This is a genomic window from Actinoplanes subtropicus, assembly GCF_000721705.1.
Lineage (GTDB): Bacteria > Actinomycetota > Actinomycetes > Mycobacteriales > Micromonosporaceae > Actinoplanes > Actinoplanes subtropicus.
Genome location: NZ_JOJL01000039.1, coordinates 1 through 113,578 on the forward strand (window position 1 = coordinate 1; position 113,578 = coordinate 113,578).

Annotated in this window: 110 protein-coding genes (1 of these 110 cut by a window edge); 56 read left to right on the top strand and 54 right to left on the bottom strand. The window is 71.3% G+C overall.

The features are described 5' to 3' along the window. Positions 1–222 precede the first annotated feature (222 nt). From IH26_RS0141695 to IH26_RS0141705, 3 genes are read left to right on the top strand one after another with little or no spacing between them, the layout of a single operon-like run. Positions 223–1,008 carry an electron transfer flavoprotein subunit beta/FixA family protein gene (locus IH26_RS0141695; protein ID WP_030441821.1) on the top strand — a complete coding sequence of 262 codons (786 nt, stop codon included), beginning with the start codon at positions 223–225 and terminating at the stop codon, positions 1,006–1,008. A gap of 17 nt (positions 1,009–1,025) precedes the next feature. Further along, positions 1,026–1,979 (top strand): electron transfer flavoprotein subunit alpha/FixB family protein, encoded by a 954-nt coding sequence (locus IH26_RS0141700; RefSeq protein ID WP_030441822.1) that lies wholly within the window; start codon positions 1,026–1,028, stop codon positions 1,977–1,979. A gap of 2 nt (positions 1,980–1,981) precedes the next feature. Further along, positions 1,982–4,090: a (Fe-S)-binding protein gene (locus IH26_RS0141705; protein ID WP_030441823.1), complete on the top strand. Its 2,109-nt coding sequence runs from the start codon at positions 1,982–1,984 to the stop codon at positions 4,088–4,090. Here the strand turns inward: IH26_RS0141705 and IH26_RS0141710 are convergent, their stop codons facing one another. Next, on the bottom strand, positions 4,091–4,270 hold the full coding sequence (locus IH26_RS0141710) for a hypothetical protein (RefSeq protein ID WP_030441824.1): 180 nt from the start codon (positions 4,268–4,270) through the stop codon (positions 4,091–4,093). A 112-nt stretch (positions 4,271–4,382) separates the two neighbouring features. On the opposite strand from IH26_RS0141710, the gene IH26_RS0141715 reads away from it, so the two are divergent. Next, a complete protein-coding gene (locus IH26_RS0141715) occupies positions 4,383–5,783 on the top strand; it encodes an FAD-dependent oxidoreductase (RefSeq protein ID WP_034217112.1) in 1,401 nt (466 codons plus the stop codon). Between the two features lie 15 nt (positions 5,784–5,798). Here the strand turns inward: IH26_RS0141715 and IH26_RS60475 are convergent, their stop codons facing one another. Further along, the gene (locus IH26_RS60475; RefSeq protein ID WP_157437643.1) at positions 5,799–5,939 is read right to left on the bottom strand and encodes a hypothetical protein; all 141 of its coding nucleotides are present in this window, start codon (positions 5,937–5,939) and stop codon (positions 5,799–5,801) included. A gap of 54 nt (positions 5,940–5,993) precedes the next feature. On the opposite strand from IH26_RS60475, the gene IH26_RS56620 reads away from it, so the two are divergent. Then, positions 5,994–6,713: an eCIS core domain-containing protein gene (locus IH26_RS56620; RefSeq protein ID WP_157437644.1), complete on the top strand. Its 720-nt coding sequence runs from the start codon at positions 5,994–5,996 to the stop codon at positions 6,711–6,713. Here IH26_RS56620 and IH26_RS0141730 read toward each other — a convergent pair. Then, on the bottom strand, positions 6,694–7,524 hold the full coding sequence (locus IH26_RS0141730; protein ID WP_030441827.1) for a helix-turn-helix domain-containing protein: 831 nt from the start codon (positions 7,522–7,524) through the stop codon (positions 6,694–6,696). The genes IH26_RS56620 and IH26_RS0141730 overlap by 20 nt on opposite strands. A 178-nt stretch (positions 7,525–7,702) precedes the next feature. On the opposite strand from IH26_RS0141730, the gene IH26_RS0141735 reads away from it, so the two are divergent. Then, complete coding sequence (locus tag IH26_RS0141735; RefSeq protein WP_030441828.1) at positions 7,703–8,512, top strand: SAM-dependent methyltransferase; 810 nt, start codon at positions 7,703–7,705, stop codon at positions 8,510–8,512. Further along, on the top strand, positions 8,512–8,691 hold the full coding sequence (locus IH26_RS0141740) for a hypothetical protein (RefSeq protein ID WP_030441829.1): 180 nt from the start codon (positions 8,512–8,514) through the stop codon (positions 8,689–8,691). Before IH26_RS0141735 ends, IH26_RS0141740 begins: the two co-directional genes overlap by 1 nt. Here the strand turns inward: IH26_RS0141740 and IH26_RS0141745 are convergent. After that, entirely contained in the window at positions 8,688–10,217 is a 1,530-nt protein-coding gene (locus IH26_RS0141745; RefSeq protein WP_034217115.1) for a multicopper oxidase family protein, read from the bottom strand. The two genes, IH26_RS0141740 and IH26_RS0141745, sit on opposite strands and share 4 nt — an antisense overlap. Then, positions 10,214–10,591, bottom strand: coding sequence for a hypothetical protein (locus tag IH26_RS0141750; protein ID WP_051809469.1), 378 nt, complete (start codon positions 10,589–10,591; stop codon positions 10,214–10,216). Before IH26_RS0141750 ends, IH26_RS0141745 begins: the two co-directional genes overlap by 4 nt. Before the next feature lie 68 nt (positions 10,592–10,659). Here IH26_RS0141750 and IH26_RS0141755 point away from each other — a divergent pair, with 68 nt between their 5' ends. Together IH26_RS0141755 and IH26_RS0141765 are read left to right on the top strand one after the other, a co-directional pair. Then, complete coding sequence (locus IH26_RS0141755) at positions 10,660–11,094, top strand: MarR family winged helix-turn-helix transcriptional regulator (protein ID WP_051809471.1); 435 nt, start codon at positions 10,660–10,662, stop codon at positions 11,092–11,094. 228 nt (positions 11,095–11,322) lie between these two features. Next, positions 11,323–12,297, top strand: coding sequence for an Acg family FMN-binding oxidoreductase (locus tag IH26_RS0141765; RefSeq protein WP_084599560.1), 975 nt, complete (start codon positions 11,323–11,325; stop codon positions 12,295–12,297). On the opposite strand, the gene IH26_RS60480 is transcribed toward IH26_RS0141765, so the two are convergent. From IH26_RS60480 to IH26_RS0141780, 3 genes are all read right to left on the bottom strand, one after another. Then, entirely contained in the window at positions 12,240–12,671 is a 432-nt protein-coding gene (locus tag IH26_RS60480) for a hypothetical protein (RefSeq protein WP_157437645.1), read from the bottom strand. The two genes, IH26_RS0141765 and IH26_RS60480, sit on opposite strands and share 58 nt — an antisense overlap. Positions 12,672–12,974: 303 nt before the next feature. Beyond that, positions 12,975–13,136, bottom strand: a complete 162-nt coding sequence (locus tag IH26_RS61670) for a DUF1877 family protein (protein ID WP_169789896.1) — start codon at positions 13,134–13,136, stop codon at positions 12,975–12,977. Positions 13,137–13,316: 180 nt separating this feature from the next. Continuing rightward, positions 13,317–13,646, bottom strand: a complete 330-nt coding sequence (locus IH26_RS0141780) for a hypothetical protein (RefSeq protein ID WP_030441834.1) — start codon at positions 13,644–13,646, stop codon at positions 13,317–13,319. Positions 13,647–13,719: 73 nt separating this feature from the next. Between IH26_RS0141780 and IH26_RS0141785 the strand changes: the two genes are divergently transcribed. After that, positions 13,720–14,481 carry a hypothetical protein gene (locus tag IH26_RS0141785; RefSeq protein ID WP_030441835.1) on the top strand — a complete coding sequence of 254 codons (762 nt, stop codon included), beginning with the start codon at positions 13,720–13,722 and terminating at the stop codon, positions 14,479–14,481. Between the two features lie 209 nt (positions 14,482–14,690). Here IH26_RS0141785 and IH26_RS56625 read toward each other — a convergent pair whose 3' ends face one another. Next, positions 14,691–15,560, bottom strand: coding sequence for a hypothetical protein (locus tag IH26_RS56625; RefSeq protein WP_157437647.1), 870 nt, complete (start codon positions 15,558–15,560; stop codon positions 14,691–14,693). 263 nt (positions 15,561–15,823) lie between these two features. Between IH26_RS56625 and IH26_RS0141795 the strand changes: the two genes are divergently transcribed. From IH26_RS0141795 to IH26_RS0141805, 3 genes are all read left to right on the top strand, one after another. Beyond that, entirely contained in the window at positions 15,824–16,384 is a 561-nt protein-coding gene (locus IH26_RS0141795) for an NUDIX domain-containing protein (RefSeq protein ID WP_030441837.1), read from the top strand. A gap of 90 nt (positions 16,385–16,474) precedes the next feature. After that, the gene (locus IH26_RS0141800) at positions 16,475–17,197 is read left to right on the top strand and encodes a hypothetical protein (protein WP_030441838.1); all 723 of its coding nucleotides are present in this window, start codon (positions 16,475–16,477) and stop codon (positions 17,195–17,197) included. A 57-nt stretch (positions 17,198–17,254) separates the two neighbouring features. Further along, positions 17,255–18,199, top strand: a complete 945-nt coding sequence (locus tag IH26_RS0141805; RefSeq protein WP_030441839.1) for a phosphotransferase family protein — start codon at positions 17,255–17,257, stop codon at positions 18,197–18,199. Here the strand turns inward: IH26_RS0141805 and IH26_RS0141810 are convergent. Then, positions 18,182–19,192 carry a hypothetical protein gene (locus tag IH26_RS0141810; RefSeq protein ID WP_051809475.1) on the bottom strand — a complete coding sequence of 337 codons (1,011 nt, stop codon included), beginning with the start codon at positions 19,190–19,192 and terminating at the stop codon, positions 18,182–18,184. The two genes, IH26_RS0141805 and IH26_RS0141810, sit on opposite strands and share 18 nt — an antisense overlap. Positions 19,193–19,312: 120 nt before the next feature. On the opposite strand from IH26_RS0141810, the gene IH26_RS0141815 reads away from it, so the two are divergent. Continuing rightward, positions 19,313–22,108: a M36 family metallopeptidase gene (locus IH26_RS0141815; RefSeq protein WP_030441841.1), complete on the top strand. Its 2,796-nt coding sequence runs from the start codon at positions 19,313–19,315 to the stop codon at positions 22,106–22,108. Between the two features lie 39 nt (positions 22,109–22,147). Here the strand turns inward: IH26_RS0141815 and IH26_RS0141820 are convergent, their stop codons facing one another. After that, complete coding sequence (locus IH26_RS0141820) at positions 22,148–22,777, bottom strand: TMEM175 family protein (RefSeq protein WP_030441842.1); 630 nt, start codon at positions 22,775–22,777, stop codon at positions 22,148–22,150. A gap of 84 nt (positions 22,778–22,861) precedes the next feature. Between IH26_RS0141820 and IH26_RS0141825 the strand changes: the two genes are divergently transcribed. From IH26_RS0141825 to IH26_RS0141835, 3 genes are read left to right on the top strand one after another with little or no spacing between them, the layout of a single operon-like run. Beyond that, positions 22,862–23,491: a class I SAM-dependent DNA methyltransferase gene (locus IH26_RS0141825; RefSeq protein ID WP_245665920.1), complete on the top strand. Its 630-nt coding sequence runs from the start codon at positions 22,862–22,864 to the stop codon at positions 23,489–23,491. Beyond that, positions 23,488–23,907: a DUF6924 domain-containing protein gene (locus IH26_RS0141830; protein ID WP_157437648.1), complete on the top strand. Its 420-nt coding sequence runs from the start codon at positions 23,488–23,490 to the stop codon at positions 23,905–23,907. The genes IH26_RS0141825 and IH26_RS0141830 overlap by 4 nt, the downstream gene beginning before the upstream one ends. Next, entirely contained in the window at positions 23,904–24,506 is a 603-nt protein-coding gene (locus IH26_RS0141835; protein WP_211268858.1) for a hypothetical protein, read from the top strand. The genes IH26_RS0141830 and IH26_RS0141835 overlap by 4 nt, the downstream gene beginning before the upstream one ends. A gap of 152 nt (positions 24,507–24,658) precedes the next feature. Here IH26_RS0141835 and IH26_RS64325 read toward each other — a convergent pair whose 3' ends face one another. Together IH26_RS64325 and IH26_RS0141840 are read right to left on the bottom strand one after the other, a co-directional pair. After that, positions 24,659–24,838 (bottom strand): VOC family protein, encoded by a 180-nt coding sequence (locus IH26_RS64325; protein WP_169789902.1) that lies wholly within the window; start codon positions 24,836–24,838, stop codon positions 24,659–24,661. Continuing rightward, positions 24,835–25,653 carry a class I SAM-dependent methyltransferase gene (locus IH26_RS0141840; RefSeq protein WP_030441846.1) on the bottom strand — a complete coding sequence of 273 codons (819 nt, stop codon included), beginning with the start codon at positions 25,651–25,653 and terminating at the stop codon, positions 24,835–24,837. The genes IH26_RS64325 and IH26_RS0141840 overlap by 4 nt, the downstream gene beginning before the upstream one ends. 68 nt (positions 25,654–25,721) lie before the next feature. Here IH26_RS0141840 and IH26_RS0141845 point away from each other — a divergent pair, with 68 nt between their 5' ends. Then, entirely contained in the window at positions 25,722–26,309 is a 588-nt protein-coding gene (locus tag IH26_RS0141845; protein WP_030441847.1) for a TetR/AcrR family transcriptional regulator, read from the top strand. A gap of 34 nt (positions 26,310–26,343) precedes the next feature. Here the strand turns inward: IH26_RS0141845 and IH26_RS0141850 are convergent, their stop codons facing one another. Beyond that, on the bottom strand, positions 26,344–26,898 hold the full coding sequence (locus tag IH26_RS0141850; protein WP_084599563.1) for a SigE family RNA polymerase sigma factor: 555 nt from the start codon (positions 26,896–26,898) through the stop codon (positions 26,344–26,346). After that, positions 26,895–27,473, bottom strand: a complete 579-nt coding sequence (locus IH26_RS0141855; protein WP_030441849.1) for a permease-like cell division protein FtsX — start codon at positions 27,471–27,473, stop codon at positions 26,895–26,897. The genes IH26_RS0141850 and IH26_RS0141855 overlap by 4 nt, the downstream gene beginning before the upstream one ends. Before the next feature lie 125 nt (positions 27,474–27,598). Between IH26_RS0141855 and IH26_RS0141860 the strand changes: the two genes are divergently transcribed. Continuing rightward, positions 27,599–28,051, top strand: a complete 453-nt coding sequence (locus IH26_RS0141860; protein ID WP_169789898.1) for a DUF4265 domain-containing protein — start codon at positions 27,599–27,601, stop codon at positions 28,049–28,051. Here IH26_RS0141860 and IH26_RS0141865 read toward each other — a convergent pair. The 8 genes from IH26_RS0141865 to IH26_RS0141900 all read right to left on the bottom strand — a co-directional run bounded on the left by IH26_RS0141865 (position 28,046) and on the right by IH26_RS0141900 (position 36,014). Beyond that, on the bottom strand, positions 28,046–29,185 hold the full coding sequence (locus tag IH26_RS0141865; RefSeq protein WP_030441851.1) for a DUF3500 domain-containing protein: 1,140 nt from the start codon (positions 29,183–29,185) through the stop codon (positions 28,046–28,048). The two genes, IH26_RS0141860 and IH26_RS0141865, sit on opposite strands and share 6 nt — an antisense overlap. A gap of 9 nt (positions 29,186–29,194) precedes the next feature. Beyond that, a complete protein-coding gene (locus IH26_RS0141870; protein ID WP_030441852.1) occupies positions 29,195–30,931 on the bottom strand; it encodes a sensor histidine kinase in 1,737 nt (578 codons plus the stop codon). Next, the gene (locus IH26_RS0141875) at positions 30,928–31,605 is read right to left on the bottom strand and encodes a response regulator transcription factor (protein WP_030441853.1); all 678 of its coding nucleotides are present in this window, start codon (positions 31,603–31,605) and stop codon (positions 30,928–30,930) included. Before IH26_RS0141875 ends, IH26_RS0141870 begins: the two co-directional genes overlap by 4 nt. 11 nt (positions 31,606–31,616) lie before the next feature. Continuing rightward, on the bottom strand, positions 31,617–32,804 hold the full coding sequence (locus tag IH26_RS0141880; protein WP_030441854.1) for an ABC transporter permease: 1,188 nt from the start codon (positions 32,802–32,804) through the stop codon (positions 31,617–31,619). Between the two features lie 85 nt (positions 32,805–32,889). Next, on the bottom strand, positions 32,890–33,555 hold the full coding sequence (locus tag IH26_RS0141885; RefSeq protein ID WP_030441855.1) for an ABC transporter ATP-binding protein: 666 nt from the start codon (positions 33,553–33,555) through the stop codon (positions 32,890–32,892). Next, positions 33,552–34,643, bottom strand: a complete 1,092-nt coding sequence (locus tag IH26_RS0141890; protein WP_063763831.1) for an efflux RND transporter periplasmic adaptor subunit — start codon at positions 34,641–34,643, stop codon at positions 33,552–33,554. The genes IH26_RS0141885 and IH26_RS0141890 overlap by 4 nt, the downstream gene beginning before the upstream one ends. Continuing rightward, on the bottom strand, positions 34,640–35,206 hold the full coding sequence (locus IH26_RS0141895) for a hypothetical protein (RefSeq protein ID WP_245665921.1): 567 nt from the start codon (positions 35,204–35,206) through the stop codon (positions 34,640–34,642). Before IH26_RS0141895 ends, IH26_RS0141890 begins: the two co-directional genes overlap by 4 nt. A gap of 25 nt (positions 35,207–35,231) precedes the next feature. Beyond that, positions 35,232–36,014: a COG4705 family protein gene (locus IH26_RS0141900; protein ID WP_051809477.1), complete on the bottom strand. Its 783-nt coding sequence runs from the start codon at positions 36,012–36,014 to the stop codon at positions 35,232–35,234. Between the two features lie 90 nt (positions 36,015–36,104). On the opposite strand from IH26_RS0141900, the gene IH26_RS0141910 reads away from it, so the two are divergent. The 5 genes from IH26_RS0141910 to IH26_RS0141935 all read left to right on the top strand — a co-directional run bounded on the left by IH26_RS0141910 (position 36,105) and on the right by IH26_RS0141935 (position 40,823). Further along, positions 36,105–37,040, top strand: a complete 936-nt coding sequence (locus IH26_RS0141910; RefSeq protein WP_084599565.1) for an alkaline phosphatase family protein — start codon at positions 36,105–36,107, stop codon at positions 37,038–37,040. A 286-nt stretch (positions 37,041–37,326) separates the two neighbouring features. Then, positions 37,327–37,983 (top strand): flagellar brake protein, encoded by a 657-nt coding sequence (locus tag IH26_RS0141915; protein ID WP_030441861.1) that lies wholly within the window; start codon positions 37,327–37,329, stop codon positions 37,981–37,983. Between the two features lie 70 nt (positions 37,984–38,053). Next, positions 38,054–38,830: a S1 family peptidase gene (locus IH26_RS0141920; protein WP_030441862.1), complete on the top strand. Its 777-nt coding sequence runs from the start codon at positions 38,054–38,056 to the stop codon at positions 38,828–38,830. A gap of 31 nt (positions 38,831–38,861) precedes the next feature. Continuing rightward, positions 38,862–39,377, top strand: a complete 516-nt coding sequence (locus tag IH26_RS0141925; RefSeq protein WP_051809480.1) for a hypothetical protein — start codon at positions 38,862–38,864, stop codon at positions 39,375–39,377. Between the two features lie 354 nt (positions 39,378–39,731). Further along, positions 39,732–40,823, top strand: a complete 1,092-nt coding sequence (locus IH26_RS0141935; RefSeq protein ID WP_157437649.1) for a hypothetical protein — start codon at positions 39,732–39,734, stop codon at positions 40,821–40,823. Positions 40,824–40,864: 41 nt separating this feature from the next. On the opposite strand, the gene IH26_RS0141940 is transcribed toward IH26_RS0141935, so the two are convergent. Next, positions 40,865–41,632 carry an SDR family NAD(P)-dependent oxidoreductase gene (locus tag IH26_RS0141940; RefSeq protein ID WP_030441865.1) on the bottom strand — a complete coding sequence of 256 codons (768 nt, stop codon included), beginning with the start codon at positions 41,630–41,632 and terminating at the stop codon, positions 40,865–40,867. Between the two features lie 97 nt (positions 41,633–41,729). Here IH26_RS0141940 and IH26_RS0141945 point away from each other — a divergent pair, with 97 nt between their 5' ends. The 4 genes from IH26_RS0141945 to IH26_RS0141965 all read left to right on the top strand — a co-directional run bounded on the left by IH26_RS0141945 (position 41,730) and on the right by IH26_RS0141965 (position 45,410). Beyond that, positions 41,730–42,584 (top strand): helix-turn-helix transcriptional regulator, encoded by an 855-nt coding sequence (locus IH26_RS0141945; protein ID WP_030441866.1) that lies wholly within the window; start codon positions 41,730–41,732, stop codon positions 42,582–42,584. Positions 42,585–42,629: 45 nt separating this feature from the next. Next, complete coding sequence (locus IH26_RS62405; protein WP_030441867.1) at positions 42,630–43,409, top strand: hypothetical protein; 780 nt, start codon at positions 42,630–42,632, stop codon at positions 43,407–43,409. Positions 43,410–44,371: 962 nt separating this feature from the next. Next, positions 44,372–44,599, top strand: a complete 228-nt coding sequence (locus tag IH26_RS0141960) for a sigma factor-like helix-turn-helix DNA-binding protein (RefSeq protein WP_245665922.1) — start codon at positions 44,372–44,374, stop codon at positions 44,597–44,599. 22 nt (positions 44,600–44,621) lie between these two features. Then, positions 44,622–45,410 (top strand): class I SAM-dependent methyltransferase, encoded by a 789-nt coding sequence (locus IH26_RS0141965; RefSeq protein WP_030441870.1) that lies wholly within the window; start codon positions 44,622–44,624, stop codon positions 45,408–45,410. On the opposite strand, the gene IH26_RS0141970 is transcribed toward IH26_RS0141965, so the two are convergent. Both IH26_RS0141970 and IH26_RS0141975 read right to left on the bottom strand, forming a co-directional pair. Further along, complete coding sequence (locus IH26_RS0141970; RefSeq protein WP_034217119.1) at positions 45,402–46,073, bottom strand: TMEM175 family protein; 672 nt, start codon at positions 46,071–46,073, stop codon at positions 45,402–45,404. The two genes, IH26_RS0141965 and IH26_RS0141970, sit on opposite strands and share 9 nt — an antisense overlap. An 11-nt stretch (positions 46,074–46,084) precedes the next feature. Further along, positions 46,085–47,023, bottom strand: coding sequence for an SDR family NAD(P)-dependent oxidoreductase (locus IH26_RS0141975; protein WP_030441872.1), 939 nt, complete (start codon positions 47,021–47,023; stop codon positions 46,085–46,087). A gap of 102 nt (positions 47,024–47,125) precedes the next feature. Here IH26_RS0141975 and IH26_RS0141980 point away from each other — a divergent pair, with 102 nt between their 5' ends. Both IH26_RS0141980 and IH26_RS0141985 read left to right on the top strand, forming a co-directional pair. Next, positions 47,126–47,965, top strand: coding sequence for a helix-turn-helix transcriptional regulator (locus IH26_RS0141980; protein WP_030441873.1), 840 nt, complete (start codon positions 47,126–47,128; stop codon positions 47,963–47,965). A gap of 122 nt (positions 47,966–48,087) precedes the next feature. Further along, positions 48,088–48,675 carry a TetR/AcrR family transcriptional regulator gene (locus IH26_RS0141985; RefSeq protein ID WP_030441874.1) on the top strand — a complete coding sequence of 196 codons (588 nt, stop codon included), beginning with the start codon at positions 48,088–48,090 and terminating at the stop codon, positions 48,673–48,675. On the opposite strand, the gene IH26_RS0141990 is transcribed toward IH26_RS0141985, so the two are convergent. Continuing rightward, positions 48,641–50,956 (bottom strand): beta-glucosidase family protein, encoded by a 2,316-nt coding sequence (locus tag IH26_RS0141990; protein ID WP_051809482.1) that lies wholly within the window; start codon positions 50,954–50,956, stop codon positions 48,641–48,643. The two genes, IH26_RS0141985 and IH26_RS0141990, sit on opposite strands and share 35 nt — an antisense overlap. 140 nt (positions 50,957–51,096) lie before the next feature. Between IH26_RS0141990 and IH26_RS0141995 the strand changes: the two genes are divergently transcribed. From IH26_RS0141995 to IH26_RS0142020, 6 genes are all read left to right on the top strand, one after another. Next, positions 51,097–52,365: a prolyl oligopeptidase family serine peptidase gene (locus IH26_RS0141995; RefSeq protein WP_030441876.1), complete on the top strand. Its 1,269-nt coding sequence runs from the start codon at positions 51,097–51,099 to the stop codon at positions 52,363–52,365. A gap of 104 nt (positions 52,366–52,469) precedes the next feature. Then, on the top strand, positions 52,470–54,266 hold the full coding sequence (locus tag IH26_RS0142000) for an ABC transporter substrate-binding protein (protein ID WP_030441877.1): 1,797 nt from the start codon (positions 52,470–52,472) through the stop codon (positions 54,264–54,266). A gap of 16 nt (positions 54,267–54,282) precedes the next feature. Next, a complete protein-coding gene (locus IH26_RS0142005; RefSeq protein ID WP_030441878.1) occupies positions 54,283–55,293 on the top strand; it encodes an ABC transporter permease in 1,011 nt (336 codons plus the stop codon). Next, positions 55,293–56,213, top strand: coding sequence for an ABC transporter permease (locus IH26_RS0142010; RefSeq protein WP_051809484.1), 921 nt, complete (start codon positions 55,293–55,295; stop codon positions 56,211–56,213). The genes IH26_RS0142005 and IH26_RS0142010 overlap by 1 nt, the downstream gene beginning before the upstream one ends. Beyond that, on the top strand, positions 56,213–57,085 hold the full coding sequence (locus IH26_RS0142015) for an ABC transporter ATP-binding protein (protein ID WP_034217123.1): 873 nt from the start codon (positions 56,213–56,215) through the stop codon (positions 57,083–57,085). Before IH26_RS0142010 ends, IH26_RS0142015 begins: the two co-directional genes overlap by 1 nt. Next, complete coding sequence (locus IH26_RS0142020; protein ID WP_030441881.1) at positions 57,082–57,852, top strand: ABC transporter ATP-binding protein; 771 nt, start codon at positions 57,082–57,084, stop codon at positions 57,850–57,852. The genes IH26_RS0142015 and IH26_RS0142020 overlap by 4 nt, the downstream gene beginning before the upstream one ends. A gap of 1,304 nt (positions 57,853–59,156) precedes the next feature. Here IH26_RS0142020 and IH26_RS0142025 read toward each other — a convergent pair. Continuing rightward, the gene (locus IH26_RS0142025) at positions 59,157–59,498 is read right to left on the bottom strand and encodes a hypothetical protein (RefSeq protein ID WP_051809486.1); all 342 of its coding nucleotides are present in this window, start codon (positions 59,496–59,498) and stop codon (positions 59,157–59,159) included. 62 nt (positions 59,499–59,560) lie between these two features. Then, a complete protein-coding gene (locus IH26_RS0142030; protein ID WP_030441883.1) occupies positions 59,561–60,220 on the bottom strand; it encodes an MSMEG_1061 family FMN-dependent PPOX-type flavoprotein in 660 nt (219 codons plus the stop codon). A 167-nt stretch (positions 60,221–60,387) separates the two neighbouring features. On the opposite strand from IH26_RS0142030, the gene IH26_RS0142035 reads away from it, so the two are divergent. Then, positions 60,388–62,064 carry a VWA domain-containing protein gene (locus IH26_RS0142035; protein ID WP_245665923.1) on the top strand — a complete coding sequence of 559 codons (1,677 nt, stop codon included), beginning with the start codon at positions 60,388–60,390 and terminating at the stop codon, positions 62,062–62,064. Positions 62,065–62,722: 658 nt separating this feature from the next. Here the strand turns inward: IH26_RS0142035 and IH26_RS54670 are convergent. After that, entirely contained in the window at positions 62,723–63,250 is a 528-nt protein-coding gene (locus tag IH26_RS54670) for a gamma carbonic anhydrase family protein (RefSeq protein WP_245665924.1), read from the bottom strand. A gap of 50 nt (positions 63,251–63,300) precedes the next feature. Next, complete coding sequence (locus IH26_RS0142050) at positions 63,301–64,398, bottom strand: phytanoyl-CoA dioxygenase family protein (protein ID WP_030441885.1); 1,098 nt, start codon at positions 64,396–64,398, stop codon at positions 63,301–63,303. Between the two features lie 72 nt (positions 64,399–64,470). Between IH26_RS0142050 and IH26_RS0142055 the strand changes: the two genes are divergently transcribed. Beyond that, complete coding sequence (locus IH26_RS0142055) at positions 64,471–65,466, top strand: LacI family DNA-binding transcriptional regulator (RefSeq protein WP_030441886.1); 996 nt, start codon at positions 64,471–64,473, stop codon at positions 65,464–65,466. 660 nt (positions 65,467–66,126) lie between these two features. Here IH26_RS0142055 and IH26_RS0142060 read toward each other — a convergent pair. After that, positions 66,127–68,538, bottom strand: coding sequence for a beta-galactosidase (locus IH26_RS0142060; protein WP_030441887.1), 2,412 nt, complete (start codon positions 68,536–68,538; stop codon positions 66,127–66,129). Between the two features lie 212 nt (positions 68,539–68,750). Here IH26_RS0142060 and IH26_RS0142065 point away from each other — a divergent pair, with 212 nt between their 5' ends. The 7 genes from IH26_RS0142065 to IH26_RS0142095 all read left to right on the top strand — a co-directional run bounded on the left by IH26_RS0142065 (position 68,751) and on the right by IH26_RS0142095 (position 77,049). Further along, entirely contained in the window at positions 68,751–70,067 is a 1,317-nt protein-coding gene (locus IH26_RS0142065) for an ABC transporter substrate-binding protein (protein ID WP_030441888.1), read from the top strand. Positions 70,068–70,128: 61 nt separating this feature from the next. Beyond that, positions 70,129–71,076 (top strand): carbohydrate ABC transporter permease, encoded by a 948-nt coding sequence (locus IH26_RS0142070; RefSeq protein ID WP_051809488.1) that lies wholly within the window; start codon positions 70,129–70,131, stop codon positions 71,074–71,076. A gap of 12 nt (positions 71,077–71,088) precedes the next feature. Continuing rightward, entirely contained in the window at positions 71,089–71,997 is a 909-nt protein-coding gene (locus IH26_RS0142075) for a carbohydrate ABC transporter permease (protein ID WP_030441890.1), read from the top strand. An 8-nt stretch (positions 71,998–72,005) separates the two neighbouring features. Next, positions 72,006–73,055, top strand: a complete 1,050-nt coding sequence (locus tag IH26_RS0142080; RefSeq protein WP_030441891.1) for a LacI family DNA-binding transcriptional regulator — start codon at positions 72,006–72,008, stop codon at positions 73,053–73,055. Positions 73,056–73,149: 94 nt separating this feature from the next. Beyond that, a complete protein-coding gene (locus IH26_RS0142085) occupies positions 73,150–74,256 on the top strand; it encodes a glycoside hydrolase family 53 protein (RefSeq protein WP_030441892.1) in 1,107 nt (368 codons plus the stop codon). A gap of 176 nt (positions 74,257–74,432) precedes the next feature. Next, entirely contained in the window at positions 74,433–75,581 is a 1,149-nt protein-coding gene (locus IH26_RS0142090) for an aminotransferase class V-fold PLP-dependent enzyme (RefSeq protein WP_030441893.1), read from the top strand. Between the two features lie 94 nt (positions 75,582–75,675). Continuing rightward, positions 75,676–77,049, top strand: a complete 1,374-nt coding sequence (locus tag IH26_RS0142095; protein WP_030441894.1) for an NAD(P)/FAD-dependent oxidoreductase — start codon at positions 75,676–75,678, stop codon at positions 77,047–77,049. Here IH26_RS0142095 and IH26_RS0142100 read toward each other — a convergent pair. The 4 genes from IH26_RS0142100 to IH26_RS0142115 form a co-directional block, all read right to left on the bottom strand. Next, positions 77,014–78,180: an RNA polymerase sigma factor gene (locus IH26_RS0142100; RefSeq protein ID WP_084599594.1), complete on the bottom strand. Its 1,167-nt coding sequence runs from the start codon at positions 78,178–78,180 to the stop codon at positions 77,014–77,016. The genes IH26_RS0142095 and IH26_RS0142100 overlap by 36 nt on opposite strands. Before the next feature lie 23 nt (positions 78,181–78,203). Next, a complete protein-coding gene (locus IH26_RS0142105) occupies positions 78,204–78,623 on the bottom strand; it encodes a YciI family protein (protein ID WP_030441896.1) in 420 nt (139 codons plus the stop codon). A 92-nt stretch (positions 78,624–78,715) separates the two neighbouring features. Beyond that, on the bottom strand, positions 78,716–79,162 hold the full coding sequence (locus tag IH26_RS0142110; protein ID WP_030441897.1) for an Rv0361 family membrane protein: 447 nt from the start codon (positions 79,160–79,162) through the stop codon (positions 78,716–78,718). 45 nt (positions 79,163–79,207) lie between these two features. Continuing rightward, the gene (locus IH26_RS0142115; protein ID WP_157437650.1) at positions 79,208–79,837 is read right to left on the bottom strand and encodes a hypothetical protein; all 630 of its coding nucleotides are present in this window, start codon (positions 79,835–79,837) and stop codon (positions 79,208–79,210) included. 6 nt (positions 79,838–79,843) lie between these two features. On the opposite strand from IH26_RS0142115, the gene IH26_RS0142120 reads away from it, so the two are divergent. Genes IH26_RS0142120 through IH26_RS0142135 form a run of 4 tightly spaced genes read left to right on the top strand, consistent with a single transcriptional unit; the run spans position 79,844 to position 82,908 of the window. Further along, the gene (locus IH26_RS0142120) at positions 79,844–80,359 is read left to right on the top strand and encodes a leucine-rich repeat domain-containing protein (RefSeq protein ID WP_030441899.1); all 516 of its coding nucleotides are present in this window, start codon (positions 79,844–79,846) and stop codon (positions 80,357–80,359) included. A gap of 39 nt (positions 80,360–80,398) precedes the next feature. Continuing rightward, positions 80,399–80,938 (top strand): hypothetical protein, encoded by a 540-nt coding sequence (locus tag IH26_RS0142125; RefSeq protein ID WP_030441900.1) that lies wholly within the window; start codon positions 80,399–80,401, stop codon positions 80,936–80,938. Between the two features lie 30 nt (positions 80,939–80,968). Continuing rightward, entirely contained in the window at positions 80,969–82,090 is a 1,122-nt protein-coding gene (locus IH26_RS0142130; protein ID WP_030441901.1) for a flavin-containing monooxygenase, read from the top strand. A gap of 14 nt (positions 82,091–82,104) precedes the next feature. Then, the gene (locus tag IH26_RS0142135) at positions 82,105–82,908 is read left to right on the top strand and encodes an SAM-dependent methyltransferase (protein ID WP_030441902.1); all 804 of its coding nucleotides are present in this window, start codon (positions 82,105–82,107) and stop codon (positions 82,906–82,908) included. Here the strand turns inward: IH26_RS0142135 and IH26_RS0142140 are convergent. The 4 genes from IH26_RS0142140 to IH26_RS0142155 form a co-directional block, all read right to left on the bottom strand. Continuing rightward, a complete protein-coding gene (locus IH26_RS0142140; protein WP_030441903.1) occupies positions 82,905–83,456 on the bottom strand; it encodes a pyridoxamine 5'-phosphate oxidase family protein in 552 nt (183 codons plus the stop codon). The genes IH26_RS0142135 and IH26_RS0142140 overlap by 4 nt on opposite strands. A 107-nt stretch (positions 83,457–83,563) precedes the next feature. Then, positions 83,564–88,390: a DUF4011 domain-containing protein gene (locus tag IH26_RS0142145; RefSeq protein WP_063763835.1), complete on the bottom strand. Its 4,827-nt coding sequence runs from the start codon at positions 88,388–88,390 to the stop codon at positions 83,564–83,566. 692 nt (positions 88,391–89,082) lie between these two features. Next, positions 89,083–91,227, bottom strand: a complete 2,145-nt coding sequence (locus IH26_RS0142150; RefSeq protein WP_030441905.1) for an MMPL family transporter — start codon at positions 91,225–91,227, stop codon at positions 89,083–89,085. Positions 91,228–91,258: 31 nt separating this feature from the next. Beyond that, a complete protein-coding gene (locus tag IH26_RS0142155; protein WP_030441906.1) occupies positions 91,259–91,807 on the bottom strand; it encodes a TetR/AcrR family transcriptional regulator in 549 nt (182 codons plus the stop codon). A gap of 207 nt (positions 91,808–92,014) precedes the next feature. Here IH26_RS0142155 and IH26_RS0142160 point away from each other — a divergent pair, with 207 nt between their 5' ends. After that, on the top strand, positions 92,015–94,219 hold the full coding sequence (locus IH26_RS0142160) for an MMPL family transporter (protein WP_030441907.1): 2,205 nt from the start codon (positions 92,015–92,017) through the stop codon (positions 94,217–94,219). Between the two features lie 79 nt (positions 94,220–94,298). Here the strand turns inward: IH26_RS0142160 and IH26_RS54675 are convergent, their stop codons facing one another. The 4 genes from IH26_RS54675 to IH26_RS0142180 form a co-directional block, all read right to left on the bottom strand. After that, the gene (locus IH26_RS54675) at positions 94,299–94,913 is read right to left on the bottom strand and encodes a serine hydrolase domain-containing protein (RefSeq protein ID WP_030441908.1); all 615 of its coding nucleotides are present in this window, start codon (positions 94,911–94,913) and stop codon (positions 94,299–94,301) included. Positions 94,914–94,929: 16 nt separating this feature from the next. Continuing rightward, on the bottom strand, positions 94,930–95,574 hold the full coding sequence (locus IH26_RS0142170; RefSeq protein WP_030441909.1) for a dihydrofolate reductase family protein: 645 nt from the start codon (positions 95,572–95,574) through the stop codon (positions 94,930–94,932). A 28-nt stretch (positions 95,575–95,602) separates the two neighbouring features. Beyond that, positions 95,603–96,226: a hypothetical protein gene (locus IH26_RS0142175; RefSeq protein WP_030441910.1), complete on the bottom strand. Its 624-nt coding sequence runs from the start codon at positions 96,224–96,226 to the stop codon at positions 95,603–95,605. Between the two features lie 151 nt (positions 96,227–96,377). Next, positions 96,378–97,595, bottom strand: coding sequence for a YncE family protein (locus IH26_RS0142180; protein ID WP_030441911.1), 1,218 nt, complete (start codon positions 97,593–97,595; stop codon positions 96,378–96,380). A gap of 134 nt (positions 97,596–97,729) precedes the next feature. Here IH26_RS0142180 and IH26_RS0142185 point away from each other — a divergent pair, with 134 nt between their 5' ends. Beyond that, positions 97,730–98,878, top strand: a complete 1,149-nt coding sequence (locus tag IH26_RS0142185; protein WP_030441912.1) for an RsbRD N-terminal domain-containing protein — start codon at positions 97,730–97,732, stop codon at positions 98,876–98,878. Then, positions 98,851–99,594, top strand: a complete 744-nt coding sequence (locus IH26_RS0142190; RefSeq protein WP_245665927.1) for an MBL fold metallo-hydrolase — start codon at positions 98,851–98,853, stop codon at positions 99,592–99,594. Before IH26_RS0142185 ends, IH26_RS0142190 begins: the two co-directional genes overlap by 28 nt. Before the next feature lie 3 nt (positions 99,595–99,597). On the opposite strand, the gene IH26_RS0142195 is transcribed toward IH26_RS0142190, so the two are convergent. Beyond that, a complete protein-coding gene (locus IH26_RS0142195; RefSeq protein WP_030441914.1) occupies positions 99,598–100,329 on the bottom strand; it encodes a hypothetical protein in 732 nt (243 codons plus the stop codon). A 526-nt stretch (positions 100,330–100,855) separates the two neighbouring features. On the opposite strand from IH26_RS0142195, the gene IH26_RS0142205 reads away from it, so the two are divergent. The 3 genes from IH26_RS0142205 to IH26_RS0142220 all read left to right on the top strand — a co-directional run bounded on the left by IH26_RS0142205 (position 100,856) and on the right by IH26_RS0142220 (position 103,365). After that, complete coding sequence (locus IH26_RS0142205) at positions 100,856–101,854, top strand: hypothetical protein (RefSeq protein WP_030441915.1); 999 nt, start codon at positions 100,856–100,858, stop codon at positions 101,852–101,854. A gap of 689 nt (positions 101,855–102,543) precedes the next feature. Then, entirely contained in the window at positions 102,544–102,885 is a 342-nt protein-coding gene (locus IH26_RS0142215; RefSeq protein WP_034217127.1) for a hypothetical protein, read from the top strand. Positions 102,886–103,008: 123 nt separating this feature from the next. Continuing rightward, positions 103,009–103,365 carry a VOC family protein gene (locus IH26_RS0142220; RefSeq protein WP_030441918.1) on the top strand — a complete coding sequence of 119 codons (357 nt, stop codon included), beginning with the start codon at positions 103,009–103,011 and terminating at the stop codon, positions 103,363–103,365. Here the strand turns inward: IH26_RS0142220 and IH26_RS56630 are convergent. Continuing rightward, a complete protein-coding gene (locus tag IH26_RS56630) occupies positions 103,356–103,991 on the bottom strand; it encodes a glycoside hydrolase family 16 protein (protein WP_030441919.1) in 636 nt (211 codons plus the stop codon). The two genes, IH26_RS0142220 and IH26_RS56630, sit on opposite strands and share 10 nt — an antisense overlap. 28 nt (positions 103,992–104,019) lie before the next feature. Between IH26_RS56630 and IH26_RS0142230 the strand changes: the two genes are divergently transcribed. Beyond that, positions 104,020–104,253 (top strand): hypothetical protein, encoded by a 234-nt coding sequence (locus IH26_RS0142230; RefSeq protein ID WP_030441920.1) that lies wholly within the window; start codon positions 104,020–104,022, stop codon positions 104,251–104,253. Positions 104,254–104,391: 138 nt separating this feature from the next. On the opposite strand, the gene ftsH is transcribed toward IH26_RS0142230, so the two are convergent. The 8 genes from ftsH to IH26_RS0142270 all read right to left on the bottom strand — a co-directional run. Beyond that, entirely contained in the window at positions 104,392–106,449 is a 2,058-nt protein-coding gene (gene ftsH / locus IH26_RS0142235; RefSeq protein WP_034217129.1) for an ATP-dependent zinc metalloprotease FtsH, read from the bottom strand. Between the two features lie 114 nt (positions 106,450–106,563). Next, the gene (locus IH26_RS0142240) at positions 106,564–107,640 is read right to left on the bottom strand and encodes a hypothetical protein (RefSeq protein WP_245665928.1); all 1,077 of its coding nucleotides are present in this window, start codon (positions 107,638–107,640) and stop codon (positions 106,564–106,566) included. A 198-nt stretch (positions 107,641–107,838) separates the two neighbouring features. Continuing rightward, a complete protein-coding gene (locus IH26_RS0142245; RefSeq protein WP_030441923.1) occupies positions 107,839–109,077 on the bottom strand; it encodes a D-arabinono-1,4-lactone oxidase in 1,239 nt (412 codons plus the stop codon). A 19-nt stretch (positions 109,078–109,096) separates the two neighbouring features. Further along, positions 109,097–109,957, bottom strand: a complete 861-nt coding sequence (locus IH26_RS0142250; RefSeq protein ID WP_030441924.1) for a sugar phosphate isomerase/epimerase family protein — start codon at positions 109,955–109,957, stop codon at positions 109,097–109,099. Further along, positions 109,954–110,967, bottom strand: coding sequence for a Gfo/Idh/MocA family oxidoreductase (locus tag IH26_RS0142255; protein ID WP_030441925.1), 1,014 nt, complete (start codon positions 110,965–110,967; stop codon positions 109,954–109,956). Before IH26_RS0142255 ends, IH26_RS0142250 begins: the two co-directional genes overlap by 4 nt. Then, entirely contained in the window at positions 110,967–111,785 is an 819-nt protein-coding gene (locus IH26_RS0142260) for an ATP-binding cassette domain-containing protein (protein WP_030441926.1), read from the bottom strand. The genes IH26_RS0142255 and IH26_RS0142260 overlap by 1 nt, the downstream gene beginning before the upstream one ends. Continuing rightward, positions 111,782–112,834, bottom strand: coding sequence for an ABC transporter permease (locus IH26_RS0142265; protein WP_034217133.1), 1,053 nt, complete (start codon positions 112,832–112,834; stop codon positions 111,782–111,784). Before IH26_RS0142265 ends, IH26_RS0142260 begins: the two co-directional genes overlap by 4 nt. A gap of 14 nt (positions 112,835–112,848) precedes the next feature. After that, positions 112,849–113,578: the 3' portion of a sugar ABC transporter substrate-binding protein gene (locus tag IH26_RS0142270; protein WP_030441928.1), read on the bottom strand. 263 nt of this gene lie beyond the right edge of the window; 730 of the gene's 993 nt are visible here — the last part of the coding sequence; the start codon falls outside the window, past its right edge; it ends in the stop codon at positions 112,849–112,851.

A 113,578-nucleotide genomic window follows, 5' to 3' on the forward strand; every position in this document is an offset into this window, starting at 1 on the left:
GTCCTCCTCGATGGGTACTGGGACACCAAGCCCGCTCATCCCACCAGGGAGGACGTTCCTTGATCTCAAGCCCCTAATCCTTCGAGGTCTTTCTACGCGGCACCATTCGATGCCCACGTTCCATGCCTCCCGCACCGTCGATACCGGCACCGGGAAGATCACGCTCTAGTCAGATCGACGGCGATCGCCCTAAACTGCCGTTCAGTCCTGGGGAGGTCCACCGTGCGGATCGTGGTGCTCGTCAAACAGGTGCCGTCCATGGATGCGGACCTGTCGTTCGCCCCCGACCACACCCTGGTGCGCGACGACCGCCCCGCCGCGCTGAATGCCGCCGATTCGTGCGCCGTCGATCAAGCTTTGAGGATTGCCGTACGCCGTCGGGACGTGCAGATCACCGCGGTCACCATGGGGCCGCCCTGCGCCGTGGCGGCCCTGCGCACCGCCCTGGTACTGGGCGCGGACACCGCCGTGCACGTCCGGGACGAGGCGCTGCACGGCTCGGACGCGCTGGCCACCTCGCGTGTGCTCGCCGCCGCCGTCGCCCGCCTCGGGTTCGACCTGGTGCTGTGTGGCTCGGCGTCGGCCGACTCGGGCATGTCGGCGGTGCCGGCCATGGTCGCCGAGCGGCTCGGGGTGCCGGTGCTGTGCTTCGCCGACCACCTCGTCGTACGGGAAAGGAAGGTGGAGATCCACCGGGACGACGGCTGCGGCGACCGGCGGGTGCTGTCCGCGGCGCCGCCGGTGGTGGTCTCGGTGACCGAGCGGTGCGGCGAGCCGCGCTACCCGCGGTACGTGTCCCGGCTCGACGCCCGGGACAAGCTGATCTCGGAGTGGACGCTGGCCACGCTCGGTATCGAGCCGGCCGAGGTGGGCCTGGCCGGCTCGGCGTGCGTCGTGCGGGCGGCGACCCCGCGGCCGGGCGCCCGGCGCGGCGTGCTCGCCGAGGGCGACCCGACCAGCGTGGCCATCCGGGTCGCCGATTTCCTGGCCGAGCGTCAGTTCCTGTAGCGAGAGCGGAGGCGGGCGTGGCGGAGGTTCTGGTGCTGGCCGAGCGGGCCAAGCCCCGCGCCACCTGCGCGCTGCTCACCGTCGCGCGGCGGCTCGGCACGCCGGCCGCGGTGCTCGGCGGCCCGGCCGATCCGGCGGCCAGAGCCCTGCTGGGCCGGTTCGGCGCGGCGACGATCTACTCGGTGACCGCGCCCGAGGTGGCGGCGCATCCGGTCGCCGCCCGGGTCGAGATGCTGGGCGAGCTGGCCCGGCGGAGGCCGGCCGCGATCCTGATCGCCTCCGGCCGGGACGGGCTGGAGATCGCCGGGCGGGTCGCGGTCCGCCTGGACTCCGGCGTCCTGATCGACGTGGTCGACGTCGCGGCCGGCCCGGACGGCCCGGTCGCCACCCAGTCGGTGCAGGGCGGCGCCTACGAGGTGGAGTCCCGGGTGGTGCGGGGCGTCCCGATTCTCGCCGTACGCACCGAGCACATCACCGTCGCCCCGGCGCCGGTCACCCCCACGGTCAGCGTGGTCCGGGTGCCGTTCTCCGACCGGGTGCGGGCGGTGCGCGGCCGTACCGTGCCGGGCGACCTCGCCACCGCCGCGGTGATCGTGGCCGGCGGTCGCGGCGTCGGCTCCGAGGCCGGGTTCGACCTGGTCCGGCGGCTCGCCGCGGCGCTCGATGGGGTGCCGGCCGGCTCGCACGCCGCGGCCGAGCAGGGCTGGTGCCCGCGCGAGATGCAGGTCGACCAGGTCGGCACGATCGTGCACCCGAGCCTCTATCTGGCCCTGGGCATCTCCGGCTCGCTGCGGCACCGCTCGGGCATGCACGGCGCCGGGACGGTCGTGGCGATCGACCGCGACCCGGCGGCTCCCATTTTCCAGCTGTCCGACCTCGGCGCCGTCGGTGACGTGCACGAGGTCGTGCCGGAACTGCTCGCCGAGATCGAGCGCCGCCGCGCCCAACCTGTCATTTTCGTAGAGGAGTAATAGTGGTCGTACGACTCGTGCTGGGCCTCGCGATCACGCTGGCCGTGTTCGCCGTGGCCGGCCGCCGCGCCGTCCAGCTCTACCGGATCGGGCGTGCCGGTCAGCCGGTCGAACCCGGCCGCACGTCCGGCGTCGGCAAACGCGTCCTGGCCGTGACGACCGAGGTCCTCGGGCAGCGCAAACTCCTCAAGTGGAGCGTCCCGGGCGCCGCGCACTTCGCGGTGTTCTGGGGCTTCACCATCCTGTTCGCCACGATCATCGAGGGCTTCGGGGCGCTGTTCGACCGCGACTTCCACATCCCGATCATCGGCACCCAGACCTGGCTCGGCTTCCTGGAAGACCTGTTCATCGTGGCGGTGCTCGCCGGCCTGGTCGTCTTCGCCGCGATCCGGCTGCGGCAGAGCCCGGAGCGTGAGGGCCGCCGATCCCGGTTCTTCGGCTCGCACCTGGGCCCGGCCTGGCTGGTCCTCTTCATGATCTTCAACGTGATGTGGACCCTGCTGCTCTATCGAGGGGCGCAGATCAACACCGGCAATTTCCCGTACGCCCATGGCGCCTTCGCCTCCGAGGCGGTGGGCAAGCTGCTCGCTCCGCTGGGCCGCACCGCCAACGATGTCCTGGAGACGGCCGGCCTGCTCGCCTCGCTCGGTGTGGTGCTCGGTTTCCTGGTGCTCGTCCTCTACTCCAAGCACCTGCACATCTTCCTCGCGCCGATCAACGTCGCGTTCTCCCGCCGCCCGCGGGCCCTGGGCGCGCTGCTGCCGGTCTACTCGGGCGGCAAGGAGGTGGACTTCGAGGACCCGGGCGAGGACGACAAGATCGGCCGCGGGGTGATCGAGGACTTCACCTGGAAGGGCATGCTCGACTTCGCCACCTGTACGGAGTGCGGCCGCTGCCAGTCGCAGTGCCCGGCGTGGAACACCGAGAAGCCGCTCAGCCCCAAGCTGCTGATCATGAGCCTGCGCGACCACGCCGCCGCCAAGGCCCCGTACCTGCTGGCCACCTCGGACGAGCAGCGGGCGGCGCTGCACAAGGACGTGCTGGCCGAGGCCGAGCGCTCGCTGGTCGGCCCGGCAGGTGAGGGCGGCGTGATCGACCCGGACGTGCTGTGGTCGTGCGTGACCTGCGGCGCCTGCGTCGAGCAGTGCCCGGTCGACATCGAGCACGTCGACCACATCGTCGACATGCGCCGCTACCAGGTCCTGATCGAGTCGCAGTTCCCGAAGGAGGCGCACACCCTGCTGCGCAACCTGGAGCGAGCGGGCGACCCGTGGGGCCGGGGCGCGCAGGCTCGGCTGGAGTGGATGGCCGGGCTGCCGTTCGACGTACGCGTGCTCGATGAGGGCCAGCAACTCCCGGAGGACGTCGAGTACCTGCTGTGGGTCGGCTGCGCCGGCTCGCTGGACGAGAACGCCAAGAAGACCACCCGGGCGGTCGCCGAACTGCTGAACGAGGCCGGCGTCAGCTTCATGGTGCTCGGCGGCGCCGAGACCTGCACCGGCGACGCGGCCCGCCGGCTCGGCCAGGAACTGCTGTTCCAGGAGCTGGGCAAGCAGAACGTCGAGACGCTCAACAACGCGGGCGCGAAGCGGATCGTGGTCACCTGTGCGCACTGCTTCAACGCGCTCGGCAACGAGTACCAGCAGCTCGGCGGCGACTACGAGGTGCTGCACCACACCCAGCTGCTCTCCCAGCTGATCGCCGAGAAGCGGCTGGTGCCGGTGCACCCCGTCGACGCGGCGGTCACCTACCACGACCCGTGCTACCTGGGCCGGCACAACCGGGTCTTCTCGCCGCCCCGGGAGATCCTGGCCGGCGTCCCCGGCGTACGGCTGACCGAAATGCCCCGCAACCGCGAGACGTCCTTCTGCTGCGGCGCGGGCGGCGCCCGGATGTGGATGGAGGAGACGATCGGCGTCCGCATCAACGAGACCCGCACCGACGAGGCCCTGGCCACCGGCGCCGAACTGATCACCGCGGCCTGCCCCTACTGCATCGTCATGCTCACCGACGGCACCGCCGTCCGCAAACAGCAGGGCAAGGCGGCCGACGAGGTGCAGGTCGTCGACGTCTCCCGGGTGCTGCTGCGCTCGATCGTCGACCCGCGGTGATCAGAGGCGCGACGAGATCCGCGGGTCGTCCTCCGGCAGCTCATGCACCTTGCCGTTGCGGTCGACGACCCGCACGACGCGCACCGCTCGGGCCTTCAGCGCACGCAGGGCCAGGACGGCCGCGCCCGCCATCGCCGCCGCCGTGGCGATGGCGGAAAACTCGTCAGCGTTCAGAGCCATGAATGTGACTCCCTCCAAGTGGCCTGGTGCCCGGCAAGTCTACCCGGCCCGCCCCAGGGCACCGGTTTCCGCGGGACCGCGGAGGGTGCCGAGGGTCCGTAAGCTTCGGCCCATGGTTTCGTCACCCGCGAAGACATTCGCCGAGATCGCTTCGAACCAGCCGCCGACCGGCCCGTCCGCCGGCCTGGGCACGGCGATCGTGCTGGGCGGCAGCGTGGCCGGCATGCTGGCCGCGCGCGTGCTGGCCGATCACGCCGACACGGTGGTGATCATCGAGCGGGACGACACCGCCGCGGGCGCCGGCGGCCGCCGCGGCGTCCCGCAAAGCTCCCAGGTGCACGCGCTGCTGTCCGGCGGCAGCCGCCAGCTGGAGCGCTGGTTCCCCGGGTTCATCGCGCGCTCGGTGGCCGGCGGGGCGAGCCTGGTGCCGCCGGAGCGGCAGGCGCAGTACGTCGACGGCGTCCGCAAGGTCATCGGGGCCGACATCCGCCTGCTCAGCGCGACCCGGCCCTTCCTGGAGGGCCGGATCCGCGCCGACCTGCTCGAACTGCCGAACGTCAAGGTCATCACCGGTCAGGCGACCGGCCTGGAGACCGGCGAGACCGCGGTGACCGCCGTCCGCTACGAGTCGGCCGGCACCCCCGGACGGGAGCCGGCCGACCTGGTGGTCGACGCCATGGGCCGCGCCAGCCGCCTGAGCGCCTGGCTGGAGTCGGCCGGCTGGGACCGGCCGCCGGTCGTACGCGTGCCCACCGGCATCAACTACGCCACCGCCTACTTCCGCCGCCCGCCCGGCGAGCACCCGTACGGCACCGCCCTCGCCATCCCCAGCAACACGCTCCGCAAGGACGTCGGCGGCGCCGTCTTCGCCGCCGTCGAGGACGACCGCTGGATCGCGATGATGGGCGGCTACGGCGACTTCCGCCCGGGCAGCACCGCCGAGGACATGATCCACCGCTTCCGCACCGAACTCCCTTCGCCGTTCGGCCACGTCGCCGCCGACGAGATGGTCGGCGACGTCACCACCTACCACCAGGCGGACAGCCGCCGCCGCGACTTCTGGGCCTGCGACCGCCTGCCGGCCCGCCTGCTCGCGGTCGGGGACGCGGTGGCCTCGTTCAATCCCCTGTACGGCCAGGGCATGAGCTCGGCCGCCCTGCACGCCTCGGCCCTGTCGATGTTCCTGCGCTCGAGCCCGGACCTCGATGCCCCGGCCCGGGACTTCCTCGCCCTCCAACGCGTGATCGTCGACGCCGCCTGGCAGATCTCCGCCTCGGGAGACCGCGCCGGCCAGGAGGCGGCCGACCGGCCACCGGCACACGACCGCCTGGCCCGCCGCATCGTCGACCTGATCATCCAGGCGTCGATCACCGACTCCGCGGTGAACGCCGCCTTCCAGGAGGTGACGCAGATGCTCCGTCACCCCAGCACCCTGGCCGCCCCGGGCGTGGTGTGGCGCGCCTGGCGAGCCCGAAAGAACCCGCTGCCCGCCCCGTCCCCGCCGCTTGGCTGACACCGGCGGGGACGGTCACGACTTCCGGGCGGCCTTTCGCCGCTTCTCCTCGGCGTCGGCGATGCCGTGGGCAACGGCCGTGCGAATCACCCGATACAGCACGGCGATACTCAGCAGCGCGAGCAACGCCCACCCGATGATGATCCCCCCGTCCACGGCCTGAGACTAGACGATCCTTTCCGATGGCGCTCGTACGTCACCATGGGCGACATGTTCGAGCCGAAGTGCCCGGTCGTCGACTCCGAGCGGGTCTGGATCGACGAGAACATGGACTGGTTCCGGGGGCAGTTCGGCGACGAGTGGCTGAGCCGGCCGGTCGTCCTGCCCACCGACGAGTATTTCCCCGGGGTCTTCGCCGGCTCGCCCGATGACGTCCGCGCTGCCGTCGCCCGCGTCGGCACGTACATGGGCGTCGACCTCGACCGGGTCGTGGTCGACTTTCACGAGGGCGGGCGCGACGACCCCCTCGCTCGCGCGATCGGCGCCGCCTCCCGCTGGTCCGGCGCCGCCGGGCACTACCGCACCGTCAACGGCAAGGCCGTCGTCTCGCTGGAGGAATCGCTCGCAGGTGCCCCGCGCGTTCTGGTGGCCACGATCGCGCACGAACTGGCGCACGTACGACTGCTCGGTGAGGAACGCGTGCCGCCGGAGCGGGCCGATCAGGAGCCGCTGACCGACCTGCTCACCGTCTATCTGGGTATGGGCGTGTTCGCGGCCAACGCCTCCCTCGAGTTCTCCAGCACGGGCCGGCGCTGGTCGGCCACTCGTCTCGGCTATCTCACCGAGCCGATGTTCGGGTACGCGCTCGCCCGGTACGCCCGGATGCGCGGCGAGCCCGACCCGGCGTGGGCCCGCCACCTGGACACCAATCCGCGTACCTTCCTCAAGAAGGGCCTGCGCTACCTGAGCCTCAGCTCCCGAGGTCCTTGAGGATGTCGCGGAGGATCGCCGGAGTCTCGGTGAGCGGCGCCGCCTCGATGAACAGGCGGCCGATCGCCGCCGAGTACCGGTCGACCTCCTCGCGCCGGTCCAGGTACAGCCCGCCGGTCAGGTGCTCGATGTACACCACGTCGGACAGCTCCTGGTAGGGGAAGCGCAGCACGCTGAACGCACCGCCCGACGCCGCATGACCGCCGGAAGCGAACGGCATGACCTGCAGACGTACGCCGGGCAGGTCGGTCAGTTCGATCAGGGCGGCGATCTGCCCGCGCAGGACGTCCACTCCCCCGATCGGGCGACGCAGGGCCGCCTCGTCGAGCACCGCCCACAGCTTCGGCGCGTCGGGGCGCAGCAGCAACTGTTTGCGCTCCATCCGCAGCCGGATGCGGCGCTCGATCTCCTCGGTCGCGGACGGGTCGTAGCCGAGGCTGATCACCGCCCGGGCGTACGCCTCGGTCTGCAGCAGGCCCGGGACGAACTGGACCTCGTACGTCCGGATCAGCTCGGCACCCTGCTCGAAGTCGAGATACGTCTGCAGCCAGGGGTCCAGCACATCGCTGTACAGGTGCCACCAACTGGGTGAATTCGCCTCGGTCACGAAGGTCAGCAGCCGCCGCCGCTCCTCGTGATCGTCCACGCCGTACAGGGTCAGCAGGTCGGCGATGTCGCGTTCCTTGAACCCGACCCGCCCCAGCTCCATCCGGCTGATCTTCGACTCCGACGCGCGGATGGGATGACCAGCCTCTTCGCGGCTCAGCCCGGCCGCCCGGCGCAAGGCGCGCAGGCGCGCACCAAGCTGCATGCGGCGCACCGTCGAGCCGCCGCCCGTTACCTGATTCACCTATGTCCTTCTGCCGAAAGTCGCCCGACGGAGCCCCGGTCGTCCACAGTGGAGAAGCGTGATCTTCGCGCGTTAGCATACCGGCGTTCAGCCTGATATGAACGTAGCCGTCAGTACATTTCGTCACCGGGAGGCCACCGTGACCGACAGCGAACCCGGCGCCAAGCTCGACGCCAGCATCCCGCATTCCGCCCGGGTATGGAACTACTGGCTCGGCGGCAAGGACAACTTCGAGGTCGACCGGCAGGTCGGTGACCAGTTCTCGGAGTTCTACCCGGACATCACGGTGGTGGCGAAGTCGTCGCGCGCGTTCCTCAAACGGGCGATCACCTACCTCGCCACCGAGGCGGGCATCCGACAGTTCCTGGACATCGGCACCGGCATGCCCACCGCCGAGAACACGCATCAGGTGGCCCAGGCCGCCGCCCCGGACGCCCGGATCGTGTATGTCGACAACGACCCGCTGGTGCTGGTGCACGCCCGGGCGCTGCTCACCGGCACCCCCGAGGGCGCCACCGAGTACATCGACGCCGACCTGCACGACCCGGACGCGATCCTCGAGGCGGCCGGCCGCACGACGCTGGACCTGAAGCAGCCGACCGGCCTGATCCTGATGAACATCCTCGGCCACGTGCCCAACCTGGACGAGGCGGTCAGCATCGTGCGCCGGCTGCTGGCCGCGCTGCCGTCCGGCTCGTACCTGGTCACCGCGGACGGCACCAACGTGCTCGACGGCCCGGCCTTCGAGGAGGCGATCGGGGTGTGGAACGCGAGCGCGCCGCTCTCCTACCACCTGCGCCGCCCCGAGGAACTGGCCCGTTTCCTGGAGGGCCTCGAGGTCCTCGAGCCCGGCCTGGTGCCGTGCAACACGTGGCGCCCGGAGCCCGGCGCCGAGGGCGACGACCTGCGCGAGGTGGACGAGTTCGGGGCGGTCGGCCGCAAGCCGTAATGCTCACCGTCGCCGTCCTGCTGGCGGTGGCGGTGGCCGCCGCGGCCCAGACGCTCAGCGGAATAGGGTTCGCGCTGGTGGCCGGGCCGCTCCTCATTCTCGCGCTGGGGCAGAGCGATGGCGTACGCCTGACGGTGGCGCTCGGTCTGCTCCTGACTGATCGTCCGGCGGCCTTCTAGGGGCGCACGGCGAAGACGCCCATCATGCCCATGTCCTCGTGCTCGAGGTTGTGGCAGTGGAAGACGTACCGGCCGGGGTGGTCGGCGAAGCGCACCAAGATGCTCGCCTGCTCGGCCGGCCGCAGGTCCACGGTGTCCTTCGGCCCCTGGTCGTAGGGCCCCGGCCCGCCGATCCCCCGCGACAGCACCCGGAACGAGGCCAGGTGCAGGTGGATCGGGTGGTGGAAGTCCGAACTGAGCCGCCAGATCTCGGTGTCGCCCAGCCGGGGCGTGGCCGCGGGCCGGGCCGGGTCGAACGCCGCGCCGTTGATCGTCCACCCGGCCATGCCGTTCACCTTCCCGTGCCGGAACCGCAGGTCCCGCGTCATCACGGCCGGCCCGGCGGCGGCCGGTGCGGGGGCGAGCCGGTCGGGCACCCGGCTGGGGTCCGGGACGGCCGCGCCGACCCGGAACCGCATGACCGCCGTCGTGGTGTGGTCGCCGAACTCGTTCCGCATCGTCACCACCTGGCCCGGGCGGTAGCGGCCGAAGTCCACCACCACGTCGAACCGCTCCCCCGGGGCGATCTCCACCGCCTCTTGCGCGACCGGGCTCTCCAGCAGCCCGCCGTCCGCGCCGACCTGCACCAACGGGCCGGGCGGGTCGAGCGTCAGGCGGTAGCGGCGGGCGTTCGACGCGTTCAGCAAGCGCAGCCGATGACGCGCCGCGGGCACCTCCGCGACCGGCCAGGGCACGCCGTTGACCAGGATCACGTCGCCGAGCACGCCGGAGCCGTACGGTTCACGCACCCCCGGCGTGTGCAGCAGCGACGGGTCGAGGCTGGGATAGCGCAGGGATCCGTCCGCGTCGAACGAGCGGTCGGCGATCATGACGGGCAGGTCCCGGTCGCCGGCGGGTAGCCCGAGCGCGTCCTCGGCCGGGTCGCTGATCAGGTGAAACCCGGCCAGCCCGCGCCACACCGCCGGACCGGTGAAGTCCATCCGGTGGTCGTGGTACCAGAGCGTGGCGGCCGGCTGCGTCATCGGATACACGTAGTCGCGACGGCCGTGCGCCATCACCCCGCCCGTCATCATGTCCCCGGTCCAGCCGGCCGGATACAGCAGATCGGCCGGGAAGCCGTCCTGCCCGGCCGGCGTGTGCCCACCGTGCAGATGCACCACGACCGGCACCGGCAGCTCGTTCGTGTGCGTCACCACCGTCCGCCGGCCGCGCACCGACCGGATCGTCGGCCCCGGGAAAAGACCTTCATAACCCCAAATTGGCGTACGGACACCGGGCAGGATCTCGACCAGTGCGGCTCGCTGCGTGACCCGGTAGTAGTCCCCGGTCGCGTCGGATCGCGCCGGGGCCAGCACGGGCGGCACCCGGAACGGCAGGCGGAACGGCTTCGGCAGCCCGATCCGGCTGGGCAGCAGCTCGCCGGTCGAGCTGGATCCGCGTACACCCGCAAGAATTTGAATCCCCACCGCCGAGGCCGCACCGATCGCGGAGAGCCCACCCAGCAACCGCCGCCGGCTCAGGCTCACGACCGCTCCCCCGGCTGGTAGCGCCACGACCAGGCGGTCAGCAACAGGCCGCCCAGGATGATCGTCACGCCGAGCGGGATGTGCACGGCGAGCAACCGGAGAAAGCCGATCGCGATCTGCAGCGCGATCAGCCCGAACAACCCCAGGAACGCGAACATCGGCCAGAGCGGGCCGCCGCCGGTCCAGCGGATCAGCGCGGCGGCGACCGCGGCGGCCAGCACCGCGAGGCCGGCGTAGGTCGCGTTGTCCCGATGGGTCTGCAGCGCCGGGAACGTGCCGGCGAGGAACTGACCGGCGAAGACGGCCTGATCGAACAGAAGCAGGGCGGCCAGCGACGAGGTGACTCGCAGCGGCCAGCGGGTCCACTGATGCACCCGCCGACCATATACTCTCACTAGAGAATATCTCAAGCGAGAATATCTCAATTGAGTAGAGTGGGCCCATGGCAGGGAGCAACGCGGTCGGCGTCGAGATCGGTCAGCTGCTGGCGGGCGCGCACAAGCGGGCGGCACGCCGGTTCGCCGAGGCGCTCACGCCGCTGGGCATCGACGGGCGGCTGTTCGGCGTGCTCAACACGCTCGGCCGCCTCGGCCCGTGCACCCAGGCCCGGCTGGTCACCGAGCTGAACGGGGACAAGTCGACGATGATGCGCACCGTCGACGAACTGGAGGCGATGGGCCTGGCCGTCCGCCAAGCGGTCCCCGGCGACCGGCGCGCCCGGGCGGTCGCGCTCACCGACGAGGGCCGGAAACGCCTCGCCGTCGCCCGGCTGAACGCCGACCACGTGGCCGGCGAGCTGTTCGCCGCCATGTCCGAGACCGACCGCACCGCGCTGCGTGACCTGCTGGCCGCCTTCCTCCGCGACTCCCCCGGCTGACCCACCCGGTCAGAGCAGCCAGGTCACCGACCGCAGATGCGCCTCGATCGCCGCCCGCTCGGCCGGCGGCGCGGTCGCACCCTCCGGCGTGACGTCCCGCGTCACACCCGGCAGCCCGCAGAGTTCCGTTGAACGGCATGAGCCGGGCCCTTGCCCGGGCACCCGGGACTTTCGCCCCTGACCCGCCGCGCCGCCGGGCGGGACCGTGGTGGTCAGGAGGTGCCCGCCATGTCAAGCCCGATCAGCCGCGTCCTCGCCACCTATGACCACACCGACCTGCGCCACGCCGCCCAGGCGGGCATCCGCGCGCCCTCGCTGCACAACAGCCAGCCGTGGCTGTTCGGGCTGCGCGACGGCACGATCGAGATCCGCGTCGACCCCGGCCGGCACCTGGCCACCGACCGGTCCGGCTGGGCCGCCCGGATGGCCTGCGGCGCGGCCCTCTACAACGCCCGGCTCGCGCTCACCGCCGGCGGTCGCCCGGCCGTGGTGGACGCGCACCCCGACCCGGCCGACCGTGACCTGATCGCCCGGCTGACCCCCGGCAACCCCCGGCCGCCCACGTACGCCGAGGCCGAGCTGTACGATGCCATCCCCCGCCGGTACAGCAACCGCGGCCCGTTCTGGCCCGCTCCCGTCCCCGCCGGGGTGCGCCGCGCGCTGCTCGGTGCGGCCGCCGACGAGCTGGCCTGGCTCGACCTGCTGGTCGGCGCGACCTCCCTGGCGGCGGTCAGCGAGATCGCCTACAGCGCCGACCGGGTGCTCCGCCGCGACGCCCGCTACCAGGCCGAACTCGCCGGCTGGACGCACGCCGACCGGGCCCCCGACGGCGTACCCTCGCGGGCCGGCGCGCCGCTGCCCGAGCCGCAGGACCTGCTACCCCAGCGGCTGTTCACCGACCGCCGCCGGCTGCCCGGCCGCGACTACGAGCCCGAGCCGCTGGTCGGCGTGCTCGGCGTGGCCGGCGACCGCCCCGCCGACCAGATCCGGGCCGGTCAGGCCATGCAGAAGGTGCTGCTAGCCGCGACCGCGGCCGGCCTGGACACCTCGATGATCAGCCAGCCGATCGAGGTGCCGGCCGCCCGCGACCAGCTGCGCCGCGCGCTGGGCCGAGCCGGCAGCCCGCAGATCCTGCTCCGCTTCGGCTACGGCACCCCGGGCCACCCGACCCAGCGGCGCGACGTCGCCGACGTCCTCATCTGACCAGCTCGAACGGAGAGAGCCATGAAGGCACTGGTCGTCCACGAGTCCATGTTCGGCAACACCGAGAAGATCGCCCGCGCGATCGCCGACGGCCTCGCCGGGACCTGCGAGGTCACCCTGGCCGACGTCAGCACCGCGCCCGCGGCCGAGGACATCGACCTGCTGGTCGCCGGGGCGCCGACGCACGCCTTCGGGCTGAGCCGGCCGTCCTCCCGCCAGCAGGCCGAGCAGAACGGCACGGTGCGGCCCGGCGCGGCCTCGTCCGGGCTGCGCGAATACCTGGCGGCATCACCCCCGCTGACCGGTGTGGCCGCCGCGACCTTCGACACCCGCGTCGACAAGCCGATCACCGGCTCGGCGGCCCGCAAGGCCACCGCCTGCTGCGCCGGCTGGGCTGCCGCATGCTCGCCCCGGCGGCCGGCTTCCGGGTCACCGGCACAACCGGCCCCCTGCTGGCCGGCGAGGAGGACCGGGCCCGCGCCTGGGCCGCGACCCTCGCCAGGTCGCTCCGGACCCCGGACCCGTCCGGTTCTACTGATCGACGGTGAAGATCACGGCTCGCTCGGTGGCGCGCAGGTGCGCCACGATGTAGTCCTCGCCCTCCTGGTGGTGGCCGCCGCCGAGCACGGCCATGTCGAGCGGGGAGAGGCGCCGGCCACAACCGAGGGTTCCGTCGCTCAGGCACGGTGGATGGCGTCCCAGGCCTTGTCCGTCTCGCACTCGAGCGGCTCGCCGTCCCGGTCACCCATCTCGACCTCGTCGACGAACTCCCGCACCTCGGCGTCGTCCCGCGTCGCCATCAGCGCGGCCTCCTGCTCCGCGGTGAGTGCGAAGAACATCCCACGGCCGGCAGACGCGAAACGCGGCCGCCCGGTTGGCTCCGGTCCTGAGATGGGCTGTTCGGTGCGAGCTCGGGCTCGCGCCAGGCGGAAGGCTACAAACCCTGGCGTACCCGGTCGGCGCCCGGATTTGGCCGATGACGGTGCGCCGCACGATGCCATATTTAAGTAGTCGCGACCCTAAAGGTCACGTGCTACTGCAAAGCTTTCGGCGACCGAGCCGACCCGGATAAAGGCGTCCTCGACGGCCGCGGCATCAAACGTCCACTTCCCACGGAACCGATCGGACAAGTCGGCTTCGTCGAGCAGCGAGTGGGCGAACGCGTTGCGCCGGTCGGCGACCCATTTGACATCCGCCCGAATTTCCGCCGAGTCTTCGCCATCGGGCCAACGGTCCAAAAGCGCGCCGATCTTCTGCTGTAACCCCTTCTTGCGCAGCGCCTGGTCCTCCAGCTTGACGGAGAGCCGGACCCCGGGCCAGGGCGCGGACCTTGCCTGACGATCGCGCACGCCACCGCCCGTACGTCCGGCGGCTGCGGGGTCACCGTGGAGTGGGTCCGGCCGCCTGACTACGCTGCCGCCCATGATGGTCGGGGCCGTGCAGGTCTATACGGAGAAACCGTTCCTGGTGATCGGGGCGGATGTGCCGGAGGAGTTCGTCGACGACCCGGAGGGCGACGGCGCCGACGCCGACGTGGTGGTGTTCGACGGCCCCGGGCACGTGATCGTGCGCACCATCGGCAAGGCCGGCCTGGTGCGGGCGACGGTCTGGGAGAGCGCGATGCCGCTGGTCGGCGAGATCGTCTTCGACGGCCAGTTCGACCTGCCGGACGGCGAGCTGATGATCGGCGACCTCGACCAGACCAGCGTGCTGGTGATGGACCTGGCCGAGGCTGGCCCGCAGCGCATCATCGTCTGCGTGGACGACCCCGGCTACGCGTCCCGGGTCAGCATCGGCTTCGACGTCGGCAATCATCCGGTCCCGTTGCCGGTCGCGGCCGGGCACCCGCTCCCGCCGGTGCTGGTGCCGGACGACACCGAGCTGACCGAGTCCGCGATCCTCGGTCTCCTCCTGGACGATCACGACGCCCCCCTGGCCCGGCTGGCCGCCGCAATCAAGGCAATTCCCGTTCCCGGGTACGGCGACACCCCGGCCCACTTCCCACGCCTGACCCACTGGCTACGGGGCCTGTCCGGCACGATCCGCTGGTCCGACGCCGAGTCGTGCGCCGAACAGATCGCCGACCAGATGCGCACGACCGGCGACTTCGTCGGCGCCACCCTGCCCGACCACCAGGCGGTCGAGATCGCGGCCGACGCCCTGCAGCGCCTCGAACTCCGCTGACTCACTCGGGCGTCGCGGGCGTGGCCACCGAGCCCTCGGGCCGAGGCGATGATTCGACGGAGTGCTGGCATTGCCGGGCCAGGTCGAGCCGCCCAGGACACACCTGGGGAGGCAACGCCCGGGCCGGCCGCTGCCGGAGCTCATCGGCGGTGAAGACGCCGGCACGGCGGGCAAACCAACAATGACCAGCACGGACGAGGTTTCTGCCGTCAATGGGGCGGTAGCAGCATGTCGTTCTTCTCGGGCTGGCCGGAGAAGCCGCCGTACACGCGGTTGGGGCCGGTGACGAGCGGCACGACGCCGGCCTTGGTCAGCCGGCGGACGGTCGTGCCGTCGTCGAAGCCGTTCTGGACGCAGCCGGCGTAGCGCATCGTGACTTCCGCGGTGCGGGTTGCGGACCGGGCCAGAAGCACGATGATCTGGTCGCCGTGCGCTACCTCGGGCGCGCAGTTCGCCGGCGTGTCCAGGCCGCCTCCGGCCGGCGCCGCGGCTATGCGGCGAATCTCGTCGGCGGCCGCCGCGCCGTCCAGGCGCAGGCTGGACAGCAGGCGTGGCGCGGAGGGACGGGTCGAAAGCCCGTCCGGCAAAGGGTACTTACAGACCGAGATCGAGGTTACGTCACGCAGGGTCGCGACGTCGGTGGGCGGGGAGGGACGCAGATCCGGTCCGGCACTGATCCGATGGCTGGTCGGGCAGCCGGCGTCGTCGACTTTCACGCGGTGAATCGTGGCGGCGATCCGGTCCCGCATCTGTTTCGGCGCCTGGATGATGACCTCGACGCCGTCGCGCCGCACCGTCGTGCGGTCAGCCTCTTGGCTACTGCCGTCGCCTTTGTCCGTACGGTCGAATCCGACTGTCCACCCGGTGTTCTTGATCAGAAACCCGGGCGGCGGGCCTTTCACGCCGACGCCGCAACCGATGAGGGGAACCCCGTCGCCGGGCCGGACGACCGCGGGCGGATGGTTCCCCGGCTTGATGCACCACGCGTCCAACCGGAGCCCTTTGTCGTCCCATCCCCAGTCACCCGGGACGCCGACCTGGACACCGCCGAACGACTCCCAACGCCAGCCGGCCGGCAACGCCGGCTGGCTGCCGACCGGTTCCACCAGCCTCGCCGGAGGCACCGACGGTGGCGGCGCCGGAGCCGATCCCGGCGGGTGTGCGCACGCCGCTGCCAGGCCTACGGCCGTCACGATCACGGCTGCCGCGATCACACCACGCATCGTCTCGTCCCCCACGATCGAGTTGGCGATCAGGCGATGATACGCGGACGGGACGACACCGCTCCCGCCCCGAGAGACCCCGTTCGGCAGCGCCGCGGCGTTCGTGACAGCATTCCCGGATGCGCAAGTCCGTGGCGGTCGTCCACGACCTGGTGTCGCGATTCTCACCGGTCGACGAGCTCGGCGCCGAGCACCGTGCGTCCGCGCTGGCCTGGCTGTCGGGCACCGACGACGTGTTCCGCCGGGTCAAGCCGGCGTCTCCGCCGCAGCATCTGGTGTCCTACGTGGTGCCGGTCGCCGCGGACGGGCGGGTCCTGCTCGTCGACCACGTCGACGCCGGGCTGTGGCTCCCGCCGGGTGGTCACGTCGAGGTCGATGAGGACCCCGCGCTGACCGCGCGGCGGGAGATCCAGGAAGAGCTCGGGCTGGGCGATGCGGGTCTGTCCCGGTCGCCGATCTTTCTGACCATCACGCGTACGGTCGGGCAGGACCACGGCCACCCGGACGTCAGCCTCTGGTACGTCCTGGCCTGCACCGGCGACGAGGAGCTGCGCCCGGACGCGGGCGAGTTCCACGCCGTCCGCTGGTGGTCCCGCGACGAGCTGGCGGCGGCCGATCCGGGCCGTTTCGACCCGCACCTCTTCCGCTTCCTGGCCGCCCTGGACCGGCCGGCCGGATAGGCGAACCGAACCGGCGAACTGGTTCTCGAGAGACCGAGCGGCGGATCATGCCGCAGGGAAGCGCTGGCCGCGGCTTTCTACCCTGCAGGGGTGCAGCTGACCGAGATGAGCGTCATGGGCTTCCGGACGTCGGTCACCGTGTTCCGGCGGCCCGCCGGTGGGCTGCGCTGGGTGATCATCCCGACGATCCACATGGGGCACGCCGACTACTACTGGGCGATCTGGCAGCGGCTGCGCTCCTGCTCCGCGGTCGTCGCCGAGATATGGGACGGCCCTAGTTCGACCGGCTTGATGTTCGCCAACGCGATGCGCCTGGCCCGTCAGCGAGCCAGCCGTGACCTGGTGCCTCAGGACATCGACTACGGCGCCCTCGGCGTCCCGATCATCTTCCCCGACGACTACCTGGCGCCGGACGCTGACCCGGACCGCCGGATGTCCCGCGCGGAAAAGGTGACCGCGACCGTGATGACGCCGATCCTCGCGCTGCACATGGCCCTCACCGGCGACGGTGACTGGTTCGGCAACAACCCGCTCGACATCCATGACCTCACCGAGGTCCCGCGCGACGCCGGCGACCGTAAACGGGAGGAACTGCTGCTCGGCGTGCTGCGGGAGATCGACGCCGAGTTCGCCGCCGAGGACACGGAGGTTGCGGTCGTTTTCGGGGCGTTGCACATGCCGACCGTCGTCCGGGAACTGACCGGGAAGCTCGGTTATCGAGTGATGCCCGGCGCACGGTGGCTGACCGCGATCGACTACGACGAGGCGCCACACCTGCGCAAGCCGACGCTGGACGGGTGGATGGACTGGTAGTCCAGCGCGTTCGAAAACCCCTGTCGCCGCGGGTCCCCGACGCATAGCGTCGCGCTCATGGCCGACGGCGACTGGAGGGATGGCGGGTTCCGGGAGCGGCGGCCCTCCGCGGAGACCCTCGCGTGGGTTGCGGCGTCGATGGGTCGGGGCAGTCGCGTCGTCGGCTACCGCCGGCTGACCGGGGGCGTCTGTTCCGCCGTGAATCGGCTGACCGTCGAACAACGTGGGCGGCGGACGTTCGTCGTACTGCGGCAGTACCCGGCTGGGCTCGGCCTGCAGCGGAGTTTGGCGCGGGAGATCGCCAACCTTGGGGTGGTGGCGGGAAGTGGGCTCCCGGCGCCGAGCGTCCTGGCTGCCGATGTTGCTGGTGCTGCGACCGGGGGCGCGCCATCGTTGCTGATGACGCGGTTGCCGGGGCATGTCGACCTCAGTCCGGTGGAACCGCGGTCGTGGCTGACGAGGATCGCGGAGACTGCGGTACTGCTGCATTCCCTCGATCTGCCGGCGAAGACGTTCAGGCCGTGGACGGATTCTTGGATCGCTCCTCGGGACGGGTTCCGGGTGCCGGCCGGCGCACAGAAGCCGGCGGTGTGGAAGGCGGCGTTCGGTGTCATGGCGGCGCCGCCGCCGAAGGACACTGCTGTCTTTCTGCACGGCGATTTCCTGCCGGTCAACCTGCTGTGGTCGTACGGGAGGATTACCGGGCTGACCGACTGGAACTCGATCCATCGGGGGTCGCGCGCGATTGACGTCGGGCACTGTCGGCGATACTTGGCGGCGCTCTACTCCCCCGACTGGTCGGAGCAGCTCGGGTCGCTCTATGAATCGATCGCCGGGGTGACTCTCGATCCGTGGTGGGACCTGTATGCCCTGCTGCACTATGACGACGGCGGGGCGAGGTGGATCCGTGGGCAGGTCGCCGGGCGCCGGCCCGTCGACGTGCCCGGCATGACTTCCCGGGTCGAGGCCGCTGTCGAGGCAGCGTTAGGGCGTCTCGGATAGGTGTTCCGGTGCCGGGGTCGGGTGGGCCGCGGCGGCGGCGAGGGCGCAGAGGACGAGGACGGCCACCGCGAAGACGCAGTTGCCGGCGAAGGCCAGCGGGTCGTTGTCGTGTTTGAACGCGGTCACGGAGAAGGCGGCCGCCGCATACGTCACGACCGCGCCCGTGGCGAGCGCGACCCGGTGCCGCCCGTTCCATCCGGCGTGCCGGGCGAGCCGGGCGACCACCAGCGCGGCGGTGGCGGCGATCGCGAGGACGGCGGCCACGCCGGGCCAGCCGGCCGGCAGCACGAAGTAGCCGCCGGAGACCACGAACGTGGCCACCGCGGCCACCCACGGACGCGGCACCCAGCCGGCCGACCGGACCGGGGCCACCCACGGGCGCGGCAGCGAGCCGGCCGAGCGGGCCGGGGACGGCCGCGGGAGCCGGAGCGCGACGGCGACCAGCATCGCCGCGACGAGCAGGACGCCGGCGGCTTGGGTCCATGACGTCTTGTACTGGCCGTTGTCGATGCTGAAGGACCGGATCAGCAGCCCGCCGAGGACGTAGATCACGGCGGTGACGGCGAGCCCGGCCCGGCCGAGCCAGGGCGTCGCGCGGTGGCGGCGGGCGAGCGACTCGGTCAGCACGATCGGGATCGTGATGCTCCAGACGGCGTGGTTGATCACGAACTGCAGCCCGTAGAAGGCGCTGAAGCCCAGCACCGGGACGCGGGCGGCGGCGTAGTCGACCCCCTCGTAGGAGAGCGCGAACAGGGAGCCGTCGAAGATGCCCGGCTCCAGCACGCCGTACGCCAGACCGAGCACGAGGATCGCCGGCCAGCCCCGGCCGGTGCGCCGGGCGATCTCGCGGATCAGCAGGGCGCCGCCGCCGTACATCGGGGCCAGGAACGGAATCGCGGCGAGGTCGCGGATCGTGAGGTTGCCCAGAAGGTACTCACCGATCAGCGGCGCGAGCAGGGCGAGGCCGAGGGCGGCCAGGATACGGGTACGCATCACTGGAGCGTCGCCGCCTGGCCCCTCCCGCCGCGACGGCCATTGGTCTAGCGCCCATAGACCAAAGTAGACGCCGACGGACCGGTTGATACGTGTCGATCGTTTTGCCAGTCTGTCCGGATGAGAAAGCATCTCAGACGTACCCTCGCCGGAGGCGTGGCGCTGGCCGTCGGCATCGTTCCGGCCGCGATCACCGCCGCCCCCGCCACGGCCGCGCCACACCCGGCGCCCCCGACGGCGGCCACCGCAGCCCCCGACAACTACGACGCCCGGAACGATCCGGCGCTCGCCGTCCGGGCCGCCGCGCTCGCCGCCCGGCCCACCGTCCGCACGCTGCGCTCCCAGCTGGGCGACCAGGGCATCGTCGACCTCGACCCGCTGACCGGCACGCCCCGGCAGGTGGCCCGGCTGGACGGCTTCCTCACCGGCCCGTCCCGCAAGCCCGCCGTCGTGGTCGCCCGGGATTATCTCAAGGCGCACGCCGACCTGTTCGGCGTGGACCCGGCGACGCTGCGGCTGCGCCGCGACTACGTGGACATCGACGGCACGCACCACCTGAGCTTCCTGCAGCGGGTCGGCGACGTGCCGGTCTTCGGCAACGGCATCCGGGCCGACGTGGCGAAGAACGGCGCGCTGATCCAGATGACCGGCTCGCCGGTGCGGCAGGTGCCCGCCTCCCTGGGCAGCGCCCGGATGACCGGCGCGCAGGCCCTGGACACCGCTCGCAGGGACGCCCGGGAGACCCGCCCGACCACCCGGGACAAGGCCGAGCTGGTCGCCTTCCCGACCGCGGGCGGCCTGCGTCTCGGCTACCAGACCCTGACCATGCAGACCGGTTACCTGCACGTCGTGGACGCGCAGACCGGGCGCGTGCTCTACCGGCAGAGCCTCACCCAGCACGACGCCGGGCCGGACGCGCTGGTCTGGGACAACTACCCGGGCGCGCCGGCCGGCGGCAAGCAGCGCCGGGTCTCGCTGTCGAAGTGGGTCACGCCGTACGCGACGAACCTCACCGGCAACTCGTCGCACGTGTTCTCCGACCTGAACGACGACAACATCGCCAACCCGGGCGAAGAGGTGGGCCGGAGCTCGCCGGGCCACTTCACGTACCCGCTGAAGAAGTTCACCGGCGACCTGTGCACGGCCCAGTTCCAGTGCACGTGGGACCCGTTCAAGGCGTTCTCCTGGCAGGACAACCGGGCGATGGACGCCGTACAGCTGCTGTATTTCACCTCCGTCTTCCACGACCACCTGCAGGCCGCGCCGATCGGCTTCACCCGGGCCGCCGGTAACTTCGAGACCCGCGACGGCGACCCCGTCCAGGTGAACGACCTCGACGGGGCGAACACCGACAACGGCTTCCCGGACGCGAACCACGTCGACAACGCGAACATGTCGACCCCGCCGGACGGCACCTCGCCGACGATGCAGATGTACCTGCAGCCGGCCCCGAACACGCCGACCGCGGACGACCCGTACGTGCCCTCGGATGTCGGCAACGAGGCGTCCTCGGTCTACCACGAGTACACCCACGGCCTGTCCAACCGCCTCGTGGTGGACGCGGCCGGGGTCTCCACGCTGAACGGGCCGCAGTCGGGGGCGATGGGTGAGGCGTGGAGCGACTGGTACGCCTACGACTACCTGCAGAGCGCCGGGCTGGAGAAGGACACCGCCAAGCCGGGCGAGCTGGTCATCTTCGAGTATTCGACGGCCGGCGCGAACACCATCCGGACCCAGCCACTGGACTGCCCGGTCGGCGCCTCGGCGACGGTCTGCCCCGGCACGCCGACCGCGGGGCCGGGCGGTTACACGTACGGTGACTTCGGGAAGATCTCCCGGCGCGGCCCGGAAGTGCACGCGGACGGTGAGATCTGGGCGGAGACGCTCTGGGATCTGCGCACCGCGCTCGGCTACAAGCTGGCCGAGTCGCTGGTCACCCGGGCGATGGAGTTGTCGCCGGCCGATCCGTCCTACTTGGACATGCGCAACTCGATCCTGATGGCCGACAAGGTGGTGGACGGCGGCCGGCACCAGAATGCCATCTGGAAGGTCTTCGCGCACCGCGGCATGGGCTTCTTCGCCGCGGCGGCGGACGGCTCGGACACCGCGCCGGTCGAGGACTTCTCGCTGCCGCCCGCGCCGCACTCGCCGAAGAGCTCGATCGCCGGCACGGTCACCGACCGCGGCACCGGTAAGCCGGCCGCGGGCGTCGCGATCACCTTCGGCGGCCACGCCTCCGGATTCGCGGGCTCCTACGCCGCGGTCACCGACAGCAAGGGCAAATACCAGATCAACGACATCTTCCCGGGTACGTATCAAAGAGTCGCCGCCGGCGGGGCCGGGTTCGAGAGCCAGATCCAGACGGTCACCGTGACCCGGAAACCGGCCACGGTCGACTGGTCGGTCCGCCGCGACTGGGCCGCGTCCCTGGGCGGCGCCCAGATCGCCGCGTTCAACGGCGACGACAACACCGGCTTCGGCTGCGGCCCGGGCCAGGCGATCGACATGTCGCAGGGCACCGGCTGGAGCTCCGACGCGGTGCTCACCAGTGGCACGGCGATCGAGCCCCGGTTCGTCACCGTCCAGCTGCCGGTCGCGGTCAACCTGAGCTCGATCGAGATCAACCCGACCGGCAACTGCGGCGACGACCCGAGCTCCTCGGCCGGCGACTACCGGGTGGAGACCTCACCGGACGGCGCCGCGTGGACCGTGGCGGCGAGCGGCCACTTCGGCACCGCCAATCGCGACCGGATGAACCCGGTGGCGCTCTCCGCCGGCACGGCCGGGGTGAAGTTCGTCCGCTACACGATCCTAGGCAGCCAGGTCGCCGACTCGGGCGGCACCTGCCCGAGCCAGCTCAGCGGCTGCGGCTTCGTCGACACCGTCGAGATCGGGGCGTACGGCGCTCCGGCCTGACACCACGGGCCTCGCCGGGTCACTCCGGCGGGGCCCGGCTCACCCGGCCGCGGCGTTCTCCCGGGCCTCGAGAACGCGCACCACGCGGTCGATGCGGCGGTCCGGGACGACCCAGAGCACCACGACCGCGCCGTAGCAGACCATCGCGATGATCGCGCCGAGGTGGCCGCCCCGATCGATCAGCAGCGCGGCCAGGACGCCGGCCAGGTTGACCGCGGCCGACACCTTGCCCTTCACGTCCGAGCCGACCGCCTCGCGCAGCGGCGAGTCCGCACCCTGCTGCCGGATGATGACCGTCTGCAGCACGACGTACGCCAGGCCAGCGGCCAGCAGGTTCACCCCGTACACCAGCACCGGGGTTTGCGCGAAGCGCGTCTGTTCGACCCAGCTGGTGGTGAACGGGAAGAGCGACAGGCAGAACAACAGCCCGAGGTTGGCCCAGAGCACGCCGCCGCCGATCCGATGCACCAGATGGAACATGTGGTGGTGGTTGTTCCAGTAGATGCCGACGTAGAGAAAGCTCAGCAGGTACGTGAGCAGCCCGGCCCCGCTGCCGCGCACCAGGGCGGCGAGGTCGTCGCCGTCCGGCGGCCGCAACTCCAGCACCATGATCGTGATGATGATGGCCAGCACGCCATCGCTGAAGGCCTCCAGCCGGCTGGTCCGCATCGCGCCCGCCCTCCCGTTCGCCAAGCCCGTCGCTGAGCTAGACCGGACAGCGCGCCGTTTTGTGACCGGATAGGGTCGCCGATCGTGGCCAGCGCTTACGACGACTTCGCCGAGACGTACTCGGAAATGTTCCGGGACTCGCTGCGGGACAGGCCGCTCGACCGCGCGATCCTGAACGCCTTCGCCGAGGTCGCCCGGACCGCCGGGGACGGCCGGGTCGCCGACGTGGGGTGCGGGCCCGGGCACATCACCGCGTACCTGCGCGATCTGGGGCTGACCGCGTTCGGCGTCGACGCCTCGCCCACGATGATCGAGCTGGCCCGGCGGACCTGTCCGGGCCTGCGCTTCGACGTGGGCTCGATGGCCGCGCTGGAGATCGCCGACGGCACGCTGGGCGGGGTGCTCTCCCGCTGGTCGATCATCCACACCCCGCCGCCGGAGGTGCCCGCGATCCTGAAGGAGTTCCGCCGGGTGCTGGCGCCCGGCGGCCACCTGCTGATCTGCTTCTCGGCGACCGACGGTCCGGCCCCTCCGACGCAGGTCTTCGACCACACCGTCGCGCCGGCCCACCGGTGGTGGCCCGACCACCTGGCCGGGCTGCTGCGCGACTGCGGGCTGACCGAGGTGGCCCGGCTGGTGCGCGAACCCGAGCCCACCGACAAACGCCAATTCCAGGAGGTTCAGCTGCTGGCCCGGCTACCATCACCGGCGTGAATGAGCAGATGTGGCACCTCGCCTCCGGAACGTCGCTCGTCATCCGCGCCGATTTCGCCCACCCGGAGGCCTGGGAGCGGCTCCGATCGGCGATCGCCGAGCCGTCGCCCTGGGACGGGTTCGTGGCCTACGTCGAGGTCGTCGACGACCCGGCGGACGAGGGGCTCACGGCCGCCCGGCTGGTCGAGACGGCGCCGCCCGGGACGGACCAGAGCTTCGCCTTCCTCGTCGACACCGTGACGCTGACCCATCCGGACCAGCCGGTCCTGGTGGTCAACCTCCGCGACGGCGATACGTTCCGCGTCGTTCCACCGGAGATGTGGTCGGTGCAGAACAACCTCTCGATCTCGAACATGGATTGGGCGGAGTTCGCGGGGAGTGTCGACGACGACGGCGTCTTCCGCGGCTTCGCGTGACCATGCGGATCCTCGGTGACAGCAGCGAGGAGGAGATGGTCGCCTGCTTCCTCCTCGGCGAGCTGACCAGCGCGCGGTTCGGTGCCGGGACCCGGCGTGCGCTGGCCGGGGCCGGGCGATCCGAGCACCTGCTGACCGAGGCGGACCTGACCGACCCGGCCGCCAACCGGGCCCGGCGTTCCGTGCTGGCGGCCACCCGCGGGTACGGCGAGAACCGGGACGTGTTCGAGGACTTCCCCGGCCGGGTCCGGTGGGTCCGGGCGGTGCTGACGCCGGGTGAGCTGGCCCGGGTGCGGTACATCGAGTATTCGTACTGGAACGAGCTGTCCGGCGGCAGCCGGCTGCCGGGCGACGCGGCCGATCGCATCCGGGCCGGGGTACGGGTCTTCGACGTGCCGAACGACAGGTTCCTCGCGGCGGAGCGCGCCGTCCGGCAGGGGGAGCGCTTCCGGCCGCTCATCCTGGCCGGGCCGAAGCCGGAAGCGCTCGTCTGCCTGGAGGGACATCTCCGATTGACCGGGTACGCGCTGGCGGGGTTCCCGGTCGAGGTGGAGTGCCTGGTGGGGACGGATCCGGCGCTGGACCGCTGGGCACAGTGATGCTCCGATGCTCGTCCGATGGTATCGACGCTCCACGACAACCTCGATGCGACGGATCAGCGGCCAAGGAACAGACGGCCAGCCTGCCATGCCGTGCCCGGCGGCGACGAGGAATTCGGTACGGCTCGGGCTCGGCCGACGTGGCGAGCGGCTCAGGCGATGAGCGTCGTCTTCGGGCGCAGGATGCAGAACTCGTTGCCTTCGGGGTCGGCGAGCACGGTCCAGCTCTCCGCGCCGGTCTGGCCGATGTCGATGCGGCGGGCGCCGAGCGCGATGATGCGCTCGATCTCGGCCTCGCGGTCGTCCGGGCCGGGGTTGAGTCGAGGTGTCAGTCACCTGTCCGGATCGCGGTGAGACCCCAGGTGGCGTACGGCAGCGTGACGGTGCCGCCCAGCCGGTCGACCGCCGCGCCCACCGCCGTCAGCACGTCCGCCACCCGGTCCGGCGGCAGGCTGGTGAGCCCGCCCGAGGTGGACACCAGGTCCAGGAGTTCGTCGCGGGGGTACGAGCGCTCCCAGTCGTAGCGCCACAACTCGGGCTCGCCGAACCCGCCCGCCTCGCGGATCCCGTCCGCGGCCCGGGCGTACAGTGCCTGGTACCCGTCCAGGATCGAGCCCGCCGATCGACCGGCGGCGGTGAACGGCGAGTCGGGCGCCACCCGCCGGTACGCCGCGGCGAGGGCCTCCGCCACGGCGGGCGGCAACTCGTACACGTGCCCGAACGGTGCCAGCACGCCACCCGGGCGCAGGACCGCCGCGGCCTTCGACGCGCCGGCGACCGGGTCGACCCAGTGCCAGGCGGTGCCGGAGACGACCGCGTCGAAGGTGCGCCCGGCCGGGTCCCAGTCCTCGAAGGTCGCCACCTCCACCCGCAGGCCGGTTCCCCGCGCGAAGCCGGCCATCCGCGGGTCGGCCTCGACGCCGAGCACCGTGCGGCCGGCGGCCCGGAACTGGCGAGCCTCGATGCCGGTGCCGCAGCCGACATCCAGGAAGTCGGCGCCCGGGCCGGCGGCGACGATCCGCTCGATCATGGCGTCGGGGTACGGGGGCCGGTTCCGGTCGTACCGTTCCGGGTCGACCCCGAACGACTCGGCCATCCGACGATGCAGGTGCGGTTCCGGCGCGGGCGAGGGCGGTAGAGTGACCATGCGCCCACTCTAGTGGGCGCCCGCCCACTACAGCAATCATGCCTGCTCAGGCAGGGAGAGGACGCCCCTTGCCGACCGGCACAGCGCTGCGCGACCCCCGCCAGCAACTCCTCGACGCCGCCGTGCGGGTGCTGATCCGCGACGGCGTGACCGGCCTGACCAGCCGCGCGGTCACCGCCGAGGCGGGCGTCGCCAAGGGAGTCCTGCATCGTCACTTCGCCGACTTCGACGCCTTCCTCGCCGAGCTGGTGCTGGACCGCATCGCCCTGGTCGAGGCCCAGGCGATCGCCCTGCGGGAGGCGGCCGGGAGCGGCACCGTCGCCGGCAACCTGACCGGCGCCCTGATGACGCTCTTCGAGCCGGTCATGGTGGCGATCGTGGTCCTCGTCATCGCCCGCGACGAGCTCCGTACGCGGCTGCGCGCCGCCGGCACCGCCCGGTTCCCGCTCGTCGGCGAGGGCACCGCCATGATCGCCGGCTACCTGACGGCCGAGCGCGACCGTGGCCGGATCGCGGCCGGCGCCGACGTCGCCACGCTCGCGCCGACCCTGATCGGCGCCGCGCAGCTGCTGTTCACCGAGCGGAACAGCAGCCCGCCGGAGCCCGCAGCCGTCCGCAACGTCGTGACCACCGTCCTGGCCGGCGCCATGCCATAACCGTTCGACGGTCAGGAAGGAGACCGGCGCCCGGTCAATCGGCGAGAAAATCCTCGCCGAGGAGCTTTCGGAGGCGTCCGAGTGCCCGGGCGTTGCGCATCTTGACGACCGAGGCGGAGACCCCGAGGATCGCCGCCACGGTGTCGACGCTGTGGTCCTCGGCGTGGCGCAGCACCAGGACCGCCCGGTCCCCGACGGGCAGCAGCGCCAACGCGTCCACCAGCGCCATCCGCAACTCCGGCGCGGAGGTGGCCCCGGCCGGCCGGTCCGGAAGGTCGGCCAGCACGATCTCGGAGCCGCTGCGGCGCCGCTGCTGGTCGAAGACGGCGTTCATCAGGACCCGGCGGCTGTACGCCTCGAGGTTCGTGCCGGCGCGGATCCGCCGCCACGCCACGTACATCTTGGCGAGGGTGTGCTGGGTCAGGTCCTGGGCGAGGTGCCAGTCCCGGCACATCAGGAAGGCGCTGCGGCGCAGCCGGGTGCTGACCGATTCCACGAAAGCGGTGAACTCCTCGTCGCGGGCGATGCGCGCGCGGCGGCCGGTCGCGGGTGTCTCGCCGGATCGCGATGGCATCTTGGTGTCGGTCACTGAAGCCCTCCGACCGGGGCACTCGCCGGGCACCGATGGCCGACGACCCCGTCGACGCCGGCCATCGTCGCGTACCGGGCGCGGAAGGCGGTGTACTGCGCGGGCGCGACCAGTCGCACGCGGAACGACTCGGCGATGTGGTCGGCGGTGACGAGGTCGACGACATGCGGATCATCGGCCCAGAGCTGTTGGAATCGCTCATAGGCGGTCCCGTGTCCGGCGATGACCAGACTCCGTACCCGCGGATCGGCGCTGAGTCCGGCCAGGATCGCCACTCGCTGCGGGTCGGATATGCCCGTCTTGAGGAAGATGGCCACATCGGTGGCGTCCTGCTCGACCGGGCGCACCGTGCACGAGGAGGCCACCGCCGGCCGGTCCGTGGCGGGGTGACCGGGCAGCAGGCTCAGGCCGGCGACGACGCCGATCACCAAGACCAGGCCGGTCGCGACCCGCTGATTGCGGCGGCGGCGCAGCCGGACACCCTCGACGATGGCGGCGCGCGCCAGGTAGCCGGGCGCGACGCCGGGGTCGTCGTCGACCGCCCGATCGAAATGGTCTCGCAGGTGCCGTTCCACGGTCCGCTCCTCGCCGCTCCGTTTGTCCTCTGCCGGTATGACTGGGTGGACACCCGATTCGGTCACCGGAGGATGCCATGGCGGCGACGGCGGATCATCCACGGCCGCCCGGTGAGGGACTGGTCATGGTGCGGTTCCACCTGGTGCGCGACCCGGACGGCCGGGCGCCGGTGGAGGGCTGGCCGCCACCGGTGGAGAGCGAGGGGCTGTGGGCCACGCCCGTCGGCGAGGGCCGTTACCGGGTCGAGAACACCCCATGGTTCGCCCAGACCGTGGCCACCTACAACGTCGTCGAGGCCGTGGAGCACGAAGGCGTCCGGTGGGTGATGCGCGGAATGGAGTGGTCCGGCCGCATGACCGTACGGGTGGCGCACCCCGACCCCGCCGCCGTGCTCGACGCGTTCGCCGATCTCGGGGTCGGCGGCGAGAGCGCCGCCCCGGCGTACGAAATAGCGGCCTTGGACATCCCGGCGGACGCGGACTTCCGCGCGATCCTCGCCCGGCTCCGCGCGGGCCGATCCGACGGCACCTGGGACTACGAGGAGGCCTGCGTCTCCACCGAGTGGCGCCGCCTATGACCCGTGGTGCCGCGCCCGGTGGGCGCGCAGCACGTCCAGGCCGAAGTCGCGGGACGGGTCGCGCCAGACCGAGTGGGCGTGATTGGCGCTGCGCTGGGTGTTGTCCCACTCGATCAGCAGGCTCGGGCCCTGCACCCGGTAGTAGTGCGGCGCCCCCGGCTCGGTCGGCCCCGCCCAGGCGAAGTGGACGCCGTCGAGCGCGGCGGCGTCGTAGGAAGGCGCGACCGCGGAAGGCACCCGGCCGAAGTACGTGCCCAGCAGGGCGCGCAGCAGCTCGCGCTGGTCGTCGTCGAGCTCGGCGCCCGCGATCCCCTTCGGCCGCGCCGTGTACTCCAACGCCCGGTGGTCGGCCTCCCCGTAGCCGGCGGCCGCGTCGATCGCGTCGCTCGCCGCCTGCAGCTTGGCCTGTTCGACCGGGTCGGGGAAGCGCTCGTCCCGCCAGATGCCGGACAGCGGGATGACCCGATCACCCGGCGCGACGGTGGTGCGGTTGGCGGTGACCAGGTCGGACGGCGCCTTCGCGGACAGGATCGCCCGCCCGGCCGGCGCCGGGGCCAGCGACCGGACCAGCTCGCGGGCCAGGTCCTCGACCCGGGCGAGCGGCCGGTGGACCGCGCCGCCCAGCAGCTCGGAGGCGGCCGGGTCGGCGCCCAGGAAGCACGGCGTGGTCGCGACCAGCTCGCCGTCGACGATCAGGTTGTTCAGCGAGACGTGGTGACCGCCGAAGCGCCAGCCCCAGGTGCCGTCGCCGCCGGGGTCGCCGAAGACGCGCAGGTAGTACAGGCCCGGGTCGCGGCCGCGCTCCCGGTCGAAGCGGGTCACGAAGCCCTCGGCGTGGTCGAGAATGTTCTCGAGCCCCATGGTGATGGCGACCGTGACGAAGCCGGGGCGGGACAGGCCGGTGGCGACCAGCCGCATCGCCGCGCGCTGCTGGGCGGGCCGCTGCTGGTGCGCGGTCAGTCCACCGTGGTCGGTCGGCGTGTAGAACCAGCGCCGCCGCTCGGCGTCGGTCGCCGCGTCGGACGGTGGATGACCGATCGCGATCGTACGCTGTTCCGCGGTCAGCATGCCCAGCCACGACCGGGCCGCCTCGGCCATCTGGGCGGCGACCTGCCGCCGGGGCGCATCGCTCATGGGTCAAATCTAGGACGGCAGCCGGACCGTGCAGGTGGTGCCCACGCCGAGCGTGCTGGTGACGGTGATGTCGCCGCCGTGGGCGCGGGCCAGCTGGCGGGCGATCGCCAGTCCCAGCCCGCTGCCGCCGGTCGTCCGGCTACGGGACGGGTCGGCGCGCCAGAAACGGTCGAACACCTTCGGCAGATCGTCGGGGGCGATGCCGATGCCCGTATCGCGCACGGTGATGACCGCCTCGCCACGGTCGACGGTGCCGCTCACGGTCACCGAGCCGCCGGGCGGCGTGTAACGGACCGCGTTGGCCACCAGATTGCCGATCAGCTGGCGGAGGCGTACGGGATCGGCATTGATCTTGCATGAGTAGGCGGAAACGCTCAGGGTGAGTCCCTCGGTCGTGTGCGCGGCCGCCACCTGCGCGAGCGCCTCACGCAGGTCGATCGCCTTCGGGTGCAGGCGGAGCGTGCCCGCGTCGGCGGCGGCCAGGTCGGCCAGGTCGGCGACGACGTGCTGGAGGATCACGGTCTCGTCGTGCAGCAGGGCCAGGAACTGCGCGTCCGGCGGGGCGAGGCCGTCCTGCGCCGCCTCCAGCCAGCTGCGCACGTTCGTGAGCGGATTGCGCAGCTCGTGCGCGATGTCGCTGACCATCGCCCGGCGCTGCGCCATGGCCTGGTTGAGCGCGGTCGCCAGATAGCCGATCTCGTCGCGGGTGGTGACCGGCGCCGGAGTCTGCAGGGCGGCGCTCTCGGTCAGCGCGCGCAGCGGACCCACCAGGCGCCGCCCGAGCAGCACCGTGACCAGAATCGTCACCAGCAGGACGCCGCCGGCCACCGCGCCGATCCGGACGACGTTGCCGCGCGACAGGTTGAACGTCGTGCCGGCCAGGCCGGTGCCCGGATCGGTCACGAACAGCAAAGCCGGAGGCGCCGTGTACGGCTCCAGCTGCGCCCGCCGGGACTGGTCGAGACACGACTGCACCTGGCCGGCCCCGCGCGCGTGCAGCGACCCGTCGATCGCCGCGAACAGGGGCGGGTTCGCGTCCCAATCGACGTGGATCGCGATGTCGGACGGGTTCGGCTGGCCGAGACAGGTCGCCATCAACTTCGCGAGCCCGCGCAGCGCCTTCTCCTCCGTGGGCGTGTTCGAGCCCTGGACGTGGGCTTCGCAGGCGCTCAGCACACCCTTGGGGTCGCCGCCCGGCGCGACCACCGGCGTCGGCCGGCCGCTCGGCGAGTCGACGATCCGGCCCTCGACCCCGGCGTAGCCGAGACACGTGAGCACGTCCTGGGCGACCTTGTGGACGAGCCGGGCCTCGTCCGCGGTGATCCGATACGGGCCGACCACCCGGCCGTCGATGGTCGCCGTGCCGCCGGTCACCCCGAGGTCGAGCCGCAGCGGATCCACGGTGGCCGACGGGTCGGTCATGGCCGGCGGCGGCCCGGTCGCCGAGTCGGCGATCACCTGCCGCTGGGTGGTGGTCAGCGTGATCCGCCGGCCGAGTTCGCGGGCCCGGTCCCGCACCAGCGGCCCGGCACCGGACCAGTCGGGGTGCGTCGCCGCGTAGCCGACCAGCACCTCGTACAGCCCTTTCTCGTCGGCGAGCGAGCGGCCCTGTTCCTGCCGGATCGCCCGGGTCGCGGTCTGGGTGGCCAGCCAGGCGGTGGCGCCGACCGCCACGATCAGTACCCCGATCACGGTGAGCAGGAGCCGGGTGACCAGGCTGTGCCGCAGCGGGACGCGCCGGCTCACGAGCCGCCCAGCCGGTAGCCGGCGCCGTACACCGTACGCAGGTATTCCGGGTTTCGCGGATCGTCCTCGATCTTGCGGCGGAGGTTGAGCACGTGCACGTCGACGCTGCGCTCGGTCGAGCTGCGGTCCAGCCCGCGGGTGTGCGCGAGCAGCTGGGCGCGGGTGAACAGGCGGCCGGGCTCGCGGGCCATCGCGGCCAGGATGGCGAACTCCCCCGGCGTGCACTCGATCTCCCGCCCGTCCAGCGTGACCCGGTGATGCACCGGATCGACCTCGAGCCCGCCGACCACGAAGCCGGGCCGCGGCGTCGTCCGGCGCAGCAGCGTCCGCACCCGGGCGGTCAGCTCGCGCGGACTGTAGGGCTTGGTCAGATAGTCGTCCGCGCCCACCTCGAGCCCGGTCAGCAGGTCGTCCTCGCTCGCCCGGGCGGTCAGCATCAGGATCGGCACGTCCGACTCGGCGCGCAGCTTGCGGCACACCGAGAGCCCGTCCAGCCCCGGCATCATCACATCAAGAACAATCAGATCCGGTCTTCGGGTGCGGGCGAAGTGCAGCGCGCTGTCCCCGTCGTGCACCAGTTCCGCCGCGTACCCGGCCGCCTCCAGATACCGGCGCACCACTTCGGCCTGGCGCGGATCGTCCTCGGCCACGAGAACCCGTCGGGTGCTGGTCATCGGGGCGGCCCTCACACGCTGGCGAGTGCTTCGGCCGGGTGCAGCCGGGCGGCCCGGATCGCCGGGTAGACGCCGGCCAGCACGCCGATCGCCAGCGCGCCGGTGAGCCCGCCGGCCGTCGACCGGCCCGGAATCACCAGCGGCCAGGCCTGCCAGGCACAATAGGCGGCCGTCGCCAGCACCCCGCCGAGCACGCCGGCCGCGCCGCCGAGCACGGACAGCACGATCGACTCGGTGAGGAACTGGACACGGACCTGTCCCCGGTTCGCGCCCAGCGCCCGGCGCAGGCCGATCTCGCGGCGGCGTTCCAGCACCGAGATGTACATCGTGTTGGCCACCCCGATCCCGCCGACCAGCAGCGCTATCCCGGCCAGCCCGAGGAACAGCGCGCCGAAGGTCTGCTCGACCGCCCGCTTGGCGCCGAGCGCGTCGGACGGGCGGCTGACCAGCACGTCGCCGGGATGCTCGGGATCGACGGTCGCGGCCAGCACGCCGCGGACCGCCTCCACCTGGTCGTCGGTGGTCTGCAGGTAGATGCGGGTCGGGTGACCGCCGAAGCGCAACCACTTGCCGGCCGCGTCCCAGCCGATCAGAACCGATCGGTCGAGGTCGGGCGAGAGCGGCACCGGATCGAGGATACCGATCACCGTGAACCACTGCCGGCCGATGTATACCTGCGGCGCCTTTTCTCTGGGGTCGAGACCGGCAAAGCCCAGCCGCTGGGCGGCGACCGAGCCGAGCACGACGGTCGGGAACCGCTCGACGGCCGCGTCCAGGAAGCGGCCGTCCCGGACCCGGCCGTTGATCGCCCGCAGCAGGTTGTCCTTGGCGGCCAGCACGGCGAGCGCGTTGAAGTCGCCGGCTCCGGTGCGATCGGAGCGGGCCACCGTCTGGCCGAAGTCGGCCACCGCGCTGGCCACGGTGACCGGGGCGATCCGGGCGACCATGTCGACCGACTCGGCCGGCAGCACAGCCGGCGGGTCGCGGTCGGGCACCGGCGCGGCCTGCAGCCGGTTGGTGCCGAGCGCGGCCAGTTGCCGGTCCAGGGCCAGCCGGCTGGAGGCGGGGATGCCGGTGACCACGACCAGGGTGGCGATGCCGATCGCGATGCCCACCGCCGAGAGGGCGGCCCGGGCCTTCCGGGTACGGACGCCGAGCAGTCCCAGCCCGATCAGGTCGCCGGGCGCGATCCGGGTCATGCTGAGCCCTCCTTGGGCATGCCCTTCTGGCCCTCGCCTGCGACGCCGTCCGCACGTCGCTCTGGGTGCCGCTCGGTGCGGGCGGTCATGCCGCACCGAGCCGGCCGTCGCGCAGGTGGACCTGCCGGGGGATCCGGGCGGCGATGTCCCGGTCGTGGGTGATCAGGGCGATCGTGGTGCCGGCCCGGTTGAGCTCGGTGAGCAGGTCGAGCACGGCGGCGCCGTTGGCCGCGTCCAGGGCGCCGGTCGGCTCGTCGGCCAGGACCAGGGCAGGGCGGTTCACCAGAGCGCGGGCGATCGCGACGCGCTGGCGTTCACCGCCGGACATCTGCATCGGAACGTGACCGGAACGATCGGCCAGCCCGACCCGGTCCAGCGCCTCCCTCGCCCGGGCGTGTCGATCACGGCGACGCACGCCCGCGTAGAGCAGCGCCGTCGCCACATTCTCGATCGCGGTCAGCCCATCGATCAGATGGAACTGCTGGAAGACGAAACCGATCCGCTCGCCGCGCAGGCGGGACAGCGCTTTATCGGACATTTCCGTGATTTCGCTTCCGGCGATCGCGACCGATCCGTGCGTCGGCCGATCGAGAGTGCCCATGATGTTCAGCAGAGTGGACTTGCCCGATCCCGATGGGCCGAGAATCGCCACGAACTCCCCATCATCGATCCGCAGTGATACCTCGTTCAGCGCGGTGACTCCCCCGGCGTACACCATGGAAGCCTTCTTGATCTCCAGAACCGGCGTCACGAGGTCGTCACCACGCTCGCACCCTCGGCCAGCCCCGTGCCGGTGACCTGGACCATGCCGTCGGCGAACAGCCCGACCTTGACGGCGGTCAGCGCCCCGCCCGCGACCTGCACGCCGTAGCCGCCGCCGCTGAGCGCGAGCAGCGCACCGACCGGCACCGCCAGCACGTGCCGCACGGTCGTCCCGGTGAACCGCACCTCCACGTCCGCCGAGGTCAGCCCGTCGAGCGCGGCCGGCTTGTCGACCGCCACCACGACCCGGACCTTCGGCGTGTCGCCGTCCTTCTTCACGTCGGTGCTGACCGAGTCGACGGTTCCGCTCGTGACCGTGCTGTCCGGCAGCGTGATGCGCACCTTCTGACCGGATCGGACGTCATCCGCGCGAGTCGCATCGATCTCGACCGAAACCGCCTTGGTCTGATCGCTGACCGCCATCACGTCCCCGGCCGCGTCGTCGCCGAGCTTGGCGGTGGCCGCGCCGATCCGCACCTGCCCGGGCAGCACCAGGGCGTCGCCGAGCTTCAGCACGCCGCCGGCCGGCTGGATCCGCCGGTCCTGCTGCCAGCGCTGCACGGCCGCCTTGAGCGCGTCGGTGAACACGGCGTCGTCGGCGGTGATCCGCACCTTCGCGTCACCGGTGCCGACCGTCGTGCCGGGCGCCGGCTGCGCGCCGATCCGGTAGCCCAGCGCGCGCAGGTTGTCGGCGAGCACCCGGACGTCCCGCCCGACCAGCCCGACCGTGCCGAGGTCGCGGAACATCGGCGTCGACCCGTAGAACAGTGTCACCGGCCGGTCGTTCACCCGGTACAGGGTGCCACCGCGGGCGACCACGCTGCCGGCCCTGGGCAGCCAGGTCACCACGCCGGCCGCCGCGCCGCGCAGGGTGCGCTGCTTGCGATAGCCGACCGTGCCGGTCTCCGACCAGAAGTCGCTGAGGTCGGTTCTAATCACTTTGGTGGTCGCGACGCTCGCCGAGGCGCTGGGCGCGGGGTGCACATTCCGATCGGCGAGCGCCCGGTGCGCATAGAGCCCGCCGCCCGTGACCACCACCAAACCGATCAAACCCAGAGCGATGTGGGTACGGGTCATTTCTTCGTGAACGCCTGGATCTCGCAGTCCCGCTGGATCTGCACCGCGGCGTCGGACCGCACCTTGCGGAAGTTGGCGTCGGTGTCCGGTCGTACGAAGAGGCCTTGCTGGCCGGGCACGGCCTGCAGCGGCAGCCCCTTGGCCTGCACGCACTGCTGCTCGTTGCGCAACTGGTCGTAGTAGGCCGGGTTCTGCTGCGGGTCGAGCTCCGGCGGGTTCAGCGGCTCCCGGTCCGCGCACGCGTCCACGGCGGGTTGATACTTCTTCGGATTCAGTTTGTAGGTGAGCGACGGGCCGCCGTCGTAGTTGCCGCGCTTGGTCGAGGGCACACCGTGCGCCGTCCAGCAGCCGTAGTAGGCGGCGTACGCCCGATCGATCTGTTCCTGGGTGGCGCCGAGCGGAAGCTGCCGGTCGGCCGTCGGGTCACTCGGGCTCGGCTTGGCCGCCCCCGCCGCCGAGGTTCCGGGGATCGCCGCCACCTGCGGCCCGCTCGCTTTCGAGCCGCCGCAACCGCCGGTCATCAGCACGGCGGCCAGGCACAGAATCGCTTTCCGATGGGTCATGCCCGAAGACGATGACCGGCGATTGTCAGGAAGCTGTTAGTTCGATCGTTTTGGGTCGCAGCGCCAGGTAGCCGACGAGCACGACGATCACGACGGCCCACGCGACGGTCACCGGCCCGGTCCCCCAGCCCAGCCCGTGCCGCGCCACCGGCACGCCCATCCAGTCGGCGAACGACGCGCCGAGCGGCCGGGTGATCACGTACGCGGTCCAGAACGCCGCCACCGCGTTCAGCAAGCGCGCCCGGAACGCCAGCGCCGGCACCACGATCGCGGCCGCGAAGACGAACCCGGAGACCAGATAGCCCCACCCGAAAGTGGTCGCGGTCAGGTCACCGGCCGCCGTGCCGAGCGCGAAAGTGACCAGAACGGTCGCCCAGTAGAAGAATTCCGGCCGCCCACGGGTGACGGTATGGATCGAAAGTGTGCGCTCGCTGACGTACCAGACGCTCAGCACCACGACCAGCGCCACCGCGAAGAACGACGTCGAGACCGTGTACGGGATACCGAGCCCCACGTGCAGCACGTCGGCCGCCATCGTCCCGAACACGCTGACCATCACGACCGCGAACCAATAGAGACCGGTCGAGTACGAACGGGCCCGCATCTGCACGAACAGCGCCCCGGCCAGCACCAGCCCCGCCGCCCCGACCGCCACCTCGGGCGCGATCGTCCGGGCCAGGTAGTCCGACGCGGTCTCCCCCATCCCGGTGGTCAGCACCTTGATGATCCAGAACAGGGCGGTCACCGGCGGCACCTTCACCGCGAGCGCCGCCGGGTCGAGTGGCCGGGTCCGTTCGTAGACAGTCACGACGGGACAGGCTCTCGGCCGGGACCTGAAAAACCGCTGAAGAGGGACTTTCACCGGACTTTCAGGGGTACGGCGGTAGCGTCCGGCCGCATGAGGTCGCGAACCGCCGCCGTCGCCCTGTTGTCCGTAGCCGTCCTCGCCGGGGCGTGCCAGCAGAGCCCGCCCGGGCCGCCCGAGCCGACCGCGTCGGTCAGCGTCTCCCCGCCGGCCCCCGACCCCGGCCGCAAGGTCATGGTCATCGCCGAGGAGAACCACGGGTACGGCCAGATCATCGGCGACCCGCACGCCCCGTACCTCAACAGACTCGCCACCGACGACGGCACCGCGACCGCCTACGACGCCGGATATCCGGCGCGCTGCCCGTCGCTGGCCGCCTACCTCCTGCTGACCAGCGGCAGCACCGCCGGCATCTGCGACGACCGCGACCCGAAGGCCCACCCGCTGCCCAGCGACAACATCTTCCACCAGGTCAGCGCCTCCGGCCGGCAGTGGCGGGACTACGCCGAGTCCGCCCCCGGGACCTGCATCCGGAAAAGCAAGGGCAACTATCTCGTACGCCACGTGCCCGCCACCTACTTCCTGACCGCCCGGGCCGACTGCGCCCACTGGAGCGTCCCGCTCGGCACCCCCACGGCCGGCGCCCTGCACGACGACGTGGCGGCCGGCGCCCTGCCCGCGTACGCCTTCGTCAGCCCGAACGCCTGCGACGACATGCACGGCGCCGACGGCTGCCCCGCCGACCTGATCCGCACCGGCGACCGCTGGCTGGAGTCCTGGCTCCCCCGGATCACGTCCGGCCCGGACTACCGGGCCGGCCGGCTCACGGTCATCATCACCTGGGACGAGGGCACCTCCACCAGCAACCACATCCCGACGATCGTGGTCGCCCCTACGGTCAAGCACGTCAGCACGGGCCAGGCGCTGACGCACTGCTCGACGCTGCGCTTCACGGAGGAGCGCCTGCACCTGCCCCTACTCGGCTGCGCGGCGACGGCGACGTCGCTGGGGACCGCCTTCGGCATCTGAGCCGCAGATCTCCATCCCGGACCAGACAGCCACCAGGCCAGCCTAGCCAGCGGTCGGACGCGCCTCGTAACGCTGCGCCGACCACCTCGTGCCATGCTCACCGCGGGTCTTGCGGTCGGCGGGCTGGGTCGCGTACGGGAAAGTGGGTTTGAAGGCTTTTGGGCGGTTGGTCCAGGAGGATCGCGGGCTGGATCACTCCCGATTCGCTACCGGAAAGCTCATGTCGGCGGGGCGGCGGCCGAATGGCGGGGGCGACCGAATCCCTGTCTCGCGAGGTGCTTCCACCATGATCGTCTCGGTCTCCGCCACCACCGAGTTGCCCGTTGTCGGTACGCCGCTGTTTCTCGTCCTGGGTGAGGGGGTGAGCTTCCGGTCCCGCCTGGAGTCGGTGGACGCCGACACCTTTACGGTGGCCGCCCCGCTGGAGATCGCCGGACCGGCGGCGCTCGCGCCCGGCGACCAGTTCGAGGTCTTCTGGGCGCCGCCGCGTACCCGCATCGTGCTTCCTGCCCGCCTGGTCGCCATCTCCGGCGAGGCGCCGTTCCGCTGGACCCTCGCCCCGACCGAGGCGCCGCGCCAGAGCAACCGCCGGGAGTACGTCCGCGGGGGTGACGGGGCCGTCCGCCTGGTCACCGAGGCGAACGACGGGATCGAGGGCGCGCTGCTGGACATCAGCGAGGGCGGCCTGCGCTGCTGGATCGACGAGCCGGCCGAGCTGGCCCCGGGCGATCAGCTGACCGCCCGGCTGGCGCTCGGCACGTCCGGCGAGGTCGAGCTGAGCGGCACCATCCTGACGGTCCGCGACGCCCCGCACGGCGACCCGGGCCGGCACCTCGTGCTCACCTTCGACGCGGAGGACATCCTGGCCCAGATGATCCGCCTCTACGTGCTGACCTGGGAGATCAACGAGCGCCGCCTCCGGGAGGTGGAGGTGGTCGCCTGACCGCCGGGCGGCGAGCCGCTACCGTCGTCCGCTGTGGAGCGTCCCGCTCCACCGATGATGGGAGGAACGCATGTCTTCGCGACTGCGCGTCGCAACCGCCGCCGCACTCACCGCGGCCGGCTCGCTGGCGCTGCTGCTCTCCACGTCCGCGCCCGCGAGCGCCGTGGCGGACGGCACGCCGGCGGCCGAGGGGCAGTACCGGTTCGCCACCAAGCTCACCATGACGAACATCCCCCGGCCGGACGGGACGACGTACAACAGCGGGTGTTCCGGCTCGCTGATCGCGCCGCAGTGGATCATCACGGCCGGGCACTGCTTCCACGACGTGAACCGGGTCCCGGTCAGCGGCCCGGTGCCGTACGACACGGTCGCGACGATCGGCCGCACCGACGACGCGGACACCAACGGTCATGTCGTACGGGTGATCGAGGACTACCAGGCGCCGGCCGGCGACATCGCGCTGGCCAAGCTGGCCGAGCCGGTCCGCGACATCAAGCCGCTGGAGCTGTCCCGCACCGCCCCGGCGATCGGCGAGATCGTCCGGATCGCCGGCTGGGGCTCGCTCAGCGACGTCAACCCGAAGCCGGCCACCCACCTGCAGACCGGCGAGATGAAGGTGACCGCGGTCACCGACACCGTCGTCGGCGTGGTCGGGTACGCACCGAAGCCCACCACCAGCGGCTGCCTGTACGACTCGGGCGCGCCGTACTTCACCACCGGCAAGCGCCCGCGGCTCGTCTCCCTGGAGAGCAACGGCCCGAGCTGCCCGCACGACCAGCAGGAGACCACGGCCCGCGTCGACCCGGTCGTGGGCTGGATCGAGAAGACCGTCCACCCGCACCACTGAGCCCGTCCGGCGGCGGTGCGAGGATCAAGGGATGCTTCCTCGCCCGCCGTCGAGCCCGGTCGCGCTGGTGCCGGTCGACCGCTCGCACCGGGCCGTCCTCGGCAATCTGGGCCAGCTGTTCCGGCACGACCTGTCCGAGCCGTACGGCCTCCTGCCCAACGACGACGGCACCTTCAACGACCGCCAGCTCGACCTGTTCCTGGCCGGCCGCGACCCGTCCCGGCGAGCATGGCTGATCACGGCGGCGGCCCGCACGGCCGGCTTCGCGATGACGGTCGCGGTCGAGGCGGGCGGCACGTCGATCAACGGCTTTTTCGTGGTACGGGCGTTGCGCCGTACGGGGGTGGGGCTCGCCGCGGCGGCCCAGGTGATCGCGTTGACGCCGGGGCGGTGGCAGGTCGGCTTCCAGCGCTACAACCCGGGCGTCGAGGCGTTCTGGTCCCGGGTGGCGACCCAGGCGGCGGGGGACGCCTGGCAGATCTACGACGGGCCTGTCCCGGAGACCCGCCCGCCCGACACCTTCATCACGTTCACCACCGGCGCGTAGGACCGGAGACCGCGGGCCGTCGATCGGCAGCGACCGGTCGCGATCGGCCCGGGTCCACATCAATCCTCGACGATCCTGACCAGCCACAAGAGGACCAAACCGGTCACCACCATCGCCGCCGGAGTCAGCGTCACCATGACCACGAGGAACACGCCGGAAGAGGCGACCGGCCGCGCCCACCCCCCACCATGATCTGGGCGAGGGATCACCGTCCCCGTCCGCGTCGAAGTCGAACATGTCCCGCACGGTATGCGTGGGTGACCTTGTTTCAGCGCCACTTCAGTCCCGCGTCAGCCCGCTGAGAAGGCTGTGCCTGTCGGGGATTCCGACCTCGTACGCACAGGAGGGACGCGGATGAACAGAACCGTGCGCAGATCGGCCGGACGCATTCCGGGCTGGTGGCGAGGCGACCGGTGGCGACGAATGCTGCTGGGCGTGGCGGCGGTGACGGCCGGACTGGCGGCCGCGTTGCCCGCCGGGGCGGCCAATGCCGACGAGCCCCCGGATCCGCCTCCGCCGCCGTCGTTCTCGGTCGCGTTCCAGGGGTCCAACGGTCACTTGTGGACGCTCGACACGGCCGGGACGCCGCACGACCGGGGCCTGGGCATGGCGGCACGCACGAGCCCGTCCGCCGTCGATTCGTGCGGCGGCGGGTGCCGGACCACGATCGCGTTCCAGGCCAACACCGGGACCCTGTGGCTGCTCGACCTGCTGACCGGGGTGCCCACCAATACCGGGATCCGGCTGGCCGCCGGGACCAGCCCCAGCGCGTCGTACACGCTGGCCGGTGCGGTGAAGGTCGCCTACCGCGGGACCAACGGCCACCTCTGGACGTACGTGGCCGGCGGCAGCCCGATCGACAGCACCCTGCCGATGCTCAACAGCCCCAGCATCAGCCTGCCGCTGAACTTCTCCCGGGAGGCGGTCATCGCCTACCAGTCGCCGAGCGGCAACCTGATGTGCCTGGTGACCGGCGACGGGCAGAACTCGTGTCCCGGTGTGGCCATGGATCCGGCCACCAGCCCGAGCATCGCCGTCATCGGGTCGACCTCGCTGCTGGACGGCGTCGGGGTCGCGTACGAGTCGGCCGACCACGTGCTCTACACGTACAACTCGGTCAACCACACCAACCCGAGGACGGCCCTGGGCCTGACTCCCGGAGCCGGGCCCGGTGCTGGCGCGGACGGCCTGATCGGGCCGGACGGGACGGGCGAGCTCCAGGTCTCCTTCCGGGCCGTCACCAGCGCGCTGTGGCGGGTGACCCCGGACATCTCGTTCCAGGAGAGCTGGACGGTGGGCGTGGCGGCCGGTACGACACCATCGGTGAAGCCGTGGATCCTGGCGTTCCAGGGCAGCGACGGGCATCTGTGGACGGAGGCGAACTTCGGCGCTCCGGCGCAGAGTGCCGGGCTCATGGCGGCGGGCACCAGCCCGGACCTCTACTGAATGATCGGGCACTGATCGGGCGGCGCCGACGACTACCCCGTTCAGGCGCCCGCCCCACCGTCGACCGGGACGATGGCGCCGGTCACCATCGACGCTCGGTCGCTGAGGAGCCAGGCGGCCACCTCGGCGATCTCGTGCGGCTCGGCCATCCGGCCCAGTGGGATCTTCGCCGTCATCTGCTTGACGACGCCGGGGGTCGCCGCCTCCCACGTGTCGATCATCTCGGTGGAGGTGCCGCCCGGGGTGATGCCGTTGACCCGGATGCCGTCAGCGGCCCAGTTCACGGCGGCGGTCTCGGTGAGGCTGTTCAACGCGCGCTTCATCGCGCCGTACGCGGGGAGGACCGGGTTCGCGCGGCGGCTGCCGATGCTGGACGTGTTGACGATCGCGCCGCCACCGCTGCGGCGCATCAACGCTGCCTCGGCGGTCATGGCGGTCCAGTGGCCGCGGAAGTTCACCGCGTACTGCTCGTCGATGTCCTCGTCGGTGGTGGTTTCGACCGGGCCGAACCCGCGCTGGGGCACCGCGCCGTTGTTGAACGCCCCGTCGAGCCGGCCGTGCAGCTGCTCGACCCGGTCGACGGCGGTTCGGACGCTCGCCCGGTCGGCCAGGTCCACGGTTACGGCGTCGGCGGCGCCGCCCTCGGCGCGGATCTCGGTGACCACGCGGTCGAGGGCGTCGGTGCCGCGGGCGGCGAGCACGACGGCGGCGCCCTCCCGGGCGAACAGCCGGGCCGCGGCCGCGCCGATGCCGCGGCTCGCGCCGGTGATGAAGACGACCTTGCCGGTAAGAAGGCTGTTCTTTGTCATGCCGACACTGTTGTCCGCGCCGCGGTCCGGAGCCAGGGAGAGGTAGTACCAGGCTCCGCCCTGGGCTCCGCCGCCGGCGAGTGGGCACACTTCGTGGATGAACAAGCAGGAACTCGGGGCGTTTCTCCGCAGCCGGCGCGAGCGGCTGCGGCCGGCGGATGTCGGCCTTCCCGCCGGCCCGCGGCGCCGCACCCCGGGGCTTCGGCGCGAGGAGGTCGCGGTGCTGGCGCACATCTCGACCGAATATTACGTACGCCTGGAGCAGGGCCGGGCGCCGCGACCGTCGGGCGAGGTCCTTGCCGGGATCGCGGACGCGCTCCGGCTCACCGCCGCCGAGTCCGACCACCTCCATCTCCTCGCGGGGACCGCGCCCAGCCGGAGCGGCCGGCACCGGCGCGATGTCCGGCCGAGCATTCTGGCCCTTCTCGACCGGCTCCCGCAGACGGCGGCGTTCGTGACGTCCGCCGCGTTCGAGGTGCTCGCCTGGAACGATCTCGCGGCGGCCCTGATGGAAGACTTCGCCCGGCTCGCCCCGCCGGAGCGCAACCTCGCCCGGAAGGCGTTCCTCCGGCCGGCGCGAGCCGACGCGACGCTCTACGGGATCTCCGACGAGGCCGAGTTCCGGCACAGCGTCGTGATGCGCCTGCGGGCCACCCTCGCCCGCTATCCGACCGATCCCCTGGTGACCGGCCTCGTCGACGAGCTGCGCGACGGCAGCCCCGAGTTCGCCCGGCTCTGGGAGCGGCACGACGTGGAGGCCGCGCCGATGCTCCGGAAGACCTTCCGGCACCCGGCCGTCGGGGAGATCACCCTCGACTGCGACACGCTCACGCTCGCCGACCGCGACCAGCACCTCGTGCTCTACAGCGCGCCACGCGACTCCCGCGACGCCGAGACGCTGGCGCTGCTGGGCGTCCTGGGCCCGGCGAGCAGCAACACTCGATCTCCGTAGAGCTCGACCAGCGACTCCGAAACCGCGACAAAATCACCAACCCCGATGGGCGTACGCCGGGAGGCCTGCCAACGATCCGACCACTCGTCGTCGACCCAGATCTCGGTGACCTGCTGCTCGTCGTCCGCGGCCGGATGTGCGGCCGGCAGTCCCGGCGACAGCTCGACCACCAGCGTGCGTCCGCCGGGCAGATCGTGCGCCACCTGGGTGTGCCTGTCGTCCACGCGCGAGCAGCACCCACGCGGCCGCGGCCGGCATCCCGTCGGCCAGCCACGCGTCGAGCAGCGCTCGGCCGAACGCGGCGAGGCTCGCCCGGTCGGCGTCCACCACCAGCTTCGCGGCCTCCGGATCGGCCGGGGCGACCAGCGGTTGCGCGGCCGCCGACGACTCGACGGCCACCGGCACGCCGCTGCCGCCCACCACCACGCGCCCGCTCACTATCACGTCGCCACCGGGCGCGCGGACGCCCGGCGCGGGGCCGCCCGGTACGGAGACGCCCGGCACGGGGACGCCCGGCACGGGGACGCCCGGCACGGGGACGCCCGGCACGGAGACGCCCGGCACGGGGACACCCGGCACGGAGACGCCCGGCACGGGGACGCCCGCCACGCCGCCGCCCGGCACGGGGACACCCGCCACGCCGCCGCCCGGCACGGGGACGCCCGCCACGCCGCCGCCCGGCACGGGGACGCCCGCCACGCCGCCCGCCACGCTCCCGCCGAGCACGGGACCGTGGAGCGCTGGGTCGCCGAACGGGGAGCCGCCAGGCACAAGGGCGCGGGACGCGGGGCCGCCCGACGCGAGGGCGCCAGTGGGGGCGCCTGACGCGGGGCCGCCCGGCACGGGGACGCGGCCGACGCGGGGACGCCCGCCGTGGGGGCGCCTGACGCGGGGACGCCTGACGCGGGGACGCCCGACGCGGGGACGCCCGACGCGGGGACGCCCGACGCGGGGGTGCCGGGCGTGGGGCCGCCGGATGCGAGGGCGCCCGGTGGTGGCTCCGGTGGGTCGTCCAGGCGGGAGCGGGACAGGGCGTCGAGCAACCGGATGACGTCGCCGGGCGGCATGGATTCGCCGGTGGCCAGGCGGACGGGTGGCAGCCGGTCGGGGTGGGCCCAGGTGGGCGGTTTGGTTTTGCGGGCGGGTGGCTCGTACGCAATCGGGGTCTTGATTTTGAGGAAGTTGAGGGCGTCGCAGGCGTTCTGCGGGTCCGGGCGGTCCCCTCGGTGGTGAGCTGGGTCAGCACGCGCGCGGCGGTCTCGGCGTGGCGGGTCAGCCAGAGGCGCGCCCAGGTGCGTGCCGAGCCGAGGTGTCGCAGCCAGCCCGCGACCAGCATCGCCGGCTCCGGGCCGCGAAAGGGCAGTATGAGCAGGCCCAGGCGGTCGGCGTTCTCGGCTGCCTCGGCGAGCGCGTAGGGCAGCGCGTCCAGTTCGAGCCGCGCCACCGCCACCCGGCCCAGGTCCACCTGCTGCCGCAGCCGCGGGCGGGAGACCGCGAGCAGCACCCGGGCCGGGCCCTCCGGACCCTTCGCGACCAGCCAGGACGCCTGCGGCGGGGTCAGGTCGTCGAAGTCGTCCGCGCCGGCCACCGCCGCCGGCCAGTCGGGCTGCTCCCGGCCGTGGTCGAGGGCCGCGGCCCGGGACAACCAGAGCTCCCGCTCGCCTGCGCCCAGGCCATCACGGTCTTGTCGATCACGCGGGCACCCTACCCGGGCGGCACCGTGACCGGACGACTACGCCGCAGGTGCGCACTGGTGCCCGGACCCGCCGATGACCAGAGTGCCAAGGATGCCGCCCACGACCGAAGTGATGTTGCGCAGCCTCCCGCCCCAGCACCGGGAGATCATCGTGGCGACCTACTTCCACCACCGTACGACCGGGGAGGCCGCGAAGCTGCTCGGCCTGTCCCCGGCGACCGCGAAGGCCCGGCTCTACCAGGCGATGCGTGATCTGTCGCTGATGGTCGCCACGCACCGCCCCGAGCACGCGGGGCCGTATGCGACCAGCCCGCCATGATGCCGGGGGTTATCGTGCAGGCGTGACGCGCGATCTGTTCGATGCGACCGCCATGTACGACGAGGACTACCTGCATTTCTTCGCCTCGTCGGGGAGCGGCGGCGCGCCGACCCACGGTCCCCTGGTCGGCACGGCCTACACCAGTACCTCCGCCGCCGATCTCGTCTGGCGACTGCTCGATCTCGAACCCGGGATGAGCGTCCTCGATCTGGCCTGCGGCCACGGCACCTTGGCGAACCACCTGGCGGCCCGCGGCTGCCGGGTCACCGGCCTCGACTCGTCGACGGTGTTCCTGGACCGGGCCCGCGCCGACGCGGCCGCGATGGGGGTCGAGGTCGACTATCTCGCCGGCGACATGCGCGGCCTCCCACCCTGGTCGGACCGATTCGATCGTGTGGTCAACTGGACGACGGCCTTCGGATATTTCGACGATGCCACCAACCGCGCGGTCCTGGGCGAGATGGCCCGGGTTCTGCGGCCGGGCGGCCGGGTGGCGATCGATCTCGACAATCTGACGAGGTTCCTGGCCTCGTACACGCCCTCGCGCGTCACGGCCACCCTGGACAACGGCGACATGCTCGTCGACCGGCACCACTTCGATCCGCTGACCGCGCGATTCGAGGTCACCCGCACGGTCATCCGGGACGGCCGGGCCCGCGGCCTGACTTTTCTCAAGCGACTGTTCGGCTTTCCCGAGCTGCGCGACTGGTGCGAGGCCGCGGGATTCGCCGACGTCGCCGGGCATGGCGAGGACGGCAGCCCCTTGAACGCCGGCCATCACCGCATGGTGGTGACGGCGGCCCTACCGTGACCTCCGTTTGGCACGGGCGGCGAGGACCCGGCGGCGCACGATCGCGGTCAGCACCGGCGTGACGATCCACAGGTCGTACGCCTGGCCCGAGGCGAAGAACGACACCGGGATGCTGATCAGGAAGCCGGCGGCGAGCGCGCCCACGCCCCAGTACGCGTTCGCGAAGCGGTCCGGCGGCGTGTCCGGGCGGTAGAGCCGCTGGGCCTGCACCATCGCGACCATGCCGAGGAAGATCAGCCCGCCGGCCGCCTGGATCCCGGCGTAGACGCCGAAGCGCAGCTGGAACGCGCCGTCGCCGGAGCTGAGCAGGCGGGTCGCGAACGGCGTGATCACGATCATGAGCAGCCAGGAGAGGCTGAGCACGGTCATCCCACGGCCGATCCTGGTCACGTACCGGAAGACGCGGTGGTGCGCCGACCAGTGCCCGCCGATCACGACGAAGCTGATCAGAAAGGCCACGTACTCCTGGCGGCCCTTGGCCAGCTCCGACCACAGCAGCGCGTTGCTCTTGAAGTTGCCCACGGGGACCCGGAGCTCGAGAGCCAGCAGCGTGATCGCGATGGCGATCACCGCGTCAGCGAAGAAGGTCATCCGCTCGGCCGCGATCGCCGAAGGGTCCGGTTCCTCGGTCACGGTCGATGCGGTCGCGGTCGATTCGGTCACGGTGTCGTAGCCTAGGGGAACGCGCTCGCCGGGTCCGCCCGCTCCAGCAGCTCGGCGGTGGCCGCCCACAACCGCCGCTCCCGCTCGCGGTCGACGGCGACCGGGTGCACGTCGACCGGCTTCGTCTTCACCACGAACGCACCGTCGCGCAGCCGCGCCCACTTCTCGTCCACGGCCATCGCGGCCAGCAGCGGCCCCGAGCGTCGCGGCGTCGACACCCCCGGGACGCGGCCCAGGGCGCGCCCGATCGCCTGGACCGCCGCGGGAGCGTCGCGACCGAGAGCGGTGCCCGGCATCCAGCCGGGCTCGAACACCGACACGTTGACGCCGCCGCCCGCGTGGCGTTGCAGCTCGTGGGCGTAGTAGAGGATCGCCAGCTTCGCGTTGGAGTAGGCGATGCCGGATACGCCGGCGGCGGGCCGGGCGAGCTCGATCGGGTCGGCCCACTTGGCCTCCGGTACGTGCAGCAGCCGGCGCCAGAAGTTGGCCCGGTAGGTGTTCGAGCCGACCAGCACGACCCGGGCCGGGGCGGTGAACGACCCGAGCAGGTCGCCGATGAGCCGCGCGTGCGCCAGGTAGTTGACGGCGAAGGTCAGCTCGTAGCCGTCGGCGGAGGCGCGGCGGGTGTCGGCCGACATGACGCCGGCGTTGGCGACCAGCGCCCGCAGCGGGCGTACGGTGCCGGCGGCGAGCAGGTCCCGCACGGCGGCCGCGGCGGCCCGGACGTCGGCCAGCCGCGACAGGTCGCAGGCGATCTCGTGGACCCGGGCCCCGCGGGCGCGGGCCGCCCCGGCGACCGCGGTCAGGTCCGGGCCGGCGCGGCCGACCAGCAGCAGGTCGGCGCCTCGCGAGGCGAGAGCCAGCGTGGTGTGGCGGCCCAGGTTCCGGGTCGGGCCGGTGATCAGTACGGTTCCGGGTTCGGCGGACCTGGAGGTGGAGGTGGAGGTCATGACTCCAGGCTGCGGGGCCGGCCGCGAGTCAGGCAGTAGTGCGGTTCTCCTAGGACTGGTAGGGCCAGGACAACACCGGCGGACTCGCGCAGACTGAAGGGCATGGAGGCGTGGGAGTTCGGCCGTACGGTGCGCCGCTGGCGCGACCGGGTGGCGCCGGCGGAGGTCGGCCTGCCGGTCGGGCGGCGCCGCCGGGCGAGCGGTCTGCGCCGCGAGGAGCTGGCCGCGCTCGCCGGCATCTCGGCCGACTACCTGACCCGCCTCGAGCAGGGCCGCGCCACGGCACCGTCGGCGCAGGTGGTGGAGGCTCTGGCCCGGGCGCTGCGGCTGGCCGACGCCGAGCGTGACCTGCTGCACCGGCTGGCCGGGCACGCCGCGCCGGGGCGGGAGGTGGTGCCGTCCCGGGTCGCCCCGAGCGTGCAGCGGCTGCTCGACCGGCTCGCGCACACCCCGGTGGTCGTGTACGACGCGACCTGGACGCTGGTGCTGGCCAACGCGCCCTACGACGCGCTGATGGGCGACACGTCGGCCTGGCGCGGCCTGGAGCGCAACGCCGTCTGGCGCAACCTCGCCGGGGCGCCCACCCGGGTCGTGCACACCCCGGCCGAGCACGCCGCCCACGAGGCCCGGCTCGTCGCCGACCTGCGCCTGACCGCGTCGCGCTACCCCGCCGACCACGCGCTGCGCCGGCTGATCGCCGAGCTGACCGGCATCCCCCGCTTCGCCGAGCTGTGGGAGGCCGAGGCGCCGCCGCCGGCCGACCCGTCGCGGCGCAAGGTCGTCGACCACCCGGCGGTCGGCCGCATCACGCTGGACTGCGACACGCTCGTGGTCGCCGTGGACGACCTGCGTATCACCGTCTACACCGCGGAGCCGGGCACCGAGGACGCGGAACGCCTCGCCCTCGCCGTCGTCCTGGGCACCCAGGCCCTCGTGGACTGACCCGCTGACGAGCACGAATACTGTAGGCCCGGCGTCCGGGGCGGGACCGCCGTCAGGTAGGTTATGACCACGGGTCCGACCGATTGCTCGGTCTCGTTATCTTTCCGTGACTCGGAGGATCCATGTCTGCCTCGACGCGAGCCGACGCGTCCCGGGAGCGGGTGCTGCAGGCGGCGTTGCGAGCCATCGCGTCCAACGGGTATCGCGGGTCCGCCCTCGCCGCGATCGCCGCGGACGCCGGGCTCACCACGGCCGGGCTGCTGCACCATTTTCCCAGCAAGGAGCATCTGCTGGTGGCGGTGCTGGCCGAGCGCGACCGGCTGGACGGTGCGCAGTTCCAGCTGGCCGGGTTCCAGGGGCTGGCGGCGCTCGACCGGCTGGCCGAGCTGGTGCAGCACAACGCAATGGTGCCGGGCCTGGTCCAGGCGTACACGGTGCTGATGGGCGAGTCGGTCGGCGAGGACCACCCGGCCCGCGAGTGGTTCCAGGACCGCTATCCCCGCCGCCGGGCCAACATCGCGGCGGCGCTGCGGGCGGGCATCGAGTCGGGCGAGATCCGGTGCGAGGTGGACTGCGACGCGGTCGCCGCCCAGGTCATCGCGATGATGGACGGCCTGCAGGTGCAGTGGGTGCTCAATCCCGACCTGGTCGACATGGTGGCGGTCTTTGCCAACTTCATCGCGGGTGTACGCCGGGCGATCGCACAATGAGCGACAGCGGCCGGTCCGCCACCGACCGCCCGGCGCTGAGCTCGAAGTCGCCCGGTTCGAGGCGCCACCCGTCGTCCCAATGCTGGAACGCCCGGAGCGGCACCGGAATCGTCGCCGTCACCGTCTCGCCCGGTCCGGCGCGCACCACCGCGAAGCCGGCCAGCCACCGCACCGGCCGGTCGATCGCGGAGGCGGGCCTCGCCAGGTACACCTGAACGACCTCCTTGCCCGGCCGCTCCCCGGTGTTGCGCAGCGTCACCTCGGCCACCCGACCGGCGAGCGACATGTCCCGATATTCCCAGGTGGTAAACCCAAGACCATGACCGAAGGGGTACGCCGGAACCGCGCCCGACCGCAGCCACGCCCGGTAACCGACGTGCACGCCCTCGGCGTAACGCAGGGTGTCGCCGTCGGGGCGGGTGGACAGCACCGGGACGTCCTCCTCGCGGGCCGGCCAGGTGGTGGGCAGCCGGCCGCCGGGCTCGCGAGCGCCGGTCAGCACGTCGGCGAGCGCGGTGCCGAACTCCTGCCCCGGGAACCAGGCCAGCAGCACAGCGGCGACCTCCTCGCGCCAGGGCAGCAGCACCGGCGAGCCGGAGTTGACCACCACGACGGTACGCGGATTGACCCGCGCCACCGCGCGCACCAGGTCGTCCTGCCGCCCCGGCAGTGCCAGGGCCGACCGGTCGCGGCCCTCGCTCTCCACCCGTTCGTCGGTGCCCACCACGACGATCGCGGCGTCCGCGCCCCGGGCCGCCTCGACCGCCGCGGCCAGCTCCTCGTCGTCCGAGCGGCGCGGCGGCCGCACGCCGAGGACCATCTTCGCCAGGCCCAGCTCGTACGCGGGAAGGTGTTGTAGATGCACCGAGAGTGAGGCGCCGGCGCCCAGCTCGCGCGTCACCCAGCGTTGCGGCGGGTCGAGGAAGCTGGCCGCGAAGCTGTCGTCGTCCGGCCCGACGGTCTCGGTCAGCGCGGCCTTTCCGTCGAGGCTCAGCGTGAACGCGCCGACGCCGGCGAACCCGATCCGCCACTCCCCGGCGACCGGCGCGCGGAACGTCGCGAACACCTCGACGATCGTGCCCGCCTGGATCTCGTCGCCGCTCCAGATCAGCCCGCCGGAGGTGCGGTGCTCGGCCCGCACTTCCACGCCGGACGGGTCGAGGTAGCGCACGTGCAGGTCGCCTTCCATCGGCGCGAGGCCGCGCCGGCGATGCGCACCGACCGCGTGGACGACGTCGAACACGGAGCTCAAGGCGTCCAGCGGGCTCACCGTGTACGAGGGAGTGAGGCCCGCGCTGCCGCCGCCCTGGATCGCGGGGTCGGCGGCATTGGGCCCGAGCACGGCGATCCGCCGCTGCCCGAACGGCCGCAGCGGAAGGGTGGCACGCTCGTTGCGGACCAGGACCATCGATTCCGCGGCCGCCCGCCGGAGCAAATTACCCTGATCTGACCTTTCCGATTTATGGGGAGAGACGCCCGGACCGACCCTCCGGGCCAGCAGCACCAGGCGCCCGACCTTGTCCTCGATCAACGACTCCGGGACCGCGCCCGACCGGACCGCCTCCCCCAGCGACTCGCTCCACGGCCCGCCGGGACCGGGCATGACCAGCGTCAACCCCGCCAGCGCCGACGCGGCCGCCGACCGGGTGGCGAACCAGTCCGACACCACCACCCCGTCGAACCCCCACTCGGTCACCAGCGGCGCGGTCAGCAGCGGGTTGTCGGTCATCGTCACCCCGTTGACCTGGTTGTACGCCGCCATCACCACCCACACTCCGCCGTCGACGACCAGCGCCTCGAACGGCGCCAGATAGACCTCCCGCAGCGCCCGCTCGCTGACCCGCACGTCCACCGTGAACCGATTCGTCTCCGAGTCGTTGGCGACGTAGTGCTTGGCCGTGGCCGCCACCCCGCCGGCCTGCACCCCGCGCACCAGCGCCGCCCCGATCCGCCCGGTGAGCAGCGGATCCTCGGACAGGCACTCGAAATGCCGCCCGGCCAGCGGCGACCGATGAAGATTCACGGTCGGCCCGAGCAGCACGTCCACCCCCTTCCGGCGCGCCTCGTCGGCGAGCAGCCCGCCCAGCTCGGTCGCCAGCGACCGGTCCCAGCTGGCCGCCCAGGCGGTGGGCGAGGGCAGCACCGCCGACCCGGCCTCGTCCCACCGCTCGCCGCGCACCCCGACCGGACCGTCGGAGAGCACCAGCGACCGCAGGCCGAGCGCCGCGGAGGCTCGCGTGGTCCAGAAGCCGTCGCCGGTCAGCACCTCGATCGCGGTCACCCGGCAACCTCCTGGTAACAAGCAGGTAACGATACCAACCGAGTAGTTCGTAGGGGCGGTAGACATGGATCGATCGGCGTCGCAGCTCCCGCCAACGCCGGCTGCGATCGCCGCACGGAAGATCGAGCAAGGGAGTCCGCATGGATCCGCTTCCCAGCCGCCGATTCAACCGTCGATCCGTTCTCGCCGCCGGGGCGGGCGCCGCCGCCACCCTCGCCCTGCCCGGCGCCGCCGCCTTCGCGGGCGGCGGCCACCCCACGACCGTGCGCTTCGTCCTCAATGCCGAGACACTCGACGGCGGCGAGCAGGTCGTCGCGGTCACCCTGGACACCGGGCGGCTCGGGCCGATCGACCCGGCGAGCCTCACCACCGGCACGTTCACGGTGCACGCCAAGGCGACCAGCCCGATCCCGATCGCGCCCGGCGACCAGATCTTCAGCGAGTACGACCTGGACCGCCCGGTCACCGCGGCGCGGCTGGACCGGCACGGGAACATCGTGCTCGAGTTGTCGTACGCCGAGGGGCAGCTGGGCGGCGGCACGCTCGGCTACATCCTCAGCAAGAGCCGCAACGTGCGGCTGGATCTCGCGTACACGATCACGCAGAACGCGCCGCTGAGCCGTCGGCACGGCGGGCCGGTCACGATCGGCAGCTTCGTGCAGGGGCGGCTGGTCAACCCCGAGGTCGACGCGTTCAGTTACCACACCGGCGGCGGCCTGAAGTACCGGCTGTACTCGCCGCGCGACTGCCGGGGGCGGCGGCCGCTGATCGTCTGGCTGCACGGCGGCGGCGAGGGCGGCGACCTGCCGGACAACTACTACGACAACGAGACCACGCTGCGGGCCAACCGCGGGGCGCTGGGCTTCGCCACCGCCGAGGCGCAGCGGATCTTCGGCGGGGCGTACGTGGTGGCGCCGCAGAGCACGTCCTACTGGATCGAGGACGGGCCGCGGTTCGCGCCGCAGATCCGCGAAATCATCGGGGATCTCGTCCGCAAGCAAGCAATTGATCTTAAAAGGATTCTGGTCGCCGGCTGCAGCAACGGCGGCTACATGAGCATCGAGATGACCACGGTCTACCCGGACCTCTTCGCGGCCTCGGTGCCGATCTGCGGGGTGGTCGCGCCGTTCACGCCGGGCGGACCGCCGCTGGTGCCGGACTCCGCGCTGGTCAAGATCAGCACGCCCACATGGCTGGTGGCGTCGCTCGACGACGACACGGTCAACCCGCAGCAGAACTCGATCCACGCCCACGACCTCATCCCCCACTCCCGGATCACCCTGTACGACCACGTGATCCGCAACGGTTACCAGTTCCCCGGCCACTGGTCATGGATCTACGTGGCCCGCAACGATCCCAGCATCGACGGCCAGCACATCTGGCAGTGGATGGCGCGGCAACACGCGTAGCAAGATCAATTGATCTCCATATCTCGATCTCTTGACGAGATCGTATCCGGGTGTGATGTTGGTCTCCCGTCTCCGTCACCTCAACCCTGCTTGGGGGCTAGACCATGACTAATGACTCCGATTCACCGGCCGATCCGGCCCAGTGGCTGGCCAGTCGCCGGAGCTTCCTGACCATCGGCGGGCTGGCCGCGACCGGCGTCATCCTCGGGGTCGGCGCGGCCGGCTGCGGGACGGCGAAAACCGGCAACACCAGCGGCACGACCGGCAAGGGCCGCCCCGGCGCCTCCGGCGACACCCTGTTCGTGGCCGGGTTCCAATGGGGACCGCCGAAGACCTTCAACCCCCTGGCCGCCTCGCCCGACTGGCCGACCGCCCAGTTCCAGAGCCAGCTGATCTACGAGACCCTGCTGCGCTTCGACGAGCGCGACGGCTCGCTGCACCCCGGCCTGGCCAAGGGCATCGAGTCGCCGGACGACCACACCATGAAGCTCGCCCTCCAGGACGGCACCAAGTGGTCCGACGGCACCGACCTGACCGCCGACGACGTGGTCTTCACCTTCGGGCTCGGCAAGACCGCGGCGGTCACCTACTCCACGGTCTGGAACTACCTCGACTCGGTCACCGCGGTCGACGCCCGGACGGTCCAGTTCAAGCTGAAGGCCACGCCGTTCAACCCGGGCTTCGTGAAGAACTTCCTCTGCGCCACCTACATCGTGCCCAAGGCCGTCTTCAGCCAGCTCGCCGGGGACAAGGTCACCTCCGACCCCAACCTCAAGCCGGTCGGCTCCGGGCCGTTCCTGATGGACAAGTACGACCAGACCCAGGTCAACCTCAAGCGCAACGACAGCTACTGGGGCACCGCGGTGTGGGGCAAACCGCCGATGAGCACCATCAACCACCCGATCTTCAAGAGCAACAACGACGGCGACCTCAAGCTGGAGAGCGGCGACGTCGACGTCAGCCAGCAGTTCACAGCGCAGATCTGGAAGATGTGGGAGGCCGGCAAGCCGGTCAGCACCTGGATGAAGAAGAAGCCCTACCACCTGCCCGGCAACCTGCCCCTGCTGATCTTCAACCTCGGCAGGAAGGGCCTGGACAACGTCAAGGTCAGACAGGCCATCGCGTACGCCATCGACTACCCCAACATCGCGACGACCGCCATGTCGGACTACTCGGTACCGGCCAACGCCAGCCTGATCGTCCCGACCGGCTACGAGTCCAAGTTCTACAACGCGGACGCGGTCGCGGCCGACGGCTGGAAGTACGACAAGGCCAAGGCGATCGACATCCTGGAGAACGAGCTCAAGGCCAAGAAGGGCTCGGACGGCATCTACGTGCTGCCGGACGGCACCAAGCTGGGCGGCTGGAAGCTGATCACGCCGACCGGGTGGACCGACTGGAACACCACCTGCCAGATCGTCGCCAAGTCGGCCAAGGAGGTCGGCATCGGCATCACCACCGACTTTCCGCAGTTCCCGACGATGTTCGCGGCGCTCCAGAACGGCAACTTCGACGTGGCGATGTTCAACTACACCGGCGTCGGCCCGGCCAGCCCGTGGATCCGGTTCCGCGACGCGCTGGACAACCGGGGGGTGCCGGCCGTGGGTAAGACGGCGTTCTGGAACTACAACCGGTTCACCGACCCGGAGGCCCCGGCGCTGCTGGATGCCGCGGCCGGCGCGAAGACCGACGCGGACGCCAAGGCCGCGTACGACAAGCTCGACGCGATCTACCGGAAGAACATCCCGGTCATCCCGCTGATGTACCGCCCGCTGGAGTTCTTCGAGTTCAACCAGAGCAACTGGACCAACTTCCCGACCGAGGAGAACCCGTACGCCCCGCCGATGTGGCAGGGCGCCGGCATCGAGTGGCTGTTCAAGATCAAGAAGGTCGGCTCCTAGTAACCGGGCGGCACGCATGGCGCTGGCTAAGTACCTCGGCCGCAAGCTGGCCTGGACGATCGTGGTCTTCTTCGTGGCCCTGATCTTGAACTTCCTGCTCCCCCGCCTCATCCCGGGCAACCCGGTCGACGCGATCGTCGGCCAGATCGCCGCGGGCGGGGGAGCCGGTGGCGAGCAACTGCAGAAGATCCATGAGCACTACATGCAGGAGTTCGGCCTCGACAAGCCGCTCTGGGAGCAGTTCCTGATCTACGTCGGGCACGTGCTGCGCGGCAACTTCGGCACCTCGTTCGGCAGCTACCCGGCCTCAGTCAACCACCTGGTCGGCCAGGCGCTGCCGTGGACCATCGCGATCCAGCTGCCGGCCATCATCGTCGGCTGGGTGATCGGCAACGTGCTGGGCGCCCTCGCCGCGTTCAAGGGCGGCTGGCTCGACCGGGGCGCGTTCGTCGGCTCGCTGTTCTTCTCCAGCGTGCCGCCGTTCGCCTTCGCGATCATCCTGCTCTTCGTGGTGGCGGTGAAGGCGGGCGTACTGCCGGTCGGCGGGGCGTACTCGTTCGGGCTGAGCCCGGAGCTGTCGCTGACCTTCTTCGGCGACGCCATCACGTACTTCTGGTTGCCGTTCTGGTCCCTGGTGCTGGTCTTCATCGGCGGCCAGGCGGTCGGCATGCGCTCGATGGCCGTCTACGAGCTGGGCACCGACTACGTCAACTACAACCGCGGCCTCGGCGTACGGGACGGGATCACCGTCCGGTACATCTTCCGCAACGCCATGCTGCCGCAGTTCACCGGCCTCGGGCTGGCTATCGCCGGGTTGATCACCGGCGGGCTGATCACCGAGCTGGTGTTCTCCTACCCCGGGCTGGGCACGCTGCTGTTCAACGCGATCGGGCAGAACGACTACCCGGTGATCCAGGCGATCACGCTGCTGATCACCGTCGCCGTGCTGCTCGCGAACTTCACCGTGGACGTACTCACCGGGTTCATCGATCCGCGGATCCGGGCCGCGCAGAGCGGAGAACGCTGATGAGCTTACGTGGACTGTCGCCGCGCTTCTGGGTCGCGGCCGGCATCGTCGCCTTCGTCGTGCTGGTCGGCGTGCTCGGGCCGCTGATCCTGCGCACCGACCCGGACACCACCGTCGGCGGCCTGTACGACAAGCCGCAATGCTGCGGGAAACTGCTGCTGGGCACCGACAACGAGGGCCAGAGCGTGCTGATCAACCTGGTCTACGGAACGCGTACGTCGCTGATCGTGGGGTTGATCGCGGGGTTGATCGCCACCGCGATCGGGCTCTTCGTCGGGCTGGTCTCCGGCTACCGCGGCGGCTGGATCGACGACGTGCTCTCCGCGATCACGAACGTGGGCCTGGCCATCCCGGCGATCGTGGTGATCATCCTGGTCTCGGTGTCGCTGCCCAAGCGCAACATCTACACCCTGGCGGTGGTGATCGGGCTGACCGCGTGGTTCTGGGTGGCGCGCTCGGTGCGGGCGCAGTCCAGCAGCGTCCGGGAGCGGGAACACATCGACGTCGCGAAGCTCTCCGGCGCCGGGTTCTGGTCGATCCTCGCCCGCGACGTGTTGCCCTACCTTCTTTCGTACGTGGTGATGGCGGCCGTCCTGCAGATCTCGAGCGCGATCCTGTTCGAGTCGACGCTGAGCCTGCTCGGCCTCGGCCCGGGCGACGCGACCAGCCTCGGGACGATGCTCTACTGGGCGATCGCGTGGGGGTCGGTACGCACGGGTGCGTGGTGGGCGTTCGTGCCGCCGACGCTGATGCTCACGCTGATCGTCTTCGGGCTGCTGCTGTTGCAGTCCAGCCTCAACGAGGTGTTCAACCCGCGGCTGCGCCGGGGGCGGGCGGCTCGCCGGCGGATGGTCACCCAGGTGACCGAGCCGGAGACGGTCGGGGCCGCCGGCCTTCTCACCGGAACGGAGCCGCGCTGATGGGGACCCTGGTCGACGCCCGCAACATCCGCGGGGTCTACTACACCGGCGCCAAGGACGTGGTCGCCGTCGACGACGTGTCGATCCGGGTCGAGGAGGGCGAAGTGCTCGGCCTGGCCGGCGAGTCGGGCAGCGGCAAAACCACGCTCGGCTCGATCATCTCGCTGATCGCGCGGCCGCCGCTGCACGTCGAGCAGGGCACCCTGGAGATCGACGGCAAGGTGCAGGAACTGGGCGGCGACGCGCGCATCCCGCGCACCTGGCGGGGCTCGGTGGTGTCCATGCTGCCGCAGGGCGCGATGAACTCGATCAGCCCCACCAAGCGCGTCCGCCACCTGGTGTGGGACGTGATGCGCTCGCACGACCGCCGGATCTCCAAGGAGGTCGCGCTCGACCGGGCCCGGGAGCGGATCACCGCGCTCGGGCTGCCGGTCCGGGTGCTGGACGCGTACCCGCATCAGCTCTCCGGCGGCATGAAGCAGCGGGTCGTCACGATCATCAGCACGCTGCTCAACCCGCGGCTGCTGGTGGCCGACGAGCCGACCTCCGCGCTCGACGTCTCCAGCCAGAAGATCCTGATCGAGATGCTTCTCGAGATGCTCGACCAGAAGTTCATGTCCGGGGTGATCTTCGTGACCCACGACCTGCCGGTCCTCCGCACGGTGGCCACCAAGATCGCGGTGATGTACCAGGGGCGGGTGGTCGAGAGCGGGCCCACCCAGCTGATGGTCGACCGGCCGCAGCATCCCTACACCAAGGCCCTGATGAGCTCGGTGCTCACGCCCGAGCCGAAGTACTCGAAGATCCGCATCGAAGGCATGAGCGGATTCGACCGCACGTCGTTCGACGCCCCGGCGGTGATCCACTCATGATCTATGACGTTTCGCACCTGACCAAGGTCTTCGGCCGCGGTCGCCACCAGGTCCGCGCGGTCGACGACGTCTCGTTCGAGCTCGAAGAGGGCCAGATCACGACGATCGTCGGGGAGAGCGGGTCGGGCAAGTCGACGGTGGCGCGGATGCTGCTCGGGCTGCTGCCGATCACCTCGGGCACGCTGACCTTCCGCGGCAAAGACGTCACCCACCTGCGTGATCGGGCCGAGTACTGGCGGCAGGTCCAAGCCGTCTTCCAGGACCCGTTCTCCTCGTTCAACCAGTTCTTCACGGTCGGGAAGCTGCTCAACCGGTCGATGAAGCTGGTCGGCAAGGAGGCCGGGCAGCAGCGGCTGGAGGAGTCGCTCGGGCACGTCGGGATGGACCTCGAGGTGCTCGACCGCTACCCGCACCAGCTCTCCGGCGGGCAGCGGCAGCGGGTGATGATCGCCCGGGCGCTGATGATGCGGCCGGCGTTGCTGATCGCGGACGAGGCGACGTCGATGCTGGACGCGTCGCTGCGGGTGAACATCCTCAACGTGCTGACGGACCTGCGCGACTCGCTGGGCATGACCGTCTTGTTCATCACGCATGACATCGGGCAGGCCTGTTATCTGGCCGATCGGGTGCTGGTGATGGAGCACGGGAAGATGGTCGAGCAGGGGCCTACCGATGAGGTGATCTTCTCGCCGCGGCACGCGTATACGAAGAGGCTGCTTGCGGATGTGCCTAAGTTGCATTCCGCTCTTGAGCTGGAGCAGCCGTAGGGTCGGGGTGCCTGCCTCGTCGCGGTGAGGCGCCTGTTGCGGTGATGCGGTGCGCGCTTGTATGCCATGGCCCGCGGGTGCCTCGTCGCGGTGAGTGCCGCCCGTTGCGGTGACGCCGTGCACGCGCTTGTATGCCATGGCCCGGGGGTGCCTCGTCGCGGTGAGTGCCGCCCGTTGCGGTGACGCCGTGCACGCGCTTGCTTGCCATGGCCCGCGGGTGCCTCGTCGCGGTGAGTGCCGCCCGTTGCGGTGACGCCGTGCACGCGCTTGCTTGCCATGGCCCGCGGGTGCCTCGTCGCGGTGAGTGCCCACGCGCTTGCTCGCCATGGCCCGGGGGTGCCTCGTCGCGGTGAGTGCCGCCCGTCGCGCTCTGGGATCCGTTGTCGTTGTCGTTTTGTTGTTGCTGTTTGCGGCGTGCGGAATGGCTGGATCTCTCTTTTGGCATAACGCAAGATTGGCATGATCGAACAAGCGTTCGGGCTTACCACCGCGTTTCCGGAAGTGGGAGAATTCTCGTGTGGGACAGCTGGGGTTATTCACAAGGGCCGAGTTGGCCGAAATGCGCGACCGCACCAAGTCGCGCCGTTATTCTCCGGAGAAAGAAGCGTTCCGCCGCGAGCACGAGCGCCGTCGCGCCTGGGGCCTGATCCAGCGACACTCCCGCAAGCTCCGCGACCTCCACGGCGGCGACGGCATCGTGGCACTGACCGCAGCCATGCTCGGCCGCGCCACCCCAGCGTGCGCTCCTCCGGCCCCGCAGAAAGCGATTCCGCCCAACCAGCCCTCAGCGAGCGCGCACAAGCAGGCGTTGAGCCCGTTGGCCGAGCAGCCCACCGAGCCCGTCCCCGCCGAGCCGCTCCCCACCGACGAGCCCTGCCCCGCCGAGCCGCTCCTCACCGAGCCGCTCGCCACCGAGCCTCCGCCGGCCGAGTCGCTCCGCACAGCCGAGCTAAGGCCCACCGAGCCCAGCCCCACCGAGCCTCCCCCGGCCGAGTCGCGCCCCACAGCCGAGCCAAGGCCCACCGAGCCCAACCCCACCGAGCCTCCCCCGGCCGAGTCGCGCCCCACAGCCGAGCCAAGGCCCACCGAGCCTCCCCCGGCCGAGCCACACCCCGCCGAGCCCAACCCAGCCGAGCCTCTCCCCACCGGGCATGGCGGCGAAAACGCGGAACGGCGACAACCGACAAAGGCAGGCCCGACCGCGACTCGTGCACCGATCCGCCGACCGGCCCGCCATTTCGATCTAGGCGTTTCCCGCTGCGGGGCCGACACCCAAACTAATACAACCACGCGCCGCCGCCAACCTATTTTCTTCGCCCTGTGGATAAGGCACAGCGGGCGGCATCCACCATGAATTTCTCGCGCCGAGGATTCAGTTGACCGCAAAGGTTTCCGTGAGGCCAGCCACCGTCACCGACGCTGCAGCGCCGGCCGCCCAGATGACCGTCGGTGGCGAGATGCTCGATGCCGATCTCCCACCGGTCGCAGAAGTCCTTCACCACGTCGGCGAGGTGGCCGTGCCCGTACGCGCCCGGTTCGCCGTCGATGCCGTCCACTCGCGCCGCCTTGAGATCGGCAAGCGTCTCGTTGACCCCGGCCGCGGCGTTCTCCAGCGGCCCGAGATCGACGCGGAAACCGTCGGACACAGCTCACCCCCGGTTCGTCGCCAGGCTCCCAGCGTGGGCGCGGCGTCAAGGGTCGCCGCCCGTCACTCGTACCGGTACTTCAGTGCGTCCTCCTCCCTCTTCTCGATGTCGGCGATCGTCAGCTCCGGCATCCGCAATTGCGCCAGCGTCACCTCAGCCGACGTCGGCTGGGCGTCCGCCGCCAGCCACTGCTCCGGCTTCCACACCCCGCCCCGCAGGAAGGACTTGGGACAATGTGGATAGACCTCCTCTATCCCCAGCACCAGCGCACTCACCGGCGGCTTGCCCACCGCCGTCAGCTGCGTCAGCAGGTCGGGGCGCGTGGACACGCAGGCCCGCCCGTTCAGCCGGAGCGTCGTGGTACGCCCCGGAATGACGAACAACAACCCGGCCCGTCCGGTCGCGACCACGTTCTGCAAAGTGTCCAGGCGCTTGTTGCCGGTCGCGTCCGGGATCGCCACCGTGCGCGAGTCCAGGACGGCGACGAACCCGGGCGGGCCGCCGCGCGGGGACACGTCGCACCTGCCCGAGGCGTCCACGCTGGCGACCAGGACCAGCGACGCACAGGCGATCAGCCGCCGAGTCTGGTCGGTGAGTTCGGTCATCTGCTTGCGCAGGGCGGCCTCGTTGGGGAGCTCGTAGACCTGGCGCAACGCGTCGTGGTCGGGCACGGCGTCGAGGCGCAGCGAGTCGAAGGCGCTGGCGGTCTGGGACAGTGTCATGCCGCCCACGGTACGGATTTGCCCCGGGAACCGATCACCCGTACGCCGATTGCTATTTGCATGATCAGTGAATTTACTGGCCGGTAACCCCATGGCCTTCCGGGGGCGTGGCCGATCATTATGGCTCGATGCCTGGCCGACATCGAGAACTTCATCGCACCGGACTCGTGATTGCCGCCGCCGCGCTCGCCGTGGTCGTGGTGGCCGGCGGATCGTGGGCGGGGTATCGCGCGCTGGCCGGCAAGAGCTGCACGGCGACCGAGAACGTGCGGGTCGCCGCCGCCCCCGAGGTCGCCTCGGCGGTCTCGGCTGCGGCCACCGCCTGGGCCAAGGACGCCCGGGTCGGCACCGAGTGCGTCAAGGTCGAGGTGAGCCCGGCCGATCCGGCCGCGATGGCCTCGGCGGTCGGCAGCCAGCACGAGATCAACCTGGGGCTCACCGGCAGGGCGAACGTCCCGGCCGACGTCGACGTGTGGATCCCGGACTCCAGCACCTGGCTGCTGCGGATCGCGGCGGAGGCGCCCGGGTTCACGCCGACGCCGCTCGGCTCGGTCGCGGAGAGCCCGATCGTGCTGGCCATGCCGGAGACATCGGCCGCGGCGCTGGGCTGGCCCGCGCGTACACCCGGATTGAAAGATCTTGCCAGGAAGCTGGCGACCGACCGGAGCGTGCGCCCCGCGATCGTCGACCCGGGCAAGGACGCGACCGGGCTGTCGGGGCTGCTGGCGCTGGCCGGCGCGGCGGGCACGGACGCCTCGGCGGCCACGCTGAAGGTCGGCATCATGCGGGCGCTGTCGGCGAACAGCTCCAGCATCCGCTCGGACATGCTGCAGAAGTTCCCGCAGTCGGCGGACGCGGTGGGCACCAGCGTCGGGCTGGCGCCGCTCGCCGAGGCGGACGTGATCGCGTACAACCGGGCGAAGCCGGCGATCGGCCTGGCCGCGCTCTACGCGCAGCCGGCGGCGGTGGTGCTCGACTACCCGTTCGCGGTGATGCCCGGCGTCGACCCGCGGAAGGCGGACGCGGCGAAGGCGGTGCGCGGCGCGCTGGTCACCTCGGCGTACAAGAACGACCTGGCCAAAGCGGGCGTACGCGCGGCCGACGGCACCGAGGGCACCGGCTTCCCCGCCCCGAGGAGCGCCCCGGCCGACGTGCCACCGCCCGCCGCGCAGAACCCGGCCACCGTCTCCGCGGCGATCGGCCAACTGCTGGGCAGCTGGACGGCGATCACCCAGCCGGGCCGGCTGCTGGCCGTCTTCGACGTGTCCGCCTCGATGAACGCGAAGGTGCCGACCGCCGGCGGCCTGACCCGCGCCGAGGTGACCCGCGAGGTGGCCCGGCAGGGCCTGGCGTTGCTGGACGACCGCTGGTCCGTCGGCAACTGGACGTTCTCCACCGACATGGTCGGCACCCGCCCGTGGAAGGAGAACCTGCCGATCTCCTCCTGCGCCACCCACCGGCCCGACCTGCAGCGGGCGATCGAGAAGATCGTCCCGAAGCCCGGCGGCGACACCGGCCTGTTCGACACCGCGCTCGCCGCCTACCAGGCGGTCCAGAACGGCTGGCAGGCCGGCGTCTCCAACTCGGTGGTCATCTACACGGACGGCAAGAACGACAACCCCGGCGGCCTCACCATCGACCAACTGACCGACCGGATGACCAAGCTCCGCGACCCGAAACGCCCGGTCCGCATGATCATAATCGGCATGGGCACCGCCATCGACCGCGGCGAACTCGAGGCCATCACCAAGGCAGCCGGCTCCGGCGGCGTCTTCATCGCCACCGACCCAGCCAAGATCGGCGAGATCTTCCTGCAAGCCATCGCCAGCCGCAAAGGCGCCTAAATCAAAGTCAACTTCCCTTGACCGTACGAGTGAGCCGGGCCCCGCCTTTTCCGGCGACCTAGCTGCCGTCCCGACCCCGTGCCGCCCGCATCCGGGCGGAGCTGCAACTCAAGCAGGCCACCCCAGGCGCGCCCCACGCCACTGCCGCCGCTCACCGCCCATGCCGCCCGCACTCACGCCACCCACCGCCGCCCACGCCGCCCGCACTCACGCCACCCACCGCCGCCCACGCCGCCGCCCGCTCACGCCGCCGGCCGCCGCCCCCGACGCTGTCGATCTTGGGGAGGAAGTGTTCGGAGCGAGCGCCTGCGCAACTCCCTTGCCACGCGTCCCCGCGACCTAGGAGGCTAAGTGTTCGGAGCGGATACCTACCCTCCACCCTTGCAGCGCCTTGCCCGAGACGCCCGGAGGCATCGCGTCCGGCGAACGGCAGCGCCCACCCGACAAATCGGGAATATCGCTAATGTCGGACTGCTGCTGGCGGCATCGGCGGGTGCGGGCCGGATACGTGGACGGCACGGAGCCGATCGACGGGATCGTCGAAGCCACGCGGGCCCGCCCGGCGGCCGCGCGCGGAGGGTGAGTTGCACCCAACTCGCGCAGCACCGGGGACCTGTCTGACCCGTACGGCCAAGGGGTTTGGACGTTGAATCTCCGCTCAGAGCTCGCGGTCGTCCCGGTGGGCGCCGTAGAAGGCCGTCTGCCGGGCCATGATGTCGCGCATCGACGTGCCGCGCGGGACGCCGTACACCGTGCCGGGGAAGTCCAGCGGCATCTGGACCGCCCACAGTTCGTCGTGGCGGTCGGGGGAGAACAGCTCGGCCGGGTCGCCGGCCGCGATCCAGCCGATCGGCACGACCGTGCCGGGTTCGAGGCGTGAGTTGACGTGCAGCACGCTGTTGACGCGCAACTCCGCGCCCGCGCCGGGGAAGAGCGACGCGCCGGTGGCCACGAAGACCTCGTCCTCGACGGTGGCGCCGTTGACGTGGGGGTGCGGGCCGATCAGCACCGCTTCGCCGATCGCCACAGGGTGGGCGGACCGGCCGCGGATCAAGGCGTGTTCCATCACCACCACGTCCGCGCCGAGGGTGATCGCGCCGTCCTCGGCGGTCAGCACGGCGTGGTGCAGGATCCGGGCCCGCTCGCCCAGGATCACCCGGCCGCAGCGGACGGCGCTCGGCGCCACCTAGGCGGACGGCGGCACGGCCGGCCGCTCGCCGCGGTGCTCCAGGAGGCTCATCCGACCGCCGTCAGTTCGCGGTCGAAGCGCGCGTCGTCCCAGCGGTCGGCGAGCGCCTCGCGTACGACATCCGCTTGGGTCTTCGGAGCGAGCCCGCCGACCGGCTGGTGGATGTCCAGGTTGGTGGGGAAGGCGTAGCCCTCGGCCGACGCCGCGATCACGTTCTCGGCCGAGCCGGTGTAGTGCCGCAGCACCGGGTACAGCACCCGCAGCATCGCCGCCCGGTCCACCGTCTCCATCGCGCGACCGAACGCCGACGACACCTGCAGCAGGTTCGCCATCCGCCGCACGTCGGCCGACCGGTTGGTGCCGGCGCCGTGGAACAACGCCGGGTTGAAGAAGGCGGCGTCGCCCTTGGCCAGCGGCAGCTGCACCCGGTGATCGTCGAAGTAGGCGGTGAACTCGGGCTGGTGGTAGGCCACGTACCCGGCCGGATACCGCTGCGAGTACGGCAGGTACAGCGTCGGCCCGGTCTCCACCGGCATGTCCACGTGCGCCACCGCGCCCTGCAGGGTCAGCACCGGTGACAGCGCGTGCACATGACCGGGGTAACCCAGCGCCTGGTCCCGGGACATGAACCCGAGGTGGTAGTCACGGTGCGCCACCTGCGCCATACCGCCCGGATTGACCACATTGATCTGCGAAGTCACCTGGTACGCGGCACCCAGCCAGGCCCGGCAGACCAGCGCGAGGGTGTCGTTGTCGTAGTAGGCGGCGAACGCGGCCGGGTCACGCAACGCGAACTTGTCGAGCGCGCCCCACACCCGGTCATTGGCGCCCGGCTTCGCGAAGTGGTCGCCGCCGGTCACCCCGGCCGCCTTCTGCAGGGCGATCAGCTCCTCGAAGACCCCGGTCGCCCGGTCGACCACGGCCGCGTCGAAGGCTCCTTGGAAGACCACCACGCCAGGCCCGTCCATCAGCGCCCGGACCAGCTCGGACTGCACCTCGCGGGTGTTCGGCAAGCGGCCCGGGTAGATCAGCACGTTCTCGGCCAGGTCGATCGCGTGCGGGTAGTCGCTCAGCTCCGTCTTCTGCTCGCAGACCAGCCGGAAGACCTCCAGGTCGCAGTCCGCGGCGGTGAACCAGGTCGTCATACCGTCACGCTAGGTCACCGCTCGACGCCGCAGAAGCTTGAAAAACCCTCAAAACAACCTCATCGTGTACGGGTGAAGCACCGGTACCGCATCCGCGAGATCGCCGCCCAGGCCGGGCTGAGCGAGGCCACGGTGGACCGGGTGCTGCACGACCGGCCCGGCGTGCGGGAGAGCACCGCCCTCGAGGTGCGCCAGGCGATTGCCGACCTCGACCGGCAGCGGACCCAGGTGCGCCTCGGCGGCCATACCTTCATGATCGACGTGGTGGTGCAGGCGCCGGCCCGGTTCTCCGCGGCGATCCGCGCCGCGCTCGAGGCGGAGCTGCCCGGCCTGCGCCCGGCCGTGATCCGCGCCCGGTTCCACCTGCTCGACGGCGCCTCGCCCCGGGACGCCGCGGCGGTCCTCGGCCGGGTGGCCCGCTCGGGGTCGCACGGGCTGATTCTGAAGGCCCCCGACGTACCGGAGATCGTGGCGGCGGCCCGCCGGGTGCCCGCCGCGCTGGTCACCCTCGTCACCGACCTGCCCAGCACCCGGCGGATCGCCTACGCCGGCCTGGACAACCGGGCGGCCGGGGCGACCGCCGCCTACCTGATCCAGCAGTGGCTGGGCGACCGCTCCGGCGACGTGCTGGTGGTGCGCGGCCGCGGCGAGTTCCGCGGCGAGGCGGAGCGGGCGGCCGGCTTCCGCGCCGAGATGGGTTCCCGCCGGCGGCTGCTGGAGGTGATCGACGCCCCGGACGGCCCGGGCGCGCTCGATCCGGTGCCACGGTCCGTCCGGGCGGTCTACTCGATGTACGCGGGGGCCGGCGGCAACCGGGCCGTGATCGCGGCGTTCGAGGGGCGCGGCTACGACGTCTTCGTGGCGCACGACCTGGACGACGAGAACGTGGTGCTGCTCCGCGAGCGCAAGATCTCCGCGGTGCTGCACCACGACCTGCGGGTCGACCTGCGCCGCGCCTGCCACGCCATCCTGCAGGCGAACGGCGTTCTACCCGGCCCGGTCCGCACCAACCCGTCGGCGATCCAGGTGATCACCCCATACAACGCGCCGCCGGTGGAGTTCGGATGAGACTGCAACAAATCTGCAAGTCGGATCCACTGACTGCCATTTATGGCCGGTGGGAGTCAGCTCCGCGCCCGGCCGCCGGGTCCGGACGGGCCCCGGCTTGCCAGGGCCGGTGGCCGCGACACCAGCCCAGCGCCCGGCCGCCGGCTTCAACGGGCCACTGCTCGCCAGGGCCGCCGCCACCACGACAGCTCCGCGCCCGGCCGCCGGGTGGGCCCGTGTGGCTCCACGATCCCGCCGTTCGTCTCCTGCCGATCGCGATCCCACCCGTATCCGCACCCCCGCACGACGCTCGCGGCAGCCCGATCTTAGCGACATTTCGGATTTATCGTGCTGCCTGCTCCCAGCGCACCGCACACCACGTTGCCGAGACCGAGTGACGCGCCCCAAGAGCGGTGAGGAAGTGTTCGCTCCGGACACCTAGCTTTCAAGGTCGCGGAGATGCACGGCAAAGGAGTTGAGTAAGTGCTCGCTCCGAACACTGGCTCTCCAAGATCGAGCGCGAGCGCGGAGCGAGTGCGAGTGCGGAGCGAGTGCGAGTGCGGAGCGAGTGCGAGTGCGGAGCGAGTGCGAGTGCGATCGCGAGTGCGGGGCGAGCGCGAGTGCGGGGGCGGGGGGATCGGGCTCGCGCGGAGGGGCAAGTGGATCAGGGGCGGGATGGGATTAGGGGTGGGATGTGGGGGTGGGGTCGTCGGGTTCGCGCCAGAGGGGGTGGGTGCGGAGGCGGACGGAGTCGATTGCCAGGAGTTGGCCGTCGGCGGTGGCCAGGCGGTTGCGGGCGTCGGCGGGGAGCGAGATCGTCGAGCCGGTGGCCAGGGGCAGGAGGTGCAGGGTGAGCGTGGCGCCGGGGTGGAGGCCGGCGTCGCGGAGGTTGACTATCCACTCGGAGCCGTCCCAGAAGCGGTCGGTTACCGTGCGACCGTCCACGCGCAGCTGGCCTACGTCGCCGGCCCAGCGCAGGTGCAGGAACGTGTCGGCCGAGCCGTCGGTGGCCCAGGTCGGCAGCGGCAATCGGTAGACGGCGGCCAGCTCGTCGAACGCCTCTGGGGAGGGCGCCGACTGCCGGCCGTCGAACTTGCCGTAGGCGACGGGCACGGCACCTCCGGCGGCACGGACGAGTTCGGGGATGATGACCGACAAATCTGATTTGTCGGCGGAGTCGGCGGGAGGGGCCTCCACCGATCCGGACAAGTCCGATTTGTCGGCCAAGTCGGCGTGGACGGGGAAGGGGCCCTCGAGGGTGAGCTGGCGGAAGCCGCGCGCCGCCGGGTCGTAGACCTGGACCCGCAGGCCCGTTGACGAGATCCGGCCGGACGGGCCCCAGCTCAGCTCGTCCGGCGACAGCAGCAGGCGCCGGGCGGGGCTCGGGTCGTCAAAGGAGCGCGGACCGTCGAAGGAGCGCGGGGCGGGCGACCCGCCGGGGCCGTCCGAGCAGACCCACACCTCGGCGGCGACGGCGGCGGGCAGGACCAGCAGGTCCAGCTCGCCGCCGGCCGCCCGGAGCCGGACCGGCGACAGGGCCGGCTCGACGGTGGCGACGGTGCCGCCGACCGAGTAGGAGACCTCGATGCCGGCCTCCGCGACCAGCACGAGCGTGGGCACCGGGCCGGCCAGCACGGTCAGCGCCGACGCGGTCGCCCAGTCGAGCCGCACCCCGCCGAGCGTGAGCCCGAGCGGCCAGCGGGCCAGCGTCCCCGGCGGGATGTCGACCGGCGCCGCCGGCAGCTCCAGCGTCGCGGAGTCGAGCCGCACCGAGAACTGCGCTCCCCGGTAGACCGGCAGCGGCACGTGCGGCTGGTGCCAGGCGATGAACAGGAACCCGCTGGTCCCGTCGCTGCGCAGCGCCCACCGCAGAGTCTGCGAGTCCTCCACCCCCGTCGGCCGGAGGAGCGGCAGGCTGGACGGCATCTCGGCCAGCACCGACCCGAACGCCGCCAGGAACGCGTGCTGCGACCGCAGCGCCGCGTGGCTCGCGGCCAGCAGCCCGGCCTCGCCCACCGGCGCGTGGAAGTCGTAGCCCAGGCGCTGCATGTCGTTCGGGTAGCCGGTCGCGTGCGACTCCTGCATGCCGTGGTCGCCCGGCGGGTTGGTTCCCCCGGCGTACATGTAATAGCCCTGCCAGGCCGAACCGTTGCCGATCTTGCAATGCGCGATGGTCGCGATGTCGAGGGCCGCCGGCCTCGGCCGGCGGTGGTAGGCGGTGGCCATGCCGCCGCCCAGCTCGCAGGTCGCGGGCGGGAAGAGCTCCGATGGCGTACGCGGATGCGACCGGTCCGCCCGCATCCCCTGCAGCTGCAGCCGCCGCACGTCGGCGCCGATCCCCGGGTCGTCCCAGACGTGCGAGAAGAAGTAGTGGTCGCGGAACGTCGGGTCCCAGGGGGCGTCCGCGTCCACCCAGAAGCCGTCGCCGTACCCGCCGTAGAGCGGCAGCACCTCCTCGGCCGGCAGGTCGGCGCTGCCCCAGGCGGTCGCGGTCCACAGCGGCGCGGACATCCCGGCCTCCCGGGCCAGCCGCTTGAGCGTGACGATGTGCCCGGGCTGGTCGTACAGCTCGTTCTCCAGCTGGATGCCGAGCCCGGAACGGCCGTCGAGGGCGTGCGCGATCTGCCCGAACCATTCGCGTACGAGGGAAAGGTAGGCCGGGTCGTCGGTGCGGTGACGTACCGGAGCCTGCTGCACCCAGTCGGGGAAACCGCCGTTGCGCGACTCGCCGTGGCACCACGGCCCGATCCGCAGGACCACGTCGAAGCCCTCGGCCACGGCGAGGTCGAAGAACGCGGCCAGGTCGAGGTTCCCGTCGAAGCGCGGCAAGCCCCGGTGCTCGACGTGGTGCAGCCAGAAGACGTAGGTGGCCACCACGGTCACGCCGCCGGCCCGCATCTGCCGTAAGCGGGTGAGCCACCGCGCCCGCGGGACGCGGCTGTAGTGGATCTCGCCGGAGACCGGGATGACCGGCACGCCGTCGCGGGTCAGGTAGCGGCTGGTCAGCGAGACACCGGGCCGGACGTCCTCGTCGTTGCTCATCCGCGGCCGCCGGAGCGGCCCGGACCAGGCGTGGTGGGCGACGTTCAGCACTGGTGACTCCTTTTGAGCGATGACGACTGTAACCGGTCACAGGCGCCTGGCCCCGCACGATACAGCCTGTTAACGGGTAGGACGCAAGGGCTTGACAATTGCGGGGCCGAGCAGCACTGTAACCGGTCACAGGTCCTGTTCGGTGACGCACGTCTCCCCCGGCAGCGACCGCGGCCGCACCCCTCCCGCGGCCGTCCGATCGAGGAGGATCCATGAAGAAGACATTCCTGCCGCTCGCCGGGGTTCTCACGGCGGCGCTGATGATGACCACCGCCTGCTCCGGCTCGAGCGACAAGAGCACCGGCACCAGCGCCACCAAGGCGGCCGAGAAGGTCGAGCTGACCTACTGGACCTGGGCGCCGAACATGGACAAGGTCGTCGAGGGCTGGAACACCGCGCACCCCGACATCCACGTGACCGTCAACAAGCAGGACGGCGGCGACCCGGCCGTCACCAAGCTGCTCACCGCGATCAAGGCCGGCAGCGGCGCCCCCGACGTCATGCAGGCCGAGTACCAGAAGATCCCCACGCTGGTCTCGGCGAACGCGCTCGCCGACATCAGCAAGGAGGCCGGCGGCCTCAAGGCGAAGTTCCCCGACTCGGCCTGGAACGCGGTGACGCTCGGCTCCGCGGCGCTGTACGGCGTACCGCAGGATTCCGGCCCGATGATGTTCTACTACCGCACCGACGTCTTCCAGAAGCTCGGCATCCAGGAGCCGAAGACCTGGGACGATTACGCCGCGGACGCCCGTAAGATCCACGCCGCGAACGCCAAGCAGTACCTGGGCACCTTCTCGGCCAACGACCCGGGCTGGTTCGCCGGGCTCTCCCAGCAGGCCGGCGCCTCCTGGTGGGGCATCAACGGCGACACCTGGTCGGTCGCGATCAACGACGCGAACACGCAGAAGGTGGCCAACTACTGGGGCGGCCTGGTGCAGGAGGGCGTGATCGACAACAAGCCGATGTACACCCCCGAGTGGAACGCCGCGCTCAACGACGGCACCCAGGTCGGCTGGGTCAGCTCGGTGTGGGGCCCGGGCGTGCTCGAGGGCAGCGCCAAGAACACCAAGGGCAAGTGGAAGGCGGCCCTGATGCCGCAGTGGGACGCGGCCAGCCCGGCCAACGGCAACTGGGGCGGCTCGGCCACCAGCGTCACCTCGCAGAGCAAGCACAAGGCCGAGGCGGCCCAGTTCATCGCCTGGCTGAACACCGACCCGGCCGGCATCCAGGCGCTGGTCACGCAGGCCAACGTCTACCCGGCCAGCGTCGACTCGTCGGCCGCGCTGACCTCGCCGCCGTCCTTCCTCTCCGACCAGACCGACTTCTACTCGATCGCCGCCGAGTCCGCGAAGATCACCAAGCCGTTCACCTACGGCCCGAACGTCAACGTGGCGTACTCCAGCTACAACGACGCCTTCGGCAAGGCCGCGCAGTCCAAGAAGGCCGCGGACTTCCCGGCCGCGCTGGCCACGATGCAGCAGACCACGCTCTCCGACATGAAGAACACCGGGTTCAAGGTCTCCGGCTGATCCTGTTCGACGGGGGTGCGGCCGGCGCCGCACCCCCGGCTCCTGACGGAAGGTGACGACTTTGACGGCGTTTCCCACTTCTGCACGTACGCCTCGCGTCGAGTCCCGCGGCGGCCGGAAGGCCGGGGCGCCGTACCTGTTCCTGGCGCCCGCGCTCATTCTGTTCGTGCTGTTCCTGCTGGCGCCGATCCTCTACTCGGTGTACCTGAGCCTGCGCCGGGTCAAGGTCAGCGGTCTGGGCCTCGGCCTGGGTTCCCGGCACGAGGTGTGGGCCGGCTTCAGCAACTACGTGCGCTCGCTGACCGACCCGGACTTCCTGCCCAGCGTCGAGCGGGTCTTCGCGTACGGGATGATCGTGGTCCCCACCATGCTCGGCCTGGCCCTGCTGATGGCGCTGCTGCTCGATGCCGGCCGCACCCGGGTCGGCACCTTCTCCCGCACCGCGATCTTCCTGCCCTACGCGGTACCGGCCGTGGTGGCCTCGCTGCTCTGGGGCTTCCTCTACCTGCCCCGGGTCAGCCCGATCACCGACGTGCTGACCCACCTCGGCATCACCCCGCCCGACCTGCTTTCCGACTCGTGGGTGCTGTACGCGGTGGCCAACATCGCGGTCTGGGGCGGCACCGGCTTCAACATGATCGTGCTGTACACCGCGCTGCGGGCCATCCCCACCGACCTGTTCGAGGCGGCCCGGCTGGACGGCGCGTCGGACATCCAGATCGCCTGGCGCATCAAGATCCCGATCGTGCTGCCCTCACTGATCATGACGTTCGTCTTCTCGCTGATCGCCACCCTGCAGGTGTTCGCCGAGCCGATGACGCTGCGGCCGCTGAGCAACACCATCTCGACCACCTGGACGCCGCTGATGAAGGTGTACCGGGACGCCTTCACCCGCAACGACGTCTACTCGGCGGCGGCCACCTCGGTGGTCATCGCGCTGGCCACCTTCGTCCTGTCCTTCGGGTTCCTCAGGCTCGTCGGGAACCGGGCCTTCAACCAGGAGGACTGAGCTGTGCCTACCATGTCCACCGCCACCGCCGTGCCGGCCGTCCCGGCCACCGCCCCGTCCCCCGCCGCCGCGCGCCGCCGCGGCCGGGGCAACCGCCGGATCAGTCCGGCCGCCACCATCCTGCTGCTGCTCGGCGCGATGTACTGCCTGTTCCCGGTGCTCTGGGTGCTGATCGCCTCGTCCAAGAGCTCGGGCGAACTGTTCAGCACGTTCACCCTGAAGCCGAGCAGCCACCTGTTCGACAACATCCGCGACCTGTCGAACTACCGCGACGGGCTGTACTGGCGATGGATGGCGAACACCGCCCTGTACGCCGGGGTCGGCGCCGTCGCGTCCACCTTCGTGTCCGCGATGGCCGGGTACGCGCTGGCCAAGTACACGTTCCCGGGCAAGCGGTTCGTCTTCAACCTGATCCTGGCCGGGGTGCTCGTGCCCGGCGTCATCCTGGCCATCCCGCAGTACCTGCTGCTGGCCAAGGTCGGGATGACCAACACGTACTGGTCCGTGCTCCTGCCCAGCATGATCACCCCGTACGGGATCTATCTCTGCCGGATCTTCGCGGCCGCGGCCGTACCGACCGAGGTCCTGGAGGCGGCCCGGATCGACGGTGCCGGCGACTGGCGGTCCTTCGCCGGCGTGGCGCTGCCGATGATGCGCTCCGGCCTGGTCACGGTGTTCCTGTTCCAGTTCGTGGCGATCTGGAACAACTTCATGCTGCCCTACATCATGCTCGGCGACGACAAGCTGTACCCGCTCACCGTGGGCCTCAACGGCCTGCTCAACCAGGGCGCGAACCAGCCGTCGATGTACATCGCGGTGGTCACCGGGGCGCTGTTGTCGATCATCCCGCTGATCGTGCTGTTCCTCGCGCTGCAGCGCTACTGGCGGGTCGACCTCGGCGCGGGCGCGGTGAAGGCATGAGTCCGTCTATGATCCCCCACGTGCCGACCTCGCCCGGTACGGGGCGCAAGCGGCCCACCATCCGCGACGTGGCGCGCGAGGCCGGGGTCTCTTACGCGACCGTCTCCCGCGTCCTGAACGGCCGGGAGTGGGTCAGCCCCGAGGCCGTCCGGGCCGTCCGGGAGGCCATCGCCCGGACCGGCTACACGGCGAACCCGCACGCCCGCTCGCTGGCCACCGGCAAGTCCGGGTCGATCGCGTTCCTGCTCACCGAGCCGCAGCACCTGCTCTTCGAGGACCCGAACTTCTCCGTGCTGCTGCGCGGGGTCGCCCAGGCCCTCTCCGACCGGGAGCTGACGCTGATCCTGATGATCGCGTCGACCCCCGAGGAGCGGAACCGCACGATCGCCTACCTCTCCGGCGGCCACGTCGACGGCGTGCTGCTGGTCTCGCCGCACTCCGGCGACCCGCTGCTCAGCCACCTCGTGCAGGCCGAGGTGCCGATCGTGGCGTGCGGCCGGGTGCTCGGCTACGAACAGTCGATCAGCTCGGTGATGGCCGACGACCGCTCCGGCGCTCGCTCGGCCGTCGACCACCTGGCGGGCGCCGGCTGCCGGCGGATCGCCACCATCACCGGCCCGCAGGACATGGTCGGCGGCGTCGACCGGCTGCAGGGCTACCAGGACGCGCTGCTCGCCCACGGCCTGCCGGTCGACCCGGCGCTGATCGTGCCCGGCGACTGGGGCCGGGCCAGCGGCGCGGCCGGCATGCGGCGGCTGCTCGAGCAGGCGCCCGACCTGGACGGGGTCTTCGCCGCCTCGGACGCGATGGCGGCCGGCGCCCTCCCGGTGCTGCGCGACGCCGGCCGGCAGGTGCCCGGCGACGTGCAGGTGGTCGGCTTCGACGACTCGGGGCTGGCGGCGACGCTGGATCCGCCGCTCTCCACGGTCCGGCACCCGCTGGACCGGATCAGCGAGGAGATGGTCCGCCTCCTCACCGACGTGATCGCCGGGCGTACCCCGCTCTCGATCACCGTGCCCACCTCCCTGGTCCTGCGGGACTCCGCACCCGCGGTGTAAGGCCCTCCCCGGCCTCCATCACGGAATATCCGGCGCTGGCGCGCCAGATATTCCGGATATTTCGGTTATGCCCTTTCAGTCCTGAAGGAGCGCCATGAAACCGTCCCTGAAGGCCGCCCTCGTGACCGCGATCGTCCTCGCGGTCCCGCTGGCGGTCTCCTCCCCCGCCCACGCGGCGAACACCCTCACCATGCTCGGTGCGGACGTCTCGTCGCTGCAGCGCAGCCTCGACCTCGGCGCCAAGTACTACAACAAGGCCGGGACCGCCGCCGACCCGTACGACATCCTCAAGTCGGCCGGCGCCAACTACATGCGGCTGCGCATCTGGAACAACCCGGCCAGCGGTTACAACAACAAGGCCAAGGTCCTCCAGCAGGCCAAGGCGATCAAGGCCAAGGGCTTCAAGCTGCTGATCGACTTCCATTACTCGGACACCTGGGCCGACCCGGGCAAGCAGTACCCGCCCGCGGCGTGGGCCTCCCATTCGCTCACCCAACTGCAGAGCGATGTCTACAACTACACGTACGACGTGTGCACCGCCCTCAAGTCGCAGGGCACGACGCCGGACAGCGTGCAGATCGGCAACGAGATCAACGTCGGCATGCTGTGGCCCCAGGGCGAGGTCACGAACAGCAACTTCGCGCCGCTCGCGTCGCTGCTCAAGCAGGGCTACAACGCCACCAAGGCCTGCAACAGCGGCACCCAGGTGTGGATCCACACCGCCGACGCGGACAGCGACACCAACGCCCGCTGGTTCTACGACGGGATCAAGGCGCAGGGCGTCGCCTGGGACGTCACCGCTCTGTCGTACTACTGCATGTGGCACGGGTCGCTGGCGAACCTCTACAACGTGATCGCCGACGTGAAGTCCCGCTACGGCAAGCCGGTCGTGATCGCCGAGACCGCGTACATGTTCACCACGGCGAACGCGGACAGCGAGACGAACTCGGTCCCCGGCACCACGCTCTGCGACGGCAACCCCGCCAGCTGGGCCGGCCAGGCGACGGAGTTCAGCTGGATCCAGAACACCGCCCGCAACGCCGGCGCCGCCGGAGTCTTCTACTGGGAGCCCACCTGGTACGCCGTCAAGGGCAACGGCTGGGATCCCGCCAACATCAACGGCACCGGCGACGGCTGGGACAACATGGCCATCTTCGACTGGACCGGCCACGTCAACCCCAACGTGGTCTGGACGCCATGATTGCTGGTTAGCCGCGGTCCGAGTTCGGCCCAGCCGGTCGCCCGTCGATGACGAGTCGCCGGTTTCCGACGCCGTGGGGTTTGCGGTGTTGGAAACCGGGGACTCGTCATCGGCCTGGAGGGCGATCGGCCCTGCGGAGCGAAGCGGAGCCGGCAAGCTCAGCGTTAGGGTCTGGTGTGGTTGTCGAGTGGAGTTCCGAACGGCACCTATTCGATGTTCCGGACGAGGTCGCCTACTTCAACACCGCCAGCCTGTCGCCGGTGCTGCGGTCCGTCCGGGCGGCCGGTGAGTCGGCGCTGCGCCGGCGGGCCCGGCCGTGGGAGATCGCCGAGGCCGACTGGTTCGCGGACGTGGAGCGGCTGCGGGCGCTGGCCGGGCGGCTCGTCGGCGGCGACGGCGAGGGCATCGCCCTGGTGCCGGCGACCAGCTACGGCTTCGCGGTGGCGGCGGCCAACCTGGCGCTCGCGGCCGGCCAGCAGGTGCTCGTCCTCGCCGACGAGTATCCGTCCGGTGTCTACACCTGGCGCCGGGCGGTCGAGAGCGCCGGCGCGGGCCTCCGCACGGTGACCCGGCAGCCCGGGCAGACCTGGACCGAGGCGGTGCTGACCGCGATCGACGAGCGGGTCGGCATCGTGTCGGTGCCCAACGTGCACTGGACCGACGGCGGGCTGGTCGACCTCGAGCGGGTGGCCGCGGCGGCCCGGGCGGCCGGCGCCCGGCTCGTGGTGGACGCGAGCCAGTCCCTCGGCGTACTGCCGCTCGACGTCGCCGCGCTGCGCCCCGACTTCGTCGTCGCGGTCGGCTACAAATGGCTGCTGGGCCCGTTCGGCCGCGGGTATCTCTGGGTCGCCGAGGAGCACCGCGAGGGCCGGCCGCTGGAGGAGAACTGGATCGTCCGGGCCGGCGCCGAGGACTTTGCCGCGCTGGTGGACTACCGCGACGAGTACCTGCCCGGTGCGCGGCGCTACGACCACGGCGGCCGGACCCAGTTCGAGGTCACCCCGATGGCCGTCGCGGCGCTGGAGCAGGTTCTCGCGTGGGGCCCGGCGCACATCGCCGCCACCCTCGGCCTGCTGACCGCCGAGATCGCCAACCGGATCACGGCCGCGGACGCCGGCTTCACCGTCGCCGAGCCGCGCGGCCCGCACCTGCTGGGCATCCGCGTACCCGGCGGCGCGACCGGCCGGGTCGCCGCCGCGCTCAGGGACGCGAACTGCTTCGTGGCGCGCCGCGGCGACGCGGTCCGGGTGGCACCGCACCTGCACGTCACGGCGACCGACATCGATCGCCTCGTCACCACCCTGATCGCGAGCGGGACACCGTGACATTGCCCTCCACCCGCGTCACGGTGTCGATACTCACGGCATAATCACCCTGATCAGGGCGCTGTATCTGGCGGAGAACCGAGCTTGGGGAGTGATGATGCAGCGGCATCGTGTGGTGGTCATCGGCGCGGGGTTCGGCGGTCTTTTCGCGATCAAGGCCCTCAAGAACGCCGACGTCGACATCACCCTCATCAACGGCACGGCCTACCACCTGTTCCAGCCCCTCCTCTACCAGGTCGCCACCGGCATCCTGTCGCAGGGCGAGATCGCCCCGCCGATTCGTGAGGTGCTCAAGCGACAGAAGAATGTCGACGTACGGCTGGGCTGGGCCTCGAAGATCGACGTGGACAAGAAGATCGTCTCCGTCGACGGGCCGGGCATCGACTACGAGGTCCCGTACGACACGCTGATCGTGGCGGCCGGCGCGGCGCAGTCCTACTTCGGCAACGACGGCTTCGCCGAGTACGCGCCGGGCATGAAGAACATCGACGACGCGCTCGAGCTGCGCGCCCGCATCTTCGGCGCCTTCGAGATCGCCGACCTGCAGACCGACCCGGCGGACATCGACCGCTGGCTCACCTTCGTCGTGGTCGGCGCGGGCCCGACCGGCACCGAGATGGCCGGCCAGATCGCCGAGCTGGCCCACCGCAACCTGCCCGGCCAGTACAAGCACATCGACCCGCGGCGGGCCCGGATCATCCTGGTCGACGCGCTGCCGGCGGTGCTCAACACGTTCGGCGACCACCTGTCCACCCGGGCGCTGCGCCAGCTGCACCTGCTCGGCGTCGAGGTCGAGCTGAACACCAGGGTGGTCGGCATGGACGCGACCGGCATCGAGGTGGAGACCGAGCGCGGTCACGAGCGGATCCCGTCGATGACCAAGGTGTGGGCGGCCGGCGTCGCCGCTCCCCCGCTGGCGCGCAAGCTGGCCGAGGCGGCCGGCGCCAAGACCGACCGGGCGGGGCGCATCTTCGTCGAGCCCGACCTGACCGTGCCGGGCCACCCGGAGATCTTCGCGCTCGGCGACATGATGAACCTGAACGACGAGAAGGGCCAGCAGCTGCCCGGCGTCGCCCAGGTCGCCATCCAGGGTGGCAAGTACGCGGCCGCCGCGATCAAGGACCGGCTGGCCGGCAAGCCCGCGGGCAAGCCGTTCAAGTACTTCGACAAGGGCAGCCTCGCCACGATCTCCCGGTTCTCGGCCGTGGCGAGCGTCGGGAAACTGCGGCTCGACGGCCTCACGGCCTGGCTGATCTGGGTCGCGGTGCACCTGTTCTACCTGGTCGGCTTCAAGAACCGGGTGACCGCGGTGCTGCACTGGGCGGTCAGCTTCCTCGGCCGGGGCCGGTCCGAGCGGGTGGCCACCGTGCAGCAGGCCTTCGGGCGGCTCGCCATCCACTCCTGGGGCGACCCGTTCGAGCGGACCCGCGAATCAGCCGAGGCGACGAGCCTTACCGAGAAGAACTGACCTTTCCCGTACGTTGGGGCACAGGCGTGCGGCGATCTCCAGTTCGGCGCGCGCCTCGTCGTTGCGGCCCAGGCGGCTGAGCAATTCACCCCGGACGGTCGGCACCAGATGCGAGCCGGGTATGTCCAGTTTGTCGACGATGGCGAGCGCCTCGGCCGGGCCGGTCGCCATCGCCACGGCCACGGCCCGGTTCAACTCGACCACCGGTGAGGGCGCGACCCGGCCGAGCGCCTCGTAGAGCAGAACGATGCGGTCCCAGTCGGTTTTGTCCACCGATGCCGCCGACGCGTGGCAAGCCGCGATGGCCGCCTGCAGGCCGTACGGGCCGAGCCCTCGGCCTTTCGCGGCGGCGTGCCCGAGGGCGGCCAGCCCTCGACGGATCGCTGAGAAGTCCCAGCGGCGGCGATCCTGGTCCGCCAGCAGGATCGGCTCGCCGTCCGGGCCGGTTCGAGCCGGGAACCGAGCGGCGGTCAGCTCGAAGAGGGCGACCAGGCTGTGCGCCTCCGGTTCGTCCGGCAGCAGGGCGGCGAGCATGCGGGCGAGGCGGATCGACTCGTACGCAAGCTCAGGTTTTTGCAGTTGAGAGCCCCCGGTGAAGATCACGTAGAGCACACTGAGCACCCCGCCCAGGCGCTGCCGCCGCTCCTCGGCCGGCGGCAGCTCGAAGGGCACCTTGGCCGCCGCGATCGTCTTCTTCGCCCGGGTGATCCGCGCCTGGATGGTCGGGATCGGCACCAGGAACGCGCGGGCGATCTCCTCGCTGGACAGGCCGCCGACGGTACGGAGGGTGAGCGCCACCCGGGCCTCGGCGGCGAGGACCGGGTGACAGGCGATGAAGATCAGCGCGAGAATGTCGTCGTCGATGCGGTCCGGGTCCCAGGGCGTTTCAACGGACATTTCTGCATTTATCGCGATTTCTTGGTAGCGCTGGTCGAGGGCGGACCGCCGCCGGAACGCGTCGATAGCGCGCCGGCGGGCGGTCGAGAGGAGCCAGCCGACCGGGTCAGCCGGCTCCCCGTCACGCTCCCAGGAGACCAGCGCCTCCGCGAGGGCCTCCTGAGCCACGTCCTCGGCCAGCGGGAAGTCCCGGGTGTAGCGGGCGAGCGCGCCGACGATCCGGGCCGACTCCATCCGCCAGACGGCCTCGACCGTCTTCAGAGCTGACCCGTGCGCTCGCGCCACGCCCGCTCCTTGACGATCCACTCGTTGTCCTGCGGGAACTCGTCGATGGTCGGCACCCGGCGGATCTCGGCCTTGCTGCCCGGGAAGGCCGGCATCCGCTTGGCCCACTCGATCGCCTCCTCCTTCGAGGCGACGTCGAGGAGGTAGAAGCCACCGAACAATTCCTTGGTCTCCCCGTACGGCCCGTCCGTCACCACCGGCGTCTCACCCGAGTAGTCGACCACCACCCCCTGCGCCGGGTCGTCCAGGCCCTCCGCCGCGACCAGCACCCCGGCCCGGATCAGCTCCTCGTTGAAGCGGCCCACCGTCGCCAGCATCTCCTCGAACGGCGTCGCCATCATCTTGGCGTTGGTCTCGTCGGTCCCGCGCATGATGAGCATGTACTTCGGCACGTCGTTTCTCCTTGTCAGTGGGGTCGCTCCCCGACCCTTTCACGGCAAGGTCGAACGGCCGGCCCACGGATCGACACGGCGCCGGAAAAGATTCAGCGACAGACCTTCCACTTGCCGTCCTGCTTGGCGAGCGGCAGTTCCAGGCTCTCCTGGCCGCCCGAGCCGACCGTGAGCTCCATCTGCACGGTGGCCTTCCACGAGAGGTTCCACAGCGTGACGTTGGTGTTGACCACCTGGCCGTCGCTGACGCCCTTGCTGTGCACATACTCGGTGAAGTTGTCGTGGCTCGCTTTGGAGCCGCTCGCGGTGCACACGTAGGTCAGCGCCTTGGCGTCGTCACCGGCGATCACGGCATCGACATACGACTCGGCGGCCGTACTGGCCGGCTTGGTCTGGCTCGCGATCAGCCCGAAGAAGACCGCGCCCCCGCAGCAGCACAGGAACACCAGGCTGCCCGCGACCACCCCGATGATCAGACCCCAGCGCGTACGCTTCGGCGGCGGGCCGAACGGTGGCCCATAGAAGGGCGTCGCAGACATGGCGAGATCGTACTTCCGGGTGTCGATCTCAACTGTCGCCTTCCATCATCGTCCGGCGCCCGGGCCTTTCCCGCCCGTGGCCGGGCCTTTCCCGCCCGTGGCCGGGCCTTTCCCGCCCGTGGCCGGGACGCACAGCGCGATCGTGGCGGCCAGCAGGGCCAGCGTCAGGCCGGCGAGGGGGCGGCCCAGGCCGACGAAGTCGTCGTCGTGGGGGTCGGCGACGCCGCGCGGGTCGTAGACGACCGTGACGTGGTCGCCGGCGGAGAACTCGTGGCCCGGCTCGGAGAGCTCGCCGGGTATCTTCCGGCCGTCGGCCGTCACCAGCCGGTACTTGTAGGTCGAGCCGGTGCGGGAGGTCGCGATGTGTTCCGCCGTGACGGTCGCGACGACGTGTTCGCCCCGCGCCCCGAGGATCAGCAGCGGAACCCCGATCAGCGCCGTGATGGACGCGCCGACCATGCAGGCCCCGGCAGAGACGGCGCCCCGGCCGGCCGGGTCGACCGCCTTCGTCACGACCGTGACCGACACAGCTCCCGAAACCACCATGACGGCGGCCGCGGCGATCGTCGGCAGGAACCAGGCCGCCACGGCCGTGGCGACGACCGGCACGCTCAGCACGGCCGCCATGATCGCCGCCCGCGCCGGGCGACGCGTCGCCGACCGGCTTTCTACCATGGACACATGATGCGGTTTTCCGGCAGAGACGTCGAGATCGGCGCCGAGCGGGTCGCCGCCGACGGCCCGGTGACCCGCGAGGAACTGGCCCGGCTGGTGGGCATGCCGAATCTTCGAGCCCTGAACCTCAACACCGCGGGCGTCACCGACGACCACCTGGAACTGATCGGCCGGCTCACCACGCTGGAAGACCTCGACGTGAGCACCACCGACGTCACCGACGCCGGGGCGCGACACCTGCGCCACCTGACCCGGATGCGGCATCTGCGGATCAAGGAAACCCGGATCACCGACCTCGGCATCCGCTTCCTGGCACGGATGACCGAGCTGGAGACGCTCAACCTCCGGCGGCTGGACCTCACCGACGCCAGCCTGCGCCAGCTGGCGAAGCACCGGCGCCTCGACACGCTGGTCCTCTCGGACGAGCCCCGGTTCTCCTACGCCGCGCTGGCGGAGCTGCACCGGCAGCTCCCGGACTGCGAGATCGTCATCGTCGGCCGCGGCACCTTCCCGGAGATCTGACGCCGGGAACCGCGATGCGGGAGCCCTCGTCCAACCGCGATGCGGTCCCTGTCTGTCATCGCGATCGTCGCCGGACTGCTCACCACGAGCTGCGCCGCCGAACACCAGGCGGCCGACCCGCCGGCCGCGGCGGCGTCCACGGTGTATGTGCCGGTGCTGCGAAGGTACCTCGGCACGCCCGGCGAGAACTCCTTCCCCGACCGGACGTTCACCACGGTCTACGTGCTCGACCAGGCCTTTCCCGACGCCGGTGACCCGGCCGGGAAGCACGAACGTGGCGTTCCCATCGGGCCGGACGACCAGCGCCGGATCACCACCGGCCTCACCGGGGTGGCGCACGTGGCCTTCATCGCCGACCGGAACACGGTGCTCGAGACCAGAGACGGGTGCGCGCAGGTCAAGGACGGCGGCATTTTGATCACTCTCGGCCCGGCCGACGGCGACGACCACGAGGTGCGGGTCGCCGTCTACGGCTTCGTGGCCTGTCTGGGCGCCACCTGGCTGACGTATGTCGTGCGGAACGAGCCCGGCGGCGGCTGGCGCGTGTCGGGAACGACCGGCTCGAAGTCGATCTCGTAGTCGGAGGGCAGCTGGTGCACACTTCTCGCTATGGGTGATGTGACCGTGCTGGGAGCCGGCGCCGCCGGGCTCGCCGTGGCAGCTCAGCTCAAGAGCCGCGGGGTCGGGGCCGTCGTTCTCGAGCGCGGCCCGGGCGTCGCGACGAGCTGGCGGGGCCGCTACGACCGGCTGCATCTGCACACCATCCGGAGCCTTTCCGGGCTGCCGGGCTTCCCCATCCCCCGCGCGTACGGCCGGTGGGTCGCCAGGGACGATCTCGTGCGCTATCTCGAGGCGTACGCCAACCGCTTTGATCTTGATGTTGAGACCGGCACGACCGTGGAGCGGATCAAGCCGGGCGCCGACGGCTGGTCGCTGCAGATCGGCGGCGGCGCGGAGCGGTCGGCGAAGACGCTGATCGTGGCGACCGGCTATCTGCACACGCCGGTGGTGCCGGCGTGGCCCGGGCGGGAGAGCTGGAGCGGCACCCTGCTGCACTCCGCCGACTACCGGAACCCGCGGCCGTTCCGAGGCAAGGACGTGCTGGTCGTCGGCCCGGGCAACAGCGGCTCGGAGATCGCCTCCGACGTGGCCGAGGGCGGCGCGTCCTCGGTCTGCCTCGCGATCCGCACCCCGCCGCACATCGTGCGCCGGGAGACGGCGGGCTGGCCGGCCCAGATGAACGGCCTGCTGCTCGGCCGCCTGCCCGAGCCCGCCCTCAACGCGCTCGCCGACACGATGGCGCGCCTCGAGATGCCAGACCTTCGGCCGTACGGCATCGCCCGGCCCGCCGAGGGCCTCAAGACCCGCCTGCGCACCCATCGCTACGTCCCGGTGCAGGACGTCGGCATCGTCCGGGACGTGGTGGCCCGCCGAGTGCGCCCGGTCGCCGCCGTGCGCGGCTTCACCGCCGACTCCGTGCAGCTGGCCGACGGCAGCAGCCTCCGGCCGGACGTGGTCATCGCCGCCACCGGCTTCGGGACCGGGCTGCCGGAGCTGTTCGACGACCCGTCGCTGTTCGACGAGACCGGCGTGCCGCTGGTGCACGGCGGGGCCGCCGCCCGGCCGGGCCTCTACTTCCTCGGGTACGACGTCACGCTGGGCGGCATGCTGCGCCAGGCCGGCATCGAGGCGCGCCGCGTGGCCCGGGCGGTGCGGGACGCTGCACAGTAGATACTCGCCCTAGGATGAAGTGCGTGGCGGAAGCGCAGGAACGGCTGGACACGTCGGTGCCGCACCCGGCCCGGCGGTACAACTACTGGCTGGGCGGCAAGGACAACTTCGCCGCCGACCGGGAGTCGGGGGACGCGGTGGTCGCGCTCTTCCCCTCGATCCGGACAGCCGCCTTGGAAAATCGTCGTTTCCTGCGCCGCGCGGTCGAGTTGCTCGCCGGCGAGCTGGGCATCCGGCAGTTCCTCGACATCGGCACCGGCCTGCCGACCGCCGACAACACGCACGAGGTCGCCCAGCGCGTGGCGCCGGAGTCCAGCGTGGTCTATGTCGACAACGACCCGCTGGTCATGGTCCACGCCCGTGCGCTGCTCAACGCCGCGCCGGGCGCCGGCCCGACCCACTACCTCGAGGCCGACGTCCGCTCGCCGGAAGACATCCTCCGGGAGGCGGCGAAACGCCTCGACTTCAGCCGCCCGATCGGGTTGATGCTGATCGCGGTGCTGCACTTCATCGCCGACGAGGAGGATCCCTGGGGCATCGTCCGCCGGTTGACCGAAGCCCTGCCCGCCGGCAGCTACCTGGTGCTGTCCCACTCGACCGGCGAGTTCCTCACGCCCGAGGCGGTGCAGACCTTCCGCACCAGCGCGATCCCGGTCCACCTGCGCACCCACGACGAGATCGGCCGCCTCTTCGACGGGCTCGAGGTGCTCGACCCGGGCGTGGTGTCGATCTCCAACTGGCGTGCCGAGAAGGAGCCGGGGCCGCGGCCGGACGAGTCGGAGACGGCGACGGACTGCGCCGTCGCCCGCATCCGTTAGATGGCCTGCCGGCACGCCGTGCCCGGGATGAAGTAGTCGCTCTTCTTGGTGGACGGGCCCGGCCGGGGGATCTTGGCCATCCGCGGGATGTGCTTGGCGCAGTGGATGTACGCCTCGTGCACGCGGGTGACCACCCACAGCCGGGCCCGCCGGCCGGGCGCCGTGTCCGCCTGCTCGTCCGGGTCCTCGACGATCTCGGCGGTGCCGTTCACGTGCAGGCCGATGACGTCCAGGAAGTCGATGAACAGCAGCCCGACGTGGCCGTTCTCGGTGATGTTGCCGAGGCTCGCCAGCACGCCGTTGCCGCGGTACTCGGGCCAGCTGAGGTGCTCCTCGTCGAGCACCCGGACGAACCCGGGCGGGCCGGCCCGGAACGTGCTGTCGCAGCCGCCGGCGGCGTCGGCGGTGGCCAGGAACATCATCTCCTGGCGGCCGATGAAGTGCCGCATCCGCTCGTTGAGGTGCGGCAGGACCTGCCGGGCCGAGAACGCGTCGGCCCGCTCCCGGGTGCCGAGCCGGTCCTGAAGTTCACGCTCACCGTGATTCATGATCGTCCCTCCTAGCCGCATCCACCGGATTCTTGCGGGACAGTTTCACAGCGTGACGACGCGGTAGCCTAGAGTTGCAAGTTGCACTGATCCGGCTCGATGGCGCCTCAATGCAGCTCAGCGACGTCGTCGCCGGCGGCCACCGCGTGGCGACCTGTCACCCGTTCGAGTGAAAGGTCGCGGCTTACCGGCCGGTAGGGCGCGTTCCACCCCCGGGACGGCAGACGATCGTAACCGGGTGCCGGGTCCGCGATCGCTCGCTGGATCGCGGCCAAGAGGCGGGCGGCCTCCTCGGGCTGGTGCGAGTACCAACTGGTCGACCAGACCCGGTGCAGGTGCCAGCCGAGCTCGCGCAGCTCCTGCTCGCGCAGCCGGTCACGGTCGCGTACCGAGGAGATCTCCCGGTAGCCGGGGCCGTCGAACTCGATGCCGAGGGCGTACACCTCGTCCGGGTGGTCCGGGTGCAGGACTCCGATGGCGATCGGATGGCCGGCGGCGACGATCTGCCGGCGTACGGCGAAGTCCCAGCTCTTGATCGTCTCGAGCACCGACTCCTCGAAGGCGGTCCTGCCGTCGGAGTCGGTGGCCTCCTTGCCCAGGGTGGCCGCGTCCCGCTCGGCATACTCCAGAAATGCCTTGAGATGCCGGACGCTCTCGTTGCCCATGTCCTGGACGTCGGAGGCGTGGATCGACGAGACCACCTCGATCCGCCGGCGGGCCCGGGTGATCGCCACGTTCAGGCGGCGCCAGCCCTGCGGCCGGTTGAGCACGCCGAAGTTGGTACTGATCTTGTCGTTCTCGTCGTAGCCGTAGCCGACCGACAGGATGACCACGTCGCGGACGTCGCCCTGGACCGCCTCCAGGCTCTTCACGAAGAAGCCGTTCAGCCGGTCGGCGTCGTCGAGCAGGTGGTCCAGCTCGGGGTGCTCGCCGATCATCTGCTGCACGGCCTCGTCGATCGCGTCGGCCTGCGCCACCGAGAGCGTCACCACGCCGAGCGAGCTGCCCGGCCGGTGGGTCAGGTGGTGCAGCACCCGCTCCGCGACGGCGGCGGCCTCGATCGGGTTGGCCGAGGTGGTCATCCGATGGTAAACGCCGTCGACGTGGTAGAGCTGCACGCCGTGGTCGGGTTCCCGGGCGTACGCGCGCGGCAGGCTGACCAGCCGCCCGTGGTAGTACGCGAGGTTGGAGAAGGCGAACAGCGCCTCGTGCCGGCTGCGGTGGTGCCAGCCGAGGCCGAGCACCGGGAAGGTCTCCTTGGCCAGGTCGAGGATCGACGGGTGGTCCACCACGTCGTCCTCGACGTGGTCGTAGAAGCTGGTCGGCGGCAGCTGCCGGTCGTCGCCCACGGTGATCAGCGCGTCCCCGCGGTACACGCAGTTGATCGCGTCGGCGGTGGTCACCTGGGACGCCTCGTCGATGATCACCACGTCGAACTCGATCTCCGGCGGGAGCAGCCGGCTCACCGCCAGCGGCGACATCAGCAGGCAGGGTTTCAGGGCCTGCACCGCATGTCTCGCTTGCGCGATCAGCTCCCGTACGGCCAGATGCCCGGTCCGCTTGCTGCCCTCGCGGCGGATCAGCGCCGGCTCGCCGGTGGTCGCGGCCGACGGGCGGCGGGATTCCACCGCGTACACGATGTCGGCCAGTGCGGCCGCGTTGAGCTCGTTGTCCAGCAGCTTGAACACCTCGACCAGGTGCACCCGCTCCTCGGCGTCGACCGGCGCCAGCCCCTGGTCGGTCCGCAGGATCTCGTCGACCCAGCCGCGGTAGAGCGCCCGCTCCAGCACCGGCCAGACGCCCGCGATCTCGACCTCCTGGTCCGCGCAGAACTCCAGCGCGTCGCCCAGCCCGAAGCCGAGGATCAGGTTCCGGGCGTCCTGGTGCACGAACCACTCCTGCTGCCCGGCGGCGTCGTGCAGCAGCTCGACCAGCAGGTCCCGGGCGGTGTCGTAGTCGCCGAGGTGGGTGGTCAGCTCGATCCGCCGCTCCGGGGCGAACGCGGTCAGCACCTGCTCGCGGGCGTGCTCCCAGCCGGCCACCGCGGCGGCCAGCCCGTCGCTCGGCTCGGCCTCGCCGAGCGCGTGCGCCTGCTCGGCGGTGAGCGCGGCGTCGTGGCCGTGGTGCAGCCGCCGGGCCTCGGCGGTCCACCCGACGATCTCGTTCATCAGGTCGTCGTTGGTCTTGGTGCCGCGGTAGATCGAGCCGAGCACCGCCGCGTGCGGCCCGGCCGCGGCCCAGATCGCCGCCTCGGCGTCCACCGCCGCCTGCCGCTGCTTGGCGATCTCGACCGCCTCGGCGAGGGTGAGATCGCCGCGGCCGGTCGGGCCGCCGTACGCACGCAGCATCTCGGCCGCCGCGCGCAGCGGTGCGACGTGCGCCCGCAGCCAGGTCACCGCGTCCGCGATGGCGCCCTCGCCGAGCTCCGGCCGGGGCGCGCGGGCCGGCGGCTCGCGCAGCGTGGTGCGGAACCGGTCGAACTCGTCGCGGGCCTCGCCGACGATGCGCAGCAGCGCGCTGTTCGGCCGCGGCGCGGTCACGTGCACCACGACCGCGGCGAGCGCCTCCGGCGGCGTCTCCCGGATCACCTCGTCGGCGGTGTGCAGCGCCTCCTGGATCGCGGTGAAGTCGGTGTCCATCCCGTCCCAGTGCCGGCCGAGGATCTCGGCGTGCTCCTCGGCCAGGTCGTCGAGGTCGTCGAGGGCCGCCTTCCAGGCGGCCGCGTCCTCCACGTTGGCGACCGCGTCCTCCGGGCTGACCTCGGGCAGCGCCGCCTCGATCGTGGCCCGCTTGGCCCGCCGGGTGCCGCGCAGCAGCTTGCGCGGGCCGCGCCGGGCGCTCAGCCGCTCGGCCATCTCCTCGATCGGCTCGTTGAGCACGCCCTCGTCGAAGTGCCGGCGGGCCTGCTCCTCGGCGGCGTTGACCGCGTCGACGGCCCGGCGCAGCGCCCGGACGGCGGCGTGCGCGGCGGCCATCCCGCCCTCGGCGAACCAGGCCGCCTCGGGCTTGGTCTCCCGGGCGATCAGGCCGGCGATGGTGATCACCCGGGCCGAGTCCGGGAAGCTGACCACGTGCGGCAGGCCGAGCCGGGCGGTGACCCGGTCCAGTGACTCCTGCCGGGCCTCCAGGCGGTCGGCCTCCTCGGCGAACTTGTTGGCCAGGTGCTCGGCCTGGGCGGCGTTGAGCGGGTGCGGGTCGACCGGCTCGGGCCGCAGCTGGGACAGGTCGGGCACGCCGCCGATCAGGTCGGCGGCCGAGGGCAGGTCGGCCCACGGGATGCCGCCGTAGCGCAGCGCGGCCAGGTGCCTGGTCAGTTCGGCGGCGGCCTGCTGCACCGGCTGCAGGCTGGAGGCGGTCAGCCACTCCTCGACGATCTTGCCGGGCCGGCGGGCGGCGTGCGCGGCCAGCGCGGCCAGGGTGCTGGCGCCGGCCGGCTCGTGCAGGTCGAACGCGTCGGCCAGGGCGGAGTTGGCGACCACGCTCTCGGCCAGCTTGCCCAGCGCGGTGAGCGCCTGCTTGAGCGTGATCTCCATCGGCTCGCGCTCGACCGCGTCCCGCCACAGGTAGGTCTCGCTGCGCAGCCGGCCCAGCCGGCCGACCGCCGCCCGGATCTCGTCGAGCCCGTCGGCGGTCAGCTCGGCCGGGATCTCGCGCGGCACCGGCGCGGCCGGCGCGTTCTGCAGCGTGGCGCAGATGCCGATCACCTCGTGCAGGCTGCGCCCGAGCGGTTGCCGGATGCAGTTCATGGCTTCCGCGTACGCCGAAAGCCGTTCCCGCCGTTCCCGCACCGCACGGCGGTCGATCGGGTCCATCGTGGCCAGCGGTGCCGGGTCGGTGTCCAGCGCCAGGGTCAGCGCCTGCGCCACCTCCCGCCGGCCGGTCAGGTTGCTGTGCAGGGGCAGCAGGTAGTTGCCGAGCCCGGACTCGATGAGCCGCCGCTGCACGGAGTCGAGCGCGGCGGCCTTCTCCGAGACGACCAGCACCCGCTTGCCGGCGTGCAGCAGGCAGCCGACCATGTTCGCGATCGTCTGCGACTTGCCGGTCCCGGGCGGCCCGTCCAGCACGAAGCTGTGCCCGGCGACCGCGGCGGCGACGGCGGCCCGCTGGGTGGCGTCCGCGTCGAGCAGCAGCGGCACCTCCTCGGCCGGGGTGACCTCGTCGATCCGGGCCGGATCCGGCGGGTCGAAGGCGAACCGCCGGGTCGCGTCCCGGGTGGCGAGCGCCCGCACGATCGGGTGCTCGACGATGTGCGGCTCGCTCTCCACCAGGTCGGCGTGGATCGACTCGCGGTGCACGCCGAAACTGGACAGCACCACGGTCTCGTCGGCGTACCAGCCGGGCCGCTCGCCGATGGCCACGTCGATGTAGGCCCACAGCACGGTCACGTCGAGGTCGGCGAGGGCGCTCACCTCGGGCAGCTCGATGCCGAGGGGGCTCATCCGCAGCGCCAGGGCCGGGTTCACCATCGGGTCGTCGTGCCGCGCCCGCAGCAGCGGCCCGGCCGGGTCGATCTCGACCGGGACCAGCAGGATCGGGCTCTGGTACGGGGTGTTGCGGTCGTCGGTCCAGTGCATCATCCCGACCGCGAGGTACAGCGAGCACACCCCCCGGTCGAGCAGCTCCTGCCGGGACCGCCGGTAGAACCGGTGCAGCAGCGCGCCCAGGTCGTGCCCGGTCAGCTCGGTCCGCAGCACCGGCTGGTGCTCGTCGTGCTCGCCGCCGGGGAAGCCGAACGCGCCGTCGTCCTGCAGCACCTTGAGCAGCGACTTCGGCGTCGGGCCGGTGATCGGGACGGCGTCCGACGGCGTACGGCCGAAGTTGAGCAGCCGGTTGGCGTCGGTGAGGTCGACGAGGCCCTCGCGCCAGGTTTCGAGCGCGGCTCTCACCTCGCCGTCGGGTTGCCCGCCCAGTTCCCCTGCATGATCCGGCCGCATGCCGTCAATTGCAACAAGTCGGACGCCCGTCACGCTGCCGATTCGCCCGGTTAGTTCCAGACATTCGCCGCGTGACGCTTATTTCTCACGCAAACCGACAAAAATCAAATTCCCTACATCGTACGAGGCTCGGCCGAGTCCCCGCCTACCAGCGCGAGCTACCTGCCGTCCCGGCCCTTTGCCGCGACCATCCGGGCTGAGACTGCAACTCGGGCAGGCCAACCCAGGCGGTCCTCCGGCACCTGCCGCCGCTCACGCTGCCCAAGGCGCACGGCGCCGCGAGCGGTCAACGCCGCCCGCGGAGACCTGCGCTCTGTTATGTGCCGGGCGGATTGTTCGCTACCGGCTTGGCGGGTGTCCGGGCCGGCTCGCCGTGGCCCGGGGGCTGCGTGGTCACTCCTTGGCGGGGCCGGTCGGGCTTGGTGGGTGGCCGGGGCTTGCCATGGCCCGGTGGCTGCGTGGTCACGGCGGCTGTGGACGGTCTCGGTGGGCGATATGCGGCGAATGCCGGTGCCGTCAGGGCGGCGCAGGGCCCTCGCCGGGCGATCTTCGCGGCAAGGATGATGACATTCACCAGGCCCGACGGGCCGCACGAGCGGCGACCACGCAGCCCCGGGCCATGGCGAGCCAGCCGGACCACCCACCAAGCCCGACCGGCCCCCCAGCGGCGACCACGCAGCCCCGGGCCCTGTCTAGGCGGCCGGGACCGGCTCGCGTGGCTCCGCGGTCTCCCGCTCCAGCGCCGCTCCCTCGACGTCGAGGGCCGGGAGCTTGCGTAGCCAGCTCGGCAGCCACCAGGCGGCCTTCCCCATGATGGCGATCGCCGCCGGGACGGCGATCATGCGGACCACCAGGGCGTCGAACAGGATGCCGATGGCCAGGGCGAACGCGATCGGCTTGACCGTGTCGTTGCCCTGCGGGACGAAGCCGGCGAACACCGAGAACATGATCGTGGCGGCGGCGACCACCACCGGGGCGGCCTGCCGGAAGCCGGTGACCACCGCGTCGCGGGGCGCCGCGCCGTGGGCGTGCGCCTCGTGCATCCGGGACACCATGAACACCATGTAGTCCATCGCCAGGCCGAACAGGATGCCGACGATGATGATCGGCGACAGGCTCAGCAGCGGCCCGGTGACCTGGACATTGACGATGCGAGAAAGCCAGCCCCACTGGAACACCGCGACCGTGGCGCCGAACGCGGCGCCGATGGTGAGCAGGAAGCCGAGCACCCCGGCCACCGGCACCAGGATCGACCGGAACACCAGCACCAGCAGGACGAACGCGAGGCCGACGACGAGCACGAGGTAGACCGGCAGCGCCGCGTCCAGCTTCTGCGACACGTCGATGCTGATCGCGGTCTGGCCGGTCACGTACACCTTGGCCCGGGGTCCGTCGTTGATCTTGTCGCGGACGGCGTGGACCAGGTCGACCGTGGCCGCCGAGTCCGGGCCGCTGGCCGGGATCACGGTGATCAGTGCGGCGTCGCCGGCCTGGTTCGGCCGCGGCGGGGTGGCCACCGCCACGCCGGGCAGGGTGGCGATCTGCTGGCTGACGCTGCTCGCGTACGAGGCGGAACCGGAGCCGTCCACCAGCACCAGCAGCGGGCCGGCGAAGCCCGGGCCGAACCGCTCGGAGACGATCGCGTCGGCCTTGGCCTGGCTGCTGCCCGGCACCTCCTTCTGGATCAGCGAGGTCTGCATCTTCGCGACCGGGATGGCGATCACGCCGAGCGCGGCGACCGCGATGATCAGGCTGACCCAGCGGCGGTCGGTGACCAGACCGGCCCAGCCCCGGTAGAAGCCCCGGCCGGTGCGGGTCTTCTTCGGCAGCGCCCGCTTCCCGATGAACCCGAGGATCGCCGGGACCAGCGTCAGCGCGACCAGCACCGAGATGATGATGGTCCCCGCCGCGGCCAGGCCCATCTCGGTGAGGAACGGGATGCCGGCCACCGACAGGCCGGCCAGCGCGATCACCACGGTCAGGCCGGCGGTCAACACCGCGGAACCGGCCGTGCCGACCGCCATCGCCGCGGCCTCCGGCGCCGGCAGCCCCCGTAGCAACTCCTGCCGGAAGCGGGTGATGATGAACAGCGCGTAGTCGATGCCGACCGCCAGGCCGAGCATCACCGCCAGGATCGAGGTGGTCGACTGCAGCTCGACGAAGCCGGTCAGGGTGACGATGCCGAGCGCGCCGATGGCCACGCCGACCAGCGCGGTCACCAGGTTCATCCCGGCGGCCACCAGCGAGCGATAGGTCAGGGCCAGCACCAGCAGCGCCACCACGACGCCGATCAGCTCGGCCGGGCCGCCCACGTCGGCGCCCGACTCCTTGGTGGCGTCGCCGCGCGCCTCGACGGTGAGCCCGCCGGCGCGCGCCTTGGCGACGGCTTTCGTCAGCGCGTCGCGCTCGTCGGCGGTGATCTCCGACGCCTGTACGCCGTAACTGAGCGTGCTGTACGCGGCGGTCTGGTCACGGGAGACCACCGGCGACTTCGGGTCGAGCGGGTTGCTCGCCGCGACGACGCCGGGCAGCTTGCCGAGCGCGGCGACGGCCTGCGCCACCTGCCCCGCGTTCGCCGGGTCGGTGATCTTGCCGCCGGCCGGAGCCTCGAACACCACCTGGGCGGTCGCGCCCGCCGAGGCGTTGCCGAAGCGCTGCTTGAGCAGGTCGAGGGCGATCGTCGACTCCTGCCCCGGGATCGAGAAGGAGTTCACGGTCGGGCCGGAGAGCGTGGCGGCGCCGACGCCGACCGCGACCAGCGCCACCAGCCAGGCGACGGTGACGACGATCCGGTGCCGTACGGCGCCCAGGCCGAGGCGGTGCAACAGGGTTGCCATGGGTGGGTCCTCTGTCCGGGGTGTGAGGGGATCAGCGCCCGTGGCCGAGCGCGTCGTAACTGACCTCGACGAGCTCGTCGAGGCGCACCTTTTCCGGCAGCGCCACCGCGGTCACCGCCAGCGCGCCGAGGGCGCCGACGATCCGCAGCCGGCGCCGCAGCTCGACATCGGTCACGCACTGGTCGTCGACGCCGAAGGCCGCGAAGATCACCCCGCCGACCTGCTGCAGCATGTCGCTGTCGGGGGCGCTCATCATGGCGCTGAGCAGCAGCGCGACCGCGCCGGGGCGGGCCAGGGCGAGCCGGGCGACACCGGCGATCACGACCCGGTCGCGGGCCGGGCCGACCGGCAGGCCCTCGGCGTCGGCGGCGATCGCCCGCATGTCGGTCAGCGCCCGCTCGACCACAGCGGCCTGCAGCGCCTCCTTGGTGGGATAGCGGTGCAGCAGGCCGGTCTTCGAGTAGCCGACCGCGTCGGCGACCCGCTGGATCGACGTCTCCTTGAACCCGTGCCGGGCGAACAGGGCCGCGGCGGTCTCGAGGATCTCGTCCTCGATCTGCTGCTTGGTCGGGCGCGGCATGCGGACCACCCTAGTCGGTTAGGGACCAGATCGGTCCCAAACCGACCGTGTCGGTCCTCACATCGCACTAGGGGAAAGCCCCGAGCGATCACCGGCCGGTTGGGCAAATCGGACCGGGGGACGACCGGGGTCTCGCCCGGATGTTCCCAGCGGCCGCTCTGCCTAATTTCAGCTACGACACAGAAAAGCTGAGAAAGGGGCCCCAAGATGGGGAAGCGGCCGGTGACGGTACGCATGGCGCGGTGGAGCGCCGAGCACCCGTGGCGCGCGATCGCGCTCTGGGTGGTTTTCGTGGCGGTGTGTTTCGTGGGCGGGAACATGGCCGGCACGCACAAGGCGACCGCGCAGGACGACGCGATCGGCGAGTCCGGCCGGGCGTACGTGATGATCGCGCACGGCAAGTTCGCCGACGAGCCCGCCGTGGACAACGTCCTGATCACGCCGATGTCCGGCAAGCTCGACGTCGCCGCCGCCACCCAGGCCGCCAAGTCGGCGCAGGCCGAGCTCGGCGTGGTCACCGGCGTCGCCAAGGTCGGCGACCCGGTCCCGTCCAGCAACGGGCAGGCGCTGCTGGTCCCGATCACCATGACCGGCGACCCGGACACGGCCTCGAACCGGGTCGAGCCCCTGCGCGCGGCCACCGCCGAGGTCCAGGCCCAGTACCCGGCGCTGCGGGTCGAGGAGGTCGGCGGCCCGTCCATCCAGAAGGCGCTCGACGACACGCTCGGCAGGGACTTCCAGAAGGCCGAGATCCTCAGCCTGCCGGTCACCCTGGCCATCCTGATCCTCGCGTTCGGCGCACTGATCGCGGCCGGCGTGCCGGTGCTGCTCGCGCTCTCCTCGGTGGCGGCCGCGATGGGGCTCTCCACGCTCGCCTCGCACCTCGTCCCGGCCGGCAACGCGACCGGCAGCGTCATCCTGCTGATCGGCATGGCGGTCGGCGTCGACTACTCGCTGTTCTACGTGCGCCGGGAACGCGAGGAACGGGCCCGGGGCCGCGGCCACGTGGACGCCGTGGAGATCGCCGCGGAGACCTCCGGGCACGCGGTGGTCGTCTCCGGCACCGCCGTGATCATCGCGATGGCCGGGCTGTTCCTGGCCCGTGACTCGACGTTCTCCTCGCTCGCGGTGGGCTCCATCCTCGTCGTCGCGGTGGCCGTGATCGGCTCGCTGACCGTGCTGCCGGCGCTGCTGGCCAAGCTGGGCCGCTGGGTCGACCGGCCGCGGGTGCCGCTGATCTGGCGGTTCACCTCCAACAAAGACGGCCGGCTGTGGCGCAAGATCCTCTCGCCGGCGTTGAAGAGGCCCGCGATCACGCTGACCGTCAGCGTGCTGGCCCTGCTCGCGCTGGCCGCCCCGGCGCTCGGCATGAAGCTGAAGTTCCCCGGGACCGAGGACCTCCCGCGCACGACGCCGGCGATGCAGGCGTACGACCGGCTGGCCGCGGCGTACCCGAGCAACGGCACCACGCACGTCGTCGCGGTCGAGGCGCCGGCGAGCCGGGCCGCCGAGGTCAAGGCGGCGCTGACCAAGCTGGCCGGGAGTACCCAGGGCGACCCGCTCTTCGCGCCGCTGGAGACCACCGGCCCGAAGATCGAGGTGTCGGCCGACAGGACGGTCGCCACGATGGACATCGCCACCCCGTTCTCGGCCCGCAGCGACAAGGGCGCCGACTCGCTGCACGAACTGCGGCAGACGCTGGCCCCGGCGGCGCTCGGCGGGATCCCCGGCGCGAAGTACGCGGTGGCCGGCCCGGTCGCCGAGAACGAGGACTACGCCAAGCACATCTGGCACACCCTGCCGATCGTGGCCGGGTTCGTGCTCGCCCTCACGTTCCTGGTGATGGCGTGGACGTTCCGGTCGGTGGTCGTCGCGCTGACCTCGATCCTGCTCAACCTGCTGTCGGCCGGCGCGGCGTACGGACTCCTGGTGATCGTCTTCCAGCAGCACTGGGCCGAGGGGGTGCTCGGCTTCACCTCGACCGGCGCGATCGTCACCTGGCTGCCGCTGTTCCTGTTCGTGGTGCTGTTCGGCCTGTCGATGGACTACCACGTCTTCGTGGTCAGCCGGATCCGCGAGGCGGTGCGGCGCGGCGTCCCGACCCGGGAGGCGGTCGCCGACGGCATCGCGGGCTCGGCCGGCACGGTCTCCAGCGCCGCGATCGTCATGGTCGCCGTCTTCTCGATCTTCGCGACCCTCAGCACGATCGACATGAAGCAGTTGGGCGTCGGCCTGGCCGCGGCGATCCTGCTGGACGCGACGATCATCCGGGCGGTCGTGCTGCCGTCGTTGATGACGCTGCTGGGTCCCGCGAACTGGTGGGCGCCGAAGTTCTTGCATCCTCGGGGCCGGCACGCCGCCACGGCGGCTCTGCCGGAGGAACGGACGCCGGAGCTGGTCGGCGCTCCCTGACCTTTCCGCACGGCTGGAGAGGGCCGTCCTTCCACGGGGGAGGGCGGCCCCTGACTGCCGCCGCTCACCCTTCCGGCGATCAGCCGTAGTCGCGGGCGGCCAGCTCGATCAGGCCCCGCAGGGCGTCACGGCAGTCCTTGGCGTCGGTCATCACGGCGACCGCGGTGCCCGACGCCGGCCAGACGAACGAGAAGCAGCTGAAGCCGGTGTTCTGCCCGGTATGCCCGAAGCACCCGTCGCCGAACTCGGTGCCCAGCCCGAACCCACCGGGCACCTGCGGGGTCACCATCTGCTCGGCCAGAGCCTGCGGGAGCAGCGCCGACTCGCCGGCGACGGCCCGGCCGATCGCCAGCTCCAGCCGCACCAGGTCGGCCGGGGTGCTCCACAGGCCGGCGCCGGCCATCTCCGGCTGCGTGTGGCACCCGCCGGCCACCGGAACGCCGCCGCGGTGGCCACGGGCGGCGCGCATCCCCTGCTCGTACGGGAAATCCTGGCGGTAGCTGCTGTCCGCCATGCCGACCGGTTCCAGCACGAGCGCGGCCATCGCGGCGACATGCTTGCTGATCGAACAAGCCTGGAACACCAGATCCGGACCGCCGGTCCAGACCTCCCCGCCCGGGCCGCCGACCGCCACCCCGGCGCCGGGAACCCGGTCACCCGGGACCAGATCCGCCCATTCCTCCGGGAAGCCCACGCCCGATCGGCGTCTTCTATCGCCGGGCGAAGGTCAGATGGGTGACGCCGCTCGGGGTCGTCACCGCCTCGACCGTGAAGCGCTCCTCGAGGGCCTCCAGCTCGTCCCAGAGCCGCACGCCCCGGCCCAGCACGATCGGGACCAGCACGACGTGCAGGTGGTCGATCAGGTCGGCCGCGAGGAACTGGCGGACCGTGCTGGGGCCGCCGCCGATCCGTACGTCCAGGCCACGGGCCGCCTCACGCGCCTGAGCGAGCGCCTCGGCCGGGCTCGCGTCAAGGAAATGGAAGGTGGTGCCGCCCTCCATCGCCAGAGTCGGCCGCGGGTGATGGGTCAGCACGAAGACCGGCGTGTGGAACGGCGGATCGTCACCCCACCAGCCCTTCCACTCCTCATCCGGCCAGGCCCCCCGCTGCGGCCCGAACTTGTTGCGGCCCATGATCTCGGCCCCGATGCCGGGCCCCCACGCCGAGGCGAAGGCGTTGTCGGCCCCCTCGCTCCCGCCGTCCTTGCCGTTCATCGACTGGAACGCGCGGGTCCCGAAGAACCACTCCATGAGCCGCCCGCCGGCATGCCCGAACGGCGCCTCCAGGCTCTGCCCGTCCCCGGTGGCGAACCCGTCCAGCGAGACCGCCATGTTGTGCACCCGCACCTTTGACATGGCCCCACTCTAGGCCTGGGCGTGGGCGTCACTCGTAGCAGCCGGGCCGGTCGCTTTCCAGCTGCACGTCGGTGACCTTGCTGTTCTGGATGTTGATCCGGTAGTGCGCGCCGTCGCCCTTCACGACGTCGACCAGCGCGTCGCCGCCGGTTCGCCGGGCGGCGGGGGTCTCGTCGCCGTCGATGCGCCAGGTGAGATGCGGATACGCTCGGCGCACCGCGGCCAGCGTGCTGCCGGGCCGGATGCCCGCCGCCGTCTTCTGGTCGCCGAACGAGTCGAGGGCGCGCAGCCCGTACTTTCCGTTGAAGACCATCCAGACCCGGTCCGGCCGGCCCTTCCAGTGCGCGCTGACGCAGCCGTCGAAGACGGAAGCGCCCTCGCCGGTGTCGACGACGATCAGGCCGGTCGCCTTGGCCGCGGCCAGGCTCATGCCGATCTTCAGCGGTCCGATGTGGTCCGGGTAGATGGTCAGGTGGGCCGGGTCGGCAGCGGTCGCCTTGACCGGCTGGACGGCCGGCGACGGGCTGGACGAGGAGGTGGGACCGGCCGGCGCGGCGGGGGCGGTGCCCTCGTTCCTGGTCGTGGTGTCGCCGCAGGCGGCGACGAGGGCCACCAGCGCGGCGGCACCGAAGAGGTGGGCGAGACGATGCATCGAAGTGTGTTCCTTCCCCGTGGGCTTCACTCGGCGCGACGCGCCGACCACAGACAGCATCGCGGCCTCGCGGCCCCGGGGAATCACGGATACGTGCCAACGAGCGAAAGCGCCGGCATCGGACCGCGGTGCCCGATGCCGGCGCCCCTTCTCAGGGTGCGGTCCAGCCGGTCGGGATGTGCCCGATCCGGACCCGCTGCGGGTGGTCGCCGACCGCCACCGAGGTCACCTTCTGACCGGTGGCGAAGTCGATCGCGGTCACCTGGTCGGCGCCCGACTCGGAGATCACGCAGTCCTTGCCGTCGCCGCTCACCGTCGCCCAGTACGGCTTGCTCGCCGTCACCAGCGTCCCCGGGGTCAGCGTCGCGCGGTCGACGATCGTCGCGTAGTTGTCCATCGTGCCGGCGACGCAGAGCTTCGAGCCGTCCGGGCTCATCGACAGCCCATGGTGCCGCGAGTCGTTCACCCAGGTCGTCCGGTCCGGGTTGGTGGCCGGGTTCTTGGGCATGTCCACCACCCGGGTGATCTTGTCGCTGGCCACGTCGTACTCGACGATGCCGGCGAAGAACGAGACCTGGAAGTACAGCTTCGACTCGTCCGGGGTGAAGACCGCGGGCCGGACCGCGTTGGACAGGTCGGAGCGGCCGAAGGCGTCCAGCCGCGACCGCATGTCGATGGTCTTGACCACCTGGAACGTCTTGGCGTCGGCGATCGTGATGTGCCGGTCGCCCTTGGTCCAGTCCAGCGACGGGTCGTCCAGCGACGTGTTCACCTCGCCGATCGACATGTTCCAGAGGTACTTGCCGTCCTTGGTGAAGATGTTCTCGTGCGGCTTGTCGCCCGCCCCGAAGGAACCCAGCTGCTTGCCGGTGACGATGTCCAGCACGTGCACCGTGTTCGAGGTCGAGGCGGAGACCGCCACCTCCGTGCCGTCCGGCGAGACGGCCATGTGGTCGGCGCGGTAGCCGGAGACCGCGAAGCGCCACTTCTCCGCGCCGGTGGCCAGGTCGATCGAGACCACGTCGGCGAAGCTCGGCCGGGAGACGACCAGCGCGTCACCCGCGGGCGTGGTGTACATGTCGTCGACCAGCTGGTCGTGCCCCTCCCCCGGGCCCTGCTGGATGCCGAGGTAGTAGGCGAGCTTGATCGGGTTGAGGTAGATCTCGGTGAGCCGCTGGGTCTTGTCCGGCACCACGTTGATCCGCCCGATCTTGGCGAAATCGCCGGTCGAGTGGATCACGTCGACTGTGCCGTCCCAGTTGTTGCCGACGAACATGACCTGCTGAAGAGTGGGCGCCGCGGCTGGGGTGCCCGCGGCGAGCAGCAGCGCGGCCAGCGCGCCTTTCAAAAGTCCGATCTGTACGGTCATTTCGGGTTCCCCTGCCGGGCGGAAGCTGTTACTTTTCGGTAACCCCATGGGAACAAGCAAGCGATCTACGTCGATAGAGGGTCGCACCCAATGCAAGAGCGCCACCTTGTCGCCGAGCGACAACCGGACCGGACATGCTGACCGGCACGGTTGCTGCCCTCGTGCAGGACATGTCCCAGGACGATCAGCTGGTCGACGACGTCGTCGCCTCCGCGCGCGCCCAGTTCCCCGAAGTGGCCCGGCTGCCCTGGGCGGAGAGCCGCCGGCACGTCGCGGCGCTGCTGGCCGCCGGGTTCGCCGCGTTCAAGCGGGCGGCGGCCGAGGACGAGTTCGGGACCGATCTCGATTTCAGCGAGGCCCGGCGGTTCGGGGCCGAGCGCGCGGCCCTCGGCGTACCGGTCGCGGGTTTGATGGCCGGGGTGCACGGCGGCCGCAGCCGCCTCCTGGAGATCGCCATCAACCGAGGCCGCGAATCCGGCATCCCGCTGGACGAGCTGCTGCAGGCCCTGCTCAAGCTCGACCGGTACGGCACCGAGCTGGAACGCCACGTGATCGACGGCTACCGGCAGGCCGAGCGCCAGCTGAACAAGGACGACCGGACCGCGCGGATTCGGGTGCTGCGCCGGCTGCTGCTCGACGACGACGGCGCCCCGGCCGCCCCCGAGGAAGACCCGGCCCGCTTCGGGCTGCACGCCTCGGGCACCTACCACTGCGTCATCACCGACGTGGCCGACCCGGCCCGGGTCCGGTCCCTCGAAGACGCTTTCGCCCGCTGCGGCGGTGTCCTGGCCCCGGTCGGCGGACGGCTCACCGGGCTGACCCCGCGGCTGCCGACCGGCCGAGCCCTCGACCCCAGCGTGCTGGTCGTCACCACCCCGCCGGTCACGCTCGACCAGGCCCGCAACGCCTACCGGCTGTGCCGCACCGCGCTGCACGCCGCCCGGGCCAACGAGTCCACCGGCATCTGCGACGTGGTCGAGCTGGCCGGCGAGACCGCGCTGGCCGCGCAGCCGATGCTGGCCGGGTTCCTCAGCAGCGGCCTGCTCGGCGCGCTCGACCCGGCCGACGACTTCCACCGCGGGCTGGTCTCGACGGCGCTGGCGTACCTCGACCACGGGCAGCGGCTCGACCTGACCGCGGGCGCCCTCCACCTGCACCCGAATACGGTCCGTTACCGGCTGCGCCGCCTGCAGGACCTGACCGGTTTCGGTACGCCGGCCGAGGGCCTGCCGGTGCTGGAGACGGTTCGGTGGTGGTGGGCGCTGCGCGCGTGGGCCCGCTGATGCGGGTCACCGTGCTCGGCGCCTGCGGTGCCTGGCCGTCGCCGGCCGACGCGTGCAGCGGCTTCCTGGTCGAGCACGACGGCTTCCGGCTGGTGCTCGACCTCGGCTACGGCACGATGCCGCGCCTGCGCTCCCCCGAGACGATCGACGCCGTACTGATCAGCCACGGCCACCCCGACCACTGCGCCGACCTCAACCCGCTGCTGCGAGCGCGCACGCTGCGTGATTCACCACCAAAACCCTTGCGGGTGTACGCCCCAGCCGGAGCCCTGGACGCCGTCCTCGCCCTGGACCGCCCCGGGATGCTCGACTACGACCTGCGCGGTTTCGAGCCGAGCGTCGGCCCGTTCCGGGTGGACACGCGGATGCTCCCGCACTGGCTGCCCAACGCCGGCATCCGGTTGACGGCCGGCGGCACCACGCTGGCGTACACCGGCGACACCGGCCCGAGCCCCTTGATCGCCGAACTGGCCCGCGACGCCGACCTGCTGATCGCCGAAGCGAGCTACGCCGGCGAGGTGCCGGAGGATTCGCGCGCTTTTCTGTCGAGCGCCCGCCAGGCCGGCCGGAACGCGTCGGCCGCCGGCGTCGGCCGCCTCCTGCTGACCCACCTGATGCCCGGCGAGTCGGCGGCGACCGCACTCGACGCGACCACGTTCCCCGGCCCGGTCGAGGTCGCCCGGACGGGGATGACCGTGGACCTCGCCGCCGGCTAGGCCTCAGGCGGGCTCCGTCCGGATCATGCGGACCAGGGCCCGGATGCCGGTCAGCAACTCCTGATGGTCCGACATGCCGTCGAGGGCCGACTCGATCCGCCGGGCCATCTGCTCGATCCGGTCGCGTTCCGCCGCGGCCTGCACGCGCAGCCGGCCCAGCTCCTCCGCCACCGCCGCCCGCCCCTGATCGACACCGGTCCGCAGGGCGCCGAGCTCGTGCTCCATCGAGCCGACCCGGGTCCGCAACGCCTCGACGTCGTCGGGTGGGAACGTGCTCTCCACCCGGAGCGCCCAGAGCCGCTGCCGCAGGTGCTTGAGGAACGCCGCCGCCGGCCGTACCGCCGTGGAGATCAGGTAGAAGGCGGCCAGCCAGTAGCCGACCAGGTGGCCGCTGACCCACGCGAAGACGGCCGTCGCCGCGGCGGTCCCGACGTGCCCGCCGAGCGCGAGCCACCTCGTCCGGCGGGCGATCAGCCGCGCCTCCCGGTCCCGCGACTCCGGCACGCCGATGCCCCGCTCCCGCGAGGTCTCGATCTGGCGCAGCACCTGCCGCGCCTCGAAGTACAGATTCCACGGCACCGTGACCAGCACGACCGTCCACATCAGCGCGGCCACGCCCCCGCCGACCGCCAGCAGCGCCGGAAGCGGCACCCCGGCCAACCGCCCCAGCCACGCGAACAGCAGAGCCGCCGCGGCCCCGCCGACGACCACCGCCCACCACTTGAGCATCCGCATGACCTCACTTTTGTCGCCCGGCTGCGCCGCGACCATGAGTACCGGTACTCACCGGGCAGAATCAGGCGCACAGGGCAGCGCTCGGCTCCCACCATGAGCGGACGGGTACGCCGGACGTGCAGAAGGGCGGGGACGCAAATTGGCGCTGGGGCACCGGCGAGCTCCTCGACCGCGACCGGGTCGACGAGATGACCGACCGCGCGCTGAGCGTCGAGCCGTGGGAAGCAGGGCCCGGTCGGCCCGGTTCACCTGTCCTACCTGATGTGGTTCCGGGACCCAGCGGTGGTTCAACCGTGCGCCGGATCCAGCTCGGAGCGCGCTTCGCGCCCTGCGGCGGGCCAAAGGACTCACCCGGGAGGAAGCCGGCGACCCGATCCGCGCCTCCGAGTCGAAATCAGCCGGACCCGGTGGCGTGCCACCCGATCGGCGGACGGGACGTGCTCCGCAACGACGTCGAGCGGCTGCGTCGGCCGGGCTACCCGGTGAGCCGTCGCCGGGTGGCGGTGATGCCGCAGAATCATCAGGTGTGAACGGCTGGTCGGTACTGCTGCTGCTGGCGGATCTCGCCGCGGTCATCTTCGGCGTCGTGGTGACCCTGCGCGGCCGGTCGGCCGGCGCCGAGCCGGTCGTCACCCGGGCGCAACTGGCCGAGGTGGCGATGACCGGCGCGCTCATCTTCCTCATCGCGCTGGCCGTGCGGGGGCTCGGTCTGGTCGGCGTCTCCGCGCTCGTCGGGATGTCCGTGACGGTCGGGCGCGCGCTGCGGATCAGCATCGCGTTCGCCCACCTCGGTCGCTATCACCACGACGCGGCCGCCCGGCGGTACTTCCCGTGGGCCGCCGCCGGCACCGGGCTGGGCACCGTCGTGGTCCTGGTCGGCGTGGTCAGCGCCGGGTTCGGGGCGCCGCGACATACGCCGACCGAGGCCGAACGGGACAGCACCGACCTCGGGATCAAGGTGTTCGACCACGCGTACGGCGTGCCGAGCCGGGTGCTGGACCGCCAGCCGGTACTGGCCGACGTGGGCAGCCGGTACGTCGTGGCGGTCCCGGTCATCCGGTACCGGGTGGACGGCGACGCGCTGCGTCTGGTCGTCGCGCACGACCTCACCTGCGTAGCGTCCACCGTGCTGCTCGCCGCGGACGACGGTGCCCTCGACGTGCTTGTCGGCTATCGCCCGAGCGGCCTGACCCCGACCGGCTCGCCGGACCCGGCCTCGTCGGACCCGGACCCGTCCGCGCCGGGCTCGCCTGACCCGGATCTGTCCGGGTCGGGGTGGACGCCGCCGCCGACCGACGCAACCGGGCCGCTGCCGGTGCCGAACGCGCGTACCTGCCAGCCCGGACCGCCCGCATGGTCGGTTGTCAACACCGTCATCGAGGTGACCCTGCCCGCCGGCCTGGCGCCGTCTCCCGCGGTCCAGGGCGCGGGCGCGCCGCCGGCCCCGGTACCCTCCGGTCCGGCCGTGCACGACGTCGGCGCCCACGGCGCCGCCAGCCCGGTACCGGCCTCACCCACGTCGTAGGGCCCAGGCCCGGCCCTGCCGATCATCGCCGTCCGGCGGCGGCGCCAGCCGACACCTGAGCCACAACGTCGCGCGCGGCGCCTGGGCGACTATCCAGCTCGGGTTCCCCGGCAGCATCACTTTGTTCGATCGGGGTCTCAGCCGACCACGTCGCACGTTGAGTGGCGCAGGCGTTCAGGGCTGGGGACCCTGCCTAGGCTGCAGCACGGTGATGCCGACTCGGTCACCCCGCGAGGCCAGCGATCCGCCTGGTGGAGCCTCGATGTGTAGGTGGACCTTGTCGTGATCCAGGCGGTTCATGGCGGCCCCCAACCCCAAAACCCGCATGAGACTTCTCATCGGCATCGCGGGCATCGCCGTCGGGATCGCGTCAGCTGCACGCGGCGCCGCGGTCCTGGCCGACAGCCACCGCCTGCTCGGCATCGCGCTCATCGCCCCCGGGATCCAGAACTCGAACTGGTCGAATACGCGAGGCTGCCAGTCCACCCCCTCGGCCCGACCGCACTCCCACCGCCACAAGCACGCGGAAACACCCGCGCACGCACAGGCGGCTGGGGCTGACCGCCAGAGTCCCCACAGCGGCATGAGCGGACGCCCAGGGGCGGCAATGGATTTGTCCTGCCGGCTCACCGATCATGAACCTCATGGAGGACCAGCAGGCGCCGCGCTAGGCCGAGGGCGAGGCGAAGGTGATCACGCTGTGCGGCTCGACCAAGTTCGAGGCCGAGTTCGCGGAGGTCAACCAGCGGCTCACGCTGGAAGGTTACGTCGTGATCAGCCTCGGAACGTTCACGCTCCCCGACCTGCCGGGCTACGACTGGACAGTCGACAGCTCGAACCTGAAGGGGCGGCTCGGCCGCGTGCACTTCCAGAAGATTCGCATGGCTGACGAGGTGTACATCGTGGATCCGGGCGGCTACCTGGGCGAGTCGACCCGACGAGAGATCGCCTACGCGGAGTCGCTCGGCAAGCCGGTTCGGTATCTGAGCCACGAGCACTCGGCGCGAACGGGAGACAGCCCCCAAGCGTGATCCCGGCAGAGCGGTCCGCTCATCGGCTACGACCGCGAGCCGAACCGATCGCCACGTTAGGTAGCGATCCCTTCGGCGGGCCGGCAAGTCGATACGGCCGCCTCACCGGGCAGAATCGGGCACATGGCAAACGTCTGGGGTGGCGTGACGATCGACTGTCTGGACCCGGCTCGAGTGGCCCGCTTCTGGAGCGCCCTGCTGGGCCGCGAGGCCGGCCCGTCCCAGCACGGCCGGGTCTACCTCGGCCGGCGCGGCGACGCCCTGCCCCGCCTGGCCTTCCAGCCGGTGACCGAGCCGAACCCCGGCAAGGTCCGCATCCACCTCGACGTGGTCGCCGAGGACATCGACCGGGGCGTGGCCGAGGTGATCGCGCTGGGTGGCCGCGAAACCGGCGAGCGCCACGACTACGACGAGGGCGTGGTCGTCATCATGGCCGACCCCGAGGGCCACGAGTTCTGCCTGATCCAGTACTACGACTGAGGCGCCCGGTAGACCTTCACCCAGTCGACGTCCATCACGACCTTGGCCGGGGTCTTCGCAGTGCGGCACGGGATGAGGTCGCTGCAGCCCTGGTCGAGTTGCAGGGCCAGGTGCATCACCGATTCGGTCGGGAGGCCGGTCTTGATGGCACTCGGGGTGACGTTGAAGATTTTCTTGCCGTCCAGGTAGTAGGTGACGCGGGTGGGGAGCCAGTCGACGGCGATGGTGTGGAACCGGGTGAAGTCGGTCCTCGTTTGGTGGCCGACGATGGTGTTGTCCTTGCCGTGGTGCAGGAAGCTGCCGAAGCCCGCGCGGGCCGGGTCGTTCATCTCGGCCAGGTCGATCTCGCCGGCGGTGGGCCAGTCGTTGTTGTTCTTCGGCCAGAGCAGCACGTCGGGGGCGTAGCCGGCGCCGGCCTGGACGCGGAAGCGCACCTCCCACCGGCCGTACTTCTGGTCGCGCAGGAACATCACGCCCGAGCCGACGTCCTTGCCGCCGTTGACACCCCCGGCCAGGTGCAGTTGGCCGCCGGAGACGGACACCATGCCGGCGCTGCGGGGCGGGCTCGCATCCGGACTGTCGTATTTGCCCCACTCGGCGGACAGCGGCCCGTCGAACTCCTCCACCGCGACCGGATCACCCCAAAAGGACGGTTTGTCCCGCGAGATCGGCGAGCGCGACGACGAAGGCGAGGACGAGGACGAGGGCGCGGGTGACGACGCCGAAGGCGAGACGGAGCGGGACGGAGAGGCCGAGGTGGTGACCGGCGCCGACGGGACAACAGCCGGGCTGCCCTCCGCAACCCCGGGGGCCAGGGAGGAGGACGAATCCGTTCCGCAAGCGGCGACAACAAAGACCAACGACAAAGCCCCAAGACGCCGTACGTGATCAAGCACGGTCACGCAGTCTGCCGCCCGCCCGCCGACCCCGCGACGGTGGAACGGCTGACCCTTTAACCCCTCTGGCCAGCTATTTCCCCCGTGGAGACGAACCCGAAAGGGACACGGAGCGCGCCGCGTGGCGAACTCAGGCAGACGGCGCCGGGGTCGACTGGTCGGGGAAGGCGGGCACGGCCGGCAGCCCGGGCGCCGGGTGGCCGCCCGGCGCCTCGCCGCGGGCCACCGCGCCGGGCGCCGTCTCGCGGTCGATGCCGGCCGCCGCGTACGCATCGTCCTCGTCCAGCGTCTCGCTCTGCAGCAGCTTGCCCGCGAGCGAGTTGAGCTGGGCCCGGTGCCCACGCAGCAGTTCGAGCGCCTCCGCGTAGCACTCGTCGACGATCTTGCGGACCTCGGCGTCGATCAGCTCCTTGGTGCCGGGGGCGACGCCGTCGAGGCCGAGCGGCGACTCCTGCCCGGGCGGCGGCAGCACGGTGACCGGGCCGATCGCGTCGGACATGCCCCACCGGCCGACCATCTGCCGGGCGATGTTGCTGACCTGGTCGAGGTCGCTCTCCGCGCCGGTGGTCATGTCGCCGTACACCACCTCCTCGGCGGCCCGGCCGCCGAGCGCGCCGATGATCCGGCCGCGCAGGTATTTCGCCGAGTAGCCGTACCGGTCGGTCGACGGGCTCTGGAAGGTCACGCCGAGGGCCTGACCGCGCGGGATGATCGAGATCTTGCGGACCGGGTCGGCGCCGGGCGTGAGCATGCCGAGCAGCGCGTGCCCGGACTCGTGGAACGCCGTACGCTCGCGCTCCTCCTGGGTCAGCATGATGCCGCGGACCGTGCCCAGCGTGATCTTCTCGAGCGAGTCGGTGAAGTCGTTCTGCTGCACCTGGGTGTGCTCGCGCCGGGCGGCGAGCAGGGCCGCCTCGTTCACCAGGTTTTTCAGGTCGGCGCCGACCATGCCGGGGGTCGCCGAGGCGAGCGCGTCCAGGTCGACGCCGGGCGCCACCGGCACGCCGCGGGTGTGCACGGCCAGGATCGCCCGGCGGCCGCGCAGGTCGGGCGGGCTCACTGTGACCCGCCGGTCGAACCGGCCGGGCCGCAGCAGCGCCGAGTCGAGGATCTCGGTGCGGTTCGTCGCGGCGATCACCACCACGCCCTCGCTGCCGTTGAAGCCGTCCATCTCGGTGAGGATCTGGTTCAGCGTCTGGTCGCGCTCGTCGTTGCCGCCGAACGACTGCGCGCCGCCGCGGGACCGGCCGATCGCGTCCAGCTCGTCGATGAAGATGATCGACGGCGCGACCTTCTTCGCCTGCTCGAACAGGTCCCGTACGCGCGAGGCGCCCACGCCGACGATCGCCTCGATGAACTCGGACGCGGCGATCGAGAAGAACGGCACCTGGGCCTCGCCGGCCACCGCGCGGGCCAGCAGCGTCTTGCCGGTGCCGGGCGGGCCGGACAGCAGCACGCCGTGCGGGATCTGGGCGCCGAGCTTGCGATATTTGTCGGGCTCGCGGAGGAAGTCGACGATCTCGGTGACCTCCTGCTCGACCTCCTCGATACCCGCCACGTCGGCGAAGGTCGTGCGCGGCCCGGTCTCCGGCTGGTAGAGCTTGGCCCGGGAGCGGCCGAAGGCGCCGAGCGCGCCGCCCCCGCCGAGGCCGGCCGCCGCCCGCCGGCTGATGAAGTAGAAGAGCCCGACCAGCAGGATCGTCGGGCCGAAGCCGACCAGCAGCTGCTGCCAGATCGGGGCCGGCGCGTCCGGCGGGTTCGCGTTCACCGGGACGTTGTGCGACTGCAGCTGGGCGAAGAGGTTGTCGTCGGCGAACGACGGGCGCTGGGTGGTGAAGCGCTCGACCTCCTCCGATTTGGTCTCGCCGGAGGGGGTGTAGGCGACCTTCTTGGTGAACTGGCCCTCGATCGTGTCGCCGGTCGAGGTGATCTCGGAGACGTTCACCGCGCTCACCTGGGTGAGGAAGAACGTGTAGGAGACCGACGTACGCTGCGGCGGGGCCAGCAGCACCGACGAGATGATCCAGTTGATCGCCAGGAGCACCAGCAGCATCCACCCGAAACGGAACCAGGCCGGGCGCTGCTTGGGCGGCTCGGGCGGCTGGTTGTGCTCGGGCGGCGCGCCCTCGACCCGCCAGGGGTGTGGGCGGTGGTTCTGAGCTGGCGGTTTCGGGGCATCGGCGGCCATGAGCGCAAAGGTACCGCCTCCGCCTGACAGAAATGTGCCCCCGTGACGCGCATGACGGAAACAGACTTCGGGCACCCCCACCACCGCGGGGACGCCCGAAGTCCGGTCAGCGCATTACTGGTTGAGCGTGCAGGTCTTCAGACCCTCGGCGTTGAGGTTCGGCTTGGCCGCGTTGCGGCCGATCGCCGTCTCGATCCGGTTGATGGTCGCGAACCGCTTGTCGGCCAGCGGGCCGAGAATCGCGTTCTGGATGAAGGCCGGGCCGCCCTCGCCCACGCTGGTCGCCAGTCGCTTGTTGGCCTCGGCGATCTGGGTGTTCAGCAGGTTCAGGTTGCTCTGCACCTCGGCCTGCGCCTGCGCCGGGATGGCCACGTTCACGTTCACCGCCGGGCAGTTGACGGTCGGCGCCGGGCCGGTGCCGGCCGCGTTGGTGCCGGCCGCGCGGACGTTGACGGTGGTGCCGTTCTGGGCCGAGGCGGCGCCGTTCTGGTTCAGCGTGCAGGTCTTGAGACCCTCGGCGTTCAGGTTCGGCTTCGGCGCGCGGCGGCCGATCGCCGTCTCGATCCGGTTGATCGTGGCGAACCGCTTGTCGGCCAGCGGGCCGAGGATCGCGTTCTGGATGAAGGCCTTGCCGCCCTGTCCGACGGTCGTCTTCAGCCGGTTGTTCGCCTCGGCGATCTGGGTGTTCAGCAGCTGCAGGTTACGCACGACCTCGGCCTGCGCCTCGGCCGGCACCGCCACGTTGACGGCGACGTTCGGGCAGTTGACCGTCGGCACGGCGGCGGCGGCGTTCGAGCCGGAGCCGGCGGCGCCCGCGGCCGCGCCGGTGTTGATCGCGGTCGGCTGCTGGGCCGAGGCTCCGCCGCCCTGGTTGAGCGTGCAGTTCTTGAGGCCCGCGGCGTTCAGGTCCGGCTTGGCGGCGTTGCGGCCGATCGCCGTCTCGATCCGGTTGATCGTGGCGAACCGCTTGTCGGCCAGCGGGCCCAGGATCGCGTTCTGGATGAATTGGGGGCCGCCCTGTCCGACGGTCGTCTTCAGCCGGTTGTTCGCCTCGGCGATCTGGGTGTTCAGCAACTGGAGGTTGCTCTGCACCTCGGCCGCCGCCTGCGTGGGGACGGCTACGTTGACCTTGACGGCGGGGCAGTTGACGGTGGGCACCGCCGCGTCGGCGTTGGCGACGCCGAGACCCACACCGGCAACGGCGACCGCGACCCCGGCGACGGCTGCGATCTGCCAGCGGCGCGCGTTACCGCGGGGTTTGGTAAACCGGGACCTGGAGTACATTGGAACCTGCGCTTCCCGAGAGGGGCCGAAATTCGCGTTCGGCTGGAGATACGGGAGCGCTCCCAGGTACAGATCAACGCTTAACGAAGATTTTAGAAATCCTGGTCAGCCGAGGATGGCAGCCAGCCACTCGTTCCGGAAGACGCCCGCCGGGTCGTAGCGGCGAACCAGGTCCCGGAAGTCGCCGAAGCGCGGATATTCCGCCCGGATCGACTCCGGCGAAGCGGTGAAGATCTTGCCCCAGTGCGGGCGCGGGTGCAGCGGCGCCAAGGCTTCCTCGATCGAAGCGACCACCGGCAGCACGGCGTCGGTGTCGGCGATCCAGGTGAAGTGCAGCGCGATGCTGTCCCGCCGGTAGTTCGGGCTCAGCCACAGGTCATCAGCCGCGATCGCCCGAACTTCACAAACCTGAAGAACAGAAGCGATTTGCGTACGGATGGCAGCCACCGCCTCGATCGCGGCGAGCCCGTCCGACGCGGCGACGTGCCACTCGGACTGCAACTCCTCCCCGGCCGACGGCGTGAACTCCATCCGGAAGTGCGGCAGGCGGGTGTGCCACGGCCCCGGCGTACCGGACTGGTCGGTGCTGTTCTGCGCGGGCATCCCCGGCACCGGGTGCCGAGGCCCCTCGGCCGGCGACGCCCCGAACCACGGCCCGGACATCGGCGCGGCCCGCTTCACCCACGCCATGGTGGCGTCCAGCCCCGTCCAATCCGTAAACAGGCTGACGCTGTACCCATCAGCCATTATTTCGGGCAAATGCCCGGAAATCGAAGTATAGGGTACGTTGTCGTAAACGTACTGCCGCAGCTCGAACGCCGGAACCACGTCGAGCGTCAAGGCGGTGACCACGCCGAGCGCACCCAGCCCCACCACCGCTCCAGCTAAGTCCGAATTGTCCCGCGACAAAACGACGGAATCCCCTGCGCCGGATAGCAACTCCAGCCCGGAGACGGCGGAGGCGAGATTCGCGTTCCGCACCCCGGACCCGTGCGTAGCGGTAGCCACCGCCCCGGCCACCGAGATGTGCGGCAGCGAGGCCATGTTGTGCAGCGCCAGCCCCTCCTTCTCCAGCGCCACCGCGAGATCCCCGTACCGGATCCCGCCGTCGACCCGCACCGACTTGCGGTCGGCGGAGACCTCGAAGACGCGCGGCAACCCGGCCAGCGACACCAGGTCACCGGTCGTATCGGCCATCCGGTTGAAGGAGTGGCCGCTGCCCAGCACGCGCAGCGGCCCACCGGAAGCGACAAGCGAGCGCACCTCGTCCACCGAGCCCGGGCGGTGCACCCGCCGCGCCCCGAAGACGACGTTGCCGGCCCAGTTGGTCACCCGCTCGCTCATCGCCCCAGCCTACAATCGATCACCCGGCGGTCTTGCTCAGGTACTGGTTGACCTGGGAAAGGTTGAACCGGGCGCTGTCCTCGGCCCGCTCCTCCCAGGCGAAGACGCAGACCGTCGCGATGCCGTCGAAGCCCACCTCGGCCAGCGTCGCGAAGAAGAGATCCCAGTCGACCTCCCCCTGCCCGATGTCCAGGTGCTGATGGACCCGGGCGGTCGAGCCCGGCGGATTCACGATGTACCGCAGCCCCGACGACCCGCGGAAGTCGAACGAGTCGGCGAGGTGCACCTGGGTCAGCAACGGCCCGGCGTGCTTGATCACCGCCGCCAGGTCGCCGCCCTGGTGGAACGTGTGCGGCGCGCAGTACAGGAACGACACCAGGTCGGAGTTGATCCCGCGGACCAGGTTCACGCCGGCGATCCCGTCCTCGACGAAGTCGTCCGGGTGCGGTTCGAGGACGAGCCGCACCCCCTCCCGCTCGAAGATCGGCAACAACTCCTCCAGCGAGCGCCAGAACTGCGCCTCGCTCTCGTCCGCCTTTTCGGGCCGGCCGTTGAACTCGGAGTTCATCACGTCGACCCCGAGGTCCACGGTGATCTCGATCGCCCGTTTCCAGTAACGCACGGCGGCCTGACGGGCGTCCTCGTCCGGTCCCGACCAGCGATAAAGCGGCAAAACGGACGAGATCGAGACGCCTGCGGCCGCCAGTTCTCTCTGGAAAGCCGCGACGCCGGCGTCGTCGATCCGTGGATGAAGAAAAAACGGGAGAAAATCGTCTCGGGGCGACATTTCAATATATTGGTAGCCAAGATCGGCCACGAGTCGCGGCAACTCCAAGAGCGGGACCTTGCGCAGCATGTAAGGATCGAGAGCGATCTTCACGGCGCCGCCTCCTGGTAGAGCTTCGGCTGTTCGACCAGGGAGATCAAAACCCGTTCGCCGGTACGGAGGGCCTCGACTCCCGCGTCGGACACGACGGCGGCGGCGTACCCGTCCCAGGCGCTGGGCCCCAGCGGTTGACCACCGAGGGCGATGGCGTGGACCCACTCCTGGAGCTCCACGTCGTACGCCTGCAGGAAGCGCTCCCGCCAGTCGACCGGAACCGGTACGCCCTCCCGCCCCTCCCGGCGCACCGCGACGGGCGCGGGACCGCCGAGCGTCGCGGTGCCGCTCTCCCCCACGATCTCGCCGCGGATGTCGTAGCCGTACCGGATGTTGACCGAGGTCTCGACGTCGACGAGCACGCCGTCGGCCATCTCCAGGATGAGCAGCAGCGGGTCCTGCAGGTCGCCGCCGTTGCGGTTGTGCCGGGGCACCAGCACCCGCACCGCCGCGATCTCGGTGCTGAACATCCACCGCACCATGTCGATCTCGTGAACCGCGGTGTCGGTGATCGCCATGTCGCCCCGGTAGTGCCCCGGCACGCTCGGGTTGCGGTGGGCGCAGTGCATCATCAGCGGCGCGCCGATCTCGCCGGCATCCAGGGCGAACTTGAGCGCCCGGTACGCGAAGTCGAACCGCCGCATGTAGCCCACCTGCACGAGCCGGCTGCCGTGCGCCACCTCCGCCTCGAGGATCCGCAGGCAGGCCCCCTGGGTGGTGGCGAGCGGCTTCTCGCAGAAGACCGGCTTGCCCGCCGCGATCGAGGCCAGCACGTACTGCTCGTGGGTGGGCCCCCAGGAGCAGACCAGCACCGCGTCCACATTCGGGTCGGCCACGACCTCCTCGCCCGTGGCATGGACGGCGGCGCCGATCCGGGCCCCCACCTCGGCGGCGACCGCGGTGTCCACGTCGGTGACGGCGGTGACCGTCACCCCGTTGAGCACCGTGGTCAGCCGCCGGATGTGGTCCTGCCCGATCATTCCGGTTCCGATGACTCCGACTTTCAGCATCAGTTGCGTCCCAACTCGTGCGACAGCTCGGCCAGTTCGTCCCCGCCGGCCATCTGCTGGGTCAGCTCGTCCAGGCCGACCTGTTTACGGGTCTTGTCCAGCGCGGTCGAGCCCAGCTTCAGGATCACGAAGTGGTCGCCGACCATGTAGGCGTGGTGCGGGTTGTGGGTGATGAAGACGACGCCGAGCCCCGCATCCCGGGCGGCGGCGACGTATTTGAGGACCACGCCGGACTGCTTGACGCCGAGCGCCGCGGTCGGCTCGTCCAGGATCAGCACCCGGGCGCCGAAGTAGACCGCCCGGGCGATCGCGACGCACTGCCGCTGGCCGCCGGAGAGCGTACCGATGGGTTGGTTGATGTCCTTGACGACGATGCCCATCTTGCGCAGCTCGGCGTCGGCGATCTCCTTCATCTGCTTGACCTTGAGCCCGGCGAGCGGGTACCTGCCGGCGGTGAGCTCGGAGCCGAGGAAGAAGTTGCGCCAGACCTCCATCAGGCCCACGACGGCGAGATCCTGATAGACCGTCGCGATGCCGTGCCCGAGGGCCTCGCGGGGGCTGGAGAAGGTGACCGGCTTGCCGTCCACCTTGACCACGCCCTCGTTGTGCGGGTGCAGCCCTGACATGATCTTGATGAGGGTGGATTTCCCGGCGCCGTTGTCGCCCAGCACGCAAGTGACCTCGCCGGCGTTCACCCGCAGGCTGATGCCGCGCAACGCCCGGATCGCGCCGTACGACTTGCCGACGTTCTCCATCTCGATGAGCGGCTCGCCCTTCTGCAGATGACTGTCGGCGTGCTCGGCCAGGGTGTCGGTCATGAGTCCGCCCTCCGCATGGTGGACATCTTCTTCACGTACAGGTTGACCAGCACGGCGAGCAGGAGCATCACGCCGAGGAAGGCCTTGAACCAGTTCGGGTCCCAGCCGGCGTAGATGATGCCGAGACTGGTCATGCCGAAGATGAACGCGCCGATCGCCACCCCGATCGCGTTGCCGAAACCGCCGGTCAGCAGCGTCCCGCCGACCACGGCGGCGATGATGTAGAGGAACTCGTTGCCGACGCCGCCGCCGGCCTGCAGGGTGTTGAACCGGTAGAGCTGGTGCATGCCGACGAACCAGCCGAGGAACGAGACCGTCATGAAGAGCCCGATCTTCGTACGCACGACGGGCACCCCGACCGCGCGGGCGCTCTCCGCGTTGCCGCCGACCGCGAAGATCCAGTTGCCGACCTTGGCCCGTTGCAGGGCCCAGGCGGCCAGGGCCACGAACAGGACCCACCAGATCACCGAGCCCCAGACCGTGACCGACCCGATCTTGAAGCTGGACGAGAACACCTTGCCGAGCGAGTCGTAGCCGGCGATCTGGCTGACGTCGGTCGACGAGACCGTGCCGGTGACCAGCTTGGTCACGCCCAGGTTGGCCCCCTGCAGCACGAAGAAGGTGCCCAGCGTGATGAGGAAGCTCGGGATCCCGGTCCGCATCACGAGGTATCCGTTGAGGAAGCCGATCGCCAGGCAGAACACGAGCGACAGTGCCGCGCCCACCCACATGTTGATCCCGAAGTACCAGCAGAACATCGAGTTCGCGAGGCCGGCGGTGTAGACGATGACGCCGGCCGACAGGTCGAACTCGCCGCCGATCATCAGCAGGCCGACGCCGACGGCGACGATGCCGATCACCGAGGACTGGTAGAGCACGGTGAAGAACGACTCGGCCGAGCGGAACGACGGCGCGAGCACGAGGAAGAAGATGAAGATGATGATCGCGGCGACCAGCGCCCCGATCTCGGGCCGGGCGAGGAGCCGGTTGGGGAGGCTGGGCCGCACCCGGTTCGCATGACGCGCGGGCGCGTCCACGGTCGTGGTCATGGCTGAACCTCCGCCTAGCGGGTGTTGTTCTTGGTGAACGGCAGGATCTTGTCGATGTTGGTGCTGTCCACGAACGACGGACCGGTCAGCACGGCCTTGCCGCCGCCGATGTCGTTGCCGTTCTTGAGGTACAGGTACAGCGAGGTGACGGCCATGTAGCCCTGGACGTACGGCTGCTGGTCGATCGAGAACAGGATCTTGCCGTCCTTGATGTCCTGGGCGGCCTCCTGGTTGAGGTCGAAGGTCACCAGCTTGGCCTGGCTGCCGGCCCCGTCCTTGGCCTTGATCGCGTCGAGGGCCTGCGGGGCGCCGAGCGTGACGATCGCGTCGATCGACTTGTCCTGCGAGAGCTTGGCCTGCAGCGTGGTTGTGACGGCCGCGTCGTCGGCGCCGTTCACCTGGATGTTCTCGGTGCCGGGCACCGAGCTCTTGACGCCGGCGCAGCGGGCCTCGAGGGCGACCGAGCCGGTCTGCTGGATGACGCAGAGCGGGTGCTTCACGCCCTGGTCGGCGAGGCGCTTGCCGGCCGTGGTGCCGGCCAGGGTCTCGTCCGAGCCGAAGTACATCAGCGCGCCGAGCTGCTTGTACTGGTCGATGCCGGAGTTGAAGCCGACCACCGGGATGCCCGCGGTGATCGCCGACTTGACCGCGCCGGCCAGGGCGTCCGGGGTGACCAGCGTGGTGGCGATGCCGCTGACCTTGGAGTCGACCGCGTTCTGGATGAGCACCGCCTGCTTGGGCGCC

Coding starts and splice junctions, on each gene's coding strand:
- IH26_RS0141710 (WP_030441824.1), bottom strand. CDS start 4,270: ATGGCTCTGAACGCTGACGAGTTTTCCGCCATCGCCACGGCGGCGGCG.
- IH26_RS0141715 (WP_034217112.1), top strand. CDS start 4,383: ATGGTTTCGTCACCCGCGAAGACATTCGCCGAGATCGCTTCGAACCAG.
- IH26_RS56620 (WP_157437644.1), top strand. CDS start 5,994: ATGTTCGAGCCGAAGTGCCCGGTCGTCGACTCCGAGCGGGTCTGGATC.
- IH26_RS0141730 (WP_030441827.1), bottom strand. CDS start 7,524: ATGCAGCTTGGTGCGCGCCTGCGCGCCTTGCGCCGGGCGGCCGGGCTG.
- IH26_RS0141740 (WP_030441829.1), top strand. CDS start 8,512: ATGCTCACCGTCGCCGTCCTGCTGGCGGTGGCGGTGGCCGCCGCGGCC.
- IH26_RS0141755 (WP_051809471.1), top strand. CDS start 10,660: ATGGCAGGGAGCAACGCGGTCGGCGTCGAGATCGGTCAGCTGCTGGCG.
- IH26_RS0141765 (WP_084599560.1), top strand. CDS start 11,323: ATGTCAAGCCCGATCAGCCGCGTCCTCGCCACCTATGACCACACCGAC.
- IH26_RS61670 (WP_169789896.1), bottom strand. CDS start 13,136: ATGTTCTTCGCACTCACCGCGGAGCAGGAGGCCGCGCTGATGGCGACG.
- IH26_RS0141785 (WP_030441835.1), top strand. CDS start 13,720: ATGATGGTCGGGGCCGTGCAGGTCTATACGGAGAAACCGTTCCTGGTG.
- IH26_RS0141795 (WP_030441837.1), top strand. CDS start 15,824: ATGCGCAAGTCCGTGGCGGTCGTCCACGACCTGGTGTCGCGATTCTCA.
- IH26_RS0141805 (WP_030441839.1), top strand. CDS start 17,255: ATGGCCGACGGCGACTGGAGGGATGGCGGGTTCCGGGAGCGGCGGCCC.
- IH26_RS0141810 (WP_051809475.1), bottom strand. CDS start 19,192: ATGCGTACCCGTATCCTGGCCGCCCTCGGCCTCGCCCTGCTCGCGCCG.
- IH26_RS0141815 (WP_030441841.1), top strand. CDS start 19,313: ATGAGAAAGCATCTCAGACGTACCCTCGCCGGAGGCGTGGCGCTGGCC.
- IH26_RS0141820 (WP_030441842.1), bottom strand. CDS start 22,777: ATGCGGACCAGCCGGCTGGAGGCCTTCAGCGATGGCGTGCTGGCCATC.
- IH26_RS0141840 (WP_030441846.1), bottom strand. CDS start 25,653: ATGGTCACTCTACCGCCCTCGCCCGCGCCGGAACCGCACCTGCATCGT.
- IH26_RS0141860 (WP_169789898.1), top strand. CDS start 27,599: ATGGTGCGGTTCCACCTGGTGCGCGACCCGGACGGCCGGGCGCCGGTG.
- IH26_RS0141865 (WP_030441851.1), bottom strand. CDS start 29,185: ATGAGCGATGCGCCCCGGCGGCAGGTCGCCGCCCAGATGGCCGAGGCG.
- IH26_RS0141875 (WP_030441853.1), bottom strand. CDS start 31,605: ATGACCAGCACCCGACGGGTTCTCGTGGCCGAGGACGATCCGCGCCAG.
- IH26_RS0141880 (WP_030441854.1), bottom strand. CDS start 32,804: ATGACCCGGATCGCGCCCGGCGACCTGATCGGGCTGGGACTGCTCGGC.
- IH26_RS0141890 (WP_063763831.1), bottom strand. CDS start 34,643: ATGACCCGTACCCACATCGCTCTGGGTTTGATCGGTTTGGTGGTGGTC.
- IH26_RS0141895 (WP_245665921.1), bottom strand. CDS start 35,206: ATGACCCATCGGAAAGCGATTCTGTGCCTGGCCGCCGTGCTGATGACC.
- IH26_RS0141910 (WP_084599565.1), top strand. CDS start 36,105: ATGAGGTCGCGAACCGCCGCCGTCGCCCTGTTGTCCGTAGCCGTCCTC.
- IH26_RS0141915 (WP_030441861.1), top strand. CDS start 37,327: ATGATCGTCTCGGTCTCCGCCACCACCGAGTTGCCCGTTGTCGGTACG.
- IH26_RS0141920 (WP_030441862.1), top strand. CDS start 38,054: ATGTCTTCGCGACTGCGCGTCGCAACCGCCGCCGCACTCACCGCGGCC.
- IH26_RS0141925 (WP_051809480.1), top strand. CDS start 38,862: ATGCTTCCTCGCCCGCCGTCGAGCCCGGTCGCGCTGGTGCCGGTCGAC.
- IH26_RS0141935 (WP_157437649.1), top strand. CDS start 39,732: ATGAACAGAACCGTGCGCAGATCGGCCGGACGCATTCCGGGCTGGTGG.
- IH26_RS0141940 (WP_030441865.1), bottom strand. CDS start 41,632: ATGACAAAGAACAGCCTTCTTACCGGCAAGGTCGTCTTCATCACCGGC.
- IH26_RS0141945 (WP_030441866.1), top strand. CDS start 41,730: ATGAACAAGCAGGAACTCGGGGCGTTTCTCCGCAGCCGGCGCGAGCGG.
- IH26_RS62405 (WP_030441867.1), top strand. CDS start 42,630: ATGGGCGTACGCCGGGAGGCCTGCCAACGATCCGACCACTCGTCGTCG.
- IH26_RS0141960 (WP_245665922.1), top strand. CDS start 44,372: ATGCCGCCCACGACCGAAGTGATGTTGCGCAGCCTCCCGCCCCAGCAC.
- IH26_RS0141975 (WP_030441872.1), bottom strand. CDS start 47,023: ATGACCTCCACCTCCACCTCCAGGTCCGCCGAACCCGGAACCGTACTG.
- IH26_RS0141980 (WP_030441873.1), top strand. CDS start 47,126: ATGGAGGCGTGGGAGTTCGGCCGTACGGTGCGCCGCTGGCGCGACCGG.
- IH26_RS0141985 (WP_030441874.1), top strand. CDS start 48,088: ATGTCTGCCTCGACGCGAGCCGACGCGTCCCGGGAGCGGGTGCTGCAG.
- IH26_RS0141995 (WP_030441876.1), top strand. CDS start 51,097: ATGGATCCGCTTCCCAGCCGCCGATTCAACCGTCGATCCGTTCTCGCC.
- IH26_RS0142000 (WP_030441877.1), top strand. CDS start 52,470: ATGACTAATGACTCCGATTCACCGGCCGATCCGGCCCAGTGGCTGGCC.
- IH26_RS0142005 (WP_030441878.1), top strand. CDS start 54,283: ATGGCGCTGGCTAAGTACCTCGGCCGCAAGCTGGCCTGGACGATCGTG.
- IH26_RS0142010 (WP_051809484.1), top strand. CDS start 55,293: ATGAGCTTACGTGGACTGTCGCCGCGCTTCTGGGTCGCGGCCGGCATC.
- IH26_RS0142015 (WP_034217123.1), top strand. CDS start 56,213: ATGGGGACCCTGGTCGACGCCCGCAACATCCGCGGGGTCTACTACACC.
- IH26_RS0142020 (WP_030441881.1), top strand. CDS start 57,082: ATGATCTATGACGTTTCGCACCTGACCAAGGTCTTCGGCCGCGGTCGC.
- IH26_RS0142030 (WP_030441883.1), bottom strand. CDS start 60,220: ATGACACTGTCCCAGACCGCCAGCGCCTTCGACTCGCTGCGCCTCGAC.
- IH26_RS0142050 (WP_030441885.1), bottom strand. CDS start 64,398: ATGACGACCTGGTTCACCGCCGCGGACTGCGACCTGGAGGTCTTCCGG.
- IH26_RS0142065 (WP_030441888.1), top strand. CDS start 68,751: ATGAAGAAGACATTCCTGCCGCTCGCCGGGGTTCTCACGGCGGCGCTG.
- IH26_RS0142075 (WP_030441890.1), top strand. CDS start 71,089: ATGTCCACCGCCACCGCCGTGCCGGCCGTCCCGGCCACCGCCCCGTCC.
- IH26_RS0142080 (WP_030441891.1), top strand. CDS start 72,006: ATGATCCCCCACGTGCCGACCTCGCCCGGTACGGGGCGCAAGCGGCCC.
- IH26_RS0142085 (WP_030441892.1), top strand. CDS start 73,150: ATGAAACCGTCCCTGAAGGCCGCCCTCGTGACCGCGATCGTCCTCGCG.
- IH26_RS0142095 (WP_030441894.1), top strand. CDS start 75,676: ATGATGCAGCGGCATCGTGTGGTGGTCATCGGCGCGGGGTTCGGCGGT.
- IH26_RS0142100 (WP_084599594.1), bottom strand. CDS start 78,180: ATGGAGTCGGCCCGGATCGTCGGCGCGCTCGCCCGCTACACCCGGGAC.
- IH26_RS0142110 (WP_030441897.1), bottom strand. CDS start 79,162: ATGTCTGCGACGCCCTTCTATGGGCCACCGTTCGGCCCGCCGCCGAAG.
- IH26_RS0142115 (WP_157437650.1), bottom strand. CDS start 79,837: ATGGTAGAAAGCCGGTCGGCGACGCGTCGCCCGGCGCGGGCGGCGATC.
- IH26_RS0142120 (WP_030441899.1), top strand. CDS start 79,844: ATGATGCGGTTTTCCGGCAGAGACGTCGAGATCGGCGCCGAGCGGGTC.
- IH26_RS0142125 (WP_030441900.1), top strand. CDS start 80,399: ATGCGGTCCCTGTCTGTCATCGCGATCGTCGCCGGACTGCTCACCACG.
- IH26_RS0142130 (WP_030441901.1), top strand. CDS start 80,969: ATGGGTGATGTGACCGTGCTGGGAGCCGGCGCCGCCGGGCTCGCCGTG.
- IH26_RS0142135 (WP_030441902.1), top strand. CDS start 82,105: ATGAAGTGCGTGGCGGAAGCGCAGGAACGGCTGGACACGTCGGTGCCG.
- IH26_RS0142140 (WP_030441903.1), bottom strand. CDS start 83,456: ATGAATCACGGTGAGCGTGAACTTCAGGACCGGCTCGGCACCCGGGAG.
- IH26_RS0142145 (WP_063763835.1), bottom strand. CDS start 88,390: ATGCGGCCGGATCATGCAGGGGAACTGGGCGGGCAACCCGACGGCGAG.
- IH26_RS0142150 (WP_030441905.1), bottom strand. CDS start 91,227: ATGGCAACCCTGTTGCACCGCCTCGGCCTGGGCGCCGTACGGCACCGG.
- IH26_RS0142155 (WP_030441906.1), bottom strand. CDS start 91,807: ATGCCGCGCCCGACCAAGCAGCAGATCGAGGACGAGATCCTCGAGACC.
- IH26_RS0142160 (WP_030441907.1), top strand. CDS start 92,015: ATGGGGAAGCGGCCGGTGACGGTACGCATGGCGCGGTGGAGCGCCGAG.
- IH26_RS0142170 (WP_030441909.1), bottom strand. CDS start 95,574: ATGTCAAAGGTGCGGGTGCACAACATGGCGGTCTCGCTGGACGGGTTC.
- IH26_RS0142175 (WP_030441910.1), bottom strand. CDS start 96,226: ATGCATCGTCTCGCCCACCTCTTCGGTGCCGCCGCGCTGGTGGCCCTC.
- IH26_RS0142180 (WP_030441911.1), bottom strand. CDS start 97,595: ATGACCGTACAGATCGGACTTTTGAAAGGCGCGCTGGCCGCGCTGCTG.
- IH26_RS0142185 (WP_030441912.1), top strand. CDS start 97,730: ATGCTGACCGGCACGGTTGCTGCCCTCGTGCAGGACATGTCCCAGGAC.
- IH26_RS0142195 (WP_030441914.1), bottom strand. CDS start 100,329: ATGCGGATGCTCAAGTGGTGGGCGGTGGTCGTCGGCGGGGCCGCGGCG.
- IH26_RS0142220 (WP_030441918.1), top strand. CDS start 103,009: ATGGCAAACGTCTGGGGTGGCGTGACGATCGACTGTCTGGACCCGGCT.
- ftsH (WP_034217129.1), bottom strand. CDS start 106,449: ATGGCCGCCGATGCCCCGAAACCGCCAGCTCAGAACCACCGCCCACAC.
- IH26_RS0142245 (WP_030441923.1), bottom strand. CDS start 109,077: ATGAGCGAGCGGGTGACCAACTGGGCCGGCAACGTCGTCTTCGGGGCG.
- IH26_RS0142255 (WP_030441925.1), bottom strand. CDS start 110,967: ATGCTGAAAGTCGGAGTCATCGGAACCGGAATGATCGGGCAGGACCAC.
- IH26_RS0142260 (WP_030441926.1), bottom strand. CDS start 111,785: ATGACCGACACCCTGGCCGAGCACGCCGACAGTCATCTGCAGAAGGGC.
- IH26_RS0142265 (WP_034217133.1), bottom strand. CDS start 112,834: ATGACCACGACCGTGGACGCGCCCGCGCGTCATGCGAACCGGGTGCGG.